The organism is Cruoricaptor ignavus (genome assembly GCF_900141665.1).
Taxonomy (GTDB): Bacteria; Bacteroidota; Bacteroidia; order Flavobacteriales; family Weeksellaceae; genus Cruoricaptor; species Cruoricaptor ignavus.
Map to the genome: position 1 here is coordinate 1 of NZ_FQYI01000008.1, position 113843 is coordinate 113843.

The 113843-nt window shown below is 45.4% G+C and carries 126 protein-coding genes, 1 tRNA gene and 1 riboswitch (1 of these 128 running past the window's edge); of the genes, 56 read left to right on the forward strand and 71 right to left on the reverse strand.

Features of this window, described 5'->3' with window-relative positions:
- The first annotated feature begins 255 nt into the window (after positions 1-255).
- Together tyrS and BUB43_RS08320 are read left to right on the forward strand one after the other, a co-directional pair.
- The gene (gene tyrS / locus BUB43_RS08315) at positions 256-1551 is read left to right on the forward strand and encodes a tyrosine--tRNA ligase (RefSeq protein WP_073180342.1); all 1296 of its coding nucleotides are present in this window, start codon (positions 256-258) and stop codon (positions 1549-1551) included.
- The gene (locus BUB43_RS08320; RefSeq protein ID WP_073180114.1) at positions 1551-2189 is read left to right on the forward strand and encodes an alpha/beta hydrolase; all 639 of its coding nucleotides are present in this window, start codon (positions 1551-1553) and stop codon (positions 2187-2189) included. The genes tyrS and BUB43_RS08320 overlap by 1 nt, the downstream gene beginning before the upstream one ends.
- Here the strand turns inward: BUB43_RS08320 and prmA are convergent.
- The 5 genes from prmA to BUB43_RS08345 form a co-directional block, all read right to left on the reverse strand.
- A complete protein-coding gene (gene prmA / locus BUB43_RS08325; protein WP_073180116.1) occupies positions 2186-3010 on the reverse strand; it encodes a 50S ribosomal protein L11 methyltransferase in 825 nt (274 codons plus the stop codon). The genes BUB43_RS08320 and prmA overlap by 4 nt on opposite strands.
- A gap of 67 nt (positions 3011-3077) precedes the next feature.
- Positions 3078-3833, reverse strand: a complete 756-nt coding sequence (tpiA, locus tag BUB43_RS08330; RefSeq protein ID WP_073180118.1) for a triose-phosphate isomerase — start codon at positions 3831-3833, stop codon at positions 3078-3080.
- A gap of 24 nt (positions 3834-3857) precedes the next feature.
- A complete protein-coding gene (locus BUB43_RS08335; protein ID WP_073180120.1) occupies positions 3858-4208 on the reverse strand; it encodes a tellurite resistance TerB family protein in 351 nt (116 codons plus the stop codon).
- Positions 4209-4210: 2 nt separating this feature from the next.
- Positions 4211-5287, reverse strand: coding sequence for a BT_3928 family protein (locus BUB43_RS08340; protein ID WP_073180122.1), 1077 nt, complete (start codon positions 5285-5287; stop codon positions 4211-4213).
- The gene (locus BUB43_RS08345; RefSeq protein WP_073180344.1) at positions 5288-5854 is read right to left on the reverse strand and encodes a DUF1599 domain-containing protein; all 567 of its coding nucleotides are present in this window, start codon (positions 5852-5854) and stop codon (positions 5288-5290) included.
- A gap of 57 nt (positions 5855-5911) precedes the next feature.
- On the opposite strand from BUB43_RS08345, the gene folP reads away from it, so the two are divergent.
- From folP to BUB43_RS08360, 3 genes are all read left to right on the forward strand, one after another.
- Complete coding sequence (folP, locus tag BUB43_RS08350) at positions 5912-6748, forward strand: dihydropteroate synthase (RefSeq protein ID WP_073180123.1); 837 nt, start codon at positions 5912-5914, stop codon at positions 6746-6748.
- A gap of 90 nt (positions 6749-6838) precedes the next feature.
- A complete protein-coding gene (ppk1, locus tag BUB43_RS08355) occupies positions 6839-8926 on the forward strand; it encodes a polyphosphate kinase 1 (protein WP_073180125.1) in 2088 nt (695 codons plus the stop codon).
- Positions 8907-9803, forward strand: a complete 897-nt coding sequence (locus tag BUB43_RS08360) for a Ppx/GppA phosphatase family protein (RefSeq protein WP_073180127.1) — start codon at positions 8907-8909, stop codon at positions 9801-9803. The genes ppk1 and BUB43_RS08360 overlap by 20 nt, the downstream gene beginning before the upstream one ends.
- Here the strand turns inward: BUB43_RS08360 and BUB43_RS08365 are convergent.
- The 12 genes from BUB43_RS08365 to BUB43_RS08420 form a co-directional block, all read right to left on the reverse strand.
- Positions 9800-10252, reverse strand: coding sequence for a hemerythrin domain-containing protein (locus tag BUB43_RS08365; protein WP_073180128.1), 453 nt, complete (start codon positions 10250-10252; stop codon positions 9800-9802). The genes BUB43_RS08360 and BUB43_RS08365 overlap by 4 nt on opposite strands.
- A gap of 85 nt (positions 10253-10337) precedes the next feature.
- Positions 10338-10745 (reverse strand): c-type cytochrome, encoded by a 408-nt coding sequence (locus BUB43_RS08370; protein WP_073180130.1) that lies wholly within the window; start codon positions 10743-10745, stop codon positions 10338-10340.
- A 1-nt stretch (position 10746) separates the two neighbouring features.
- Positions 10747-11280 carry an SCO family protein gene (locus BUB43_RS08375; RefSeq protein WP_260200698.1) on the reverse strand — a complete coding sequence of 178 codons (534 nt, stop codon included), beginning with the start codon at positions 11278-11280 and terminating at the stop codon, positions 10747-10749.
- Positions 11281-11317: 37 nt separating this feature from the next.
- On the reverse strand, positions 11318-12136 hold the full coding sequence (locus BUB43_RS08380) for a formylglycine-generating enzyme family protein (RefSeq protein WP_073180134.1): 819 nt from the start codon (positions 12134-12136) through the stop codon (positions 11318-11320).
- A 9-nt stretch (positions 12137-12145) separates the two neighbouring features.
- Positions 12146-13198 carry a copper-containing nitrite reductase gene (gene nirK / locus BUB43_RS08385; protein ID WP_073180136.1) on the reverse strand — a complete coding sequence of 351 codons (1053 nt, stop codon included), beginning with the start codon at positions 13196-13198 and terminating at the stop codon, positions 12146-12148.
- Positions 13199-13202: 4 nt separating this feature from the next.
- Positions 13203-13646, reverse strand: a complete 444-nt coding sequence (locus BUB43_RS08390) for an RrF2 family transcriptional regulator (protein ID WP_083541238.1) — start codon at positions 13644-13646, stop codon at positions 13203-13205.
- A 118-nt stretch (positions 13647-13764) separates the two neighbouring features.
- Positions 13765-14007 carry a NifU family protein gene (locus BUB43_RS08395; protein WP_073180138.1) on the reverse strand — a complete coding sequence of 81 codons (243 nt, stop codon included), beginning with the start codon at positions 14005-14007 and terminating at the stop codon, positions 13765-13767.
- A gap of 9 nt (positions 14008-14016) precedes the next feature.
- The gene (locus BUB43_RS08400) at positions 14017-15120 is read right to left on the reverse strand and encodes an Mrp/NBP35 family ATP-binding protein (protein WP_073180140.1); all 1104 of its coding nucleotides are present in this window, start codon (positions 15118-15120) and stop codon (positions 14017-14019) included.
- Between the two features lie 67 nt (positions 15121-15187).
- The gene (locus BUB43_RS08405) at positions 15188-16432 is read right to left on the reverse strand and encodes a dicarboxylate/amino acid:cation symporter (RefSeq protein ID WP_073180142.1); all 1245 of its coding nucleotides are present in this window, start codon (positions 16430-16432) and stop codon (positions 15188-15190) included.
- Positions 16433-16533: 101 nt separating this feature from the next.
- Positions 16534-16953, reverse strand: a complete 420-nt coding sequence (locus BUB43_RS08410) for an SH3 domain-containing protein (RefSeq protein ID WP_073180144.1) — start codon at positions 16951-16953, stop codon at positions 16534-16536.
- Positions 16953-17432, reverse strand: coding sequence for a BON domain-containing protein (locus BUB43_RS08415; RefSeq protein WP_073180146.1), 480 nt, complete (start codon positions 17430-17432; stop codon positions 16953-16955). Before BUB43_RS08415 ends, BUB43_RS08410 begins: the two co-directional genes overlap by 1 nt.
- A gap of 77 nt (positions 17433-17509) precedes the next feature.
- Positions 17510-18091, reverse strand: a complete 582-nt coding sequence (locus tag BUB43_RS08420; protein ID WP_260200701.1) for an alpha-ketoglutarate-dependent dioxygenase AlkB family protein — start codon at positions 18089-18091, stop codon at positions 17510-17512.
- A 168-nt stretch (positions 18092-18259) separates the two neighbouring features.
- On the opposite strand from BUB43_RS08420, the gene BUB43_RS08425 reads away from it, so the two are divergent.
- Positions 18260-18559 carry a hypothetical protein gene (locus tag BUB43_RS08425; protein WP_073180150.1) on the forward strand — a complete coding sequence of 100 codons (300 nt, stop codon included), beginning with the start codon at positions 18260-18262 and terminating at the stop codon, positions 18557-18559.
- A 91-nt stretch (positions 18560-18650) separates the two neighbouring features.
- Here the strand turns inward: BUB43_RS08425 and speB are convergent, their stop codons facing one another.
- Together speB and BUB43_RS08435 are read right to left on the reverse strand one after the other, a co-directional pair.
- On the reverse strand, positions 18651-19511 hold the full coding sequence (gene speB, locus BUB43_RS08430) for an agmatinase (RefSeq protein WP_073180152.1): 861 nt from the start codon (positions 19509-19511) through the stop codon (positions 18651-18653).
- A gap of 253 nt (positions 19512-19764) precedes the next feature.
- Positions 19765-21192 carry a hypothetical protein gene (locus BUB43_RS08435; protein ID WP_221404001.1) on the reverse strand — a complete coding sequence of 476 codons (1428 nt, stop codon included), beginning with the start codon at positions 21190-21192 and terminating at the stop codon, positions 19765-19767.
- A gap of 291 nt (positions 21193-21483) precedes the next feature.
- On the opposite strand from BUB43_RS08435, the gene BUB43_RS08440 reads away from it, so the two are divergent.
- The gene (locus BUB43_RS08440) at positions 21484-22146 is read left to right on the forward strand and encodes an HAD family hydrolase (protein ID WP_073180154.1); all 663 of its coding nucleotides are present in this window, start codon (positions 21484-21486) and stop codon (positions 22144-22146) included.
- Positions 22147-22190: 44 nt separating this feature from the next.
- On the opposite strand, the gene BUB43_RS08445 is transcribed toward BUB43_RS08440, so the two are convergent.
- The 9 genes from BUB43_RS08445 to hemB all read right to left on the reverse strand — a co-directional run bounded on the left by BUB43_RS08445 (position 22191) and on the right by hemB (position 28695).
- Positions 22191-22820 (reverse strand): FMN-dependent NADH-azoreductase, encoded by a 630-nt coding sequence (locus BUB43_RS08445; protein WP_073180156.1) that lies wholly within the window; start codon positions 22818-22820, stop codon positions 22191-22193.
- Between the two features lie 53 nt (positions 22821-22873).
- Positions 22874-23458 carry a Crp/Fnr family transcriptional regulator gene (locus BUB43_RS08450; protein ID WP_073180157.1) on the reverse strand — a complete coding sequence of 195 codons (585 nt, stop codon included), beginning with the start codon at positions 23456-23458 and terminating at the stop codon, positions 22874-22876.
- A 79-nt stretch (positions 23459-23537) separates the two neighbouring features.
- On the reverse strand, positions 23538-24929 hold the full coding sequence (locus BUB43_RS08455; RefSeq protein WP_073180159.1) for a type III PLP-dependent enzyme domain-containing protein: 1392 nt from the start codon (positions 24927-24929) through the stop codon (positions 23538-23540).
- A 17-nt stretch (positions 24930-24946) separates the two neighbouring features.
- On the reverse strand, positions 24947-25153 hold the full coding sequence (locus BUB43_RS08460; RefSeq protein WP_073180160.1) for a hypothetical protein: 207 nt from the start codon (positions 25151-25153) through the stop codon (positions 24947-24949).
- The gene (locus BUB43_RS08465; protein WP_073180161.1) at positions 25146-25607 is read right to left on the reverse strand and encodes a PIN domain-containing protein; all 462 of its coding nucleotides are present in this window, start codon (positions 25605-25607) and stop codon (positions 25146-25148) included. Before BUB43_RS08465 ends, BUB43_RS08460 begins: the two co-directional genes overlap by 8 nt.
- A gap of 11 nt (positions 25608-25618) precedes the next feature.
- On the reverse strand, positions 25619-26239 hold the full coding sequence (locus BUB43_RS08470; protein WP_083541250.1) for a thiamine diphosphokinase: 621 nt from the start codon (positions 26237-26239) through the stop codon (positions 25619-25621).
- Positions 26240-26322: 83 nt separating this feature from the next.
- Entirely contained in the window at positions 26323-26886 is a 564-nt protein-coding gene (locus tag BUB43_RS08475; RefSeq protein ID WP_073180162.1) for a cob(I)yrinic acid a,c-diamide adenosyltransferase, read from the reverse strand.
- On the reverse strand, positions 26858-27634 hold the full coding sequence (lptB, locus tag BUB43_RS08480; RefSeq protein ID WP_073180163.1) for an LPS export ABC transporter ATP-binding protein: 777 nt from the start codon (positions 27632-27634) through the stop codon (positions 26858-26860). Before lptB ends, BUB43_RS08475 begins: the two co-directional genes overlap by 29 nt.
- A gap of 71 nt (positions 27635-27705) precedes the next feature.
- A complete protein-coding gene (hemB, locus tag BUB43_RS08485) occupies positions 27706-28695 on the reverse strand; it encodes a porphobilinogen synthase (RefSeq protein ID WP_395858374.1) in 990 nt (329 codons plus the stop codon).
- An 88-nt stretch (positions 28696-28783) separates the two neighbouring features.
- Between hemB and BUB43_RS08490 the strand changes: the two genes are divergently transcribed.
- The gene (locus BUB43_RS08490) at positions 28784-29134 is read left to right on the forward strand and encodes a T9SS type A sorting domain-containing protein (RefSeq protein ID WP_073180352.1); all 351 of its coding nucleotides are present in this window, start codon (positions 28784-28786) and stop codon (positions 29132-29134) included.
- Positions 29135-29167: 33 nt separating this feature from the next.
- Here BUB43_RS08490 and deoC read toward each other — a convergent pair whose 3' ends face one another.
- Genes deoC through BUB43_RS08505 form a run of 3 tightly spaced genes read right to left on the reverse strand, consistent with a single transcriptional unit; the run spans position 29168 to position 31862 of the window.
- Entirely contained in the window at positions 29168-29914 is a 747-nt protein-coding gene (deoC, locus tag BUB43_RS08495) for a deoxyribose-phosphate aldolase (RefSeq protein ID WP_073180166.1), read from the reverse strand.
- Positions 29915-29925: 11 nt separating this feature from the next.
- A complete protein-coding gene (gene trmD / locus BUB43_RS08500; RefSeq protein ID WP_073180168.1) occupies positions 29926-30600 on the reverse strand; it encodes a tRNA (guanosine(37)-N1)-methyltransferase TrmD in 675 nt (224 codons plus the stop codon).
- On the reverse strand, positions 30597-31862 hold the full coding sequence (locus BUB43_RS08505) for an NAD(P)/FAD-dependent oxidoreductase (protein ID WP_073180170.1): 1266 nt from the start codon (positions 31860-31862) through the stop codon (positions 30597-30599). Before BUB43_RS08505 ends, trmD begins: the two co-directional genes overlap by 4 nt.
- Positions 31863-31924: 62 nt before the next feature.
- Here BUB43_RS08505 and BUB43_RS08510 point away from each other — a divergent pair, with 62 nt between their 5' ends.
- The 3 genes from BUB43_RS08510 (at position 31925) to BUB43_RS08520 (ending at position 35809) form a co-directional block, all read left to right on the forward strand.
- Entirely contained in the window at positions 31925-32833 is a 909-nt protein-coding gene (locus BUB43_RS08510; protein ID WP_260200705.1) for a glycoside hydrolase family 25 protein, read from the forward strand.
- A 174-nt stretch (positions 32834-33007) separates the two neighbouring features.
- On the forward strand, positions 33008-34903 hold the full coding sequence (locus BUB43_RS08515) for an ABC-F family ATP-binding cassette domain-containing protein (RefSeq protein ID WP_073180172.1): 1896 nt from the start codon (positions 33008-33010) through the stop codon (positions 34901-34903).
- 30 nt (positions 34904-34933) lie between these two features.
- Positions 34934-35809 (forward strand): mechanosensitive ion channel family protein, encoded by an 876-nt coding sequence (locus BUB43_RS08520; RefSeq protein ID WP_073180174.1) that lies wholly within the window; start codon positions 34934-34936, stop codon positions 35807-35809.
- A gap of 74 nt (positions 35810-35883) precedes the next feature.
- Here BUB43_RS08520 and sucC read toward each other — a convergent pair whose 3' ends face one another.
- The 7 genes from sucC to BUB43_RS08555 all read right to left on the reverse strand — a co-directional run bounded on the left by sucC (position 35884) and on the right by BUB43_RS08555 (position 41965).
- Positions 35884-37074 carry an ADP-forming succinate--CoA ligase subunit beta gene (gene sucC / locus BUB43_RS08525; protein WP_073180176.1) on the reverse strand — a complete coding sequence of 397 codons (1191 nt, stop codon included), beginning with the start codon at positions 37072-37074 and terminating at the stop codon, positions 35884-35886.
- 86 nt (positions 37075-37160) lie between these two features.
- On the reverse strand, positions 37161-37421 hold the full coding sequence (locus tag BUB43_RS08530; RefSeq protein ID WP_073180178.1) for a hypothetical protein: 261 nt from the start codon (positions 37419-37421) through the stop codon (positions 37161-37163).
- Positions 37422-37463: 42 nt separating this feature from the next.
- The gene (locus tag BUB43_RS08535; RefSeq protein WP_073180179.1) at positions 37464-37850 is read right to left on the reverse strand and encodes a DUF423 domain-containing protein; all 387 of its coding nucleotides are present in this window, start codon (positions 37848-37850) and stop codon (positions 37464-37466) included.
- Positions 37851-37892: 42 nt separating this feature from the next.
- Entirely contained in the window at positions 37893-39224 is a 1332-nt protein-coding gene (locus BUB43_RS08540; protein WP_073180181.1) for a hydroxymethylglutaryl-CoA reductase, degradative, read from the reverse strand.
- Between the two features lie 36 nt (positions 39225-39260).
- Entirely contained in the window at positions 39261-40748 is a 1488-nt protein-coding gene (gene hutH, locus BUB43_RS08545; RefSeq protein WP_073180183.1) for a histidine ammonia-lyase, read from the reverse strand.
- A gap of 259 nt (positions 40749-41007) precedes the next feature.
- A complete protein-coding gene (locus tag BUB43_RS08550; RefSeq protein WP_073180185.1) occupies positions 41008-41697 on the reverse strand; it encodes a hypothetical protein in 690 nt (229 codons plus the stop codon).
- Positions 41698-41701: 4 nt separating this feature from the next.
- Positions 41702-41965, reverse strand: coding sequence for a hypothetical protein (locus tag BUB43_RS08555; RefSeq protein ID WP_073180187.1), 264 nt, complete (start codon positions 41963-41965; stop codon positions 41702-41704).
- A 165-nt stretch (positions 41966-42130) separates the two neighbouring features.
- Positions 42131-42229, reverse strand: a riboswitch (SAM-I-IV-variant riboswitch).
- 144 nt (positions 42230-42373) lie between these two features.
- Here BUB43_RS08555 and BUB43_RS08560 point away from each other — a divergent pair.
- From BUB43_RS08560 to BUB43_RS08570, 3 genes are all read left to right on the forward strand, one after another.
- A complete protein-coding gene (locus tag BUB43_RS08560; RefSeq protein ID WP_221404002.1) occupies positions 42374-43153 on the forward strand; it encodes an ADP-ribosylglycohydrolase family protein in 780 nt (259 codons plus the stop codon).
- 41 nt (positions 43154-43194) lie between these two features.
- Positions 43195-43440, forward strand: coding sequence for a hypothetical protein (locus tag BUB43_RS08565; protein ID WP_073180189.1), 246 nt, complete (start codon positions 43195-43197; stop codon positions 43438-43440).
- Positions 43441-43607: 167 nt separating this feature from the next.
- Positions 43608-44705, forward strand: a complete 1098-nt coding sequence (locus BUB43_RS08570; RefSeq protein ID WP_073180191.1) for a hypothetical protein — start codon at positions 43608-43610, stop codon at positions 44703-44705.
- A 118-nt stretch (positions 44706-44823) separates the two neighbouring features.
- On the opposite strand, the gene BUB43_RS08575 is transcribed toward BUB43_RS08570, so the two are convergent.
- The 10 genes from BUB43_RS08575 to argS form a co-directional block, all read right to left on the reverse strand.
- Positions 44824-46407: a calcineurin-like phosphoesterase C-terminal domain-containing protein gene (locus BUB43_RS08575; protein WP_073180193.1), complete on the reverse strand. Its 1584-nt coding sequence runs from the start codon at positions 46405-46407 to the stop codon at positions 44824-44826.
- Positions 46408-46409: 2 nt separating this feature from the next.
- Positions 46410-47129, reverse strand: coding sequence for a glycerophosphodiester phosphodiesterase (locus BUB43_RS08580; RefSeq protein WP_260200708.1), 720 nt, complete (start codon positions 47127-47129; stop codon positions 46410-46412).
- 32 nt (positions 47130-47161) lie between these two features.
- The gene (locus BUB43_RS08585) at positions 47162-48613 is read right to left on the reverse strand and encodes a SusD/RagB family nutrient-binding outer membrane lipoprotein (RefSeq protein WP_073180197.1); all 1452 of its coding nucleotides are present in this window, start codon (positions 48611-48613) and stop codon (positions 47162-47164) included.
- A 6-nt stretch (positions 48614-48619) separates the two neighbouring features.
- Positions 48620-51592, reverse strand: coding sequence for a SusC/RagA family TonB-linked outer membrane protein (locus tag BUB43_RS08590; protein ID WP_073180199.1), 2973 nt, complete (start codon positions 51590-51592; stop codon positions 48620-48622).
- Between the two features lie 281 nt (positions 51593-51873).
- Complete coding sequence (locus BUB43_RS08595; protein WP_073180201.1) at positions 51874-53298, reverse strand: metallophosphoesterase; 1425 nt, start codon at positions 53296-53298, stop codon at positions 51874-51876.
- Complete coding sequence (locus BUB43_RS08600) at positions 53295-55088, reverse strand: alkaline phosphatase (RefSeq protein WP_260200709.1); 1794 nt, start codon at positions 55086-55088, stop codon at positions 53295-53297. The genes BUB43_RS08595 and BUB43_RS08600 overlap by 4 nt, the downstream gene beginning before the upstream one ends.
- Before the next feature lie 41 nt (positions 55089-55129).
- The gene (locus tag BUB43_RS08605) at positions 55130-56638 is read right to left on the reverse strand and encodes a RagB/SusD family nutrient uptake outer membrane protein (RefSeq protein WP_073180205.1); all 1509 of its coding nucleotides are present in this window, start codon (positions 56636-56638) and stop codon (positions 55130-55132) included.
- 15 nt (positions 56639-56653) lie between these two features.
- Positions 56654-59488, reverse strand: coding sequence for a SusC/RagA family TonB-linked outer membrane protein (locus tag BUB43_RS08610; RefSeq protein ID WP_073180207.1), 2835 nt, complete (start codon positions 59486-59488; stop codon positions 56654-56656).
- A 226-nt stretch (positions 59489-59714) separates the two neighbouring features.
- Positions 59715-62399, reverse strand: a complete 2685-nt coding sequence (locus BUB43_RS08615) for a choice-of-anchor I family protein (RefSeq protein ID WP_073180209.1) — start codon at positions 62397-62399, stop codon at positions 59715-59717.
- A 165-nt stretch (positions 62400-62564) separates the two neighbouring features.
- Positions 62565-64328: an arginine--tRNA ligase gene (argS, locus tag BUB43_RS08620; RefSeq protein WP_073180211.1), complete on the reverse strand. Its 1764-nt coding sequence runs from the start codon at positions 64326-64328 to the stop codon at positions 62565-62567.
- Positions 64329-64851: 523 nt separating this feature from the next.
- Here argS and BUB43_RS08625 point away from each other — a divergent pair.
- From BUB43_RS08625 to BUB43_RS08690, 14 genes are all read left to right on the forward strand, one after another.
- Positions 64852-65463 carry a ribonuclease HII gene (locus BUB43_RS08625; protein WP_073180213.1) on the forward strand — a complete coding sequence of 204 codons (612 nt, stop codon included), beginning with the start codon at positions 64852-64854 and terminating at the stop codon, positions 65461-65463.
- Between the two features lie 30 nt (positions 65464-65493).
- Positions 65494-65567: transfer RNA gene (locus BUB43_RS08630), tRNA-Met, on the forward strand.
- 89 nt (positions 65568-65656) lie between these two features.
- Positions 65657-66034 carry a single-stranded DNA-binding protein gene (locus tag BUB43_RS08635; RefSeq protein ID WP_073180215.1) on the forward strand — a complete coding sequence of 126 codons (378 nt, stop codon included), beginning with the start codon at positions 65657-65659 and terminating at the stop codon, positions 66032-66034.
- Between the two features lie 5 nt (positions 66035-66039).
- Positions 66040-66330: a hypothetical protein gene (locus tag BUB43_RS08640; protein ID WP_073180217.1), complete on the forward strand. Its 291-nt coding sequence runs from the start codon at positions 66040-66042 to the stop codon at positions 66328-66330.
- Positions 66331-66357: 27 nt separating this feature from the next.
- The gene (locus BUB43_RS08645; protein ID WP_073180219.1) at positions 66358-66999 is read left to right on the forward strand and encodes a ParB N-terminal domain-containing protein; all 642 of its coding nucleotides are present in this window, start codon (positions 66358-66360) and stop codon (positions 66997-66999) included.
- Positions 66971-67780 carry a hypothetical protein gene (locus tag BUB43_RS08650; protein WP_073180221.1) on the forward strand — a complete coding sequence of 270 codons (810 nt, stop codon included), beginning with the start codon at positions 66971-66973 and terminating at the stop codon, positions 67778-67780. The genes BUB43_RS08645 and BUB43_RS08650 overlap by 29 nt, the downstream gene beginning before the upstream one ends.
- A 2-nt stretch (positions 67781-67782) precedes the next feature.
- Positions 67783-68448, forward strand: coding sequence for a 7-cyano-7-deazaguanine synthase QueC (queC, locus tag BUB43_RS08655; RefSeq protein ID WP_073180223.1), 666 nt, complete (start codon positions 67783-67785; stop codon positions 68446-68448).
- On the forward strand, positions 68439-68885 hold the full coding sequence (locus tag BUB43_RS08660) for a 6-pyruvoyl trahydropterin synthase family protein (RefSeq protein WP_221404003.1): 447 nt from the start codon (positions 68439-68441) through the stop codon (positions 68883-68885). Before queC ends, BUB43_RS08660 begins: the two co-directional genes overlap by 10 nt.
- The gene (locus BUB43_RS08665) at positions 68855-69478 is read left to right on the forward strand and encodes a 7-carboxy-7-deazaguanine synthase QueE (protein WP_073180225.1); all 624 of its coding nucleotides are present in this window, start codon (positions 68855-68857) and stop codon (positions 69476-69478) included. The genes BUB43_RS08660 and BUB43_RS08665 overlap by 31 nt, the downstream gene beginning before the upstream one ends.
- Positions 69475-70131, forward strand: coding sequence for a GTP cyclohydrolase I FolE (gene folE / locus BUB43_RS08670; protein WP_073180227.1), 657 nt, complete (start codon positions 69475-69477; stop codon positions 70129-70131). Before BUB43_RS08665 ends, folE begins: the two co-directional genes overlap by 4 nt.
- Positions 70128-70616: a hypothetical protein gene (locus tag BUB43_RS08675; RefSeq protein ID WP_073180229.1), complete on the forward strand. Its 489-nt coding sequence runs from the start codon at positions 70128-70130 to the stop codon at positions 70614-70616. Before folE ends, BUB43_RS08675 begins: the two co-directional genes overlap by 4 nt.
- Entirely contained in the window at positions 70616-72091 is a 1476-nt protein-coding gene (gene terL, locus BUB43_RS08680) for a phage terminase large subunit (protein ID WP_073180231.1), read from the forward strand. Before BUB43_RS08675 ends, terL begins: the two co-directional genes overlap by 1 nt.
- Positions 72091-73530, forward strand: a complete 1440-nt coding sequence (locus tag BUB43_RS08685) for a phage portal protein (protein WP_073180233.1) — start codon at positions 72091-72093, stop codon at positions 73528-73530. The genes terL and BUB43_RS08685 overlap by 1 nt, the downstream gene beginning before the upstream one ends.
- 72 nt (positions 73531-73602) lie before the next feature.
- Positions 73603-75303, forward strand: coding sequence for a hypothetical protein (locus tag BUB43_RS08690; RefSeq protein WP_073180235.1), 1701 nt, complete (start codon positions 73603-73605; stop codon positions 75301-75303).
- Here the strand turns inward: BUB43_RS08690 and BUB43_RS08695 are convergent.
- Entirely contained in the window at positions 75300-75512 is a 213-nt protein-coding gene (locus BUB43_RS08695) for a hypothetical protein (RefSeq protein ID WP_073180237.1), read from the reverse strand. The genes BUB43_RS08690 and BUB43_RS08695 overlap by 4 nt on opposite strands.
- A gap of 269 nt (positions 75513-75781) precedes the next feature.
- Here BUB43_RS08695 and BUB43_RS08700 point away from each other — a divergent pair, with 269 nt between their 5' ends.
- From BUB43_RS08700 to BUB43_RS08805, 22 genes are all read left to right on the forward strand, one after another.
- Entirely contained in the window at positions 75782-76408 is a 627-nt protein-coding gene (locus BUB43_RS08700; RefSeq protein WP_073180238.1) for a hypothetical protein, read from the forward strand.
- Between the two features lie 6 nt (positions 76409-76414).
- Positions 76415-76774: a hypothetical protein gene (locus BUB43_RS08705; protein ID WP_073180240.1), complete on the forward strand. Its 360-nt coding sequence runs from the start codon at positions 76415-76417 to the stop codon at positions 76772-76774.
- Positions 76775-76785: 11 nt separating this feature from the next.
- Positions 76786-77874 (forward strand): major capsid protein, encoded by a 1089-nt coding sequence (locus BUB43_RS08710; RefSeq protein WP_083541243.1) that lies wholly within the window; start codon positions 76786-76788, stop codon positions 77872-77874.
- A gap of 11 nt (positions 77875-77885) precedes the next feature.
- Positions 77886-78218: a DUF6706 family protein gene (locus BUB43_RS08715; protein WP_073180244.1), complete on the forward strand. Its 333-nt coding sequence runs from the start codon at positions 77886-77888 to the stop codon at positions 78216-78218.
- The gene (locus BUB43_RS11115) at positions 78215-78538 is read left to right on the forward strand and encodes a hypothetical protein (protein ID WP_143154076.1); all 324 of its coding nucleotides are present in this window, start codon (positions 78215-78217) and stop codon (positions 78536-78538) included. The genes BUB43_RS08715 and BUB43_RS11115 overlap by 4 nt, the downstream gene beginning before the upstream one ends.
- A complete protein-coding gene (locus BUB43_RS08720) occupies positions 78529-78987 on the forward strand; it encodes a hypothetical protein (protein WP_073180246.1) in 459 nt (152 codons plus the stop codon). The genes BUB43_RS11115 and BUB43_RS08720 overlap by 10 nt, the downstream gene beginning before the upstream one ends.
- A complete protein-coding gene (locus BUB43_RS08725; RefSeq protein ID WP_073180247.1) occupies positions 78984-79385 on the forward strand; it encodes a hypothetical protein in 402 nt (133 codons plus the stop codon). The genes BUB43_RS08720 and BUB43_RS08725 overlap by 4 nt, the downstream gene beginning before the upstream one ends.
- A gap of 20 nt (positions 79386-79405) precedes the next feature.
- A complete protein-coding gene (locus BUB43_RS08730) occupies positions 79406-79906 on the forward strand; it encodes a hypothetical protein (protein WP_073180249.1) in 501 nt (166 codons plus the stop codon).
- A gap of 52 nt (positions 79907-79958) precedes the next feature.
- On the forward strand, positions 79959-80408 hold the full coding sequence (locus tag BUB43_RS08735; protein WP_073180251.1) for a hypothetical protein: 450 nt from the start codon (positions 79959-79961) through the stop codon (positions 80406-80408).
- 223 nt (positions 80409-80631) lie between these two features.
- Positions 80632-84744, forward strand: coding sequence for a tape measure protein (locus BUB43_RS08745; RefSeq protein WP_073180255.1), 4113 nt, complete (start codon positions 80632-80634; stop codon positions 84742-84744).
- On the forward strand, positions 84741-85238 hold the full coding sequence (locus BUB43_RS08750) for a hypothetical protein (protein WP_073180257.1): 498 nt from the start codon (positions 84741-84743) through the stop codon (positions 85236-85238). The genes BUB43_RS08745 and BUB43_RS08750 overlap by 4 nt, the downstream gene beginning before the upstream one ends.
- Positions 85239-85290: 52 nt before the next feature.
- On the forward strand, positions 85291-88617 hold the full coding sequence (locus BUB43_RS08755) for a fibronectin type III domain-containing protein (RefSeq protein WP_073180259.1): 3327 nt from the start codon (positions 85291-85293) through the stop codon (positions 88615-88617).
- Between the two features lie 14 nt (positions 88618-88631).
- Positions 88632-89522, forward strand: coding sequence for a hypothetical protein (locus tag BUB43_RS08760; RefSeq protein WP_073180261.1), 891 nt, complete (start codon positions 88632-88634; stop codon positions 89520-89522).
- On the forward strand, positions 89519-92860 hold the full coding sequence (locus BUB43_RS08765) for a hypothetical protein (RefSeq protein ID WP_073180262.1): 3342 nt from the start codon (positions 89519-89521) through the stop codon (positions 92858-92860). Before BUB43_RS08760 ends, BUB43_RS08765 begins: the two co-directional genes overlap by 4 nt.
- The gene (locus BUB43_RS08770) at positions 92857-93108 is read left to right on the forward strand and encodes a hypothetical protein (protein ID WP_073180264.1); all 252 of its coding nucleotides are present in this window, start codon (positions 92857-92859) and stop codon (positions 93106-93108) included. Before BUB43_RS08765 ends, BUB43_RS08770 begins: the two co-directional genes overlap by 4 nt.
- Complete coding sequence (locus tag BUB43_RS08775) at positions 93108-93497, forward strand: hypothetical protein (RefSeq protein WP_143154077.1); 390 nt, start codon at positions 93108-93110, stop codon at positions 93495-93497. The genes BUB43_RS08770 and BUB43_RS08775 overlap by 1 nt, the downstream gene beginning before the upstream one ends.
- A 29-nt stretch (positions 93498-93526) precedes the next feature.
- Positions 93527-94081 (forward strand): UTRA domain-containing protein, encoded by a 555-nt coding sequence (locus BUB43_RS08780; protein ID WP_143154078.1) that lies wholly within the window; start codon positions 93527-93529, stop codon positions 94079-94081.
- On the forward strand, positions 94082-94609 hold the full coding sequence (locus BUB43_RS08785; protein ID WP_073180270.1) for a TIGR02594 family protein: 528 nt from the start codon (positions 94082-94084) through the stop codon (positions 94607-94609).
- 280 nt (positions 94610-94889) lie between these two features.
- Positions 94890-95465 carry a hypothetical protein gene (locus BUB43_RS08790; RefSeq protein WP_073180272.1) on the forward strand — a complete coding sequence of 192 codons (576 nt, stop codon included), beginning with the start codon at positions 94890-94892 and terminating at the stop codon, positions 95463-95465.
- Between the two features lie 92 nt (positions 95466-95557).
- Positions 95558-95914, forward strand: coding sequence for a hypothetical protein (locus BUB43_RS08795; protein WP_073180274.1), 357 nt, complete (start codon positions 95558-95560; stop codon positions 95912-95914).
- A 57-nt stretch (positions 95915-95971) separates the two neighbouring features.
- The gene (locus tag BUB43_RS08800) at positions 95972-96388 is read left to right on the forward strand and encodes a hypothetical protein (RefSeq protein ID WP_073180276.1); all 417 of its coding nucleotides are present in this window, start codon (positions 95972-95974) and stop codon (positions 96386-96388) included.
- Positions 96385-97005 (forward strand): hypothetical protein, encoded by a 621-nt coding sequence (locus BUB43_RS08805; RefSeq protein WP_073180278.1) that lies wholly within the window; start codon positions 96385-96387, stop codon positions 97003-97005. Before BUB43_RS08800 ends, BUB43_RS08805 begins: the two co-directional genes overlap by 4 nt.
- A gap of 334 nt (positions 97006-97339) precedes the next feature.
- On the opposite strand, the gene BUB43_RS08810 is transcribed toward BUB43_RS08805, so the two are convergent.
- From BUB43_RS08810 to BUB43_RS08900, 20 genes are all read right to left on the reverse strand, one after another.
- Positions 97340-97741, reverse strand: coding sequence for a hypothetical protein (locus BUB43_RS08810; protein ID WP_073180280.1), 402 nt, complete (start codon positions 97739-97741; stop codon positions 97340-97342).
- A 17-nt stretch (positions 97742-97758) separates the two neighbouring features.
- Positions 97759-98082: a hypothetical protein gene (locus BUB43_RS08815; RefSeq protein ID WP_073180282.1), complete on the reverse strand. Its 324-nt coding sequence runs from the start codon at positions 98080-98082 to the stop codon at positions 97759-97761.
- Between the two features lie 9 nt (positions 98083-98091).
- The gene (locus BUB43_RS08820) at positions 98092-98547 is read right to left on the reverse strand and encodes a hypothetical protein (protein WP_073180284.1); all 456 of its coding nucleotides are present in this window, start codon (positions 98545-98547) and stop codon (positions 98092-98094) included.
- Between the two features lie 94 nt (positions 98548-98641).
- Positions 98642-99352 carry a hypothetical protein gene (locus tag BUB43_RS08825; RefSeq protein WP_073180286.1) on the reverse strand — a complete coding sequence of 237 codons (711 nt, stop codon included), beginning with the start codon at positions 99350-99352 and terminating at the stop codon, positions 98642-98644.
- Between the two features lie 11 nt (positions 99353-99363).
- The gene (locus BUB43_RS08830) at positions 99364-100008 is read right to left on the reverse strand and encodes a DNA methyltransferase (protein WP_073180288.1); all 645 of its coding nucleotides are present in this window, start codon (positions 100006-100008) and stop codon (positions 99364-99366) included.
- Entirely contained in the window at positions 100005-100547 is a 543-nt protein-coding gene (locus BUB43_RS08835) for a recombination protein NinG (RefSeq protein ID WP_143154079.1), read from the reverse strand. The genes BUB43_RS08830 and BUB43_RS08835 overlap by 4 nt, the downstream gene beginning before the upstream one ends.
- Before the next feature lie 192 nt (positions 100548-100739).
- Positions 100740-101126: a hypothetical protein gene (locus BUB43_RS08840; protein ID WP_073180292.1), complete on the reverse strand. Its 387-nt coding sequence runs from the start codon at positions 101124-101126 to the stop codon at positions 100740-100742.
- Positions 101089-102186, reverse strand: a complete 1098-nt coding sequence (locus BUB43_RS08845; RefSeq protein ID WP_073180294.1) for a P-loop NTPase family protein — start codon at positions 102184-102186, stop codon at positions 101089-101091. The genes BUB43_RS08840 and BUB43_RS08845 overlap by 38 nt, the downstream gene beginning before the upstream one ends.
- Positions 102183-102449, reverse strand: coding sequence for a hypothetical protein (locus tag BUB43_RS08850; RefSeq protein ID WP_159430239.1), 267 nt, complete (start codon positions 102447-102449; stop codon positions 102183-102185). Before BUB43_RS08850 ends, BUB43_RS08845 begins: the two co-directional genes overlap by 4 nt.
- On the reverse strand, positions 102437-103153 hold the full coding sequence (locus BUB43_RS08855) for a helix-turn-helix domain-containing protein (RefSeq protein WP_073180298.1): 717 nt from the start codon (positions 103151-103153) through the stop codon (positions 102437-102439). The genes BUB43_RS08850 and BUB43_RS08855 overlap by 13 nt, the downstream gene beginning before the upstream one ends.
- Positions 103138-103260, reverse strand: a complete 123-nt coding sequence (locus BUB43_RS11470; protein WP_260200719.1) for a hypothetical protein — start codon at positions 103258-103260, stop codon at positions 103138-103140. The genes BUB43_RS08855 and BUB43_RS11470 overlap by 16 nt, the downstream gene beginning before the upstream one ends.
- A gap of 43 nt (positions 103261-103303) precedes the next feature.
- The gene (locus tag BUB43_RS08860; RefSeq protein ID WP_073180300.1) at positions 103304-103570 is read right to left on the reverse strand and encodes a hypothetical protein; all 267 of its coding nucleotides are present in this window, start codon (positions 103568-103570) and stop codon (positions 103304-103306) included.
- Positions 103551-104006 carry a hypothetical protein gene (locus tag BUB43_RS08865; protein ID WP_073180301.1) on the reverse strand — a complete coding sequence of 152 codons (456 nt, stop codon included), beginning with the start codon at positions 104004-104006 and terminating at the stop codon, positions 103551-103553. Before BUB43_RS08865 ends, BUB43_RS08860 begins: the two co-directional genes overlap by 20 nt.
- Positions 103990-104400, reverse strand: coding sequence for a YopX family protein (locus BUB43_RS08870; RefSeq protein ID WP_073180303.1), 411 nt, complete (start codon positions 104398-104400; stop codon positions 103990-103992). The genes BUB43_RS08865 and BUB43_RS08870 overlap by 17 nt, the downstream gene beginning before the upstream one ends.
- 4 nt (positions 104401-104404) lie before the next feature.
- A complete protein-coding gene (locus BUB43_RS08875) occupies positions 104405-105421 on the reverse strand; it encodes a PD-(D/E)XK nuclease-like domain-containing protein (protein ID WP_073180305.1) in 1017 nt (338 codons plus the stop codon).
- 21 nt (positions 105422-105442) lie between these two features.
- Complete coding sequence (locus tag BUB43_RS08880; RefSeq protein ID WP_073180307.1) at positions 105443-106075, reverse strand: ERF family protein; 633 nt, start codon at positions 106073-106075, stop codon at positions 105443-105445.
- A gap of 11 nt (positions 106076-106086) precedes the next feature.
- The gene (locus tag BUB43_RS08885) at positions 106087-106497 is read right to left on the reverse strand and encodes a hypothetical protein (RefSeq protein ID WP_073180309.1); all 411 of its coding nucleotides are present in this window, start codon (positions 106495-106497) and stop codon (positions 106087-106089) included.
- Positions 106498-106502: 5 nt separating this feature from the next.
- Positions 106503-106784: a DUF3853 family protein gene (locus BUB43_RS08890; protein WP_073180311.1), complete on the reverse strand. Its 282-nt coding sequence runs from the start codon at positions 106782-106784 to the stop codon at positions 106503-106505.
- Positions 106785-107030: 246 nt separating this feature from the next.
- Positions 107031-107450, reverse strand: coding sequence for a DUF7659 family protein (locus tag BUB43_RS08895; protein ID WP_073180313.1), 420 nt, complete (start codon positions 107448-107450; stop codon positions 107031-107033).
- A gap of 24 nt (positions 107451-107474) precedes the next feature.
- Entirely contained in the window at positions 107475-107672 is a 198-nt protein-coding gene (locus tag BUB43_RS08900; protein ID WP_073180314.1) for a hypothetical protein, read from the reverse strand.
- Between the two features lie 185 nt (positions 107673-107857).
- Between BUB43_RS08900 and BUB43_RS08905 the strand changes: the two genes are divergently transcribed.
- The 4 genes from BUB43_RS08905 to BUB43_RS08920 are packed head-to-tail and all read left to right on the forward strand — an operon-like array spanning position 107858 to position 110695.
- Positions 107858-108562, forward strand: coding sequence for a S24 family peptidase (locus tag BUB43_RS08905; RefSeq protein WP_143154082.1), 705 nt, complete (start codon positions 107858-107860; stop codon positions 108560-108562).
- Between the two features lie 3 nt (positions 108563-108565).
- Positions 108566-109144, forward strand: coding sequence for a hypothetical protein (locus BUB43_RS08910; protein ID WP_143154083.1), 579 nt, complete (start codon positions 108566-108568; stop codon positions 109142-109144).
- Between the two features lie 14 nt (positions 109145-109158).
- Positions 109159-109452, forward strand: coding sequence for a hypothetical protein (locus BUB43_RS08915; RefSeq protein WP_073180320.1), 294 nt, complete (start codon positions 109159-109161; stop codon positions 109450-109452).
- Positions 109445-110695, forward strand: coding sequence for a site-specific integrase (locus BUB43_RS08920; RefSeq protein ID WP_073180322.1), 1251 nt, complete (start codon positions 109445-109447; stop codon positions 110693-110695). Before BUB43_RS08915 ends, BUB43_RS08920 begins: the two co-directional genes overlap by 8 nt.
- A gap of 213 nt (positions 110696-110908) precedes the next feature.
- Here BUB43_RS08920 and BUB43_RS08925 read toward each other — a convergent pair whose 3' ends face one another.
- Positions 110909-111838, reverse strand: coding sequence for a helicase C-terminal domain-containing protein (locus BUB43_RS08925; RefSeq protein WP_317615162.1), 930 nt, complete (start codon positions 111836-111838; stop codon positions 110909-110911).
- A 109-nt stretch (positions 111839-111947) separates the two neighbouring features.
- Positions 111948-112253, reverse strand: a complete 306-nt coding sequence (locus BUB43_RS11535; protein ID WP_317615163.1) for a hypothetical protein — start codon at positions 112251-112253, stop codon at positions 111948-111950.
- Positions 112254-112304: 51 nt separating this feature from the next.
- Here BUB43_RS11535 and BUB43_RS08930 point away from each other — a divergent pair, with 51 nt between their 5' ends.
- Together BUB43_RS08930 and BUB43_RS08935 are read left to right on the forward strand one after the other, a co-directional pair.
- Positions 112305-112856 carry a hypothetical protein gene (locus BUB43_RS08930; protein WP_073180324.1) on the forward strand — a complete coding sequence of 184 codons (552 nt, stop codon included), beginning with the start codon at positions 112305-112307 and terminating at the stop codon, positions 112854-112856.
- 3 nt (positions 112857-112859) lie between these two features.
- Positions 112860-113843 carry the 5' portion of a Dyp-type peroxidase gene (locus BUB43_RS08935; protein ID WP_073180326.1) on the forward strand. The gene runs 375 nt beyond the window's last position, so 984 of the gene's 1359 nt are visible here — the first part of the coding sequence; the start codon lies at positions 112860-112862; its stop codon lies off the right edge, out of view.

Genomic DNA, 113843 nt, shown 5'->3' on the forward strand with positions numbered 1-113843 from the left:
GGAAATAGTTGATTTTCAATCATTTGCATTTTTGAGATTAGTAGACAATTCATTACGGCTCAGAAGGTTACAGGTTTGAATCCTGTCGAGCTCACGAAAAATGCAGATTTCCACTGGAAATTTGCATTTTTGCATTTATAAAACCTGATGATTGAGATTTTCAATTAGCCTAAAATATTAGGAAAACCTAACGATCTGATTTTAAGCAACTTGCAAAGTCAACCACCATTCATCACCTATCAATTATTGAAAAAAATGAATCCATTTATAGAAGAACTGAAATGGCGCGGACTTTTCCACGATGCGATGCCAGGAACCGAAGAGCAGCTGAATAAGGAAATGACGACCGGCTACATCGGTTTCGATCCTACGGCTGATTCCCTGCACATCGGCAGCCTTATCCCGATAAAAATCCTGGCGCATTTTCAGCAGCACGGCCACAAACCGATAGCTTTGGTGGGCGGTGCAACGGGAATGATTGGCGATCCTTCCGGAAAATCTTCCGAGCGGAATTTGCTGGACGAAGCCACGCTGAAACATTATGTGGACTGCATTGAGAAGCAGCTTTCGCGGTTTTTGGACTTTAGCGGAAACTCTGAAAACAGCGCTGAACTGGTGAACAATTATGACTGGATGAAAGATGTTTCCTTCCTGGATTTTGCGCGGGATGTCGGGAAAAACATCACCGTAAATTATATGATGGCGAAGGATAGCGTGAAGAAGCGGTTTTCCGGTGAAGGCGGTGCAGAAGGAATGAGTTTTACGGAATTCACATATCAACTGCTTCAGGGCTACGATTTCCTTCATCTTTTTCAGGAAAAAAATGTGAAATTGCAAATGGGTGGTTCCGATCAGTGGGGAAACATTACCACTGGAACTGAACTCATCCGCCGGAAAACTCAGGGCGAAGCCTTTGCGCTGACGGTTCCGCTCATCACCAAATCGGACGGAACGAAATTCGGAAAATCTGAAAGCGGCGAAAATTATTGGCTTGATAAGAAGAAAACTTCGCCCTACAAATTCTACCAATTCTGGCTGAATGCAACGGATGAAGATGCGGAAAGATTCGTAAAATTCTATACTTTCTTGCCCAAGGAAGAAATTGAAAATCTGATAGTTACGCACAAAGAAGCGCCGCACGAAAGAAAACTGCAGCGCAAACTTGCGGAAGAAGTAACGCTGTGGGTACACGGCGAAGAAGAGCTAGCAAAGGCGGTGAAGGCTTCGGATATTCTCTTTGGAAAGTCTACAGCGGAAGATTTGGTAAGTCTGGACGAAGAATTATTCCTGGAAATTTTCGACGGCGTTCCACAAAAGGAAATTGCGAAAAACTCAATAATCGGCGAAAATATTGCGGATTTATTAAGTTCAACTTCTGGCTTTCTGAAATCAAAAAGCGAAGCGCAGAGAGAACTGAAAGGCAATTCTATTTCCGTAAACAAACAGAAAATCACCGCTGATTTCACCGCGAAAGAAAGCGATTTGATTGACGGAAAATTCCTGCTGCTGCAGAAAGGGAAGAAAAATTATTTCATTGTAAAAGCAATCTAATGGACTTGAAATATTTGGTTCGTGAGCCTGAAAACATCACGGAACATACACCGATAATCTTTCTGCTTCACGGCTACGGAAGCAATGAGCAGGATTTATTTTCGTTCACGCCGGAACTTCCGAAAGACTGGATTGTCGTGAGTTTTCGTGCGCCAAGAAATACGCCGTACGAAGGTTTTTGCTGGTACGACATTGATTTCAGCAGTGCGGAACGCTTTATCGATGTTGAACAGGCGGAAGAATCTTTATCGGCAATCTTGGAAAAAATCACCGAGATTAAAAAGTTTTACGGTATCGAAAATGCACCAACGCATATTGCAGGATTTTCGCAGGGCGGAATTTTGTCTTATACATTATCCTTAAAAAATCCGGAATTTTTTGCGAAAGTCATATTGTTGAGCTGCTATCCAGAAATGCGAATTTTGCAAAATATTGAAAAAGACAAAAAGAAGTTTCAGCACCTGAGATTTTTCGTTTCTCACGGAACTGAAGACGCCGTAATTCCGCTAGAATGGGCGAGAAAAGGCGCAGATTTACTTTACGATTTGGGCTGCTTCTTCACTTTTCGGGAGTATATGGCTGGCCACGGAATCAATCAGAAAAACTTCATCGATTTGATGCAGTTTTTGAACGATTAATATTCGAGCAGCAGGCTTATCCACTCTTCTTTTTGATGTTTCTCATTGAAAGTCAATGCGTTAGCCGAGCAGACTTCCAATATATCAGCCTCATCGAAATAGCAGATTCCGGACAGCAAAAGTTGTCCGCCGGAATTTAGAACCCTGGTGTAAACCGGAATGTCCGAGATTAAAATATTGCGGTTGATATTCGCCAAAATGATGTCGAATTTTTCCGTGCCCAAATTTTCAGCGGTGCCCTGCTGTATCTCAATTTCCGCCCGATTTCTCGCTGCGTTTTCCCGGGAATTCTCCACAGACCATTCATCAATATCGATGGCAAGCACCTTTTCGGCGCCCTGCTGCTTTGCGAAAATCGCAAGCACGGATGTTCCGCAACCCATATCCAGAACCGTTTTCCCAGCAAAATCCATTTGCAGCATTTGGCGAAGCATCAGGTAAGTTGTGGGATGATGGCCAGTGCCAAAAGACATTTTTGGCTGGATTACAATTTCGTGCATTTCAGGCTGTGGCTCGTGAAATTCCGCACGAATCAAAACTTTATCTTCCACCACAATTGGCTCGAAATTTTTTTCCCACTCTTCATTCCAGTTGATGTCTGGCATTACCTGACAACCATACGAAATTTCAATCGAATAATTTTGAAAGATATTCAATGAATCCAACGATTTTTTAACAAATTCTTTTTTAGGAATATAAGCTAAAATCGCATCACCATCTTCTGCAAAACTGTCGAAACCAACTTCTGCCAATTTTGCAATCAGAATTTCATCCCACGGATTTTTCGGCGAAACTTCGAAGCGGAATTCTAAATACTGCATCTGCCCAGTTCAATTTATACAAAAAAGAAAGTCCCGAACTTTTGGTGTGGGACTTTCATAAATTCAATTAAAATGCTTCGATAATTTTTGAAAAATCTTCCGATTTCAACGCTGCACCGCCGATCAAACCGCCATCAATATCCGGCTGAGAGAAAATTTCCTTCGCATTATCCGGCTTCACAGAGCCACCGTACAAAATCGAAATTTCATCGGCAACTTCACTGCCATATTTTTCCGCAATCAGATTTCGGATGTGCGAATGAATTTCCTGCGCTTGTTCCGGCGTTGCAGTTTCACCAGTTCCTATCGCCCACACAGGTTCGTAGGCAATTACCACTTTTTTGATTTCGTCGGCCGAAAGATTGAAAAGCGCTTCCTCGGTCTGCTTTTTCACAACCTCCAAATGCTGCCCAGCCTTTCTCTGCTCCAAAGTCTCACCGTTGCAATAAATCGGCGTAAGGCCTTTATCCAAAGCCATTTTAACTTTTCTGCTGCAATTTTCGTCCGTTTCTCCGTGGTACTGTCTGCGTTCAGAATGCCCGATAATCGCACCTTCAGCACCCACCGATTTTACCATATCTGCAGAGATTTCTCCTGTGAAGGCGCCGCTTTCGTGCGCACTAATATCCTGCGTGAAAACTTTCACGGAAGAATCCTTCGCTAAATCCACAGCCATTGCTGTAAAAAGTGAAGGCGGCGCAATATAAACTTCGCAATTTGAAGGCTTATTTTTTAAATATTCCGTAATTTCATTAATCAGCGATTCTGCGCCGGAAAAATCCTTGTTCATTTTCCAGTTTCCAGCTACAATTTTCTTTCTCATATTTGTAAGTGTTTGATTATCAGATTATTCGTACTTCCAAAGATTTTTCAGAAGCTTGTAAAAACGGTGCTCATCATTTGAAACGGAATCATCGGCCTTAATCAAAGTTTTGGCAAACTGAACGAATTTTTTGCGCTCATCTTCGGTAGAATCCTCGTAAAAGCAACGGGCGTGAAATTCGAAATGGTCTTTCCAATCCTCAGGATGCAGCGTGGCAATTATCTCCAGCTCATTGTCCAGATTCATCCTGAAAGGAAACTCTTCCGCCAGGTATTCCTGAATCATCATCCCTTCTTCTGGCGCAAATTCGCCATCAACCGACGAAAGGATCATCAGCAAATGATAGCCGGCAATCGATTTGTTTGATTTTTGCATAATCAGTTTTTAATGTAGTCTTTCGCAGAGCGCTTCTCCACGATTTTTTCGTTCTGTAAAATTAGCACAAAAGGATTACTCCGCGCAATAGTTTTTATCGCCGAGCCATCCATCGTTGCATTTTCCACGCCAGGAATTAAATTCCGCACCGTAGAAACCGGCAGTTTCATCGCGTTTTCTTCACGCAAAATTTTGCTCCAGGTTCTGTTAATCAGCAGGTTATCGGCATTTCTCGGATTGTAGCAGAAAAGAACGACGGCTTTTGGTGCATTCAAAATCCTGTCCGTAATTTCTTCACTCGAAGAATCTAAAATGACGAATTTTGAAATTTCTGACTGATATCCTGCGGATTTCGTAATATTCACTGTCTCAAAAATTTCCCACTGAGAATCTTCTGCCCACAAAGATTTATCACCTAAATATTCCTCTTGATTCCTCTCGATTACCTCTCCGGATTTTTTATTTTTTAGTTTGAAAAGCGTTTCGCACTCCATACTTTCCAGCGCAATTTTCTCCTTCTCTTCCTTCAGATCTGTCCCGATTTTATAATCACGAAAATCAATCAGCGGTTCGTGCTGGATACCGAAATAAACGGCAACCGCAGCAATTGCCACGCTTCCTAAAAATGCAGGCATTGCGAAATTCAGCGGTTTTTCTTCATCGAAATTTTTACGGTAATTCAACCATAAAATAATCAAGGCGGCGAGAAGGATAATATCCTTGATGAAGCTTTGCCAAGGTGTAAATTTTATCGCATCGCCAAAACATCCACAATCTGTAACTTTATCAAAAAATGCGGAATAAAATGTGAGAAATGCAAAGAAAACGCACAATGCTATTAAAAGCCACAGTGTAGATTTTATTTTAATCATAAAAATTAAAGCCACGCCTAAAAGCATTTCTGCCGTGGAAATCAGCACCGAAAAGATGAGTGAAAACGGCATCAGGAGAGGGAGATTGAAAACACCTGGCGCAAAATATTCTTCCATTTTGAAAGAAAATCCCACAGGATCTACCACTTTGACAAATCCTGAGGCCACGAAAACCAAACCGACAATGATGCGAAGCACTTTTATCATTTATGCAAAATTTGGTTTAAATTTTTGCGATTCTTCATCCAACCGAATCAGGCAGAAAACCGCATAGTTCAGCATATCAAAAAAATTGGCATCCAGACCTTCCGACACTATAGTTTTCCCAGAATTATCTTCTATCTGCTTGGTTCTCAATACTTTCTGATAAATCAAATCAGTGATGGATGAGATTCTCATTTCACGCCAGGCTTCTCCGTAATCGTGGTTTTTCCGCTCCATCAGTTCGGCCGCTTCTTTGGTAAATTTATCGTAAAGCGCCAGAATTTCTTCCCTGCTGAAATCCAGGTTTTCCGCCACCCCAATTTCCAGCTGAATCAGGGCAATCACTGAATAATTGACGATGGCGATGAAGTTATCTTCCTGAGAATCACCGACCTTCGAAATTCCAGTCTCCTGAAAATTCCGCAAACTTTTCACCTTGATATAAACCTGATCGGTAACCGATGGCAGCCGCAAAACACGCCAAGCAGCACCATAATCCTGAAGTTTTTTGCTGAACAAATCTCTGCACCGCGAAATAATCTGATCGAACTGAAGCCTTGTATTGAGCATCGTTTTTGTTGATTTTTCAAAAATAAGGAATTTTGGCGCAATGTTTATTTTTGCGAAATGCACACATTTCTGAACACGCCAGATTCTCATTTTTCGCTGAACTGCAGCGGAAATTTGCTAAATCTTTCCACGCCGAAAATTATGGGCATCCTAAACATTACACCGGATTCTTTTTCGGACGGCGGAAAATTCAACACAGAAAAATTTGCGCTGAAACACGCTGAGCAAATGATTTCAGAAGGTGCGGACATCATTGACATCGGAGCGCAAAGCACAAGGCCGAACGCTGAAAAACTTTCAGCGAAGGACGAAATGAAAAGGCTCGGCAGAATTATTTCGCAAATTAAAAATGAGTTCCCAAAAATTCCCATGTCCATAGATTCGTTTTATTCTGAAACCGTGAAGTTTGCATTTCAGCAAGGTGCAGAGATTATTAACGATATTTCAGGCGGACAGTTTGACGAACAAATGTTTGAAACGGCGGCAGAAACAAAGATGCCCTACATCCTGATGCACATCAATCCTTCCTACGAATCGATGCACGAAAAGATTGATTATCAGAACATTACCACTGCTGTTAACAAATATTTTTCCGAAAAAACGGAAGAACTTTTGGCATTGGGCGTAAAGGATATTATTTTAGATCCGGGCTTTGGTTTTGGGAAAACAGTGGAAAATCAGCACGAACTTTTGGACAATACGGATAAAATCGGGTTTGGGAAATTCCCTGTTTTAATCGGCATTTCCAGAAAATCATTCATCTACAAACCGCTCGGAAAATCGCCTTTGGACATCAATGATGAAACCCAGCAACTTCACCGAAAAGTCTTAAAACTCGGCGCAAAAATCCTTCGCGTTCACGATGTGAAGGAAGCGAGGAAATTGTTTATTTAAAGACTCAACAGTTTTTTAAAATTTTGAATTTCTAACTATCTAAAACCGTAACTCTAAAAGAAAAGCGTATTTTTACGCAAAAGTTATCTAATGGCAGAGCAGTTTAATCCGCGGGATATCACCTGGCTGGCGTTCAATGAGCGGGTGATGCAGGAGGCGATGGACCCTACGGTACCGCTCCCGATGCGCATCCGCTTTCTGGGAATTTTCTCCAACAACCTTGATGAATTCTTCCGCGTGCGAGTCGCCGGCCTTAAACGCGCCCTGGAAATAAAGGACAAACACTGGGCGGAATCCTTTTTCGATGCGCCCTCTAAAATACTCGAAGGCATTACCGACATAGCCATCGCCCAGCAGAAAAATTTCAGCACTACCTGGGAGCAAATCCAGCAGGAAATGGCGGAGCAGGGCGTCTTCATCCGCACACCAAAGCAGCTGACGCCGGAGCAGAAAGTTTTCGTAAAAAAATATTTCGACGAAAGCGTGGAAAGCAATGTGGTGCCGATTCTCCTCAGCGAAAACAAGCCGATGCCCTATATGCGGGACAAATCCCTATACCTCGGCGTGGCGATGCGCAAGAAAGAGTGGCTATACGAGAGCAGCTTCGCCATTATCGAGGTTCCCTCCCGCTTCAACGGGCGCTTCGTGCTTTTGCCTACCGACAACGGGGAAAAGCATGTAATGCTGCTGGAGGATGTCATCACCTTTATGCTGCCGGAAATCTTCGGATTTTTTGGCTTTGATGATTTTGAAGCGCACGCTTTCAAAGTGACCAAGGATGCGGAGTTTGACCTGGATAATGATATTAAAACCAACCTAGCCGAGAAGATAGAAAAGGGGATAAAAAACCGCCGCCGCGGCAAGCCTACGCGATTCGTTTTCGATAAGGATATGGACAAGGCGCTGCTGGAATTCCTGATAAGGAAATTGAACTTAACCAAAAAGGACAGCATCATCCCGGGAGGAAAAATCCACAACTTCCGTCACTTTATGGACTTCCCCGAGGTATTCCCCAAAGAACCGGCAAATGAGGCGCGCCGCCCCTTCCTCCACCCCAAATTCCCGAACGACCACCGCATAACGGAGGTGATCCTGAAGGAAGATGTGCTCCTCTCCTTCCCGTACCACGACTATCGCCCAGTGATAGACCTGCTGCGGGAATCCGCGATGGATCCGGATGTAAAGTCCATTCAGATCACGGCGTACCGCTTAGCTTCTAACTCTAAGATTATCAATGCCTTAATTAACGCCGCTAGGAACGGCAAGGATGTGACCGTAATGCTGGAGTTGCGCGCGAGATTTGACGAGGAAAGCAACCTGATGTGGAAGGAAATTCTTGAGCCTGAGGGCATTAAGGTTTTAACGGGCATCCCGAATAAGAAGGTGCACGCCAAGCTCTGCATCATCAAAAAAAGGCAGAATAACAAGACCATACAGTATGGCTTCATCAGCACCGGAAACTTTAATGAGAAAACTGCGCGCATCTATGGCGACCACCTGCTGATGACCAGCGACAGGCGCATTATGGCAGACATCAACAAGGTATTTGATGCGCTGCGGCACCCGAAGGAAGATCCGGAAAAATACCTGCAGGGCTGCAAAAATCTGCTGGTTTGTCCCCGTTTTATGAGGGAGAGCATTTATGAATACATCGACCGGGAGATTGCCGAGGCGAAAGCCGGCAGGAAGGCGCATATCATCGTAAAGGTAAACTCCCTGAGCGACAAGTACTGCATCCGCAAGCTGTACGAGGCAGCACGCGCCGGGGTGCAGGTACAGATGGTAGTACGCGGCATCTATTGCGCTGTAAATCAGAAAGATTTTAAATCTAAAATCCAGTCCATCAGTATCGTGGATGAATATCTGGAGCACGCAAGGATCATGTATTTCTACAACCGCGGGAATGAGGATGTCTACATCTCCTCTGCCGACTGGATGACGCGCAACTTGGATCACCGCATAGAGGCTGCGGTAAAAATTAACCAGAAAAATCTTAAAAAGGAACTGATAGACATCCTGCAAATTCAGCTAAAAGACAATGTAAAAGCGCGGATACTGGACAATAACCTGAAAAACGGATATGTGAAGCGTAAAGAGGGAGAACCTGAAGTGCGCTCGCAGATTGAAACCTATAACTACCTGAAATCCAAACTGAATGATGAGGCTGGCAGCAATTGATATCGGCAGTAATGCGGCAAGGCTACTGATCAACGAGGTGAAACAATCGCCGGATTCCGCCCCGGAATTCATTAAACTGAACCTCCTCAGGATACCGCTGCGGCTAGGAATGGATGTTTTTAAATACGGCAATATAGGCGAGGAACGGGAGCAGATGGTGCTGGACACAATGAAGGTCTTCTCTGATTTGATGAAGATTTACAAGGTGGAGAACTACCGCGCCTGCGCCACCTCAGCGATGCGGGATGCTGCGAACGGAGAGGAAATCCGCAGAAAAGTGCTGGAGAGCTCGGGCATTAACATAGAAATAATTTCCGGGGACGAGGAGGCGGGGCTCATTTTTGAAAACCAGATTGCCGAAGCGATGGATACGCAAAATGCCTATCTTTACATCGATGTGGGCGGGGGCTCCACAGAGCTTACCTTCTTCGAAAACAATACGATGAGGTACAAACGCTCGTTTAATATCGGGACGATACGCCTGCTGAACGGGCTGGTGACGGATGATATGTGGAAGGAAATGAAGGAGGAAATCCGCAAGAATATCAACAGCAAAAAACCTGTGGTGGCAATAGGCTCGGGAGGGAATATCAACAAAATCTTCAGTATGAGCAAAACGAAGGAAGGCAAACCTATGGCACTCTCTACGCTGAAGAATTTTTACCGGGAAATCTCTCCGCTGACTGTGGAGGAGCGTATGAGCAAATACAACTTCCGCGAAGATCGGGCGGATGTGATTGTACCGGCGCTGAAGATCTTCGTGAGCGTGATGCAGTGGGCGGACATTAACAAAATCTTTGTACCGAAGATCTCCGTGGCGGACGGCATCATCCATAGCCTGCACCGCCTGGCTGCCGGTACTGTTCAGGAAAATTAAAGCCAGAACTCGTCGGGATACGCATCATCGTGCGGGTGATGCTGCTGCGCGAGCTGCCTTCCTATCCCCTCCAGCTGCTCCTCACTCAGGGACTCCTCGTACTCGGGGAAGAGTTTGCGTTCCTCGAAACGGATGTGCTGCTGAAGGCTCTTCGCAAATGTCTCCAGCAAATCATAATCTGCGGAGGCTGAGATTTTGCTAATGAGCTCGCGGATTTCCGCATGCTCAGCGTCCATCATATTTTTCATTTCGGAATTTTGAATTTCTGGCAGCAGATCATCTTCCAGTTTAAAATGTTCCTCCAGATGCTCTTTCCAGAAATACATGACATATGCCCGTATGCGGTCGCTCTCCACATTTTTACGGATTCCTTGCCGGATTTTCCAGACGCAGAGCAGGCCGTAGTGGTGGTCTCTGGAAAAAGGGATCAGGTTCTCGTTTCGCTTCATTTATTCAGAAAAAAAATTAAATCGTAAGAATTTTCTGCAAAAAAACTGCGGCAGAATTTTATCTGCCGCTTCTTTATCATTAAAATTATTTCAGTGAAAGGATATACTGCACCATCTTGGTAGCATTCTCTTTGCTAAGCCCGGCGTGAGGCGTCATCGGAATATCGCCCCAGTGCCCCTGGCCGCCTTCTATGATCTTCTGTGCCAGCATTTCCGTATCCGCCTCGGTATATTTTTTCGCAATATCCTGATAAGATGGGCCTACCAGTTTCGCATCCACCTTGTGGCAGGAAAGGCAGTCTGAGCCCTTTACCAGCGCCTCGCCTTCCGCCTCGGGGGTGCCGGCACCTTCTGATGCCATTTCTCCATTTTGTGCCGTTTCCGGTTTTGGCTCCTCCAGCATTACATTGGATTCCGTAGGCTGGGTTTCTTTCTTCGAGCAGCTCACTGCAGTCATAGCCGCGAGGGCTGCCATCATCACAAGTTTTTTCATTTTATCTGGTTTTAAGTTGGTTTTTTATTTCTTTTACGAGTTTTTCTTCGCTATCTTTATCCAGGCCCTCCTGCTGATAGGCTAGCCTCCCATCTTTCGCATACACGGTGATTATGTTGCTGTGCGAAAACTCCATCGGGCTTATTTCCTTGTACTTTACCGCCATTATATTGGCCAGCTCCCGCGTATCCGCCTCGCTCCCGCGCAGGAATGTCCAGTTGCTGTCTGCAAGGCCGTAGGTCTCCAGGTGTTTCTGCATCGCCTCTGGGGCATCATTTTTTGGATCAATGGAGATGAGCACGAACTGAAGCCTCTCCGGATCCTTTACCCCCACTTTCTGCCAAAGCGCCTTCATCTCTGCCGTGAGGCGCGGGCAAGCCGTGGTACAGGAGGTGTAGATCATCGATACTACCAGCACCTTGCCCCGAAAGTCTGCCAGGCGAATTTTCTCCCCATTCTGCGTTTCCCATTTTGAGCTTACCTGGTACAGAGAATCCGCGGGGATGCCGTGGTCCTTGCGCTGGCAGGTTATCAAAGTTAAGGATAAAATTAAGTATTTTAAAAATTTCATATCAGTTTTCGTTCAAATCCTTCGCACACCGAAACCCCAGATTATTAAGGCAATAGTCTGCCCGGAGGCTTCCGCGGAGCGCAAACCGCATAAATGCAGCATAGTTTTCCAGATCGGAGGAGGTGACGGCCGCCCCTGCGCAGAAGAGAGATTCGTTCGGCACCTTATCGTCACGGCTTTCTCCGCTCACCATCACGGAATTAAAATCCTCCGTCCATTCCCAGACCAAGCCGTACATATCATAAAGCCCATAAAAATTCGGTCTGCCGGATTTTACAGGCTTGCCGGGCTCCATCTTCTGGGCATAGGTACTCAGGATATATCTTGTAAATTCCGGATCCTTGGAGGCATCCTTCCGGTTTGCATCCGCAATCGCTGCAAATTCCCATTCATCTATGGTCGGGAGCCTCTTGCCAACACTTTTGGCGTAGGCATTTGCCGCGTACCAGGACACATTGGTCACCGGTGCGTTCTTATCTTTGTCCTTTGGCAGTTCAAAATCTCCCTGCCAAGATTTGAGGTAAGTGGAATCTGCGTAAATTCTCAAAACTTTGCTCCTCGCCCACTGCGGATTTTTTTTTACAAATTCTAGAAACTCAGCATTTGTCACAGGGCTTTCGTCCATCTGGAAGCCTTTTACCTGAATTGTATTTGCTGAATCTTTGCCAAAGAAACCCTTATAGCTGCCCGCCTCCACCACTTTCATAGGCTTGTCGGAATGCGCGGGCTGCAGCTCCCGCCGCTCGGGCAGTGGATTTCCGGATTTATCACTGCAACCCTGGAGCAGCAGGGCGAAAAACACCAGCAGAAAATTTCTCATTTTTCCTTATCAATACCCGGAACTTTTTTTATCACCCGCAGCATTGAATATTTTCGGATTCTCCGGTCCGGTGACTTTTATTTTACCCAAAGCCCCCTTGTTGAATGCGCGGAACAAGGCGTGATCTACAATCACATACTCACCGGGAACATCAGCTTTAAACTCCACAATGGCCGCGCCACCTGCTGGGATCATCGTGTTGCCGACATTATGGTTGATGAGGTCGCCGCCTTCCACATATACTTTGTCGAAAATTTCACCGATGACGTGGAATGCCGAGCTGAGATTCGGGCCGCCGTTCCCCACGAATAGCCTTACTGTCTCCCCTGTTTTTACCTGGAGCTCATTCTTACCTACCAGCGCGCCGGTGCTCCCGTTGAACACCACATATTCAGGTTTCTCGTCGAGAGCCTTGGCCATATCGAACTCCTGGAGCCCTTTCTCGCCGTACTTTCCTTTGGTATAAAAATCTCCCTGCACGATGCAGAATTCCTTATCCACTTTGGGCAAGCCTCCCTTCGGCTCTACCAGCACAAGCCCGTACATCCCGTTGGCTACATGCATCCCTACCGGCGCCGTAGCGCAGTGGTAGATGTACAGCCCGGGGTTCATCGCCTTGAAGGTGAAAGATTTCTCGGTTCCGGGTGCCACGAAAGTCGCCTGGGCGCCGCCACCTGGGCCGTTTACAGCGTGCAGGTCTATATTGTGCGGCAGGGTGCTGTTTTCATTATTTTTAAGGTGAAGCTCCACCTCATCCCCTTCTCGGAAGCGCAGGAAACTTCCGGGCACCGTGCCGTCGAAAGTCCAGAAAGTGTACTGGGTACCGTCAGCAAGTTCGCCTACTTTTTCTATAGTCTCCATACGCACTACCACCTTTCTCGCAGGTCTGTCGCCCACTGGCTCTGGCAGAAATGGGGGTGCCACTCTTTTATGAGTAATCGCCTCGCCTTCCACTTTTATGTCTTCTGGAGCGGAGGCAGACCTATTGCTGCTATTTTCCTTGCAAGAGTAAGTACCGAAGAGGGCTGCCATTGCTGCACTCAAAATAAATGATTTCTTCATTATGTTAAATTTTCAATTTCAAAAATGTAGTCTGCAAATCTGCATCTTCCACAAACCTGGCGAGCGGCACTCCATCCATCATCGCGATGATCTGCTGCCGTATCGGTTTAAAATCCCGATGCATAGGGCAGGGATTTTTATCCGAACAATGCGGCAGGCCGAGCAGGCATTGCGCAAAGAGACTTTCTCCGTCTATCACCCGCACCACATCTCCCAGTGACTTTCGGGTATTTTCTTCTGTCATAAAGAATCCGCCGCGCGGTCCCTTAGCAGAGCTGATGATACCCTCCCTCCCGAGATTCTGCAGAATCTTGGCTGCAAAGAATTCGGATGCGCCCGTGCCGGAAGCAATTTCTGCAGTGCTGTAGCGCCTGCCTTCCGCGGATCTCTGTGCTAAAAATATCACGGCGCGCAGCGCATACTCACAAGTTTTGGATAATATGCTCATTGCTTTCTTCAACAAAGTTAAGGAAGTTTTTTAAATAAAACACCAAAAAGTATTTTATTTAAAATGAGTATAAAAAAACTCAGCGCTTTTGCTGAGCCTTTGGATTTTATTATCTTATTCAGACTTCGCCAGTCTCGATGACATCGGTAATTTCCGGAGCGTGCTGCTTTATCATATTTTCTACCCCAAGCTTTATGGTTGAAAAGCTCATCGGGCAGCCGTTGCAGTTCCCAATCAGCCGCACGAAAACTTTGGTTCCTTCCACGCGGACGAGTTCTATATCGCCTCCGTCTTTATTTAAAAAAGGTCTTGCGTTTTCCAGGGCATTCATCACGCGCCCGGTAAGGGTTTCAGTATTCATTTTTTGCAATTATTTTTTGGGGGAGCAGCCCGCCATATTGGTAATTTTCACAGCTTCTGTAGGTGGCAGATTTTTATTCCTTTCTACGAGGCTTTCCACCATCTTCCTTGCTGTGTTTTTATAAACTTCTGCAATTTTACTATTCTCTTGCAGGGCAGCCGGCCTTCCGAAGTCGCCTGCTTCGCGTATGCTTTGGATAAGCGGTATCTCGCCCAGTACCGGGATGCCGAGATCATTTGCCAAATACTGTGCGCCGCCGCGGCCGAAGATATAATATTTGTTCTCTGGCAATTCCTCAGGTGAGAAGTAAGCCATATTTTCTATAAGGCCAAGCACGGGGATATTGATGCTTTCCATTGTAAACATCGCTATACCCCTGCGCACATCCGCAAGGGCTACATGCTGCGGCGTACTTACTATTACTGCGCCGGTTACCGGCACCTCCTGAATTATGGAAAGGTGGATATCGCCAGTGCCCGGGGGCAGGTCGATGAGCAGGAAATCCAGCTCGCCCCAGTCGGCATCGCGGATCATTTGGTGCAGAGCCTTGCTTGCCATCGGGCCGCGCCATACCACCGCCTGGTTTGCTCCCGAAAAGTACCCGATGGAAAGCATTTTTACGCCGTAGTTTTCTATTGGCTGCATCAGTTTGCGGCCGTTCACCTCTACAGAGAGAGGCCTGCCGCCCTCGGTATCTAGCATAGTTGGGATAGATGGCCCGTAGATGTCGGCATCGAGAAGCCCGACTTTGAAGCCCATCTGGGCCAGCGTTACTGCAAGATTAGCCGCCACCGTAGATTTCCCTACGCCGCCTTTGCCGGAAGCGATGGCAATAATGTTCTGTATCCCGGGAATTTGCTTTCCTTTGATTTGATTCTGCTGGACTTCCGTAGGCTCCGGGGAGATGATTTTAAGCTTCAGCACCACATCTTCCCCAAACTCGCTGGCGAAGGCTTGTTTCATCGCGACTTCCAGCTTCTTCTTCTCGTGCATCGCGGGGGAGTGCGCCGTCATGTCGATGTAAACATCATCGCCCATTACCTGGAGGTTATTTACCAGGTCATCGACCTCTATTTCTTTTAAGAATTCCTGTACTCTGGACTTTGTAAGCATTGTAATTTTTAACTGTTACAAATTTAAGTAATATTATGCAGTTTTTAAGTATGGGCTGCGCATCAGCTTATGCCACCTCTTCGGCGAGCTCGCCTTCCCATTTGGAGACTGCGGTAGTGGCCAGGGCATTGCCGAGGACATTCGTCATACTCCTGCCCATATCGCAGAAATGGTCGATCGGGAGAATCAAAGCAATCCCCTCCGGTGGGATTCCGAACATGGAGCAGGTAGCCACGATGATAACGAGGCTGGCGCGCGGCACCCCTGCGATGCCTTTGGAAGTGAGCATCAGCACGAGGAGCATCACTATCTGCTGGCCAATGCTCATCTCGATACCGTATATCTGCGCGATGAATATGGAGGCGAAAGTCATATACATCATACTCCCGTCCAGGTTAAAGGAATAGCCCAGTGGCAGAATGAAAGAGACTATCTGTTTGTTGCAGCCGAATTTCTCCAGCTCCTCCACCAGCTTTGGGAATACTGCCTCCGAGCTGGTGGTGGAAAATGCGATCAGCAGCGGCTCCTTGATGTGGCGCAGAAGCGAGAACAGCCTATTTCCTAAGATGATATACCCCGCAAGCATCAGTACCAGCCAAAGCACCAGCAGCCCAAAGAAGAAATCCCTTAGATAAACGGCGTAAACGGTAAATATCTCAAAGCCCTTAGTAGCGACTATTGCCGCAACAGAGCCAAACACGCCCATCGGTGCCAGCCACATAATGTAGCCTACCATTTTCAGGATGGCTTGCGCACATATGTCAAGAAATTCTACTACTGGCTTAGAATAATGCTGGCCGAGGCTGGCGAGCGCGATGCCGAACATTACGGAAAATACTACAATTTGGAGAACTTCGTTCACAGCTAATGCCTCGAAAACACTCTTCGGCACTACATGGTTTACAAAATCCTCCAGGCTGAAAGATTTGGTATGAGAAATGAGCTCACCTGCACCAGATGTATCCTCGATACTAAGATTCATCACCTTTCCCGGCTCCATCCAGTTGACAAGTATAAGCCCGATAAAAAGCGACACCACCGATGCCGTAATGAACCAAAGCATTGCCTTGCCGCCTACCCTGCCGATCATGCTCATATCGCTCATCCGCGCTATGCCCACCACCAGCGTAGTAAAAACCAGCGGTGCAATAATCATCTGTACCGCGCGTATGAATATTACGCCGAGCAGCTTAATATTTTTCGAGAAACTGTCGGCAGTTTCAGGCTGATAAAAATGGACTACCGCGCCCAGGGCCACACCAAGAACTAAAGCAATAATGATAGCCCAAAAGAGTTTGTTCTGAGATTTCATAAATAATAATTCGATACAAAATAAGGAATTTTCATCGAGTTTTGCTAAAAAAAATCCTCCTGCCGCTGCAGAAGGAGATTCATTAAGAAAATTTTGAATTTTTAAGCTTTCAGATAGCGCGCATATGCGTAGCCTTCTTCGCCGTTGGAAGTTTTCACTCTCCACCAGTCGTCAGAGGTTTGCTCAACCAGCGTTACCAGCGATCCTTTAGCGGCTTTTGCCACCACATCGGCTTCTGTAGAAGGCTCCCTGCGGATATTCAGACCAGTTTCCTCGGTAGCCACGGTAAGGTTGGTGCCGGAAGCCAGGCCGGAAACCTGCACATCCAGGTTGATATCGTTGGCAGTGTATGTAGGATCTATGGCGCCCAAAGCGTTCCACACGGAATCCTTCGCCGTGCTGTTCGCCGCGTTTCCGGAAACATATAGGATGCCGTCCTGCTCTTGTACCTGTAGGCCGGTGATGCCTGCAGTCTTAGCCGCAGAAATCACGCTTGCGTATTTATCCTGTAGTGCGCTCATTATTTTACTTCGTAATTATAGTTAACTTTTCCCACCTTCAAGGCATCTACGGATTCCTTGATTTTTCTTGCCTGCTCAGGCGTGGCATTTCCTGTAAGGGTAAGCTCGTTGTTTACCACCTCCACTTTCACGCCTGGGTAGTCCTTCACTGCGTCCTGTACGCGCTGCTGAACTGCAGGGTCCACCGCAGAAGCAGTCTGAACAGGTTCTGCAACCGTCGTCATATCCATCACATCCTTGATACCCTTGATCCCCTTCAGCTGACTGATCGCCGCATCGCGCTCCTCAGCAGACGAGAAAGTACCCTGCAGGTGAGCCACACCATTCTGGTCTACAGTTACACTTGCATTAGGATTACCGGCTACCATCTCTGTCGCCTGGTTTTGCAGCGCCACGGTATCTACCTTTTTTTTCTTGCATGAAACTGCGCCGAAAGACATTGCCAATGCCAATGCAGAAACTACGAATGATTTTTTCATTTTGATAAATTTAATTTTCGTTTATGCTGTAAAAGTAGGAATAAATTCCAATTCTGCAAATATTGTGGAAAACTTTTTCAAATCTTGGCCACGGTACGGAAAGTCAGGCTGATCCTCGGTGCGTTAATTTTTTTCGAAATTGGTAAGGAATGCTGCCAGAATTTTTGCGTATCGCCCTTCATTAGTAGTAGGCTGCCGTTTTCCAAAACCTGCTCCGCTTTTTCCTTCGTGATTTTATGCCGAAATACAAACTTCCGCTCCGCACCGAAAGACAGCGCTGCAATGCCCGTGCTGTGCAGCATTTCCTTCTCATCATCGCTGTGCCAGCTCATTCCCTGGGAGCCGTCCTGGTAAAGATTCAGCAAGCAGGAATTGAATTTCGCACCGGAAATTTCTTCGGCAGCAGTTTTCAGTTCCCGCAATTTTTCCGGGAAGATTTCCGCGCGCCTTGTTTTCCCGGAATAGCGATATTCCATTTCCCAATCGGCAAACCACGCCACTTTTCTTTTGGTAAAAATCGTCTTGCCGAACATCAGCACCTCATCGCACCTCCACGGAATTTCCCTCAGCAGGTAATCCATCCAAAATTCGCATTCCTCCGAGGAAAATACTTTTCCGAAATAAACCGCATCGCCATCTTTTGGAAGAAGGTTTTTCAAGGGTAAATGATTAATAAGGTTGAGGTTAAGGCTTGTATTACTAAATTATTTTGTAATTTTGACTGGCTGGCATTAAGCTTGTTCTCAAAATTTCCAATACCCTGAGAAAGCGTCGCCAGTGAAGAAGAAGCAAAATCCTTAAGGAATATTGAAAAACTGTAACCCATTATGCTTTCTGCAATTTTTACTGTTTTGGGAATTATCCTTTTAGCCTACATTTTAGTTCTACTAATCGTATTCGCTTTTAATGTTGGTATTTCAGGTTTCTTCCTCGGTAGTTCTTTTATTATAAGAGGATTTGATGCTCTGCTTAGAAATTGGTGGGCGTGGCTTGTTCAAATACCTTTTGTGATGATTTATTTTGTTTTATATAATTCCGAAGGCATCAGATCTGCTCCCTATATTGCACTAATGCAGCTCTCCATATTTGCCCTCATTACAGCATTACAGAAAATTACAAGCCGTTAGCCCTCCTGATTGACATATTTCAGAAGAAGTATTACGCTAAAATCACAAAAAAAACTGCGCGGCTTGAAAAATTCACAAAGATTCTTCCTGCCTAAAGCTTTCGGCCGCCTGCTTTATGGTAGTACGCCAGCATTTTGTAATAGAGTTTCGCGGCAAGAAATGCCGTAGGCTTCGGCATTGCAGAATCCATCAGTTCCACAATGTCAAAGGCTACCACATTGCATTTCTCGAAAACTTTTCTCAGCAATTTCAGGACTGGGTACCACTGCAAGCCGCCTGGCTCTGGCGTTCCGGTAGATGGTGCAATGGCAGGATCGAAGGCATCCAAATCAATCGTGATGTACACATTTCCAGAAACACGTTCCAAAACCCTGTCAATCCAGTTGGCATCTTTTGCGATGTCGTGCGCCCAGAACATATTTTCCGGCTTCACGAACTGCATTTCCTCGATGTCGCAGGAACGGATGCCCACCTGCACCAAATTCAGCTTTTGCGATGCTTCGAAAACTGCGCAGGCGTGATTGCACGCCGAGCCGTGAAACTCCGGCCGCAAATCCGTATGGGCATCCAGCTGCAACACCGTAAGGTCAGGGTATTTCTCGCCAAAAGCCCTGATAGAGCCAATCGACACGGAATGCTCCCCGCCGAAAAGCGTGAACAGCTTGCCATCGTGCTGCATCAGCTCCTTGGTTTTTCGGTAAACGGCATCGGTCATCGCTTCTGGCGAAGAATTTTCGGCAACTTCCCCGGCAAACCAAACGCCTTCCAGGTAAGGCTCCGTGCCGGTTTCAATGTCGTACAGCTCCATATTTTCGGATGCATCTAGGAAAAGCTCCGGGCCTTTATCGGCGCCCTTTCCCCAGGTTGATGTGCCGTCGTAAGGCACGCTAAGCAGCATCACTTTTGAATTTTCCAGCGTGGCATTTTCTTCAGGAATTCCGGCGTAAGTCATCTTTTATGGGTTTAAGGTTTAAAAAGTTTAAGGTTCAATGTACAAAAGTTAGAAGATTTGGCAAAAATAAAAAAGATTATTCAGGTCTTCCTGCGGCAATAATGCGTGAGGGATAGTAGCGGAAAGCCCGCAATGAAGCGCAGCGAAATGAGGACTTGCAGCGGATAGCCCGACCGGTCTTTTGCTGAATGGCGTTGGCAGCAAAAGACCGGGCACGCCCTAAGAGTTTAAAGTTTTTATGAGAAGTAATATATCACTTCTTCTTCGCCTTTATCCGCAGCATTCCCATCAGTGTGCCCTGCCACCAAACGCCGTCTTCGGTGATGACGCCCACCATCTGAATCGGGTCTAAGCCCTGCCCGTCAATATCGCCCGGAATGCTTTGTGCGTGCAGGATTTCGCCGGTTGCTGCATCCACTGCCAGTGCCTGTAAAACTTTGCCGAGCTTGCCATCTTTTTCAGGTTTGCGCTCATAGAGATACACGATGCCATCGCCGCAAGCCAGGCGTGGAACAGTAGCTGAGTAGATGTCTTTTTTCCACTTCAGCTGAAGTCCGCTTGGCGTGATGTCCCAGCGTGCAAGTCCGGGTGCAAAGGGCGCATTTTCCGGAACGGATTTGCCCGCGCTTTCCGGATAGGCAGGGTACGGATAACCGTAGGTGGATTCGCCGATGACCATATTGCCCACGCCGATCATCGAGCATTCCGTACCGGAAGCACCAGGCTCAAAAATGCCGGTGGTGTGCAGGATTTCGCCGTCTTTGGTGCGATGGATGATGAGATTTTCCTGACGGTCGGCATTGTCGGTAAGCATCACGAAATCAGAACCGTTTGGCCCGAAGAAAGTCGGCGAAGCACCTGTCCCCCAGGACAACTGCCCTGGTTTGCGGTGAGAGCCACGGTCGTAAGCCTTGCGCCAAAGGATTTTCGGCGCGCCGTTTTCATCCACATTCAGCAGGTACATCGCGTGCGAAGTGGTAACGCCCACACCTTCCGGCGCCGTGGATATGGAATTATCAATCGTCTCTTCTTTGCTGCCAAGGTCAATTCCGTGCACCTTGCCGTTCTCATCCACCATTGCTACGCGGGCTTTTCCTGTGCCAATCCAAACTCTGCCTTTAAAATCGGGCATCAGGGAAGTTGCGGCATCGCCTTCCACCTGTTTCATAAATTCTGAAAGGTCGGTCTGCTCATCTATGAATAATTTTTTACCATCATTACTGTGAGCGATGCGCAGAAGCTGCGAATTGCCATCCACCAAAACCACGCGGTTTTTGTGATCCATATAGGCATAGGTGCCGCCAAGCAGCGAGCCCTGTGCCACGGAAATTTTGCTGAGGACTTGTCCAGTTTCCGGATCGAGTAGCAAGACTCTCGGCGGGAATTCACGGGTTGGCGAAGTATTCATCGTTAGGATGAAGCCATCGGTGCCTACCATCACGGTTGGGCAGGTGCCTTCGAGATTGAAAAACTGAATATCCCATTCCGTAGCGCCTGGGCCTTTCGCAGGCGTAGCATCGGAGGAGTGCCCGTCGGCGTGCATACTTGCGCTGCCAGCCGGAGCCAGATAGGGATTGGTTTGCGCGGTGTATTTTATCGGTGTAGTTTCCATATTTGAAGTTGAGCACGCCACATTGCAAAGGGCGCTGATTGCGATGATTGAAGGAAGAAGTTTTTTCATAAAGGTATTTTCTACAAAGGTAGGGAAGAAAATGTTTTTGAGATTTACTATTTAAAATGAACCTCTAAGAACACTGCGGAATTCTGCGTGAGGGATAGCAGCGGAAAGCCCGCAATGCAGCGCAGCGGAATGAGGACTTGCAGCGGATAGCCCGACGCAAACGAAGGGAGTGGTGCGCGCGAGCGAAGCGAGCGCCGAAACGACCGAAGTGCAGCGGCACGCCAAAAGTATAATTCAACCCGTTTTTTCTAAAATCACGATTTGCCGTACCTTTGCAGGAAAATTCTGACGATGCCGCTGAGAGCTGTGCTTTTCGATATGGATGGGGTGATTGTGGATACCGAGCCGCTGCACCGGAAGGCGTATTTCCGCACTTTTGATGACCTGAAGATTGAGGTTTCGGAAGAGTTCTACGCCACCTTCACCGGTGCTTCCACGAAGCGTGTGTGCAATGCGCTGATTGAGAAATTCGGGCTGCAGGAATCGCCGGAGGAAATCGCGGAAATTAAGCGGCGGTACTTCAAGCATTGTTTTGACCACGATGCGGATTTTGACCTTTTGCCAGGCGTGCGAAAGCTGATTGAGCATTATTTTGAGCACGGCATCAGGCTGGTGCTGGCTTCTTCGGCGAGTATGACGACGATTGACTGGGTGTTCGAACGCTTTGGGCTAGGCGACTTTTTCATCGGCAAAATTTCCGGTGCGGATTTACGGGAATCGAAGCCGCACCCAGAGATTTTCGAGAAGGCTGCGGAAATTGCCACCGAACCGAAGGAAAACTGCCTGGTTATCGAAGATTCTACGAATGGAATTCTGGCTGCCCACCGTGCCAGGATTTTCTGCGCGGCGTACAGAAGCCCGCACAGCAAGGGTCAGGATTATGCACTTGCCAACATCATTGTGGATGATTTCGCGGATTTGGAAGTTGGGAAGCTGGAAAGGTTTTTTGGGTGAAAATCCTGATACCTTTTACTTTAAAATATTTGCGTGAAGGATAATCAATATTTTATATCAGCTATTTTAGCAAAAATTTCTTTCCGAGAATTTTCTAACTTTTCGCCACCATATTCTTCATTATCAATGGAGAAGATTTTAATATCTGCAACACCCATAATCTTAAAAACCGTTTGAAGATAGGTAGTTTGAAAATTCATATGGGCATTATGTTCATTAGATGCATACCCATTATCACCACGGGCAGATAGCACAAATAATTTTTTATCTTCCAGTAAGCCAACATAATCACCGTCAGGTTCTCCAGAGCGAAACTTCCATGTTTCATTAATTCTCATTATTTGGTCGATATACGCTTTCAAAGAGCTTGGTATAGACCAATTATACATAGGAACGCCGATTACATAAATATCAGCGGATTTTATTTCATCAACTAATAAATTACTAAGCTCGAGCGGTTTTTGATTATCAATGGTTCTATCTTCCGGTTTGATGAATGCAGCCTTTATCCAATTATCATCAATATGAGGAATTGGCTGTAAACCTACATCTCTAAAAATAAACTCATCGTTTGGATTGTTCATTTTCCATATTTCCTGAAAAAAACCTGTCATAGCTCTGCTTTGAGAAGCATGGATTCTTGTGCTGGAATTTACAATTAAAATTTTTCGCATAGTTTTGATTTTTCTCTGCGAAATTATTCGAAAGTTTTTTTGAAAATATTGATTTAGTTCAATGGAAGTCTATTTTTTATTCTGCTAAGCATTTCCGGTGATATGTTAAGGTATGAAGCAATAAGGTATTGAGGGAATCGTTCTGATAACTTTGGATATTGTATAATAAATTCCAAATATCTTTTTTCGGCACAGAGTGTATTATTAGCAACAATTCTTCTCTGTAAAGTGCCTAGATAGCTTTCAAGAATTTTTCTAAAATACTTTTCAAGTTTTGGAATCTCCAATATCATTTTATCATAACTATTTTGAGAAATTTGAAGTAGTGTTGTATTTTCTATTGCTTGGATATTAAAGATTGATTTGGTATTTGTTGAAAAACTATGAATGTCTGATGCCCACCAATCTTCTACTCCAAGAAAGAGAATTTTTTCAGTACCCCGCCCGCTATCAATGTAAAACGCTTTTACGGCACCATTTAAAATATATGAATCGTATTTACAGGTTTCTCCGTTTCTTAAAATATATTCTCCGCGATTTATTTTTTTCTCACGCCAAAAATTTGATACCAATTCAATCTCTGTGTCATTTAAAATAACATGTTTCGAGATATTTTTCAGTAAAGGCTCAATATTCATCTTACTATAAATATTAAGAAAGGAATTCTTAATTGTAAAGTCCAACAAGAATTTTAATCACTACAGGGCTTAATTATACTTAATAGCCCAGCAGTTTCAGCACATCTTCCGGCTCCTGCTTTTCACGGAAGATTTCATAAATAAAGTTGCCGTCCTCATCCTTATCAATCAGGATGTGCCTTGGCTGCGGCATCAGGCAGTGGTGTACGCCGCCATAACCGCTGATGCTTTCCTGATAAGCTCCGGTGTTAAAAAAGCCGATGTACAAAGGCTTCGTGTCGCTGAAAACCGGCAGATAAATCGCATTGGTATGCTGCTCGGAATTATAATAATCGTCGGAATCGCAGGTTAATCCGCCCAGGAAAACGCGCTCATAAGTATCATCCCAGCGGTTTATCGGCAGCATTATGAAGTGGCGGGAAATTGCCCAGGTATCGGGCAAAGTCGTCATAAAAGACGAATCTATCATATTCCATTTTTCCCTGTCGTTCTGCTGTTTTTGGGAAATCACCTGGTAAAGATTCGCACCGCTTTCTCCCACCGTGAAACTTCCGAACTCGGTATAAATATTCGGCTCTTCCACGCCCTCCTCCTCGCAGAATTTTTTGATTTGGGAAACAATCTCATCCACCATATATTGATAATCGTAATCGAAATTCAGCGAGGTTTTTATCGGGAAACCGCCGCCAATATTCAGCGAATCCACTTCTGGCGCGATTTTCTTCAGCCTGGCATAAACCCTGAGGCATTTATAAAGCTCATTCCAGTAGTACGCCGTATCCTTGATGCCAGTGTTGATGAAGAAGTGCAGCATTTTCAGCCGTGCGTTCGGATGCTCCGCGATTTTCTGCGAATAATACGGGATGATGTCCTTGTACCCGATGCCCAGCCTGGATGTATAAAATTCGAACTTCGGCTCCTCCTCGGAAGCTATTCTGATGCCGATGTCAAAAGTATTATCGATGCTCTCCGTCAATCTGTCGAGTTCGCGGTAATTATCGATAATCGGGATAATGTTTTCGAAGCCGTCGTTTATCAGGTCAGAAATTTTATCGAGATAATCATCCGTCTTGAAACCGTTGCAGATTACCTCAATGCTTTTCCCGAATTTCCCTTTATTGTAAAGGGATTTCACGATGTCCATATCGTATGCCGACGAAGTTTCAATGCTGATTCTGTTCTTCAGCGCTTCCTCCAGCACGAAGCTGAAATGCGATGATTTCGTGCAGTAGCAATAGGTGTATTTCTTCTGATAATCGTGCTTTTCGAAGGCCTCTTTAAACCAGGTTTTAGCCCGGTTGATATTCTGAGAAATTTTCGGTAAATAGCTGATTTTCAATGGAGTACCAAACTCCTCAATCACTTCCATCAATGGAATATCGTGGAAAAACAGGTTGTTCTCCTCGGTGTGAAATTCCTCCGTTGGGAAGTACAGCGTCTGGTCAATCAGTTCGGAATACTTTATCTTCATCGTAAAAATCGCGTGGTTTAAGTCTGCAAATTTGGTGAAAAAGTTTTATCCTGCGGCTTTTCTCTCAGCTTTTTGTCGAACATTGTACCCTCCAGTTTTTTATCCAGATATTCACGCTGTTCCTCAAAAGTCATATCCATCATTTCAAGGCTCATCTTGTCACGGATTTCCCTCAACAATTTCACCATACTTATCTTCTGTTTTTTTTCAATCGATTTATCCATAATGCAATAATTCTTTGGGTGAACGAATTTCTATCATTTTATAGCCCAGCTGATAATTGATACCATTGTAGCCACGGATTCTGTTCAAATTTACAATATGCTTGAAATTCCAGCTGACCAACGCATCTGCTCCGGAAATTGTGGCCATTGCAATATGCTCACAATCTGCCAAACTCGTTCTTCCAACAACATTAGCTTCCAAGTATTTCAATGCCAATGCTTTTACCTCTTGATTGACCCGTACCTTTTCGAAAAAATCATTCTCAAAATTGTCAAAGAAATTCCGCACTCTTTCAGGTGCAGGCTGAAGCTCTGATACCAACAAATCCGATACAATCAAAACGATTTCTCTTTGAAAAACCCTTTCGAAAAAAGCCTCGGTCGGAATTTTAAACTCCTCATCAAAATACCCGCCAACTACCGATGTATCTATGTAAATTCTCTGTTTTTGCATTGGCGGTAAAATTAATCATTCCCGATGAAAACCAGCAAAGCGCCACTCTCAAACGAAATTTCCAGCAAATCTTCTACCGCCAGATTTCGTGTGCCTATTCTTCCGGTCTGGCTCAGGTTTTCATTGTTCAATGGCCATTTCAAACCTTTGGTGGTGATGTTTTCCGCCGTTGGAAACGGATAAAGCGAAATCATTTTGCCTGCAACATTTTCCATTACCAAATGCTTCGGCGCAAAAAAATATTCCGAAAACTCATCGAAAAAGCGGATGTTCATTTTGTCTTTGAACTGAAACGCGGCCGAAAGATTTCCCAAAAAGTGATCCATTTCCTTTCCGCTGCCACCGAAAACATCCACGCTTTTTGCGCCTTTTTCCTGCAAAATCTGCAGCGCTTTTTGAAAATCCGTAAAGTCCTGATTTGGCGTTTTAATGATTTTCTCCGCAAATTCTTCCTCCGGAAGACCCTCCCAGGAATCGAAATCTCCCGAAATAAAATTCAACTCCTCCAGCGGAAAATTTTTCGCCTTCAAATAATGAAACGCACCGTCTGTACAGCCGATTAAATCATAGCCGGTAACCTGCGGCAAAACTTCCGGCGGCGTTCCATTTATAAATAGCAGGGATTTCTTCACTAAATCAGACTTAGGATTGAGAGCCAAGAAGCAAGACTTTTTACTTTTACCTTTTACCTTTTGTATTTTTACTTTTACCTTAGTTATCTCGGTTTCCAAAACTCTTCCGCTTCACCTTCAATTTTCGAAATGTAGCGCGCCAAAATGAAGAGATAATCCGAAAGCCGGTTGAGATATTGCACCAATTCCGCACGAACTTCCTCAGTTTCCTTCAGGAAAACCAGGCTGCGCTCCGCCCTTCTGCACACGGTTCTGCAGAGGTGAAGCGCCGCGGCAGCTTTTCCGCCGCCTGGCAGAATGAAGAATTGCAGCGGCTCCAGCTGTTCATCCAGGGCATCCATCCACTGCTCCAGCTCCTCGGTTTCCTTTTCCGAAATCGTCAGCGGCAGTCTTGGTTTTCCGTTGGCAAGCATCAATTTGTCGATTGGTGTGGCAGCTTCTGAACCCACCGTGAACAAGTCAAACTGTATTTTTTTCAGTTGGTTTAAAACCGCTTCATCGGCAATCCAGCTTTTCGCAAAGCCTATGGCAGCATTCAGCTCATCGATATTGCCGTAGCTTTCCACCCGTGCTGAAGCCTTGGAAACCCTTGTGCCGCCATAAAGCGCGGTCTCACCTTTATCGCCGGTTTTCGTGTATATTTTCACTGCTTTCTGTATCTTTACCCAAAATATCCTGATAAACAAAGTTTTCTCCGAGATAGGCGGCACGCACTTCAGGATCATCTGCCAAATCTCTCGGCAAACCTTCCTTCAGGATCCTCCCCTCGAACATGATGTAAGTTTTATGGGTAATGGCAAGCGTCTGCTGCACATTGTGATCGGTAATCAGAATGCCGATATTTTTATCCACAAGGCTCCGTACGATTTTCTGAATATCTTCCACAGCAATCGGGTCCACACCGGCGAACGGCTCATCCAGCAATATAAAATTCGGGCTGGTTGCCAGGCAGCGCGCAATTTCGGTACGCCGCCTTTCTCCTCCGGAAAGCAGGTCTCCTCGGTTGTTCCTCACATGCTCGAGAGAGAATTCTTCTATCAGTTCTTCGCACTTTCTGCGCTGCTCCTTTTTCGGAAGTTTGGTGAGCTGCAGTACCGCCATAATGTTTTCTTCCACGGTAAGTTTGCGGAAAACCGAGGCTTCCTGCGCCAGATAGCCTATGCCCTTCTGCGCGCGCCGGTACATAGCATCGCGCGTAATGTCTTTATTGTCAAGGAAAATTTTTCCGGAAGTAGGCTTCACGAGGCCCACAATCATGTAGAACGAGGTAGTCTTTCCGGCGCCATTCGGGCCTAGCAGGCCGACGATCTGCCCCTGCGCGACTTCTACCGAAACGCCTTTTACTACTTTTTTCTGGCCATACTCTTTTACGAGTTCTTCCCCACGGAGTATCATACCTGCAAACTTACGGATTTAAGAGTTTCTTTTCCCCAAAAAACCTCCGCCGCCGGAGGTCGGCATAAATTTTAGCCCAGAAGCTTCGCCGCCTCTTTCGCGGCATAGGTGAAGATCATATCCGCTCCGGCCCTCTTTATGCAGGTCAGGCTTTCCATCAGTGCCAGGTTATTATCCACCCAGCCGCTGGCTGCAGCTGCCTTCAGCATAGCATATTCACCGCTGGTGTGGTACACGGCGATAGGCAAATCTATGGCTTCCCGAACTTTCGCCACAATGTCCAGGTAGGGCATTCCGGGCTTTATCATAATGATGTCTGCTCCTTCCTCCACATCTTTATAAACCTCGTTCAGCGCCTCGCGGGAGTTGTGGAAATCCATCTGGTAAGTTTTTTTGTCCTTCGGGATGTTTTCAAAATCCTTCGGGGCACTGTCCAGCGCATTGCGGAATGGGCCGTAGAAAGAGCTCGCATATTTCGCGCTGTAGCTCAGGATGCCCACATCTTTAAAATTATTTTCCTCCAGCGCCTCGCGGATAGCCGCCACCCTGCCGTCCATCATATCGCTCGGCGCCACGATGTCCGCGCCCGCCTCCGCCTGGGATACCGCCATACGCGCCAGAGCGTCGTTGGTAGAATCGTTATCCACTTTCCCTTCGGTGATAATCCCGTCGTGCCCGTACATCGAGTAAGGATCAAGTGCCACATCCGGCATCAAAACCATCTCCGGGACAGCATTTTTCACCTCCCGGATGGCACGCTGCATCAGCCCGTCTCTGTTCCAGGCTTCCGTGCCGGCATTGTCCTTCAGGTTTTCGGAAATTTTTGCATAAATGTTTACTGCCCTCACCCCGTGCTGATACAGTTCCCGGCATTCTTTTACCAACAGATCTATGGACAGCCTGGAAACGCCGGGCATAGAGCTAATGGCCTCCCTGCGGCTGCTGCCCTCTATCACAAACACCGGCAGCACAAAATCTGCCGGGGATAAAACTGTTTCCCTCACCAGGCTTCTCAGCGCCTCGCTGGCGCGCAGGCGTCGGTTTCTATGGTATTGCATTATTAAATTTTTGTTAATGCAAAATTAATGATAAAAATGCTTGAATCTTATTTTGGAATTTAATATTTTTGTGCGAATAAATCTGAAGCGTGTGAAAAAATTTTTATACTCGTTTTTCCTTTTTGCACTGTTTTTCAGCGGGTTTAATGCAAATGCCAATCCCGCCACCGAGCCTTCTCCGGCAGTTCAGAAAGCGGATGACGGGATTCTGGTGGCATACCCCAACCCCGCCCGGGATTTCATAATCCTAAAGGTAAAGGACGGTAATACGAAAATAAAGACAGTGGCTTTTTATTCCATACTCGGTGTGCAGGTTTTTCAGGTAAATGTGAACAGAAACAGTGCGGAAATTTCTCTTGATAAGCTGCGCTCCGGCAAATACCTGATGAAATACACGCTGGAAGACGGTACTCAGAAGGTATCGCAGATAGTAAAAATTTAACTCAAACGCTCAGCAAACACTGAGCGTTTATTTTTAGTAGCCGGATGCGCTGCCCAGGTCCTTACATATAGCCGCCGCAGAAGAAGTCCCTATTCTGGTAACGCCAAGTTTGATCATTTCCTCCGCCTCTTTTCGGCTTCGCACGCCGCCCGCCGCCTTGAGTTTCAGCGGGCCTGCATTTTCTTTCATTATTTTAATGCCTCCCACGGTGGCGCCGTTGGGCTTTCCGTTTTCAGTTTTGTAAAAGCCGGTAGAGCTTTTTACAAAAATATGCTCCTGCTCGTCGGCAGTGAAGTTTGCCTCTGCGACTTCACGAATCAGGTTGGTAATATCTGCAATCTGCGCCTCTCGGAGTGCGGCGATTTCGATGATCCATTTCACCGTTTTGCCGTTCTCGATTCCCAGTTTGGTGCACTGAAGCACCTCATCGCGGACGAAATTGATCTGTCCATTTTTAAATGCTTCGAAATTTATCACAAAATCCAAGTCATCGGCCCCGTCATCTATCGCCTGGCGGGCTTCCGCAAGTTTCTCCCCTACAGTAGCCGTTCCTTCGTGGAAACCTATCACCGTTCCTACTTTTACTCTGGAATCTTTTTTTGCTAAATATTCCTTCACCGGTCTTACGAAATTCGGGCGGATCATCACGGCATAGAAATTTTCTGCATCGGCTTCATCAGCCAAGTCCAATACTTTCTGCCAGGTTTCTTCTTCCGAAATTCCAGCCTGTTCAGGAAGTTTCAGATAGGTGGAATCAATATAATCCTGGATTTTCATCATTAAATTTTTGTTTAATCCAAAAGATCCGGGCGCCTTTCCGCGGTGATGCGTAGTGCCTCATCGTGCCGCCACTGCTCTATTTTCGAGAAATTCCCACTCAGCAAAACATCGGGAACTTTTAAGCCTTTGTAGACCTCCGGCCGGGTGTAGATCGGCGGCGAGAGAAGGTTGTCCTGAAAGCTGTCGGTAAGGGCGCTCTGCTCGTCATTCAGCACACCGGGCAGCAGGCGGATTACGGCATCCGCAAGCACGCAGGCTGCGAGCTCTCCGCCGGTGAGCACATAATCTCCGATGGAAATTTCTTTGGTAATGTGCAGGTCGCGCACGCGCTGGTCGATGCCCTTGTAATGCCCGCAGACAAATATCAGATTTTCCTTGATGGAGAGGGTATTCGCCGTCTTCTGATTCAGCGTTTCCCCATCGGGGGTGAGGTAGATAATCTCGTCGTAGTGCCGCTGAGATTTCAGTTCGCTGATGCATTTGTCCAGAGGCTCCACCATCATCACCATTCCTGCGCCGCCACCGTATGGCGCATCATCTATTTGGCGGTAATTGTTTGAAGACCAGTTTCTTATGTCGTGAAAAACGACCTCGGCCTGGCCTTTCTCCATAGCCCTTTTCAGTATGGAGGTGCGGAACGGGCTCAGCATCAGGTCCGGTACGGCAGATATTATATCAATCCTCACTGCTCTGTTGCGCTCTCTTTATTGGCAGAGGCGATGATCAGCCTTAGCGAAGAATCCCTGTTGAAGTACGCCCACATCCAGTTGAAGAACACTGCAAGCTTGTTCTTCACTGAAAGGATAAGCATAAGGTGGAGGAACATCCAGAAGTACCACGCCAGCACGCCCTGAAATTTGAGATGCCGCAGATCTACCACGGCGCGGTGTTTCCCCACGGTAGCCATACTGCCTAGGTCGGTATATTCGTATTCTTGCCAATCTGCTTGGGATTCTTTCAGTAAATTGTCGCCAAGATTTTTGCCCTGATTAATTGCCACATTGGCGAGCTGCGGGTGCCCGTGCGGATATTTCGGTGTTTCCATATAGGCGACATCGCCGATGGCAAATATGTTTTCCGTACCTTTTATTTTGTTAAAACGGTCTACGATGTAGCGGTTGCGCATAATCTGTTCCGGCATAAAGCCATCGATAATGTTGCCGGTAACGCCTGCCGCCCAGATTACATTGCAGGCAGGGATCTGCGTACCGTTGGATAGGTAAACCGTGCTGCCGTCGTAGTCTTCCACCTTTTGCACTACCAGCTCCACGCCGAAATCTTTGAGGTATTTCTCCGCTGCGTCCTGAGATTGTGTGCTCATTGAGCTGAGTGGTTTGTCGGTGGTGCTTACGAGGATGATTTTCAGCTTCCGGAAATTCATATTCGGGTAGTCCCGCGGGAGGATTTCGTTCTTCATCTCCGCGAAGGCTCCTGCCAGCTCCACGCCGGTAGGGCCGCTTCCTACGATCACGATATTCCAGTTGCCCTCATCACTTCTTCCTCTTTCGATGATCAGCTTCTCAAAAGTCATCAAAATATGGTTCCTTATTTTTATTGCCTCCTGAGTGTTTTTCATCCCGAAGGCATTATCTTCCATATTTTTATTACCGAAAAAATTAGTTTTACACCCGGTAGCGATGATGAGTTTATCGTAAGTAAATTCAGAATCGGAGGTGATGATTTTATTTTCCGACGGCACTACGCTCTGCACATCCGTCATCCGGTATTGGATATTGTTGGAGCGTTGGAAGATTTTTCTAAACGGGAAGGAAATGTTGCTCGGCTCGATACGGCCGCAAGCTACCTGGTAGAACAGCGGCTGGAACATATGATGGTTTACCTTGTCTATCACTATCACCTTTTTACCTTTCTGGTTGTTCAGCTTCTGCGCCAGCTGCAGCCCGGCAAAGCCACCTCCTACTATTACAATTTTTTCCCTCTTTTTCATGGGACAAAAATACTGATATTTTCGCGGCTGAAAATTCTTAGGCTTGGTTTTAAAGATTTTTAATGTTAATTTTTCTTAAAGATAAAACGATATTTTTGCAGCCGATGAGCCAAGCGAAGAAAAAAGCAAGGAAAAAGAAAAAGCCGGCGAAACCGCAAGCCAAAGGCAACCGACTGAAAATCATACTCTTCGGTGCATTTCTGCTGGTGTTCTTTTTCGCCGGGCTGTTCATTACTTTTAAGGATAAAATCGCGTTTCACTGGGCGAGCTGTTTCAATAAATTTGAGCATAAAACGCTGACGAACACGGAGTTTGAGCGGAACAGAATCCATACCATCATTTCCGAAAATACGGACAAGGTTTTCGGCATCGATATTTCGCACTACCAAAGGAAGGAAGATATAAAGTGGGACAGCCTGAGCATTGGCAGCGGCAGCATCCCGATACGCTTCATCATCCTGCGCTCTACGATGGGAAACCACAGTGCAGACCGGCATTTCCCGGAATACTGGCAGAAAGCCAAGCAGCACAATTTAATCCGCGGCGCTTACCATTTTTACCGGCCGGATGAAGACCCTGTGCTTCAGGCTAATAACTTTTTGGCTAAGGTAAATTTGGAAACAGGTGATCTGCCGCCAGTTCTTGACATAGAAAAACCCCCGCTGCGAAAGACGAAGACACAGCTGATACAGGATTTGAAAATCTGGTGCCGCATAATGGAAGATGCCTACGGCAGAAAGCCCATCATATACACCTACTACCATTTTTACAAGGACAACCTTCGCGGCGAATTTGACGATTATCCACTGTGGCTCGCCAATTACAATCCCGTGAAAACGCCTTCACCAAGCGATGAATGGCGGTTTTGGCAATTTTCGGAAAACGGCATCGTACACGGTATTAACACCAAGGTTGACCTCAATGTGTTCAACGGCGGAATGTTCGCGTTGCGACGAATGGGGATTGATTAATGAACAATCAATTAAAAATTGACAATTGATAAGGAAACGCTGTGAACCTAAAGCTTATAGAAGAGTAAAAATCTATGACGCTGAGTTTACAACAACGGATGAAAACCTAAATCCGTATTTTTACAAATTAGAAGAGAATCAATCATCATTTATCATCATCTTTTATCTTAAGGCGTGAACTACATTTCCGCAGAAAACCTTACGAAGTCTTTTGGCGTGAAAGTCCTGTTTGAAGGGATTGCGTTTAATGTGAATGAGGGCGATAAAATCGCAATCGTGGCGAAGAACGGCAGCGGAAAATCTACCCTGCTGAAAATTCTGATGGGCAGGGAAATTGCAGATTCCGGCGAAATTTCCGTTAGCAAGGATATCCAAATCGTGCTCTTCGATCAGGAAATTGAATTCGACCCGAAACTTTCCGTGGAAGAATTTATGATGACGCTGGATTCCGCACCTATTTTAGCTTTGAAAAATTACCGAAAAGCTTTAGAAACGGGAAGCGCCGTAGAAATGGAAACCGCACTTGCAGAAATGGAACTGCATAAAGCCTGGGATTTGGAAACGGAGATGAAACAGTTTCTCAGTCAGCTGAAAATCAACGACTTGAATGCTGAAATGGGGCATCTTTCCGGCGGTGAAGTGAAACGCGTAGCGCTTGCCAAGCTGCTTACCGAAACAAGGGCGGAGCACCGCCACACACTGCTGATAATGGATGAACCGACGAATCACCTGGATGTGGATATGGTGGAATGGTTAGAAAACTACCTGAACAAGGCGAAAATTACGCTGCTGCTGGTAACGCACGACCGATACTTCCTGGATGCAGTATGCGATAAAATCTGGGAAATGGAAGGCCGCCAGCTCTTTGTACACCAGGGTTCGTACGCCACCTACCTTGAAAACAAAATGATACGGGAGGAAAACCTGAACGCAACAATCGACAAGGCGAACAACCTGTACCGCAAGGAACTGGAGTGGATGAGGCGGCAGCCAAAAGCCCGCACCACAAAATCGAAATCACGGATTGATGCCTTCTACGAAACGGAAAAAATTGCGAAATCCGATACGAGAAAGCAGAGCCTGGAACTGGATTTTGAGATGAAACGGCTGGGCAAAAAAATTCTTGAACTAAAAAATATTTCCAAAAGCTATGGCGAAAAAGTGCTGCTAAAAGATTTCAGCTACCATTTTCAGCGCGGCGAAAAGGTGGGAATCATCGGGAAAAATGGCGCAGGAAAATCTACCCTGCTGAACATTATTCTGGGTAATGAGCCTGCAGATTCCGGCGAAATTGAAACCGGCGAAACGATAAGCTTCGGGCATTTTTCCCAAAAAGGAATTCAGTTCAACGAGGATGAAAGGGTGATAGATTTCATCCGGGAAATCTCGGAAAATTTTCCGCTGGCCAACGGGAAAGTGATTTCCGCATCGCAGTTTTTGCGGATGTTTTTGTTTGACGACCAGACGCAGTATTCACCCATTGCCAAACTTTCCGGCGGCGAAAAGCGGCGGCTACAGCTGATGAAGGTGCTGTACGAAAACCCAAACTTCCTGATTTTTGACGAACCAACGAACGACCTAGATTTACCGACACTCACCGTGCTGGAAAATTTTCTGCAGAATTTCCAGGGCTGCCTGCTCATCGTTTCGCACGACCGGTATTTTATGGACAGAATTGTGGATCACATCCTGGCCTTTGAAGGCGATGGAAAAATCCGCGACTTTACAGGGAATTTCACGGAATACCGCGAGAAATTTGCGAAAAACCAGCCAGCCGAAAACAAATCTCAGGATACAGAAATTGCTAAGAAATATACTGAGAATGAGAGCGTTACGGAAATAACCCCAAAGCAAAGCCGCAAACTCTCCTTCAAAGAAAAGCGCGAGCTGGAAACGATTGAGAGAGAAATGCCAGTGTTGGAAGAAAGGCGCGGCGAAATTCTTAATGCGCTGAACAACGAAACCGATTACCAAAAAATTTCCGAACTTTCCGCAGGATTAGAAGAAATTTCTTCACGGCTGGAAGCGCACGAAATGCGCTGGCTGGAGCTTCAGGAAGTACTTGGCTAAACTTTCACTATTTTTGCTCAAATTTTTTCGATGAACGATATTACGCAACAAACGATGTCCTACATCGACATCGTCTATCACACGCTGGAACGCTGGTACAAGCAGTTTGCGGCATTCACGCCCAACCTTATTGCCGGGCTCATCGTGTTTTTCCTTTTTCTGAAGGGAAGCCGATGGCTCAGCGAAACCACCGTGAAACTCCTGAACAAATTTTTGCCTAAGGGGCAGGGGCGCACCACCGCAGTCTCTTTGGTGGGCTTATTCAGATTTATGTTCGTGCTTCTGGGCACCTTCCTTTCGCTGGAAATTATGGGCCTCAGCAGCGTTCTCTGGAAATTCATCGGAAGCCTTGGTGTAGCCGGTGTGATTGCCGGTGTGGCTTTGCGCGACTTGGTGGCATCAATGTTTTCGGGGATTTTGGTGGGTGTGGATAAATCCTTCCGTGCTGGCGATTACATCCAGCTTGCGAACTACACCGGAACTGTGAGCGATATCGGTTTTCTTACAACCAAGCTGATAACCGATGATGGCAAGGTGGTCTTCATACCGAACCAAGTGATTTTCAATGCGCCATTTTTCAACATTTCTGCATCGCCGCAGCGCCGCGTGGTTCTGGATTTGGAAATTCCGGTGGATGTGGATGTAAACAAGGCGCAGCAAAGCATCATCAGCGAACTGGAAAACCTTAATAGGAAAAATAAAATCGACGATCCTGTGCAGGTGCTTTTCACGAAGGTAACCGATGGTAAGTTTTATCTAAATGTCAGCTTTTCCGTGGCATCTACCACAAGTTTCCTCAATGCCAGAAATGAGGCTATCGTCCTGATTCACAACAGGTTAAAGAATGATGGCATCAGCCTGATAACGCCGCTGAGCGTCAGTATTTCAAATAGCGAGCAGAGCTGATTCCATTGAATATTTTGCAAAAAAAATTCCGCCCAATTTATGAGCGGAAATTTTTTTTTGATAAGTGCTAATGATTAGGCTACGACTTCCTTCACCTTGTTTGCTGCTTCTTCCAGCGTGATAACCGAGTGAATCGGCAGGCCTGCTTCATCGATAAGCTTTTTCGCTTCTTCGGCATTAGTTCCCTGAAGCCTTACAATCAGCGGTACAGGGAATTCGCCGATTTCCTTGTATGCATCCACAATACCTTGTGCCACCCTATCGCAGCGCACAATTCCACCAAAAATATTGATGAGGATAGCTTCCACATTTGGATCTCTCAGGATAATGTCGAACGCTGTTTTTACTCTTGCTGCATCAGCCGTACCGCCCACATCCAGGAAGTTTGCAGGGTTTCCGCCGGAAAGCTTAATCATATCCATCGTTGCCATTGCAAGCCCTGCACCGTTCACCATACAGGCTACATTACCATCCAGCTTCACGAAGTTCAGCCCCGCTTCACCGGCCTCCACATCCATCGGATCTTCTTCCCTTTTGTCGCGAAGTTCCGCAAGGTCTTTATGCCTGTAAAGCGAGTTGCCGTCCAGCGTTACTTTCGCATCAACAGCGATGATTCTGTCATCCGAAGTTTTCAGCACCGGATTGATTTCGAAAAGCGAAGCATCGATGCCGATGTATGCATTGTAAAGACTGGTGATGAATTTCACAAAATCCTTTTGCGCAGCGCCGGAAAGCCCTAGGTTGAAGGCAATCTTCCTCGCCTGGAAAGGCTGCAGGCCAAGGGCCGGATCGATGGTTTCTTTGTGGATTAGGTGCGGCGTTTCTTCTGCAACCTGCTCAATATCCATACCGCCTTCTGTGGAATAAACCACGGTATTTTTCCCCTGAGCCCTGTCCAGAAGGATGGATACATAAAATTCCTTCGTTTCGGATTCACCAGGGTAATACACATCTTCCGCAATCAGCACAGAGTGCACCTTCTTCCCTTCCGCGGAAGTTTGCGGCGTCACGAGCTGCATCCCGATAATGTTGTTGGCATTTTCTTCCAGCTTTTCCATCGTAGGCGAGAACTTTACGCCACCGCCTTTTCCGCGGCCTCCGGCGTGAACTTGCGCCTTTACAACCCAGCCGTCGTTGCCGGTCATTTCCTTCAGCTTTCCTGCGGCATCTTTCGCTTCCTGCACATCGTTGGCAAGGAAACCGCGCTGAATGTTTACACCGTAATTAGCCAAAATCTCTTTGGACTGATACTCGTGAAGATTCATAATATAATGATGTTAAAATTTCGAAATCAAATTCTTGCTTACAAATTTAGAAAAAGTTTGGCAATGAAGAAATACCGTGCGGAAATTTAATATCTCCTGCCTACCTCCCTACAGACCTCCAGCAAATCCGGCGGCATGGAAGAAAAGGCGCCCTGCTCATAATACTCTCCCGTATGGGGTATGTAGATGCTGTAGCGCCTGCCTGTGGGGATCAGCGGGATGAAAAATACTGAAATATAATTTTTAAAAACGCGGACTTCGGCATTTACCTCCTGGCCGTTTCTGTTGATGCGAACCGTTTCCTGACCCGCAAGTTTGGAAGAATTTCCTGCTATGAAGAAGAACATAATTTTAGAGTTAAGTTTCTGAGCGAAATTAAGAATTTACAGTTAATTTTTTAACTTGAAAAAATAGAACATCAGCATAGCCCAAGAGATGATCATCATCAGGCCGCCTATGGGCGTTACGGGGCCGAGGAATCTGAGATTCACACCCCAGCTCTCCTGGAAACTCAGCAGATAAATGCTTACGGAAAAGAGCAGTGTGCCGATGATCATCAGCCAGCCTATCCAGCGCTCCGCCCCGGACTGGAAGTTCAAAATGTAGCCTACGAGCAGCAGATAAAATGCGGAGTACATCATGTAGCGTACGCCGGTTTCAAAGCTTTCCAGCTGCGCCGGCGAGAGAATCTTCTTGAATGCGTGCGCACCAAACGCCCCCAAGATTACCGAGAGCATCCCGTACAGCGCACCGAATATCAACACTGTGTTTTTCATTGAAATTGAGGATTTAGAAATAGGATTTAAAATTAAAAATTTTTAAGAATTACCCCGCAAACTTTCCAGCGCGGCGATTACCTCGTGGTGGCTGGCGGTTTTGTCCTGAAACAGCTTCAGCACAGCCTCTTTTTCCCCGGCATTTGCCCCGTGCTGATTTAGGATATTCATCATATGCATCTTCATATGTCCCTTCTGTATGCCGGTGGTTACCAGGGAGCGAACAGCTGCGAAATTCTGCGCCAGCCCGGAGGCTGCAAGGATGCTCATAAGCTCCGGCGCTGAAGGCCTGCCCAGCAGCTCCAGAGAAAATTTTACTAGCGGATGAAGCCCCGTGAGGCCACCCACCACGCCCACGGCAACGGGCAAATCGAGCCAGAAGCGGAAAATTCCGCCCTCTGCCGTACAGTGCGAAAGCGAGCTGTACCTCCCTCCAAGAGAGGCGTAGGCGTGCACACAGGCTTCCGTAGCGCGGAAATCGTTGCCAGTGGCGATCACCACGGCGTCCACACCGTTCATGATGCCTTTGTTGTGCGTGGCAGCGCGGTAGGGCTCCGCCTCAGCTATGGCGACTGCCTGCCCGAACTTTTCAGCGAAAACTTCCGGCGGCATACCGCTGTCGTCCTTCAGTTCCTCTATTTTGCAGCTGACCTCCGCACGCACGAGGCACTGCGGAGTGAGGTTGGAGAGGATGTTCATCACCACCTGAAGCGACTGCTTTTCCTCGTCAGAAAATTCCTCCGATGCCTGAATTTCTACCTCCAAAGTACTGCCGATGCGCTCCAGGCAGGTATTGATGAAGTTGGCACCCATTGAATCCTTCGTATCGAAACTAACTTTAAGTTGGTAATAATCAGCCAGCTCCGTGGTTTTATCGATAAGTTCTATATCGAGAATTCCGCCGCCGCGCCTGCGCATATTAGCGGTGATAGGATCGGTAGCCTCAAAAAGTTTTTGCTTTAAATTTCTATGAAAAAAATCGCTAAGCTTCGCTGCACAAGTATGGAAAATAAAATGCGTGTGCCCCAGTTTGGTGGTGCCGAGAATCTCGGTGCGGAAGCCGCCCCGCTCCAGCCAGAATTTCGCTGCTTTGGATGCCGCTGCCACTACGGAGCTCTCCTCCACGGCCATCGGCAGAGCCATTAATTTCCCGTCAATCAAGAAGTTAGGGGCTATGCCATAAGGCATATAAAAATTGGACACGGTATTTTCTGAAAACTCATCGTGAAGTTTCTGAAGGCTTTCGTCTTCGTTCCAATATTGTTTGAGGATATTCGTAAACTCCTGGTTTCCTGACAGATATTCATTAACAATGATATCGATCTTCTGCTCCTTGCTAAGTTTGGAAAAACCCTGAACCGGCTTGTGCGTCATCTTTGTTTGGTTAAAAATTAATTCTGACTAAAATATTTAAACTGAAACCTTAAACTTCCTTTCTCTGATCATCTGTGCGATTTTCAGCATATCCTCGCCAATCAGGCGGTCGTCTTCAAGTTTTGGCACTTCGCTACGGATGATTTCAAAATTCTCTTCGATGAGCGGCGAGGATTTTGAGGGCCTTCGAAATTCCAGCCCCTGCGCGGCGAACATCAGTTCTACGGCAAAAATATTCACGAGATTGTCCAGAACCCTGTGGAATTTCCTGCCGGAGATGCTGCCCATCGATACATGATCTTCCTGCCCGAGGCTTGTAGGCACGGAATCTGCGGATGCCGGGAAGCAGAGCGTCTTGTTCTCCGTAACCAGTGCCGCGGAGGTGTACTGGGGAATCATAAATCCGGAATTCAGCCCGGAGCTCTCGGTGAGGAGCCGCGGGAGGCCGAATTTGCCCTCGAGCAGGAGGTAGCTCCTTCGGTCTGAAATATTTCCCAGCTCTGCCGCGGCAAATGTGGCGTAATCGAGCGGCAGCGCAAGCAGCTGCCCGTGGAAATTGCCCCCGGAGATGGATTCTTCCGCACTCAGCACTATGGGGTTGTCGGTCACCGAATTCAGCTCTATTTCAGTAAGATCTCGGAGGTGGTAAAATGCATTTCTGCTGGCGCCGTGCACCTGGGGCACGCACCGGAAGGAGTACGGATCCTGCACGCGGTAGTATTCCTCATCCCTCTCCAGCTCGGTTTTTTTAAGAATTTTATGCATCCTGGCAGCCACTTTTTTGGAACCTTTAAAGGGGCGGATCTCGTGGAGCTCTTTTTTGAACGGACTGGCATTGCCGAGGTATGCCTCCAGCGACATTGCGGCGGCGAGGTCGGCAAGGTCGAGCAGATAATCCATTTTTTCCAGCCCGAGGATGGCATGCGCCAGGATAAACTGGGTACCGTTGATGAGCCCTAGCCCTTCCTTCGGCCCTAGCGTCAGCGGCTTCAGCCCGTGTTCCTGAAGAATTTGTGCTGCATCGCGGATTTCCTTGCCTTGCCAAACTTTGCCAAGCCCCAGCAGCGGCAGCACCATATGGGAGAGCGGCGCGAGGTCGCCAGATGCTCCTACGCTGCCCTGCTCCGGGATTACGGGGATGATGTCTTTCTCCAGCATTACAAGCAAGCGCTCGATCACTTCCTGCGAAACTCCCGAGAAGCCTTTGGAAAGTGCGTGGATCTTGGTAATCATCATCAGTTTAGAAAGATCTTTGCTGAGGGGCTGCCCCACCCCAACGGCGTGGGAAATGATGAGATTGTGCTGCAGCTGCGCGGTTTCCGATTCGGAAATTTTCACATCGCAGAGTGGGCCGAAGCCGGTATTAATGCCGTATACCGTACGGTCGGATTCTACGATTTCCCGCACATTCTGCTGGGATTTGAGGATTTGTTGTCTGGCTTTGTCATCCAATTTCGCCTTGTTGGGCTGCCTTAGGATTTTTAATACATCATCAAGACTGAAAAATGCTGTACCGTAGGTCATTTTATAATGTGATTAATGAAAGGAAATTATGCAAAATAATTTGTAAATCTGCATAATATTAATTTAACAAAAATAACATTAAATTCTGCAAAATCAAAAAATGCAGAGATATGGAACCTCACAACCTATACGACAATTCCGGATTCAAGCCGAGGATTGGGCCGTATTTTCGTGCGCTCATACTGCAGTATTCCTTGGTATTTACTTCTCGGGATCCCGTAGGAATAGGTGCCTTTATTCTGCAGCAGCTTCAGCAGGTTTACGCGTCATTTTTCAATTCGTTTCGTTTTCTTCTTTCAATAAATTCGCCGGGCAAGCTTCCTCTGCCAAATTCCTGCTCCAGGAACCACGCAAATTCTGTAGCCTTTTCTGTCGCTATCTCGCGAAACTGCAGCTGCAGCTTTTCCTCCGTACTTTTCGAGTTATAGTTTCTCAGCTTTTCTTCCAGCTGGCTGAATCTTGGCGGCACCCTGTCTTTCGGCCTGGAATGGATGTTGAAATCCGGGAATTTCCCGTTCACCACGATCCAAGTCGCCATAAAGTTGAAAATTTCCAGCGCCGTTCTTCCGTCCACATCTTCTTCCGGCTTGTAGTGCGGCAGCTGGCTTTTCGCATATACACGCATCAGCTGCTCCCGGTTTCTCATATAATCGTAGCGGTTCTGGCTGTTGAACTTGTCTAGAATTCCCAGCATTTTCACGAATTCCATCCTTGCCAAATCCCGATGCCTCATCAGGTCTGTGCTGTAGCGGTAGCAATCTTCCAGCAGGTGCTCCGCAATTTTGTATTGCTGCTCGGCGTTCCAGTCCTCACCTTTGTTGATTTTGCTTAAAACCAAGCCTTGGTATGGCGAAAAAATCTTGACTTCCACAGCAAAGGGCGTGGAAAAATTCACATTGCCGATGATTGTTTGGCCCTGCAATTCTATGGTTAAAAGGTTTCTGTTCATTTGTTTAAATTTGTCCAAATTCTCCCGATTCTTTCAGTTGCACAATTCTGTTGCCCACAAGTTTCACCTTGTATTTCAGGGAAAGCCCTGTTGGCTTCACGGCTTCTCCACCGTCTATCCCTCTTTCCAGCACGGTTTCCCGAAGTGCGGAAAGGTATCTTCCTCTTGCTGCTACCCAGCCTGGCTTCCCTACTTCTTGGTTGATTTTTCCGATGAGTTCCTCGTTGGTCAGGGGGCGTAGTTTCGCCCGGTATTCTTCGTAAGTCATTTTTAAAAAAATTAAGTTGATTTAAGAGATTAAAAAAATTAGGAGATTTATCATCATTAAGCTGCCGGAGTTTCCAGGTCGGCAATTATTTCTGCGTTTTGGATTTTCTTTTGCTCATAAAAACTGGTTTTGGTTGAAACTCATTTTTATCAGCAGGAACAGCGTATGCATCTTATATTTTGGCGATAGCCCTCATACTAAACCACCGTGGATTTTGGTCTCTCGGTTGGTGTCCGCAATTTTGCGGCGCTCCTGATGATTTCCTTTGCAAACTTACGGCAGAAACTTCCCTGATTTTAATTTTGCAACATTGCAAAACTTCCACAGCTCGGTTTCGCTCTATACATTTGTAATAGAAATTTAATCGAAAAAAAATAAACCCCTGTCAATCTGAGGAAATCTAAAACAATGTCAAACTCCACAATTCTCGGTGCAATTGCAGGCGATATTATCGGCTCGGTTTATGAGCGCCGCAATCATAAAAGCAAGGAATTTCCGCTGTTTGATGAGCGCGCAAAATTCACCGATGATAGCGTGATGACGCTGGCGGTAGCCGATGCCCTGATGCACGGAAAAGATATAGCCGAAACGCTGAAAGCCTACGGCAGAAAATATCCTGATGCTGGCTACGGCGATAGATTTTCGCGCTGGATTTCTTCGGATGAAAAGACACCCTACCACAGCTTTGGCAATGGCTCTGCGATGCGTGTTTCTCCAGTGGGTTTTATGGTAAATTCTGTGGCAGAATGCCTGGAGCTTGCAAGGAAAACGGCGGAGGTTTCGCACAATCATCCCGAAGGAATAAAAGGTGCGCAGGCTGTAAGTTTAGCCGGGTTTCTGGCAAAGAACGGCGCCACAAAAAACGAGATACAGGAAGAAATCGGCGAGCGTTTCGGCTACGATCTGAATTTCACCTGCGATGAAATCCGCCCGAAATATGGCTTTGATGTAAGCTGCCAGGGCTCCGTTCCGCAGTCTTTAGTGGCTTTTCTGGATGGCAGCAGCTATGAGGATACGCTGCGCAACGCCATCTCCATCGGTGGAGATTCCGATACCATAGCCTGCATTTCCGGCGGAATTGCGGCGGCTTTTTACGGCGGCATCCCTGGCGATATACGGAAATATGCACTGGGCAAACTGCCGCCAGAACTTAAGGACATCGTGCTGGAATTTGAGGAGAGATTTTAATTGAAATTTAACCTTAATGTTAACCTAAAAATTGAAACGAAATGGAAGCACACCCACGCACAGCCATTAGCCCGGAAGTTTACCAGATTCTGCTGGAGCCGGAAATTGATGTTTTAGCAGAATTCCGTTTAAAACTGGAGGAAATTCACAATGCTAGTGTTTATGCCGACATTTATGATTTGGATGAGGACAGCATCTACATCCATTTTTCCAAGAACCAGACATTTGAAAACATCCTGGAAAACATCGTGCTGAACAGGGAAACTTTAACCTGGGATTTTATTTGATTAAAACTTGAAAATTGTAAATGTATTTGTAAATTAGTAGAAAAATAAACATTATGAATCTAGATGCATACGCTGTAGAAAGAATCAGCAAAATTATCGACTGCCAGGGCTACTGTAAATTAGGTATAGAAGTAGAACCTGGCAGTATACGATCTCTCAGAATTTGAATGAAAATCCACCTCATAAAAACGCCGGAGCTTCCGCAGGAATTGCTGGAGAGCGTGCACGAGCAGCTCTGCGCAGAGAAAGGCCCGATGGAATTCGTAATCTCCAAGCCAAAATGGACGGAGGATGACTTTCGGAAAGCCTGCCAGACGCCGTTTTCAGACTTGGTAACCTTTGATATCGATTCAGAATATTACCGCCAGGAATATTTCCCTGAACTTGGCTATCCGCTCAGTTGGCGGGAACTGTTCTCCCTCTGCGATCGCTCCCGCGAAATCCTGAAAATTCCGGATAATGATTTCGTAATCCTGCTTACCAACCGCCGAAATTCGATGAACTTCTTCAGCATGTTCGATACAGGCGGAAAGCGCAACGCCTTCGTGCAGTGCAGCGACTGGGAATTTTTCCTGCAGGCTTCGCCGGTGTTTCCCGCGGCATACGAAACCGTGGCCAATGTGCTGCAGATCCTGATGAACTTCGACATAGAGGTGCCGCCTGAAATGAATTTCCATATGGAGCCTGTGGGCTGCATCAACGATTTCTGCGAGAACAAAACCGAAATCCTACTGAAGCTGCGTACGGCAGACATCTGCCAAGATTGCTTGCAGCGCGCCAAGGCCCACGGCATCACGCCGGAAATCCTGATGCAATCGCTGGAAATCTTCGAATCCGTGCGGAAGGCAATGAAGTTTGCACAAGGTTTCGTAGGAAATCTTCAGCCGAAAAAACTGACGATTACGCACGATTGCAAAATCTTCATCGGCGAAGATGAAATTGAACTAAAGCCGCTGGAAAAGGTGATCTTCATACTATTCCTGCGGCATCCCGAAGGCATCGTGCTGCGCAATCTCGGAGATTACGAGCAGGAAATGAACCGCATTTACGAAAAGCTCCGTTTCAACCCTGACCCTGACAGAATCGCATTTCTCGCCAATCCGAACGGTACCACCTTCCGCCCTACGAAATCCCGGCTTCACAAAAATCTGGAATCCAGGCTGGGCAAAGATTTAGCCCAGTACTACACCATCAGCGGAACACCGGGAAAGGCCTTCCGCATCGCACTACCGCAGGATTATAGAGAGATGGAGTTTGATTTTTAATCCCCTTATTATCGAAAAATCAACTACAGTCTCGTTTCACCCTCATCAGTATTGTATAATTCTAAAAATCCCGCAAAGCATCAGCCTCGCGGGATTCTGAAATATATAAAGAAAGAATTTACGGTATTGGCTTCAGCTCGCTAACGGTAAATTGAGCATTGGCGGTGTGCGTGTCGCCGTACATATCCTTTGCCCGAACTTCTACCCTGTGCTCGCCATTTTCCAGCTTCGGAAATCTCGCCACCCAGATATGGCGGGAATTCTCTGGGTAAGATGGTCTTCTGCCGGCATATAGCGTCTCAGTGGTGTCCCATTTCAGAACAGATTGAATATACTCCGGATCAAAAGTTTCCGCATACTGCATCGGCTTCCACTCGCCGCCGTCTATGCGGTATTCCACCGAATCGTTTTTGCTTCCGCTGAAAAAGTTGGCTACGATGCTGGCGTTATTTCTCACATTCTGCACCACCTTCGGTACATAGAGTTTTATTTGGTAATTCTCAGGTTTTCCTGCTACTTTGTATTGAATTTTATACTTGTTCCCGCTAAAGTTTACAAAAGAGTAGCCCTGCTCCGTACCATCTCTCATCATACTTTTAGGCAGGCCCCTTTCATTTGCAGTTCCTGAAAACCAATCGCCGGAAGTAGTTCCCATATTGATTTCGTGGAGATCTTTAGCGCCCTGCCACCCGTGATCTTTTGTGTAAAAAATCTGAGATTGCTTGTGTGTATGGGCGGACATCATCAGAATGTTGTCGTAAGGTTGCAGTATGTCGAAAAGCGCCTTTCTGTCTTCCATCCTGAAATGATCTTCCCCCGGTCTTTCCGGTTCCATCTGGATGTGGAAAGCCAAAACCACCAACTTATTTTTATCTACAAATTTCAGGTCGTTTTTAATGAATTCCAGTTGATCTGGCCTAAAACCTCCGTAATAACCTTTACCATCCCTTGGATCCGGATAAAGTATGTCGTCCAGGATGATAAAATGCACATCAGCGTAGTTGAAAGAATATGTGCTAGGCCCAAAAGTCTTTTCAAAAGATTCATCGGAATGCCTATCTTCCTTGGCCTCGTAATTCATATCGTGGTTGCCCATCACATTATACCAAGGCAAGCCAATCTCCTTCATTACCTGTGCGTACTGCGGATGAAGCGTCAAATCATCACCAACTAAATCACCGAGTGTGATTCCAAAAACAGCATTTTTCTTATTAGTTTTTACTTCATCTACAATAGCCCTTCTAAAATAATCTAACTCACGAAGGTTGTAAGGCTGTGGGTCTCCGAAAACGAGAATCTCAAAATTCGGATTTTCCTGCTGGCGGTGTAGCGCGAAATTGATATTCTTTGGAAGCTTGCCTGTAGGCTTAACACCTTCATATTTAAAGCCTGATGGTGAGCCATTAGGTTTATGGTTATAGTAAAATTGAGGTAAGTTCAAATGATTCATTGGAACCTGGTATCCTGCTGGCTTTACTACGAAGATAATCTGGTCGTCATTAATTGGGAGAGTGTATCTTCCCGCAGCATCAGTTTGTACTACCTGAATGCCATTTGAAACCGAAACGCTGGCAATTCCTTTTTCACCGCGATCCATTTTCCCGTTGCGGTTAGCATCATCGAACACATAGCCTGTCACATTATTAGCAAAGGCTGATGCCGCCGTAAAAATTAAAGTGGCTACAGTTAATCTTAATTTCATTTCTATAAATTTTTAAGTTTTTCCGGTATATCAGTTGTAATTACTTTTATTCCCATCTCCATTAGCGTACGGGCAATTTCTTCGCTATTTACAGTCCAAGAATTGGTAATCAAACCCAATTCGTTAGCCTGCCGTATCCATTCGGGATGCTTATCAATGAAAATTTTATAATGATAATCGATGCCATCCAAACCTAATGCCTTCACTTCCTGCGGAGATAATTCGCCATTTAAATATTGAACCTTAATCTGTGGAGCTATCCGCTTGGTTTCCAGGCAAATATTTTTGCTAAAGGAAATGATTTGCACCTGCTTATCAAGGCTTAATCGATTGACTTCTGCTACGGCCTTCCTCACCAGCTCATCTTCCAACACCTTGGTTTTTGCTGGTTTTATTTCCATAATCAGTTGTATCGCCGGATGCCTTTTACCTAATTTGAGGTATTCTCTCAATGTGGGTATGCGCTCCCCATTACTCAGTGGAATTTTTCTCAGGTCTTTAAAGGTGGTTTCAGCAATCACCAATCCTGCGTGGTCCTCATCGTGATTTACGATTAACCTGCCATCCTTACTCATCCTCACATCGAATTCCGCCCCGTAAACGCCGGCTTGTACCGCGTTTTTAAATGAAGAGAGGGAGTTCTGTGCTGTTTCAGGAGCCGTTTTCCAAAAACCTCTATGCGCCACGATCTGCGTCTGCGCGGAGTATGCACCCGAGAGCATTAAGGCAAATATTAGCAAAAACTTTTTCATAACTATTTCTCCCACCAAACTTTTGTATTGTAAGTGTCACCTCCCATACTCTGAACGGCAGCGTTGTACTGTTCGGGGTTTTGCAGTCTTGTTACCGGAGGATACATAAATCGTACTGGCATTTTTCCATCATTTAGCAGCCCCCCATTGTTCGGCAATTTTGGATATCCGGTTCTGCGATACTCATACCAAGCCTGCTGATCGACAAAGAAAAGAGCCACATACTTCTGCATCATAAGACGCTCCAAGGTGCCATTGTATGCCACATCAGGGTGATTAAGATACTCAGGCGTTGATTTGGCATTCCATTGCTCCAGGGATGCCTGAACACCTCTGTCATAAAATGTTTTTGCATCTCCAGGGATGACATTTTTTAGAGCTAACTCAGCTAAGATAAACTGTAGCTCAGAATACCCCATAATTTTCAGCGTTAGTGGCGTCTTGGCCAGAGCCTGATTGAGATTGGATGGGTTGTAAGTGAACTTCGTTCCGCTTTTATAGCCAGCCGGCGCGCCCTTATATCCTATATCCTTGTTAGAGCCAAGTTCTCTTGCCTTGCTGAAAAATGTTGGGCGCCGTGGATCCTCCGTTTTATTAAGATAATCCACAAAAAACTCTGCGGCGGCGCGCCCAGTCGTAAAATCCTGTGGACGAACAATTGGCGCATCAAAAGGAGCAACGCCGGTAGCTAATACGAAGGCGCTATCATCATTATTAGTAAAAATGGGGTAAGTAGCGGGATTTGAGATAATCTTATTGATTCTGTTTTTTACATCTATCTCGCCGTCTTTGTTAAGAATTCTTAGCAACATCCTGAGCGAGAGTGAATTGCAGAATTTCTTCCATTTTAAAACTCCTGCAGCATTCTCATTGGCATGATACATCTGATCCGGGCCTTTCAGAGTTTCCGACAGTAAAAAAAGTGAATTCGCTTTTTCCAGGTCGTTCAGCAGCTGGATGTAGACTTCTTTTTGATGGTCAAATTTTGGCGTCCTTATATTTTCTTCCTGGCGGAAGGCTTCGCTGAAAGGGACATCACCGAAACTGTCAGTAAGATTTTGAAAGCCCCACGCCCTTAAAACCAAGGCGACTGCCTCATTATTTTTATTCCCTTCCTTCTGCGCAAGTTTCAACATTTCATTTATCTGCATCTGCCATCTGTAGGTGCTGTTCCAGTAGCCTACGCCAGTATTTTCGGTGAAATAATATCTTGACACCGTATTGCCCTCATTGGGAAAAGGAATGCTGTACTGCATTATTTCAAATCCAAAATTATTGGCACGCATATACGCTTCGCTCGCCATTTCAAACAGCGCAGGATTCAGCAGGTTTTCAGAATTGGCCTCAACCTGCTTCGAAAAGTCGATATTCGTTTCTTCGAAATCATTTGTGCAGGAAGACGATGCTGTAAGAAGTGATACAGCCGCTATTATATTTAAAAACTTCTTTTTCATAGTGTTTTAGAATTTTACATTAATGCTTATGCCGAAGGTTCTGGTAGATGGAAGTGCGCCTATGTCTACGCCGGGCGTGATATCGGCATCGTCCATAGCTGCAGTTTCCGGGTCGAAAATTGGAAAGTCTTTTGTCCACATAGCTAGGTTTTTACCGTACAAAGCGATGGAAAACTCCTGAAGTTTCATACTTTGCGTCACATTCTTATTGAACCTATAGCCAATTCTTGCATCTCTTAATTTGATAAATGATGCGTCAAACGAGTTGGTTTCAACATTGGCACGACGATAATAGTCACTATACCATCTGCTAACCAGCACCTCTTTTGTATTTGGCGAATAAGAGCCATCCGGATTTTGGACCACACCTTCTCCAACCATCATTCCACCCGGATTATCTCTAAAACGAAGCGTATGCTTCAATTTGCCTTGCTCGGACATCTTATGGTGTGTTTGAGAATATACGATACCTTTATATTGCCCGTCGAACGACACGGCAAAATCAAAATTCCCCACGCGTAAAGAGTTTTGGATTCCTGCACGCCATTTTGGGAAGGCGTTGCCTACTTTTTCTACATAAGAATTGCGTGCTGTAAATCCATCGGAGCCGTATACTACATTGCCCTGTGGATCACGCACAAGCTTATATCCGTACAAATCCCCTAGAGAGCCGCCTTTTACAGCGTTAAAATATACGGTACCTGCTGTGGCGTAGGTGTAGCCTTGTGGATCATCCGCGTATATTTCAGGGACTTCAAGTATCTTATTTCTGTTCATCGACCAGTTTGCGCCTATAGTCCATTGAACGCCTTTAGTTTTTACAGCCACTACATCAGTGCTCAATTCTACGCCGCGATTTCTTACCAAACCACTATTAATTAATCTCCTCGTATAACCGGTCTCTATGAGCACAGGTACCGCATATACCTCGTTTTTAGTGCGGTTTTCATAATAAGTAGCGTTGAATGTCAATCGGTTTCTGAACATATTTAAGTCAAAACCTCCTTCGATATTGGTGTTAAATTTTGGCTTCAAATCCGGATTATACATCCTGCTTTGCAGTACATATGAATCATCATAAAATTCAATCGGATCATAATATCTCGTCAGTTGATAAGGCGAAGTACCAAAACCTGTCTTAGCCCAACTCCCGCGAAGTTTGAAGAGATTGATCTTTGTTCCTAATTCAAAAATATTGTTCAAAAGAACGCTAGCACTTACAGAAGGGTAGAAGAATGACCAATTTTTCTCTGGCAATGTACTTGTCCAATCATTTCTTCCGGTGAAGTCAATGTATACTTTGTCATCAAAGCCAACATTCACCATACCGTAAACAGAGTTTGTCTTTTTGTCATAAGGAAGGTATCTCCTATCCACGGACACACCATTTTCTAATGTGTAGATACCAGGCTCCACAAGTCCTTTAGCCACATTTCTCTTGGTGCGACGACGGAAATCCCTCAAGCTCCCCCCAATAGAAGCGCGCATATCAAATCTCCCAAAATCGTTTTTGTAAGTTGCAAGTAAATCGTGATTTAAATCGCGCGTATCAATTTTGGTTTCAGTAAACTGTCCTTTTCCAAATTTAGCAGAATTCCATGGCCTGCGTTCCCAGCGGTTGTCTCTGGTGAATTCCGCACCAGTCCTAAGCATTAAATCAAGGTTTGGGGTGATGGCATAATTTAGAGTGACACCACCGAGAACATTGTTTTTGTTCATGGCGTTCGTCATTTCGTACGCAATCAAATATGGATTATCAATGTACGAACTAAATGGGTGAATCTGCTCCTGCTGATATTTATCCTTCTTCCAAATCGGGCGATACCAGGCAAGGTCTATATTTGGATTTTGGAAAATCATAAAATAATTGATTGAATGGTTATTATAACCGGTAGCCGGAAGGTTGTCCGAATTTGTATTAGAGTAAATAACTTTAAAGGCTGCCTTGAACTTATCAGTAATATTAACATTGAAGGTGTTGTTGGTAGTAAAGCGCTCAAAGCCGGTATTTGGCATAATCCACTCGTTTTTAGTGTAATTTAGTGACGAGCGGAAATTCATTCTTTGCCATCCTGCATCTAGAGTTAGTGTATTACTGTAATTTGTACCTGTTTGGAAGAAATCTTTTACATTCCGTTTGTATGGCCTCCATAAAGTACGCTCAGCGCCCTGCCCTTCTACATTAGGGTCATACTGGAAATAATATTGCCCTTCGAACTTAGGGCCAAAAGCACTTGAAGTAGCCCCAGTACTTACCCCATCAGGCGATGCTCCGTAAGAGTAATATGTAAGACTGGAGCTACCGCCCTGACCGTACTCATATTGCCAGTCCGGCCACTTTAGTACTGTCTCAAAGCTGGTGTTCGCGATGTATCCAATATTCAATTTTCCACTTTTCCCCCTGCCGGATTTGGTCGTAATCATTATGGCACCATTGGCACCTCTTTCACCATAGAGGGCAGAGGCAGAGGCACCTTTTAGCACGGTTACAGATTCGATATCCTCTGCATTGATACTGTTAAGAATATTTCCATAATCAATAGGCACTTCTGTGGTTGAGCCGTAAGCAGGGGCACCAGTCCCCACAATCTGCTGGTCAATGGGAATCCCATCTATTACAATCAAAGCAGCATTATCCGCATTTACCATTGAAGTTTCCCCGCGGAGCTTTATTCTTGCGGTTTCCAGCGGGCCTGCATTCGGCGTTAATACCTTCAGCCCAGCTACCTTACCTTCCATTGCGGTAGCGAAATTGTTAAACTGGGCGGTTTCAAAAACCTCCTCGTTAAGCTTCTCCGCCGAGTAGCCCAAGGCTTTCTGCTCCCGTTTTATTCCGAGGGCCGTCACCACTACCTCCTTGATCTGCCTTTCCCGAAGGGTATCCTGCACGGGAGGATTTTGTGCAGTCTGTGCTGCGAGCTCACAGGACAACAATCCAGCCGCTGCAAGCACAATAATCTTCTGAACGCTTTTTTTCACTTGTTTAAATTTTGAAAGCAAAGTTAGAGCGCATTTCTGGGGCGAATGTTAATGGATGTTTAATTTTAGGTTAACATTTTTTTGGGAAAAATCAAAAAAGAGCAACTTTTAATAGTTTAAACTTCTAAGGCTCAGCAGGATAGGCCTCAAAGCAAAAATTTAATATTGCCCATCGCAAATTTATCCGTATACAAGGCTGTTAGCCTTATCCAACCATCTTTTTATCCTAATAAAAAAACCGCCAGCCATAGCGGCAGGCGGCGATATAGTCATAAAAAATTTCAATGCGAAAGCATCTCAGCCGGGATATTCTGCTCAGGGATCCCGATGCTGGAGATGCCCACATCCAGCACCTGCCCCATATAGTCCTCGAAGTATAGCACCTCTATTTTGTGGTAACCTTCCTCCAGCGCCACTATGCCCTCTTTGCGCTGCGCGCTGTGTCCGCCATCGTTATCTACAATGGTTTGGCCATCTATTTTAATAACGGAGCCGTCGTCAGAGTAGCTGTAAAATTTATAAAAAGCAGTCTCGGGAATGCGGATATACCCGCTAAAGGACAGAGCAAAGTGGTCATCTGCGGCGGCATTCTCAAGGTCTATTTTAGTTGCAGTACCGCTTTTCAGTTCTTTCAGGTTCCCAATTTCCTTTACCGATTTTACTTTTCCTTCGTAATAACTGTAATGCAGGCCTTCTTTACTTGGTTTCACATTCTGCGCTTTCAGAACTTTGGTTTTTTCGCTAATTTCCGAAAGCCCGGACGGGAAACTGTAAGGAAATTTCCTGCCGGAAGGCAGCGACAGATAGGATGAAAAAGCAAACTGATCTTCTTTTAAAGTTATCACTCTGCCGCCCTGCTCCAGCCTGCCGTAGCCATCGTTGCCGGTCTTCGCACCGTAGCCAAGCGCAACCCCGCGGTAGCTTCCGATATAATTGTTATCGTGGTCGTGCCCGCAGAAAACGCCAATTACATCCTTGCGCTCCAGGATAGCGGCCATCAAGCCACTGTTTACCGCCGCCGAAGATACATCTTCATTTGCTTCTCCCACTTTTGCCGGGTCCTTCGCCACCACCGCGAACTCCGGCAACGGGATATGGAAGAACATCAGCGCGGGCAAAGTTTTCCCTGCAGATTTTTCAATCCGTTCGCTTTCTTCGGCGTACCAGGAGATTTGGTCGCGCTTAATCCACGCATAGTTGCCAAGCTTAGGGTTGCGGGTGTAATCCCCGCTGTCTAAGAAATAAAGCGTAGCGGCCGGTTTGTTGGTTTTTGAAGAATGCACCGGGAGCGAGAAATTTGCAACGCCTGCCACAGAGCCCTTTTCACCAACAAAATGCGGGAAAGTTTTCAGAAAATCAAAAGATTGTGCATTAGTCCAGTCCTGCTCGCCATCGTGGTTTCCGAAGACCAAAGTCCACGGCACGCCTGCCTCCTCTATGATTTTGCCCAGGTTTCTCCAGCCGTCCCTCATCGGGATACAGTTGACATTATCGCCATCCAGCACGATGAAATCAGGCTTTTCAGCCGCTATTATCCTGCGGAGGGTTTCCGTAGTTTTATTGGTATATTTCGGCTCATTGCTCCAGTGTATATCCGTAAACTGGAGGATTTTAAGCTCACCATCAGAATTAAATTTTAGCTGATTTTTCTGCGCGTACGCCATTGCTACGGCAGAAAGCAACAATGCAAAAAAGAATTTTTTCATGGTTTAATATTTAGCGCGTTCAAGATTTTATAAAAAACTGCGGTATTTTCATAAAAACCGACAAACCGCTCTGCCCCGGAGCCATAGGCGAAAACGGATACCGGCAGCGCGGTGTGGTCGTTGGTGCTCTGCTGAGCAAATATGCGCCCAGTTTTCAGATCTCCATCCAGCAGCGTGACGCCGCCGGTTTCGTGGTCGCCTATTACGATTACGAGGGTTTCCCTGTTCTCGTCTGCGAATCGCATCGCCCTGCCCACTGCCTCGTCAAAATCGAGCAGCTCGTCCACCATTTTGCCGAATTCATTGGAATGCAGATTGATATCCGTGCGGGAAGCTTCTGCCATTATAAAAAAACCCTTTTTATTCCGGCTTAAAACTTTTAGAGTTTTTTCAAGAGTATTAATAAGCCAGTTGCCACGCTCGGCGAAATTTTTTGAAGCCAAGGGATCCATTATCAATGCTCTTTCCCCTTGAAAATCCGCAATTTCGGAATTACTGAAGATGTTAATTTTTTGTGATTTAAATTTTTCCTTCTCCGCCTCGGAAAGTTCCACTGCCGGTGCGCCGGCGAGGATTTTCACTCCAGAATCCGCGAACTGCTGAAGGATCGTGCGGCTGTCGTCCCGGTTGTCCGTATGCGCGTAGAAGTCTGCAGGCGTGGCATCTGTAACATCGCCCGTGGAGATGAGCCCGCTCACGATACCTTTTTCTTTCAAAATTTCCGGCAGAAGGCGCAGCGGCTTGCCCAGAGGATCTACCCCTACGAAATTATTATTGGTCTTTACCCCGGAGGAAAACGCCGTGGAACCTGGCGCGGAATCCGTGACAAAAGCATTGGCAGAGTTGGTTTTGGAGATCCCGGTGTAAGGCATTCTAAAAATATTCAGGCTGCCGCGGTTGGCTGTGTATGCCGCGTAAAGCTGAGGTAGCGCCACGCCGTCGGCAATCATTAAAACGACATTCTTAGCCCGTGTTTTAAATTTGGGAAACTTCGGGTGGTAAGCCTCAAAGGAAGTGTGGCTGCGGTACTCATTCTTTGGAATTTGGTTGAGGAAGGCTGCCAGCTCGGGGATTTTGTCGGTATTGATGAAATCCGCGCCTGCATCCATAAGGTTTACCCAGGCATTCGCAAAATCCGGCGCACCCCAGAAGCGGATGGCCTTGCCCTGCAGATGCGCCTGCCGAACAGCTTCCCGCACTTTCGCCGATTCCTCATCCCGCATAATGCCCTTACCATTCCATTTGGTATAATCCCTGAGCGGCGCACTGAACATGCCCACCCTTCCCAGCTGATCGGGCGAGTATTCTTTCGTTAAATCTCCGTCAAAAAAAAGATATTCAGGGTAATTTTTGAACTCTGAAGGCTGCGGCACATTGCCCGTAATGATGAGTTTCACAGTTTTATTCTGCGTAATAATCTGATACTTAGAATCCAGCAGGCGCACCAGCGCGGGCAATTCTGATCTGTAATCGCTCTTCATTTCTATGAAAAGTATCAGCTTCTCCATTTTATCTGCGCGGATGCTGCCATTGTTTTCGCGGAGTAAGACGGCGATGGGCTCCAGGTAAAGCTTCTCCAGGGTACGATCTGAAGTGAGCTCGTGCGGGTCGTGGCCAATCAAAAGCTGATTGTTTTGGTAAAACACATCTGCCTCAATGGAGCCAAAACCCGCATAATAGGCCGTCCAAAAAGGTATGGGCTGATGATAATCGTTGTGGGAATGCGCATTCCGCACGGAATAATCGGAAAAATTTTGCGCAGAAAGTTCTGCGCAAAATCCTGAAACCAAAAATATAAAGAAAAATAGTTTTTTCATGACACTACAGCCCTTTACCAGCCCTCGTTTTGTTTGATGATACCTTTACTGTTTGTGATCACGCGCTGCGGCACCGCCCACACATTATGCACACTCGGGTTGAATGTTCTTGCCGGCCATACTACTTTGCCATCCACCCCGTGGAGTGGTTTGGCGTAGGCCGCCTGAGCATCGCCCCAGCGTACAAGGTCGCGGTGACGGTCTGCCCATTCCCCGGCAAGTTCGCATCTGCGCTCGTGTTTCAGGTCTGCCATTGTGGCATTGGTTTTAGGAGATAGCCCTGCTCTGCGACGGATCATATTAATTTCTGCATCCGCATTTTTTCCTTGTTTAAGTAGTGCCTCAGCCTTGATGAGGATTACTTCTGCATATCTCATGATGGGTACGGCGAGGTCTGTATTGGGATAGTCTCCATCGGGGCTTACATGGCCGGCTTTCAGATCATATTTGAAGGCATCCATGTACTTATTAAACTGGTAGCCACTCAGTGAGTTCGTGGAAGAGTATGAGCGTTCTTTGCCGTTGAACATAAATTTGTCTCCAGGCTTCAGAATGGTGACTTCTCTTCTCTCATCTCCCGGCTCAAATTCATCGTAAAGTTCCTTGGTGGGCTGAAAATAGCCCCAGCCATTATATTCGCCCCAGCCTTTGTTCTCCAGCATTACCCCGGGCAAGATGCTGCCCCACGCCCCGAACCCGGGAGTGGAAGGTACGGAGTGGATGTACTCGGAGCCATAGTTGTTTTCTGCTTTAAATACATCGGCATATTTTGGGAGAAGGGCACGCTTGCCATCAGTCATTACCTTTCCGGCCCAATATTCAGCATTTTTCCAATCTTCCATGAAAAGGTAAGTTTTAGCGAGAAGCGCCATCGCGGCCACTTTATGAGGGCGGCCATAATCGGTAGCCGGCAGGGCTTCCTGCGCCGGGAGCAGGTCTACTGCTCGTTTCAGGTCTCGGACGATCATGTTGTAGTTTTCCATCACATTTGCGGCACGCGGGATGGCTTCCAGCGATGCCTCAGCTGTGGGATCTACTATCGGCACGCCGGCTTTGCTGTTGCCGTAGTTTGAAGCAAGTTCAAAATACATCCTGGAGCTCATAAAAAGCGCCTCTCCGAGATATTTGTTTTTAACCTGCTGACTTGCCTGAATCCGGTCGATATTTTTAATAATCTGGTTTGCGCGGAATATTATCGTATAGCGCATATCCCATTGCTTGTCCAGATCACCGGCGCCGATGTAGGCGCTGCTGAAGTTTTTAGCATTATCTGCCTCGCCCTTGGAGCGGCCTGTAATCATATCATCAGATGCGTTGATGTACCAAAACAAGCCTCTGCCGTAGAATTCAGAATCGTAGATCAGGCGGTACATTGCATTGGCACCGGTAATCAGATCGTATTCGGTATTCCAGAAGGTAGCCTCTGTGGGCGGCCCTTGGGGGGCGATGTCCAGCTCCCTGTCGCAGGATGTAAGAGAAATTGCTAAGAAAGATGCGGCAATTATTTTATTCCAGTTTTTCATATTTAGTTTTATTTTTTAAAGTCCAACATTTAACCCGAAGAGAACGGTGCGCGCCTGTGGATAGCGGCCAATATCAATACCATAGTTATTCATCCCCACTTCAGGATCGAAGCCTTTGTAGTTTGTAAAGGTCACAAGGTTATCTGCCGTGATGTAAATTCTGACTGATTTGATGTCGATCATCTCGGTGTATTTCAGCGGGAGCGTGTAGCCCACGGTAAGGTTTTTCAGGCGGAGATAATCTCCTTTCTCAATGTAGAAATCCGACACGCGTGAGTAGTTCCCGGAAGGGTCCCCAATCGCCAAGCGAGGGATAGAGGCACCGGTATTGTTCGGCGTCCAGGCGTTGAGGATATCTGTATCCATATTGTAATTCTGTCCTGTACCGCCCGGGTTCAGGGTGATGAATTTCAGCCCGTTGAAAATCTTGCTACCGTACACCCCCTGGAAGAATGCGTTGATGTCGAAGCCTTTATAGCTGAAATTAGCGCTGAAGCCGTAGTTGAGTTTAGGATAAGGATTCCCGAGGTAAACCATATCATCGTTGTTCAGCCTGCCGGTATTGCCTTCTTTTTTAAGGAATTTAATGTCGCCGGGCTTCGCATTCGGCTGGATCAGCACTCCATTGGCATCCTTGTAATTATTGATTTCCTCCTGAGACTGGAAGAGACCCGCAGTTTTATAACCGTAGAATGAGTACAAAGCATCGCCCACGACTACTCTGGTAGGATATAGCACGCCGCGGACACTGTTGTTCATCGCAATCTGCTGTACCGGCATTTCCTTCACCTTGTTCTGAAGGTGGCTCAGGTTGGCATTAAAGCTGTAAAAAATCTCTCTTGCGCGCGGTCCCTGAAAGTTGAGGCCGATCTCGTATCCTTTATCCTCAAAAAGCCCCGCGTTTATGAAGGTGGTCTTGTAACCCGCCGTGATTGGCAAAGGCACTTCAAAAATCTGGTCTTTGGATTTTTTGATGAAATAATCTGCGGTGAGCGTCAGGCGGCTGTTCAGGAAGCCCATATCGATACCGAAGTCAGTCTGCTCAGATTTACCCCATTTCAAATTAGGGTTCGGGTATACACTTGGGAAGTATGCTACATTCGGCTGAGGGTCCTGGCCAAATATGATGTAATTTTCCCTCCTCATTACTGGATTTACAGCGTCATACGATATGCCGCCGAGATTCCCCAGCACACCATAGCTCGCACGCAATTTGAAATCCCTCATCCAGCTTACATTCTCAAAGAAGCTCTCTCTGCCAAGGCCCCATGCCCCGGAAACAGCGTAGTAGTTTTCATAACGGTTATCTTTAGATACCATAGAGGATCCGTCGCGGCGGCCCAGCAAGCTTATAATGTATCTGCTTCTATAATCGTAATTCACGCGGCCAAGCAGCGATGTGAGCGCATCAGAATATTTATAGCTGGATACATTTTTATTATCATTGGCATTTACCAGATATTGGTAGTTTGGGTGCTCATTTCTAAAATCCTCCCCCCTTGCTGAGAAGCCATCTGATATGTTTTTCTGGAATGTATAGCCTACCGTAGCATCTATAGTATGACCGCTGAATGTTTTTTTATAGCTTAGAATCTGTTCGGCAAGGCTGCTGGACATGTTGCTGGAATTCTGCTCAAGCCTGTTGAAGTCGAATATCTTTCCAACCTCTAACACACGGTGCGTGAATTCCTTGCTGTCTGCCAGGCGGAAGGTTTGTGAAAAGTTTGAACGGAATTTCAGCCCGTCCAGCAGGGAGATCTCAACATAAGGATTGATAAGAATCTCGTGGGTTGGGTTTTTATAGGTAAGTCTTTTCAGGTAGGCCACGGGGTTGATCATATCGCCGTAGCTCCCTGCCACGCTGATCGGCAGGCCGGAGAAATTTCCGTTCTGATCATAGACAGGAACATTCGACGGGTAATACATTGCTGCGAGAATAGCGCCCGTATAGCCGCTGGCCGTGTTGGCCGAATTGCCGTCAGAAAAATGATAATACATATTTTCGCCGATTTTCAGCCAATCATTTACCGTGTGGTCGGAATTTACCCGGAAGCTATACCTTTTAGCCTGGGTGTTGTCTAAAATTCCCTCCATAGAGCGGTGGTTCATACCAACGAAGAAACGAGAGCTGTCCCCACCGCCCGTCAGGTTGATATTGTACTCCTGAGTAACACCCGTGCGAAATATTTCCTCCACCCAGTCAGTTCTCGTAATAGCGCCATCAGGATATTTAGCAGGATCAAAAGCATCTGGAACCGCCTTCCCTTCATTCTGGTAGGCCTGCGTCATCACGCTCTGGAATTCAGAAGCATTTAGGGAATGCCTAAGTTTCCAGGCCTTGGAAATCCCATATTTAGCATCCAGCTCTACATTTAGAGCGCCTCTTTTGCCTTGTTTCGTGCTAATAAGAACCACACCACCGGAAGCCCGCGCTCCATAGATGGCGGCAGAGGCGTCCTTCAGCACAGAGATGGATTCAACATCATTCGGGTTAATGTTCGGCGTACCTTCGAAAACTACGCCATCTACCACATACAGGGGAGCCTCACCATTGATGCCCCCAAGGCCGCGGATATTTACGCGCGGTGAGGAAGTCGGATCACCGCCCTCATTGATCACAGTGACGCCAGGAGCCTTCCCCTGAAGTGCGGAACCTACTCCTGAGAGCGATCTGGAGCCGATTTTATCCAGCTCTACCTGAGATACCGCGTTCGAAACTTTGGATTTCCTCTGGCTGCCGTATCCGACTACCACCACCTCTTCGATTGTTTTCTCTCTGAGGCTGTCTGCCGTCTGAGCCGCCATGGTTCCGATGCACAGCAGCGAAACCGGGATGAATAGTTTGTTCATAAAGATTTGCTCAAAATTTTCATGGCAAAATTATATCGGCAAAACCTTTTTTGAGCGAATATCATATTAATAAATTATTAAATTAATCGGCTGTTTTTTTACATATTTGTTAAATTTTGAAAGAAATGACATTTATCATAAACATTATGATTCCAGTTTAAGAGATTGCAATCCACAAAAAAAAGCCACCCTATGAGGATGGCTTTTCTTAATGCAAAAAACTCGATTACTTCACCACAACTTTCAGGCTCTGGCCTTCGCTGGTTTTGATGATGTAGATGCCTTTCTGAAGACCGGCAGTGCTCACCGCAGAAGCTTTAGCGCCCTTCCTCACCAGCTTGCCAGTCATATCGTAAATCTCAAAATCCACCGCTTTGCTGAAATGCAGATCAGCACCCTGATTCACAGGGTTCGGATAAGCGGATAGGCCGTTTCTCACGCTGCGCTCATTCGTCTTCAAAATTGAGCCGCCCAATTCATAAATCGAAATGGTGCCGCTGATTTCGTTGGCCACCAATACATAGCCCTTGCCGTTGCCAGAATCTTCCTGCGAAATGTACAGCACGCCTTCCGGACCAAGGTCTCCTTTTTCACGCGCATTCTGATAATCTACGAAAACAGGGCTCTGCGGATTGGTAACATCGTACGCCAGAACGCCGCCCACTCTTTCCAGCGTGATGAACGCGAAAGTTTTCCCGCCGATTTCCGCCAACGCTACGCCTTCAGGCTCAGGGCCTTTGGAATGGCTCCTGCCTTTTATCTTCACTTTTTCGTGGTCGGAATTGAAGAACTTCGGATACTTCGCCAGCGTAATGCGCTCAATCTGATCGCCGCTGTCGAAAACCAGCTGCTTTGTATCGGCGTTGAAAATCGAGAACGACCTTGCGCCCACATTGTTGATTTCTTCAAAAACGCCGTCCCCATCGTTATCGCCATTCAGGTTCGTTACACGGAATCTGCCCAGGTTGTAGCTCTGTTTCAGCATTTCAGCCTGTGGGAAATTCGCAGGGTTCAGTTTATAATTGGCGTTGCCCACCGTGGTTCTTTCGTTCAGAGCGCTGAATTCTTTCTCGTCGCCTTCGTTGGCGGTGATGATGTAGTTCACGCCGTTCACCTGGTAAGTCTGCGCTGCATCAGGGATGTAGAAGGACTTCACGGGCCAGTTGGCAATTAGGATTTCACCGTTGCTATCGCTCGCATCAAAACCGTTGCCCGGCTGGCTCGTATCCTTTTTGCCAAGGCCCCAAACATCAGTCAGCGTCTTAGTCGCCAAATCGATTTCCGCGATGCCGTTATTTTCCTGAAGCGTTACAAAGGCCTTCCTGCTGTCCGCCGTTATCGTAATGTATTCCGGCTCAATGTCTTGGTAAATCGTGTTGTCTTTCTTCAGGTGCCTCAGGCCTTTGGCAATCAGTTCATCCTGGGTGAATTTCTTGAAATCCACAGTGGTCACCTGGCTTTGCGAAAGATTCGAAATTCCGCCGGAAATATCGATGATGCTCACCGTGCCCTCAGGGTCATTGTCGTACGCAGCGTTTGGCTCGCCTTCATTAGCCGTCAGAACTAATTTTCCGTCTGGCGAGAAAGTCACCATATCAGGCAGCGCACCCACGGTAACCTGCTTCAGGAAATCACCGTTTGGATTGAAGAAAACCACGGAACCATTTTGCTGTTCGTCCGCATTTGGCGAAACTATGGCCACCAGATCATTCTTCACGGCCACGCTCGTTACGCCACCATAAGGCTTCATATCGATGGTTTTGAAAACCGACGGCATTTCAGGGTTGCTGAAATCGATGATGTCTACCACGCCAGTTATAGCACTGATGGCGAAAAGCCGCTTGGTTCCCGGGTGAAACGCCAGGATCTCCACAGAGCTTTTGTTCGCGCCTGAAGGATCGAAGCTTCCCTTGTAGTTCATCGTAAGTTCCGTGGTGCTTTGCGGCGCAGCCTTGTCATTATCCACTATGTAAACCGTGGCCAGCGTATTGCCCTTAGTTTCCGCATTCACAGGGTTTTGCAGTTCCAGGTTAAAATATTCGGCATGCTGCTCATTCGCATCGCTGTCATCGATTATAGGGATGCTCACCGCATACTCCGTTTGCCCCGGTACGATGGTAATGGTCTGATTGCTGAATGAAAAATCGCTGCCGTTTTCCGCCGTGTTGAATTCCGCAGGTTTCAGCACCAGGTCCACGCTTCCAGCTACAGGATTTTCAACTTTAACGATGAAATTCAGCGTGCCGGCATTTTCCTTCACGCTAATGAAGTTTTTATCAAAAGAAACTGTCGCAGGCGTATTTTGCTGCGCGATGCCGCTATCCAGCGTGAAATTATCAAAGCGGTTGTTCCCTTTTGTTCCGCCGCCAGCCTCGGAAAATTCTACCTTTAGCTTAAAGTTCGGGTTGTTGTTCGCCGCAGCTATTTGGGTAAAATCCAGCGTTATCAGTTCAGGGTTGCCGTCCTTAGGATTTACCGTCTGGAAGTTCGTCCAGCTGCTACCATCCGTGGTGTAATACCAGGTTTGCGTGCCGGCACCCTGGCCAGAACGCCTTGTGGCAAATTTCACCACGATGTTATCGTAGCCTGTCGTAGGCAAAGAAAAAGTGAGAATGCCATCAATCGGGTTGTTATAGCGAAGGTGCGCACCCGCAGGATCGCCGTTTCTCGCATTCAGATTTTCAACATCGAAGTTCTGCTTCGTTCCGCCGGCAGGATCGATTTTACTCACTGCGGTATTTGTAGCCACGATGGAAGCGCCGTTTACCAGGCTTACATTGGGCGCAAGCAATTTAGCTTCTGTGGAATTGTCGTTAAAATTCCAGTAGTGCACCAGGGTTTGTGCCGTGCCGAAAGACGATGCGGCAAAGGCCGTCATCACCAGGCCTTTAAAGAGCAGATTTTGTTTCATTGCAATTTTTTGTGAAACGCAAAAATCATCAAAAACTGCCGAATTTCGATAAGAAATTTGTTAAGGAATTGTTAAATCAAAAGCTTATGGCAGCTTTCTTTTAGCCAATGGGCATCTTGGCTCTCAAGTCTTGGTTCTCAGATCTAAAGCCTTAGCTCAAAAGCCCTACATCCTGTCCACAGTCTCAATCCCGAGCAGTTTCAGCGATGATTTTATCACCGCCGCTGTTTGCCGCGAAAGTTCAATGCGGAAGTTTTTCACCGCCTCATCGCCGTTGTTCAGAATCGGGTTGTTCTGGTAAAACGAGTTGTAAGATTTCACCAAATCATAAACGAAATTGGCGATGAGTGCGGGGCTCAGGCTTGCCGCCGCCTTGGAAACCGTTTCTCTGTAGCTGCCAATCAGCGCCATTAGTTCCTTCTCAAACGCATTCAGCGAAACATTGGCAAAATCCATTTTTCCCGCACCTTCTGCCTTGGATAAAAGCGACTGAATCCGTGCGTAAGTGTACTGGATGAACGGCCCCGTATTGCCCTCGAAATCCACGCTTTTCTTCGGGTCGAAGAGCATTTTTTTCTTCGGGTCCACCTTTAGCATAAAATATTTCAGCGCACCAAGCCCTATGATCTCGTAGGATGCCTCCTTTTGCGCTTCGCTCAGGCCTTCCATCTTGCCCAGTTCCTGCGCCTTAGCCTTGGCCGTTTCGTACATTTCCTGCATCAGGTCGTCGGCATCCACCACATTGCCTTCGCGCGATTTCATTTTGCCCTCCGGCAATTCCACCATCCCGTAAGAAAGGTGGTAAAGGCTGTCCGCCCATTTGTAGCCCAGTTTTTTAAGGATTTTAAACAGCACCTGGAAATGATAATCCTGCTCATTTCCCACGGTGTAGATGAGTTGGGTAATCTCGTTTTGTTCAAACCTTTGCACCGCCGTTCCCAAATCCTGGGTCATATAAACCGAGGTGCCGTCCGCACGAAGCAGCAATTTTTGGTCGAGACCTTCATCCGCCAAATCCACCCAGACGGAGCCGTCTTCTCTTCGGTAAAACACACCTTCATCTAAGCCTTTCTGAATCAAATCTTTGCCGAGAAGGTAGGTCTCGCTTTCGTACTGAATCTGGTCAAAAGATACGCCGAGCCTTCGGTAGGTTTCGTTGAAACCGGCATAAACCCAGGCATTCATTTCGCGCCAAAGATTCCGCACGGCTTTGTCGTTCTGCTCCCATTTCACCAGCATTTCCTGCGCTTCCAGTATGCTTGCCGCCTGCCTTTTCGCCTCGTCTTCTCTAAGGCCTTTCTCCTGTAAGGCCCTGGCTTCATCCTTGTAAACCTTGTCGAACTCCACATAATATTTCCCGACAAGGTGGTCACCCTTCATCCCTGAATTTTCTGGCGTTTCCTTTCTGCCGGATTTTTCCCACGCCAGCATCGATTTGCAGATGTGTATGCCACGGTCATTGATGATTTGCGTTTTGATGACATCGTAGCCGTCTTCCTGCAGGATTTGCGAAACCGACCAGCCCAGAAGGTTGTTCCTGATGTGCCCAAGGTGCAGCGGCTTATTGGTATTCGGCGAGGAGAATTCCACCATTACGGTTTCGTTGCGCTGTGGTTTCTGGCGAAGGTTTTCAATGCCTTGGCGGAAATCTTCCAGCAGGTGTTCATCTTTGATTTTAAGGTTCAGGAAGCCCTTCACCACATTAAAGCTCTCCACGAAAACCAGCCGTTCCTGAAGCCTGCCCCCCAATTCCTTCCCGATTTCATCAGGGCTTTTCTTCAGCAGTTTCACCAGCGGAAAAATCACCACCGTAAAATCGCCTTCGAAGCCATCCTTCGTCGGCTGAACTTCCGGCGCAGCATTCTCCAGCTGAAAATCATCCTTCAGCACACTCAAAATTACCGAAGCAATCGTCGCCTTTATACTCATCTGCAAAAATTCTCCCGCAAAGATAATAAGATTGATGCTAAGGATGGTTGAGGATTAGGTTCAGGTTAAGGCTAAGGTTGAGGATACAGTCTGCTAATGCATATTTTAAAAATGGTCAAGGGCTTTTCAATATAAAAGAAACTCTGTGTCTCCGTGGTTTAAACTTAAACACGGCGGCACGGTTTTTTTTCTTTACTCTTGTAAAAACACGGAAAACACGGATTTCTTCTTAACAATTAATAAAAACTCCGTGTCTCTGTGTTTGCTGAAGATTCAATCAACTAAACGCTGTGTCTCCGTGGTTTAAATTAAACACGGCGGCACGGATTTCTTAACAATTTAAAAACTGTGTGGTTCTGCGGTTTAAAAATTGCCTTCTCGGAGATTGCCTTTCGGAAACTCCAATACGACACCATTACAAATGCATTACAAGTGCAATATGCTATTGCTCTAGTATTGCACCTGTATTGGACTTGCTGGGCATAAAACTAATTATTTATCCATTATCCCCTATCTTTGCCCGATGAGATTGCGGCGGAGGTTTACGAAGGAATATCTGGAGGCAGGCTGTGATGAGGTGGGCAGAGGCTGCCTTTGCGGGCCGGTGGTTGCCGCAAGCGTGATTCTCAGCCCGAAGTTCCAGGCGGGCTACATCACGGATTCCAAAATGCTCAGCGCGAAAAAGCGGCTGGAAGTCGACCAATATATCAGGGAGCATTGCCTTGCATTTGCCATTGCGGAAGTTGGCGTGGAAACCATCGACCGCCACAACATCCTGAACGCCAGCATCCACGCTATGCACCTGGCCTTGGAGAACCTGCACACCCAGCCGGAATTTATCCTGGTGGACGGCAACCGCTTCCACCCGTACAATTTCATCCCGCACCAATGCATCGTGAAGGGCGACAGCAAATTCCTGAGCATAGCCTGCGCCTCCATATTGGCGAAGAATTATCGCGACAGCCTGATGATGCGGCTTCACGAGGAATTCCCTGAATACGGCTGGGACCGCAATATGGGCTACTGCACGAAGGAGCACCGCGAAGCACTGATGAAATTCGGGCCTACGGTGCATCATCGGAAATCTTTTCGGCTGGATTATTTTCCTACGGAAGAAGTACTTGCTAATTCGTGAAAAATTTCTATATTTGCACCACCAAAAATTGGCGAGGTAGCTCAGATGGTTAGAGCGCAGGATTCATAACCCTGAGGTCACGGGTTCAATTCCCGTCTTCGCTACAAACCGCCCGATGAACAGGGCGGTTTTTTATTTTTATCCCCATTTTTATCCCCATTTTTCCTATATTTGCATACCACACGACAACTATATGCTCAATATCATTGCCGCAGGAAATTTAACGAAGGATGCGAACGCAAGGGAGGTAATCAGCGATAAGGGAAATTCATTCGCCGTTCAATTCACTATCGCTATCAATGAAAAGTACGGCGACAAGGAAAACGCTACCTTCCTACCCTGCACCTATTGGACTAAATCGGATAAGATTGTACAGTATTTAACGAAAGGAAAGGCTGTCATTCTCCATATAGACTGGTATTCAAACACCGAGAAGGATGGAAGATATTGGCAGGACTTCCGAGTGAGAAAATTGGAGTTTCAGAAAGGTAGCACTCCTTCAGAATCAGCAACAGTTAAAAATTCAGCGCAGGATTTATTAGATGATGAAGATGATGACTTACCATTCTAAGAGATATGAGAGCCCTCAAGAAATTAAGTCAAATCGCAGAGGCTATACAGCAGGAAACAGGGATTTCAGCAGAGCAGATGAGAAAGAACATCCGAAGGCAGGAAGTGGTAAACGCACGGATTCTTCTCTCCTATATCGCCGTGGTGGAGTATATGCTATCACAAACCGAAACAGCGAGGTTTCTTAATGTTAAGCAACCAGCCGTAGCGCATTATCTGAGAACGATGAGAAACGAACTTACATATGATAAAAATTTAAAAAAAAGGCTTGAAGATTGCAAAAAAAAATTAAAATAATCTATATCCATTAGTTATATTTTTTATATGAGTAGAAAAATTAAAATCAGCGACTTGCATCAGGATGACAAGAACTTCAACAAGCACACTGAAAGAGGTATGGCGCTGCTTGAGAAATCCATTGAAAAGGTAGGAGTAATAGAATCCATCACGGTTTCGTCGGACGATAAAATCATTAGTGGCAATGCACGCCACGAGGTGATGGGGAGGAAGTTTGATGGTGTTGAGCCTATAGTTATTGAAACTGATGGGACAAGACCCGTAATTTTCAAAAGAACAGACATTCAGTCCGATACAAAGCAGTTTCACGAAGCCGCACTACTTGCTAACACAGTGGCGAAAAAGAATATTGATTTGGACTTATCGCTGATAGAAGAAGTGGCGGTTGAAGAATATGGAATTGAGATTGAGGAACTGGGAGTTGAACAGACTGTGTGGGACACTGACTTTAACCTTGATGACTATTTTGACAACAAAGGTGGTAACGAGAAACCGATTGATGGAGAAATTAGAGAGATTGTACTCCAGTATGATAAAGAAACGTTTGAATCAGTATCCAATGTGCTCGCAGAAATCAGTAAGAGGTTTTCGTTAGAAAATAATAAATCAGCATCTGTTTTAAAACTCATTGAGATATACAATGATAGTAGAAGGTCAGGAGAATCTTAAAGTCTTTTTTGCAGGAGCAGAAAATAAGGGACATTTTGAAGTGTATAAAAATTGTGGAGTAAAATATTCACTATACTCTGCCTACGGTTTCATCAAGACAGGATTCAAGAAAAGTGACATCCCAGATTATATTATTAGAAATCAAAGAAGAGTCATACAAGATAGTGGTCTATTTACGCTGATGTATGGCAGCCATAAAATCGTAAGTCCTAAGAGAGAGATTGAGGAATGGTATGCTAAGCTGGTTGATTTTACCAACTCACTTGAAAAAAAGCCAATCGTTGTAGAGGTTGACTGTCAAAAGATAACGGGGGTAGAACACGCTTGGGATTTAAGGGAAAGGATGAAGAAAGACTTACCAGGAGTTAGGCAGATAAATGTTCTCCATGTAGATGATGGTCAAAAAGGGATGGATAGAATGATTGAATTCAGCGACTATATAGCGTTAGCCCTGCCAATTAGTAGATGTAATAGGATGAAAGAATACTTCGTTAAAGCAAGTAACTATATTAAGAGTAAGAAGCCTGAAATAGACATACATTTGCTCGGGATGACTGACTTAGATGTGTTGAGTCGGTTAAAATTTTGTACATCCGCCGACAGCACATCTCATCTTTCTTTCGTCAGGTATGGATATATCGGTGGTAAAAGTATTAAAAACATAGACATTGATAGACTCAACGATAAATTCTTGTCTAAGAATAAGACTAGCCTATGTGCAAGTTTGGGAGTGTATCACAGGTTGAATGATTATAGGAAGAGAGTAGGAAATCAAAATTAAATATGAAAGCAGTTGTATTACTAAGTGGTGGTCAGGATAGTACCACTTGCCTTTACTGGGCAAAGGAAAGGTTTGAAGATGTCCACGCAGTAAGTTTTGACTATGGTCAAACTAATATTGAAGAGGTTGAGAGGGCGAGAAAAATAGCGAAGGAGGCAAAATCTCAACATAGGGTCTTTGATATCTCAGGTATTTTAAGGACTGGTTCCTTGGTCACAGGAGAAAATCATAACAGTAAGAGTTCTATAAATAGCGATCTACCAGCATCATTTGTAGGGGGAAGAAACTTATTATTTCTAACGATAACAGCATCTTACTGTGCTGAATTTGGGATAAACGATATTGTAATTGGTGCCTGTCAGTCAGATTTCAATGGCTACCCTGACTGCAGAAGAAATACTATAACGGCAATGGAACTTTCTCTATCTCTCGGTATGGGAATGGGTGATATTCGGATTCATTCACCGTTGATGTACTTGAGCAAAGCGGAGATTTGGAAGCTATCAAAAGAACTGGGTTGCATTGATGTTATAGTTAATGATACGCTGACTGACTATAACGGAAATACTTCTAAGATGAATGAATGGGGTGTTGGAGATGAAGATAATAACGGAAGTAAACTAAGAGCAGAAGGTTATAGGGAGGCGAAAATGAAAGGATGGATATGAGTAAAGGATTGATAACAGCGGAACGCTATCACGATATTTCTTGCGGTCATCGCGTTGTTGGACACGAGAGTAAATGCCGTTTCCTTCACGGACATAATTACCGATTTCATTTTAAAATCGCAAGTGAAAATGGACTTGATAATTTAGGGAGAGTAATTGACTTCAGCGTTATTAAGACCCATCTGTGCCAGTGGCTGGAGGATTATTATGACCACAAAACACTGATATGGAAGAACGACCCCCATCTACCCGATTTGTTAAGTGTTTTCAGAGAGAGTATTGTGGTTACAGAGTTTAATCCTACCGCTGAAAATATAGCAGAGGATTTTTGTGTGAATAAAGCACCTGAGCTGCTTAAAGGGACAAAGTGTAAATTAATAGAAATCAAAATAGAGGAAACAAGAAAATGTTCAGCGACTTACCAAATCAGAAACTAAGTATTTCCGAAGTATTTTATTCCTTACAAGGAGAAGGAGCAAGAGCGGGAACTCCAACAATATTTGTGAGGCTACAAGGATGCAAAGCAAAACACGCTTGTGCATCAATGGGGGTAAAATGTGATACCGAGTTTGAAAGTGGTTCTCAATGGAGTGTAAAGACACTGCTCGAGAAAATTCATACCATCGCCCCAAATTGTAAAGAGATAACCTGGACGGGAGGAGAGCCGACTGATCAACTCGACGAGGAAATTATTTACTATTTCAAAGAGCAGGGTTTTTTTCAGGCAATCGAGACGAGCGGTTTAAATCCAGTTCCGAAAGGAATTGATTTCATTTGTGTATCGCCTAAAGTAGCTGAGCATATTGTCAAAAAGAATTTCCCGAATGGAGTTGATGAGTTAAGATATGTTCGTCATTCAGGGCAAGAGATACCACAACCGAGCATCGAGGCGAAAAATTACTGGATTTCTCCTCATTCAGACGGGTTCGAGATTAACTCCGAAAATCTGAAACATTGTATCAGTTTATCCCTGAAGAATCCAAAATGGAAACTATCGATTCAGCAACATAAAATATGGAATATACTATGAAGTACTCAAAGGATGCAGCACTTGGAAACGCTATTAAGGAATACCTTGTTGAAAAAGGAGTGGAAACGCCAGTACTTATGACTGATAAGTCAAATACAACTAAAATAAGGATCATTGAAAAGAACTTTACAAACATCATGAAGACCCTCGGTCTTGATTTATCGGATGATTCACTGAAAGACAGTCCACACCGTGTGGCTAAAATGTTCGTAAATGAGATATTCTATGGATTGGACTATGGTAACTTTCCCAAAGCAACAGCGGTTGAAAATAAAATGAAGTACAATGAGGTGGTACTCGTGAAAAACATTTCAATCACATCAACCTGCGAACATCATTTCGTAACAATTGATGGCAAATGTCACATCGCTTACATTCCAAAGGAAAAAGTTATTGGATTGTCAAAAATCAATCGAATTGCAAAGTTTTTCGCCAAAAGACCACAGATTCAAGAAAGGCTATCGGAGCAAATCTACTACGCATTATCCTTTATTCTTGAAACAGAAGATATAGCAGTAATTATTGATGCAGAACACTACTGCGTAAAGTCCCGAGGAATAGAAGATATAAGTTCAAGCACAACGACGTCAAAAATCGGAGGAGTTTTTCTCGATGATTCGGCAAGAGCGGAATTGATTGGGCTAATAAAATGAAGACACAGATTTCGGACGAGAAGTTTAAGGAGGAGTTGATTGACTCTCTAAATTCAGGAGATGCACGCGCGTTGACCAAAACGAACTTCTACGAACTTTTGCGAACTAAATACAAGATTGAAAAACAGCGTTCACTTGACTTGTATGATCGTTTCTACTTTGAGATTCAGACTGAAAGGAATGAAGAGAAGATAAAATCAGGGATCAAGGAAGAAAGAAAGAAAATTGAAGGGCATATTCTCAATAAGAAGGAGAGAATGGTCATAGCAAGTAATATTGCCAGAGGAATTGTATGGAAAGCGGGAAATGACTTAATTGCGCCATCAGCAAGTGAGAGAGTAAAGGCAATGGAGTACTTATCAAAGATTGAAGGAGATTTTGAAACAGTTCAAGCGGATATTACCGTGAATCTTAAGAAGATTGATGAGGTTCTTGAAACATTCACAGATGAAAAATTGAACAGTCTTTTAGAAAAACTTACATAGTGAGTGAAAAGGAGTTATTGATAGAACGAATAAATGCGCTTAGACTAAAGCGTTCGCTGCTTGAATTTCTCAGAACCTTCTGGGGTGTGATAGTCAATGAACCATTAGTCGTTAATTGGCATATTAGCATTCTATGTAGGGAGCTTGAAGAGGTTGCCGAGCGAGTGATTCAAACCAAAGACAAGCCAAGACAGCCGAAACTTCACGACTTGCTCATCAACATTCCGCCTGGGACAACAAAGTCAACAATCGCAACGATTATGTTCCCTGCGTGGCTTTGGACTAAAGACCCTACCCTGCGCATAATCTCTAACTCATACGCCAGCGATATCGCTATGGAACACGCTGTTAAGAGCCGTGATATTATACTTTCCGAACATTACCAGCGGTTGTTTCCCGAAGTGCGAATCCGAAAGGATAAATCGGGCAAGTCCGCTTATGACAACACTGCGAACGGAGCAAGATATACCACATCAACAGGAGGTGCGATTACAGGTAAACACGCCCACATCATCATCAACGACGATCCGCAGAATCCGAAACAGGCGGAATCCGAAGCTCATAGAAAACAAGCCGTTGAACACACTAAGACACTGGCTTCAAGGAAGGTTGATAAAGCGGTAACGGTTACCGTTACGGTAATGCAAAGACTGCATACAAAGGATGTATCGGGCTATCTACTGGACAAGAAAGGAGAACACCTAAAACACATAAAACTACCAGCCGAGATAACCGAGCACACTAAGCCTATTCCAGCGCATTTAGAAAAGAACTATCAAAACGGATTGCTTGACCCTATAAGACTTAACACCAGCGCAATTGAGGAAGCGAAAATTGACTTGGGAACTCGTGCTTACAACGGTCAATTCCTGCAAAATCCAACGGCAGAGGAAGGCGATATTGTCAAACGACAATGGTTTAACATCATCACGAAGCAATCTTTTGAAACGCTGAAAGCCACAAAGAGAACACCGATACATTTCTTCATTGACACGGCATACACCGATGACAGCGAGAACGACCCAACAGGCATCATCGCGGCTTGTGAGATCAACAAAAACCTTTACATAATTGACCGCAGGAAGTTATACAAGGAGTTTCCAGAACTGCTGAAATTCATTCCTGAATATGTTTCCTCTCAGGGATATGACAACCTTTCAACCATCCGCATTGAGCCTAAGGCATCGGGTAAATCAGTGGTGCAGGTAATGCGCAGGGAGACAAGACTTAATGTAACGGAAACACCAACACCGAAAGATAGTAAGAAAACACGGCTTTACTCAATATCCCCGATGGTTGAGAGCGGAAGGGTGTGGCTCGTGGAAGGATTATGGAACGAGGAATTCTTGGATGAAGTTTCAGGATTTCCGAATGCTCCACACGATGAGGATGTGGACTTGCTGTGCTATGCTGCTGACTACCTACTTAAAACTAACGCCATCGGAAAGGATGGTTATCAAAACATACTTTGGTAATGAAAATATCAGAACTAACACAAACAGAAGTCATTGATGAGCAGGTTAATTTTCTGTTAAAAGGAACGGAAAAGCCCGATTTGGAGAGGTTGAAAAACCAATGGGATGTTTCCAAGCACCGAGTGATGCAGGACAGCGAATACCTTAAGGATAAGGAAATTAAGGATGCTGATGGCAACTTAGTGGGAATGAAGAAGGTAAATCGTATCGCTGCGCCTTTCCAGAAAATGATTGTAAACACTTCCGTGGCTTTCGCTTTCGCTAACGAGGTGGAGATTGCAGATAATGCCGATGGAGATAGCGGCAGGGAAGCGGTTTTAACCGCTATTTATCGCATCCTTTACGATAATAAGGATTCTTCCTTCAACAGAAAGATGGCGAGGGAACTATACCGCTCTACCGAGGTCGCAGAGTATTGGTACTATGAAAAAACAGAGCCGCACGATGACTATGGCTTTACTTGCTCATTCAGAATCAAGGTAAAACTAATCACGCCGTGGAACGGCGACAAACTTTTGCCACATTTTGACTCCTATGACAATATGAAGGCATTCGCACGGAATTACTCCGTTACCGATTCTGAAGGCAATAAGATTGAATACTTGGATGTCTTTACTTCCGATGAGATAAGGCGGCTCAAGAAATCTGATAACGCTTGGACAGAGGATTATTACACCGATTCCAATGGCAATGTCGTATCTGTATCGCAGGGTAATATCTTAGGAAAGATTCCCATCGTTTACGGCAGTCAGGACACGGCAGAATGGCAGGATGTGCAGACCGATATAGACCGCTTGGAATTACTGTTCAGCAGACACGCAGAAATCAACGACTATCACGCTGCGCCTAAGACATTCGTCGAAGGCGAACTAATATCGGCACCGCAGGCAGGAGAAGCCAACAGCATCCTCGTGGGAACGCAGGGAAGCAAGGCTTCCATCCTCTCGTGGAATGATTCACCCGAAAGCATACGATTAGAGATTGAAACGAGGCTGGAAAATATCTATAAATTTACCAGAACGCCCGATGTTTCTTTTAAGTCGGTAAAGGCGATTAATCAGATTAGTGGAGTGATGCTAAAGATGCTGTTTATGGATGCCCACCTGAAAGTAATGGAGAAGGAAGAAATTTGGGATGAATACTTTACCCGAAGGTTCAACATACTTAAAGCCTATGTCGGCAAATTGCTCAATCCTTCACTTGCCCAGGCTGCAAGCCAATTGGAATTAACGCCAAGTTTCAAGCCGTATATGATTGACGACACGAAGGAATGGATTAACACACTGCTTTCAGCGAATGGGAACAAGCCATTGATTTCACAGCAGAAGGCGGCGGAATTGGCAGGTTTGACCGCTAATCCTGATTCCGACTGGCTGCTGATAAAGAGCGAAGAGAGTGAGCAGAACTATTCCGAAGTGTTCCAACCTACAAACTTGTGATTTTCGCACTTATTTCCCTGATGCTATTCCTATTATCGCTCAAGATGAGTAGGCACGGAAAACACATTTAAAATGCTTAATTCATACGATAAGGAACATATCCAAAGGATAGAGAAGAACGCAAAGAAGATTGAAGAACTCTATCAGTCCCTAATCAACAAGATTACGGGGCTTTCTTCATTGGTAGATATAGATGCGGACAACTTCAATATCAGTGATTATCCAGCCTTAAAGAAGGAATTTGACAAGATGTTCGAGGTTCTCGCAAAGGACACCATCAACCACATTCAATCAGGCGTAAGGCAGTCGTGGTTTTTGGCGGAGGCGAAGAATGACGCACTGGTAGATTTAATAGCAAATCGTTCAAAATTCAGCCGAGAGCAGATTGAGAAATACAAACAACACAACAGGGTTGCGATGAATGGCTTCCTTAATAGGAAGGAAGAAGGAATGGAACTCTCCGACCGTGTTTGGAAATACACCGAGCATTTCAAGAATGAAATAGAAATGGGCTTGTCGGTAGGCATCGCAGAAGGTAAATCGGCAGCGGAACTGGCGAGGGAACTAAGAGCAAACCTGAAAGAGCCAAACAGATTGTTCAGAAAAGTAAGGGACAACGAGGGTAAGTTAAAACTTTCCCAACCTGCAGAAACCTACAATCCAGGCAGAGGCGTTTACCGTTCAAGCGTGAAGAATGCTCAAAGATTAGCAAGAACCGAGATAAATATCGCCTATCACGAGGCAAACTATGAGAAGTATCAGCAGTTTGACTTCGTAATAGGTCAAGAGATTAAAGTAAGTAACAATCTATCAAAGCATTGTCCATTCTGTGTGGCGATGCAAGGCAAATATCCCAAGGACTTCAAGTTTAAAGGATGGCATCCGCAGTGTATGTGCAGCAGCCAACCGATATTGAAATCTTCGGATGAGATTGATGAGGATACTAAGGCAATCAGGGAGGGAAGAGAAATCCCGACTTCCAAGAACGAGATTACCGATGTTCCCCAGCAGATGAAGGATTGGATTGCGGCGAATGAGGATAAGATTGATGCAGCGAGGGTAAAGCCGTATTTTGTTGGTGAAAATGCCAGACACTTGGGAATAACAATAAGGATTGATGATAAGATGCTTTCTCAACTGAAAGAGAGAGGATACAGAAAACTACCACCTTCTGATTCAAATTTTAACAATCTTAACCTACTGAAGATAGATGATGCAATTCAAACACTCGCCAACGGCGTTGGTGCAAAAATAGATATTAAAGAAATTACCTATAATACAAACTATATTACAGTATCGGCAAAGTCCCGAGATGAAAGTTTTTATGTCATCAGAAACTTTATAAACAATAGCGGCATTAAGACCGTATCCCATCAAAAATTAAAAATACCTGAAAATGCGCAGAAAAGCGGATATGGAAAACGATTTTTTAGAAGTATGTTCAGGGAATATCAAGCCTTTGGGGTGGAGAAAATAACATTAGTGGCAAGTGACAAAGTTGGCGGATATGCTTGGGCGAGGTACGGATTTAAAGCAGATGATGGAAATACTATTCTTGGTATTGCTGATAAGGCAAAAGGCTTAAGCAAATCAGAAAAGAAAAAGTTTGATGCTTGGTTCAATAGAAGCATCAAAGAGAATGATTTTGATATGCGTAAACTTTCAGACTTGTCTTTTGGAAAAAAACTACTACTCGGAAGTGATTGGAGAGGTTATTTAGACTTCAATAATAAAAAACAAATGAGGGTGTTTTTGGATTACTTATATCACTAAGTATTCCTATATCTTTCATATTGTTCTCTCGTAAGCCTGAATTCCGTCAATAGTTCTTCGAGTGTGAATTCTCCGATTTCCAAAAACCAAATCAAAGACCAAACACGGTGTTTCACATCAACTTCATCGGGAACTGTAAATTCCTCGTGCATTGCCTCGGTAAATTCATCCTCCACAGGATAATAAGTTCTAATATCTTCGTCTTTCATAATAAGGTGGTACTTCTTGAAAACAGCGAAAGGAGCATCCGCTCCTGCTGTTCTGATTTCCGTTCCAAATTTAAGGATTTATTTCAAAGTTATTATTCGCTTACTCTTGTAAGGAGTGGCACGGCATCAGGAGGAAGTGATTTAACCGAGTAAACACCGAAGGGCGCAGAGATGCGCCTTTTTTTAATGCCAAAAACCGAATTATTTATAATCTAACTATATCCAGCAGATATACACTTACCTTTGATGCAGTTTAATTTTAAAACCTAATGACAAAAGAGGAGTTTCTACAAATCGTCAAGAAGCATTTCCTGAAATTCGGCTTCTCCGAAAAGGTGCTTTCCGAAATTGCGGCATTGGTAAAATCTTCATTCAATGAAGATGACGAACTCACAAATGAAGCAGTGGCGGAAAAACTAAAAGCCTACGAGCCAATCGCTAAATCCTTCCAATCGGAAATTGACCAGCGAGTATCCAAGGCTAAAGAGAAAACGATGTCGGAAGATGCGGCAGACGAAGAGGAAGAAGAACAGCCAAAACATTCGGCTTCCGAGAAGAGATTAACGCAGCGAGAACTCATTGAGAAACTCTTTGAGAAAATTGAAACGCTTGAGAAGGGACAGTCCGTTAAGACTAACAATGAAAAAGCGGTGCAAAGGCTCAAGGAATTGAAAATGAGCGATAGGGAAATTGAAGCGGCAATGTTTGGGCGCAACTTTGAAACGGAAAAGTCTATGACAGAATTCGTGGAAAAACAGGAAGAACTTTACAAGGAGATACTGAAAGATAGGGCGCAAGAACAGGCTGGAAATGGTTTCCTTCCGCAGTCATCAAATGGAAGTGTTTCCAAGGAGTCAATTCAGAACGCAATTGACCATTTTAACAAAAACTTTTAAAAACAAATGGCTAAATATCTTGAACCACAGAAAGCCGAAGGCGTATCAGTTATTCCAATATTTCAAAAGGTATTGGAAACCGATAGGGGCGGCTATTCGCTGAGCAAAACGGGGCTAACGGAAGGAGAAATCCTTCCAGCAGGAACAGCGATGACTTTTGATGAGAAAACCCGAGTTGCCAAGAAGGCAAAGGCGGATGGAAGCGATGTTAAGGGACTGCTGTATGACAGCGTAAAAATTGTTGAAAACGCTCCCGTAGCAATCGTAGTGAGAGGAACAGTATATAAGAACAGAATTCCTGAGGCAAGTCGTGCGGAAGCCATCATCAAGGCTCTGCCACTAATTCGTTTCTCTGAATCATTCTAAAACAAAAGACAATGGCAGAACTATCAGTATTTGGAAATTTAGCGAGTGGTCAGTCAATGAAGTATCTGATTGATTCTCGCAGCGAGAAATTCAACCAACCGTGGTATATTAACTACTTTGACTGGGATATTCCGCAGATTAACTTAGACTTTACTACCGTGCTTGGAGAGAGTGTTATTAGCGTCGCTGCCTCTATCGTGGCTCGTGATGCTGAGACGCCACTGAGAAGCCGCGCGGCGTTGGCAAAACTAACAGGTGAAATTCCTGCTATTAAGCAAATGCTTACGCTTAACGAAAACCAGTATCGTAACTATCGTGCTTTGCAGTCTATGCAGGGCGTTAGCGATACCCAGCGCAGAGACCAGGCTCTGAAGCTGGTTTGGGATGATGTTAAGAAGTCCGTGGACAGCATCCACAACAGATTGGATTTGCTTTGCCTGCAGGCGGTTTCAACAGGTATGATTGATATTAACATTGATAATAATCCTGATGGAATCGTAGTACCGAAGATTAATCTTCTGATGCCTGACGCCAACAAGCAGGATGCGAAGAAGGCTTGGACAGCAGCAGATGCAGACCCAATAGCTGATATTCAGTCGTTGGTAAACGCAGCAGGGGACAACGGATATACCTTTGGAAAAATCCTTATGGATGCTTCAAAATTCGCTTCATTCGTAACCAATGGGAATGTGTTGAAAACACTAAACGCGTTCAGTGGTTACGACAGAACTAACGGCGCTAATGTTCCAGCGACATTAAACAGGGTAAACCAATTCTTCACGGAAAACCAAATGCCTACAATTGAAATCATTCAAAGAAGGGTGGCAATTGAGAAGGATGGAATCCCTACGGCGGTCAATCCATTTGAAGCGAAGAACATAGTATTTATTCCTGATGGCAAGCTGGGAACGATTAAGAATGCTTTGGCGGTGGAAGAGATGAATCCAGTGAAGAACATCGAATACGCAACACAAGGTCGTATATTGGTGTCCAAATGGTCGCAGAACGAGCCTTGGCGCGAGTATACTAAGGCAGAATGTAACGCGTTTCCATCGCTAGATGCAATTAATAACATTTTCATCCTGAAAACAGAAGCGTAAAAGATTTGTAGATGCGGACGACGGTTAAGGATTATTTCATCAGTAAACTTTCATTCCTCGGAATAGAGATGTCGGAAAGTGATTTGTCAATGAGGTTACTCCCGTGGGAAATCAACGAAGATGAAGCTATAAACGCTGAAACTGCTAAGGAAGCCGACAAGAAGTTTTTGGAAATAATCCTTACACTGCTCGTTCGACCTGACATATCTGAAGATGACTACTCAGTAAAATACGACCGTGACGCTATTGTGAGGTGGTATAATGCGGAGTGTATCAGGCTGGGTGTCAAAAATCCATTAATGCAGGGCGCATTACAGGTTAAAGATATGAGTTTCCTTGCGTGATCGTCCAATATCCATATAACCTTTATGTTTTCAACGCTCAACCAAGAGGATTTGATGATGATGGCTTTGCGCTGCCTTCAAATCCTAACGAGTGGGCATATCACAGCAAGTGCAGGGATATTCCAGCAAGTGGCGGAAGTAGGGGGCAAACGGAAAGCGGAGATGTGATAAACTACTCTTACACCATAGTGATGCCTTTGGGAACTGCGGAGATTGAGGCAGGAACGAAGATAAAGGTAACGGATGGGAAAGGAACAAGGTTATCAGGCGAAGTGATAAGGTTCACACGAAAGCAACTTCATTGCAGATTATGGGTATAGAAGCGAAATTTGACCAATCGGCAATTGAAAGAAGGCTTCAGGAAGCGAGAGACATACTCGAATTTGAGACCGAGCAGTTTCTTAACCTTGCAGGTATGGAAATCGTGAACTATGCTAAAGACAATAGAGAGTACAAAGACCAAACTAAAAACCTCTTCAACTCCACAGGATATATCGTTGTCAGGAACGGAAGAGTGATAAAGGAAGGATTTGAGGGCGGTCAGGAGGGCGAAGCAACTGGGAGGGGGTATGCCCATCGGCTTGCAACGCAGTTTGCGGATAGTGATTGGGCTTTGATAATAGTTGCTGGGATGGAGTATGCGAGCTATGTGGAGGATGTTCACCATCGTGATGTCTTACAGCACTCAAAGAACTTCGCACCCGAGGTACTAGAGCAGATGAAGCAGGCATTAAAAAACCGTGTAGAAGCAAGACTAAGCAGATTATGATAACAACCATTGAGCTTGCGAGTATCGTCTATAAAATCGTTAAAAACAGCGGAATTACTGCAGTCACTGGCGGTGGCGTTTATCTGAGGAACAGACCGTTAAACGCTGATAAAGATGATATCGTCATTGGCAATCTTTCGGTAGCAAATGTAGAACTACAAAAATCAACTGCCTTGGTCAACATCTACGCAAGGGATGTTTTCGATGGGAAAAACCATATACCTAACCTAAAGAAGCTGAAGGATGCGACAAGGTTTCTAATGCCTTTGTTCAAGGACAGGTGGCTTGAGGAACACAAGACCTGGATTGACATCGAATACCAAACAGATTACGAGGTGCAGGGCGTTCACGAGTGGGTGTCCGTAATCAGATTAAAGACAAGAACAATTAACGAATAATCTTAAAAAAACTTAACATTATGGCATTTACATTCGGTATTGCAAAAATTCTATCAGGCGACAAAGCCGCCGATGGTGGACTTGGAACAGCGTTAACAGAACACGATGAAACGCTGAAAGGAACGGCTCAACTCACGAGAAGCGATGAGGATATCAACTGGATTGAAACAGAGGAAAGAGGTAAAAGGCTTGCAATATCTCAAAGCAACGCAGAAACCATTCTGGAATTTGAGGTTGCTAACCCTTCTCTTGAAACACAAGCATATTATTGCGGCGGAGCGGTAAAAACGGCTAACGGGAAGAAATCCTACTCGCCACCGACCAATTCTCAGAGCATTGAAAAATCGTTCAAAATTGAAACTAAGAGCGGATATGACATCGTCATTCCGAACGGAAAGGTTACGGCTACGCCACTGAGCGGAACAATCGGAACGGAAAATGTGATGACGATGAAAGTCAGGGTAGCCGTTCAGCAGCCTGATAAAGCAGGCGTGGATGCTCTGACTTATCAGGAAAAATAACCAACTAAATCTCAAAGCCGCTTCCTGATTTACGGAGGCGGTTTTTCTTTCTATGAACGAGAAACAGATACGGCAGGAAAAATCAGAAGCGGAACTGCTCACTGAAAACGGATTCAAGTTTAAGGCGGGGAAAAGGGAATTCACGATAAAGCCACTAACATTGGGAACGATACTCCACTGCAACAAGTATGCGGTGCAGATGAAGTTTAATCTGATGACTGATAAAGGCGATTCACTCTACGAGGAGCTAAACAATAATATTCAGCCGATTTTAGCCTTTATTTCGTGCGCAATATTGGGTAGTAATATAAAAATAAGGCTTTTCAGGAAAATGCTTGAAAATCACCTTAAAAAACACCTAAAACCGAAGGATATATTAGCTATCGCTGTAGCAATCCTGCAGATGTATGACTTAACAAATTTTATAACCTCTATCAGATTGCTCACGGCGGAAACGATAACGGCACCGAGGACGAGCAAGGAGCCGCTGATAGATGGGTAACCGAAGGGCTCCGAAGCATATATGGCACGATTGGAATGCTGATGAAGGAGTTGAATATTTCCTATCGTGAAGCCTTATGGGGTATCCCCTACCCTATCGTGATGAGAATACTAAGTGATTTACCAAGGCAGGTAAAGAAGAATGCAGAGGAGATAGAACTAACGGAGCAGACAGCTGACCAATTTAAGCAATTCGTTGAGCAAACCAACCAACAGTTAAAAAGATGAGTGCCTTAGATTTTGAAGCGTTACTAAAAACGCAAGACTTTGAAGCCGGGATTAAGAGAATTCAGGATGACATCCGCAGATTGACTTCCAACACGGAAAAGGACGCATCTAAGATTGACCAATCCTTCCGAAGCGCAGCAGGCGGCGCAAATGAATTGGATCGTGCTTTGAAGAAGATGCAGGCAGGGTTAGCCGCTTACTTCTCCGTTTCGGCTTTAAAATCGTTTGCAGACCAAGTCATCAACATCCGTGGAGAGTTTCAAAAGACAGAGATAGCATTTGCAACAATGCTCGGCTCAGGGGAAAAGGCTAAGTCACTAATGAACGATATGGTGCAGTTGGCAGCCAAGACGCCATTCAGCTTGCAGGATGTTTCCAACGGGGCTAAGCAGCTTCTTGCATTCCAGGTGCCCGCCGAGGAAGTCGTGGACACTCTCACGAGGATGGGGAACATCGCCGCTGGACTCAGCGTGCCAATTGAGCGCATAAACCTGGTATACGGGCAGGTGAAGGCTAAGGGCAGGCTGATGGGTGATGACTTGAGGCAGTTTACCGAGGCGGGGATTCCCATGGTGGCGGAACTCGCCAAAAAGTTTGACACCACTACGGCGGCAATCAGCAAGATGGTTTCCGAGGGCAAGATTGGCTTCAACGATGTCAAGGATGTGCTTTTCTCGATGACCGACGAGGGGGGGATGTTCTTCAACCTGATGGAGAAGCAGTCGGCGTCATTGAGCGGTCGGATATCCAACCTCGGAGATGCCTGGGATCAGATGCTGAACAAGATTGGAGAAGCAAATGAAGGAATTCTGAATGATGCTATTGAGGAGGTCACATACTTGGTTGAGCATTATGAGGGCGTAATTCAAGTGATTGAGGGGCTTGTGGTTGCGTATGGTGCCTATCGTGCAGCATTGATTGTTACGAGCTTAACAGCGAAAGTGGCTGCTACATCGGAAGCATCACTTACGGCGGTACAGCAACTTAGCACTGGCGCAAAGATAGCAGCAACGGAAGCGCAGAAAGCGTTGAACGCAACAATATTGGCAAATCCTTACGCTCTTGCTATGGCTGCCTTGGCTGGGCTGCTGTATGTTATCTATAACTTCACAACTCAGGCTACACTTGCGGAAGAAGCGCAGGAAAGGATGAATAAAAGGCTTTCAGAAGCCAAACAAACTACGGAGGAACAAAAGGCTAAGATTGAATCCTTAGTAACAGCAATAAAGTCTGAGAACACAACAAACGAAGAAAGGGAAAGGCTTTTAAAACAAATTCATACCATTTCAAATGGAAGACTTAGTCAACTTTCCGTTGAGGCAATCAGAACAGGAAAAGCAACTGCAGCAATCAATGATTATGTAAATGCTCTTGATAGAGAAGCAAGGGCTAAAGCAATGCTTGATATCAAGGCGGATAATTATAAGAAAATCGCTGAACTTGAACTGAAGAAGGAAGAGTATAAGAAAGGTAACTACAAACTTACCGAAGCGGCGGGGTCAATGCTCAATACGAACACCTACAGGGATAAGAATGGCAAAGTTACAGGCGCTTCCATTTGGGCTGGTATCACGGATAAATTCGATGTTCAGTTAAGCCGTATAGCAGATGCTGAAATTGAAACCTATAAAAAGCAGTCCAAAAAAATAGATAAGTGGGTGGATAAGAACGCAAAGGATGTAGCAAACAGCATTTCAAAATCAACAGACACAATAACAAACAGCGTAGAATCATCAGTAGAAAAAAACAAAGAGAAAACCAAGAACGCAGCGAGGACGACGGAGCGGCAGCTCGCAGAGATTTACCCAAAGGGCTCTATCAAGGAATTACAGGAGCGTGCGCAGCTTATTCAGGAGGCTGTGGACTTGGCGGTGGACGACAAGGTAAAACTCCGAGGAAAAGACAAATACGGCGACCACTACCTTACGGGCGAGGTCATATCAATGCAGCGGGCATACGAGAGGATTGCCGAGATAAACGAGCAGATTAGAAGGCTCCAGAGCCAGTCGTTAGAGGAAAGGATAAACGAAGCCAAGCGGCAGATAGAAGTCAGGGACAAGCTCTTGCAGCAGGGATATTCCAAGGAATCCGTGGATGAGATGTTTCCAGAAGTGAAGGATAAAACTTTTGAATCCTACCTGAAGGACTTGCAGAAGAGTTTGGAAAATGTAAGCACGGCGCAGGCGGCGCAGGAACTGGCAAGGCTTCAGGACATTATAGATGAATGGCAGGGAAACAAGACATTCATTGACGGCATCAACGAAGGCATAGAGAAACTGAAGAAGCAATTCGAGGGCGAGGAGCTTATAAGCAGGTTGGAAGAGCTGAAGAAAAGCGCCACATACAACGGGAAGGCACCAACGGAAAGCCAGAGGAACGAGGCTGACAAGATATTCCGCAAGGCTCAGGAGGAGGAGATAAGGCGGCAGCAGGACGCCTATGACCAAATGCTGAAAGACCAACAGACTTTCCTTGAGAAGCAGAAGGCACTGGATGAGAAGTATGCGAGGATGCGCTCAATGGCTAAGACCGACTTGGAAAAAGCGAAGATTGAGGAAGCCTACAAGAAGGAGGCAGGGGCTTTGGCTTCGGAGATGTTGAAGGCTTCAAACGACTGGTCTTTAGCTTTTGGGAATTTAGAAGGGCTCAGCAGGGACGCAATTGAACGGCTTATAAAGCGTTTTGAGGAGTTTAGAAGAGCAAATAAGGAAAACCTAAGCCCATCGGAAATACGGGAGTTAAACGGGGCTATAGAGCGTTTAAAGCGGCAGGCAACAGCGAATCCTTTCAGGAATCTAATAAATAGTATAAGGAACTATGCGAAAGCGAACGAAGAAGCCGCACAAGCTAAGCAGGAGTTGCTGGAAGCTGAGGAAGAATATAACAAAGCCGTAGGAACTTACGGAAACAAAAGCGAGCAGGCGGTTTCAGCGAGCAGGAAGTTGGCTAACGCTCAGGAAAACCTTTCCCAGAAACAGCAGGCACAGGCAGAATCCCTGCAACAGATGGGCTTTGCGTGGCAGAATACTGCTAAGTGGATACAGCGAGCAAGGGAGGCGGTAAATGTGTGGGCGGATGCTTTCGGAGGGCTTTCCGAAGCAGCTCAAAACACTATGGATGACATATTCGGGATTATGGAATCTTTAGACGAAGGATTCCAGTCTTATATGAACGGAGATGTCGTCGGAATGGTGCTTTCTATCGTCAAAAGCATAGGGCTTGTTGTAAAGGCTCTGAACGGCGAGAAGAAGAAGGAGCGGCAGATAAAGCAGATGGCTATCGAAGTGAACAAGCTCAAGACCGAGTATGAGGCACTTGGACACGCTGTAGAGAGGGCTTTAGGCAGTAATGTTTACGCAGCGCAGCAGGAGCAGATAAAGAATCTTCAGAAACAATTGGAGGTCGTCCAGCAGATGCGCAAGAAAGAGGATGAAAAGAAGAAAACGGACAAAAATAAGCTCAATGATTACGACTCCCAGATTCTTTCATTGCAAAAGCAGATCGAGGACATACAGAACAGCATCGTGCGGAACATCTTGCAGACAGACGCGAAGGATGCTGCTTCGAAATTGGGCGATGCGCTTGTTGATGCTTTTTCACGGGGTGAGGATGCGAGTAAAAATATGAGGGATGTGGCTAACAATATGATTAAAGATATTGTTAAAAACGCCCTGAAGATGAGACTGGAAACCGCGATGAAGCCATTGCTGGATAGCCTACTATCCCAAATGGGTTTTGACGAGAAAGGCGTAGGAAGCTTTAAGGGATTATCGCCAGAACAGATAAAGGAATTTCAAAACCAGGTTGTAGCAATCAGTCAACAGCAGCAGGCTTTTCTGGAGGCTTATCAGCAACTTTTCCAGGGGTTGGAGGATGGAAACTTGCAAGGCTTGAAAGGTGCCATCCAAGGCGTAACGGAGAAAACTGCAGGTGGGATTGAGGCGCAAATGAACGCGATGAGGGTGAATCAGGTAAGCGGCCTTGAGGTAATGAGAAGCTCGCTTCTGCAACTCTCGCAGATTGAAGCCAACACACGGAACCTGATAGAAATAAGAAAGGATTTAAAGGAACTAAACCAAAAAACGAAACAAGGACTGGCAGGGATATGAAAATTGGAAAGGAAATAGCGCTGGAAGCCATAAAACACGGCTTGTGCGACAAATGGTATAAAAGGATGCTGAAAATAGGCGATTACAGGGCGCTTTGTGAAATGTTCTTCGAGGGCGACGATTGGGCGATGGAGAATGATTTTCCACGCCTGGAGCTTGCACGGAGGCACAAGGGGGCCATAAAGCCTTACGGGTTACTGGTGGACTACGAGGGCGTAATCGCCAACAGGAGAAACATCGCATTCCTCGGCAACTCGCACGCAGACTTCTACGCCGATGGCTACAATGTAGCGCAGCTGTACGCACGGCACAACTCCATCGTGAGCATCAGGACTAAGGGAAACGCAAAGGTGTTCATAAATGTGCTGGACAGCGCAAAGGTGAACATCATCGCATCGGAGGATTCCTTCGTTTCGGTGTTCAAATATTCCGATTCCTGCGAGATTGAAACGGTCGGAAATGTTTCCGTTACAAAAACAGATTTTAAAGGCTAATTATTTATAAAACAGCGCAGAAGGCGCAGGATATAGGGAAATTTGCAAAAGGATGAGCGAGGTAAGGTACAGTATTCAGGGCAGGAATTTCAAGGACTTCGGGGTTTATGTTTCGGCATCCCGCGGGCTTATTGACGGGCTGAAGCGCAGGCAGCCTAAAACCTACCAGTGGGCGGAATATCACGGTATTTCAGTGGATTTGGACAGACCGAGGTACGAGGCACGGGAAATAGTATTGGACTGCTTCATCGTGGGAAAGGACTGGCGCACCATACAGAGTGGGTTCTCGGAATTCTGGCAGTCGTTCTACACGGCCGATACCCCGAGGGTGGTCGTGGAGCCATTCGGCTACGAGGGACTGGCTTACTGCGTCTACCTGCAGGATGAAGTCAAACTGGAGAAGAGATTCAGGGATGGCGATATGGTCGGCACATTCCAACTGAAGCTCATAGAGCCAAATCCCGTGAAGGTCGTTCTCTTCCACGGGGGCGGAAGGCTGAAGGTGGGCTACACCAGCGAATATGACACGGAAATCTCATTCCCAAACCTTGAATACGAGTACGGCAGCGGGGATGTGAGCCTTGATGTTGCTATGCCCGCGGGATATGTGATTATTATGGGAAACATGGAAGATATAGGACGCTTTGAAACCAACGCCAGCATCGTCTGGGGCGGCAGGTACCTGGGGTACGACTTCAACGGCGAGGACTTCTTCTTCGAGGACTTCTATGTCATGGAGCGGGAAATAACCCAGCTGTACCCCGCACCACAGCCAAACCCACAGCCTGAAGCACCAAAGCCGCTCCCTACCGACCCGGAGCCGAAACCTAACAATCCCGAGCCAGCCATACCGAATCCGCAGGAGGACGAGTACGCCACGATGGCGGAGATACAGCTGGACAACGGAATGACCGTGGTGACCACGGAATCCAGCATCTCCGTATACTGGACGCCGCAAAGCCAGAGCGATTACGACGGCTACACCATAAAGGTAAACGGCTCCGTTTACTCCCGAATCAGCCGCGGAAACACGGGCGGAGCCAGCATTTCCAACCTTGACAGCGACACCGAGTACGAGGTGGAAGTGGAATTCACTTCAGGCGAGAGCGTCCGCTCCATCGGGAAGTTCAGGGCGCGGACACTCAAGCGCAGGAACTTCCTGCCAGCGCCGAAACCAAAGGACATACCAGCGGGGGCTATGCGGAACTACACGCCGATTGGCTGGCGCAGCAGCCGCTACCACGGATTCTCGGGGACTTTTAAAGTAAACCCCGATGGCACGATACCTTTCGGGCAGCAGGAAGGCGGAAATATAGAATTTGAATCGCCACTCTTCGACCAAGAGATCAATCTCCGTGTGGATGGCGAGAACATCCGCGTTACCGTTTTCATCTTCGACAAGGGTGCGGACTATTGGAATCCCGTAATACAGCCAGGCACCACGCCAACGGGGATTGCGCTCGGCAGCGACAATACCTTCCGCATCGGCGCTAAGGATAAGCACCAGATGATACGAGTTAACTGCTTCGGCGAGGAAGGAGGCGGCTACCTGAAGGACATCATAATAACCAAGGAGCCAACGAACGGCAGGGAGGCGGTAAGCTACAACCCCGAGCCAGTGTACGATATTGACAGGGAGAGAAACATCTTCCGAAGATTCACCGACAGCGACTTGTACGAAGCCAGGTACATCGGCGGGGAACTCGCCACCAGAATCACGGGAACCCCGTTCTACAGCATGAAGCTGGAGGCGGGGAAGACATTCTACTACCGAGTGGATGTATTCAGCGAGACTGGGAAGGACTTCGGAGTACAATTCAACGACACCGCCAACGCCTTCTACCCCGTGGTGAAAGACCAGTGGACGCCGATAGTCATCGCCCTGGACGACAAAATGAGCAAACTTACGCTGATTGCCGATGTGGCGGAGGACAGGGACAATCCCTACAGGCTCACCCCTCGCCCGTTCTGGATTAAGAACGAGGCGGTAACGGAGGTACCACCAAGCGAAATAATGAACATCGTTCCCCGACCGAAGAAGGTGTTTACCAGCCTTATGGACGCCATAGAGGCGAGGCAGGAAGGAGAATTCTCCGTGGGAGTGAACAGGTTCCGAAAGATAACTGGCAAGCCTACTGTAAATCCAGGCGACTTCGAGCTGCTGAACGGCACGCTGAACGACAGGAAGCCGAGAGGCTTCAAGCCCGTGTACTTTGATGCGCACGGATGGGCTTTTAAACATATTGACGACAACAAGAACATCTGGCTCACCAACCTGAAGAAAGGCACGGGATACATTCCTTACGCAAAATTCAGGGAGATGATGCAGCGTGCGGTGCAGATGCCGGCAGGCAGCGGGAAGGTAGAGAAGATAAGGAAGCCAGAGATGTGGGCGGAGATACTGGACAGCGACATCACGGTAGTGGATGGGCTGCCATTCGCGGAGGGCATACGGAGCCTTAGCGGCGGGAAGATTATCCTCTTCGTATACGGCAGCGCCTATGTTCTGGAGGCGGACCTAAAAACCATACACCACTATAAGCACCCAGACACCATGGGCGGCACCGTGAACGGCTGGCTGATAGATTCCTACGGGGATATGGCGTTCATCGGGGGCTACTTCGTGGGAAGGAGCGACCTGGATGGCACGAGGGGGCACGGGCGCATCGTCGCCACCTTCGACGCTGGGAAGACTTGGAGCACCGTGTTCGATGTCCGCAGGGATGGAAAGGAGTACGGCGGCTACATACCGCTTGGGAACGCCTTCCACATCCACGGATACGCCTACGATCCCTACTGGGACAGGCTCTGGATGGTGAACGGGGATTCCTCCGAATCCTCCACCCCTGGGAAGATCTACTGGACGGACAACTACAGAGACCCCGTGCCTACCTGGAACATAATGAACTACAACTTCGACAAGGGAAGGATATACCAGAAGGAGCTCAAGCCAGCGGAAGGCTACGAGCAGTGGTGCTCGGTGTTCCCGATAAAGGACGCTGTACTCTTCGGTGCCGATATGAACCCCACGACATTGGCGAGGATGCAGCGCGTGGGTAAGGAAAGCAACAACCCGAGGGAAACGATGGTGTACCACCACGGCTCGCTCACGGTGGTGCCAGTGTTCACCAAGTTTGACGAGCAATCCCCGATTATAGTTTACAATGCGCAGCAGGGCGCATCCCCGTTCCAAGAGCCGAGCATAGACATCAGCTGGAACGGCTACAACTTCCACAGGGTATGGGAGGACGACTTCTTCCCGAACGGCGGGGACTCGCAGACGAAGGCATACGGCTTTGCGGATGGCTTCGTGATAACCAACGCCAACACGCAGCGGTTTGACACGCCGATGATTTTGGCGGGGATGATAGAATTTTAAACAAAAAAAACAATATGGCAACACTAAGCAAGAACGAACTAATAGCGCACATCAGCAGCACCGTGGTGAGCGGGGCGAGGCTGAAGGCGGCACCGATGCGGGAAATCCTGCTGAACATCGTATACCTTATAGATGGCGGCGTGCCGAGCACGGGCGGAAACACGGGAGGAAACCAGAACCCAAGCCCGAGCAACCCTACTCCGCAGCCGAACCCAAGCCCGCAGCCGAACGCTGGCGCTGGCATCTCGCTAAGCGGGCAGCTCGCCACGGCGCAGAACGGCTCCTACATTGCGGGCATAGAATCCCAGAACCCGCTAAGGAAGAACGAAACCAATGTGATAACCGTGACCGTGAAGGGAAGCGAGGGCAGGCTGGGCGTGTCTGCCACATCCTTGTTCATAGGCAGGAGCAAGATGGAGCTGGTGAGGGACAGCTATGCGCAGGTGGAGGGCGGCTTTACCTACAAGTACCAAGGGGAGATAATGGAGGCTAACGAACAGCCGCTTACGCTGGGTATGGTCTTCAACGATGGCTCGGATCTCTCCTACACCACCACGGTGAAGATAGAGGGAAGGTACCGTTACCCGAACTTGGAATTCCAGCGGGTGGGCAACAAGATGCGCGTGATACTTCAGAAGAAGGACAACGAGGAAATCAGCGGCTACGGCATCTGGCAGCTCTACGACAACGGGAAGAAGGTTGGGGACGGCAGGTTTAAGAAATTGGACGGCTACACCCTGGAAACGGATGGCGATGTGATGGTTTTCGACCCCGTGCAGAACAAGTCCATCCCCCCTACCCCCGGGAAGCACTATGTCTTTGAAATCACCTCGCTGAGCTATGTAAGGGGCTGGCTTCCAGAGAACGGCTCATTCGTGGAGGAAACGGAAACATTCGTGGGATGATGTGGATAAGGAGGAACGGGCAAAACCACTTGAATCTCGTAAAGAGGGGCAGCAGCACCGTGGTATCGGCATCGCAGAACAGGGCGATATTGTCCGATGACTCCGTTACGCTCCGCGTGGCTTCCAAGTCGGTGCTGGATGTGAAGGTGAACGATACCTTCGAGGTATTCGGGGAAGTCTACAGGATAAACCAGGAGCCTACCGTTCAAAAGAACAGCAGTTTTGAATACGACTACACCATCGTGGGTCAGGGCGTGATGTTTGACTTATTGCGCTGCAAGTTCTTCAACTCCGATGGCAACGGCTGGAAGAGCGACTTGGAATTCCCGATAATCGGCGACTTGGAATTATTCCTAACGGTCGTGAAGAACAATATGCTGCGCTTCGGCGGAAACTGGGAGGTGGGAAGTATTCCGCAGGATACCGAGACCAAGACGATAAACTTCAGCGATGATTCGTGCCTTTCCGCTTTGCAGAAGATTTGCAATGAATACAAGGTTGAATTCTGGATAAAGCGGGAGGATGGGCGGTTTAAAATCCACACTGGGCAGTTCGGCTCCACCCTGCCGATACCTTTTGAATACGGCAAAGGGAAAGGGCTTTACCAACTCACACGCAGAAGCGTTGACGAGCAGCAAATCATCAACCGTCTGTATGCTTACGGCGGCTCTGAGAACATCCCAGCGGGTTACCGAAACTTCGCCAAGCGGTTACAAATAAGTGATAATTCCTATCTGGAGGATGCGGAGATGATAGCGGCTAACGGGCTGAAGGAAGGCTCGATTAATTTTGAGGAAGTCTATCCCAAGAGGACTGGCAAGATAACGGCGGTAAACGGACTGACGAAGATTGCGGATGCCTCCATGGACTTTGACTTGAACGCAAAGGAAGCCGATGGAAGCACGAAGTACCTCGTGGCGGGGCAGACTGCCAAGATGCACTTCAACACGGGGAATTTGGCGGGATACGAGTTTGAAATCCACAAGTATGACCACGATGCGAAGGAGTTCACGCTGATACCTTTCCACAACGAGCAGGGCAGGGAGTTTCCTGACAAGGACAGTGCGGCGTTTCAGTTTTCGGTGGGCGACGAGTATGTGCTTTTGGACATCGTGATGCCCGAAACCTACATCACGAACGCAGAGGCGGAGCTGTTGCGGAAGGCGAAGGAGCAGTTCAACCTGATGAAGCAGGCAAAAGTTTCGTACGACTTGCAGATTGATGCATCCTACCTTAAATTGCTTAACAAGCTGCCTGAGATTGGCGACTTGCTGAATGTGAGGGATTCCGCGTTGGGAATTGACAAGGTGTTGCGGATAAACCAGATAACGAGGGAGTTCATCAAGGATGGCGAGAGAACGGACTTTGACTATAAAATCGTCATCGCAGATTCTTACGAGGTCAGCTATGCTTCGCAGATGGTGCTGGAGATGCAGGACATCAGGAGCGTGGTCAACAATGTAAGGCTGGGATTGGCGAGCACTTCTCGGCTCGGATACCGATTAAACAAGGAATTGCAGGATAGCATCTTTGACACGGATGGCTACTTTGACCCCGACAATATAAGACCGCTGAGCATTGAAACATCTATGCTCTCGGTGGGTGCGCAGTCGCAGCAGCTATCTACATCCCTGATCCTTAGGACTAATGTGGGTAACGATCCTGACAGGGTGGCTTGGAACAACTGCCAGATTTACTCACAGACGATGGACAAGGTATGGACTATCGCTGAGGGCGAGCAAACGATTAGCGGAGGAACGCTGTATGTGTACGGGAAGGCGGGCAAGTCGGGAAGCAAGGCTGTTCTCCACTTCACGGCAGAGAAGATAGCGTTTGATTCTAAGCCGAGCGACTATTATTTCCTATTAGGCATCCTATCCTCCGTGATTGAGGGTTACAGGGTTTTCGTTCCTACCATCGGGATGACGACCATCACGGGCGGGCTGATTAGGACGGGGATAATATCCTCCAACGATGGCGCTACGACCTTCAACCTGAACACTGGCGAGATATCGGGGCGGATAAGGTTTGCCTCGGGAAGCTCCGGCTATGCGAACATCAGCGATGCGCCCGATGTGGAGAACCTGCAGATTGGCGGCAGGAACTACATCAGGGACTCACGCTTTGAGAAGGGTTATTGGGAATTTGAGAGTAACAGGGGAACGATAACGATTGCGCCAAGGGATATATGGGGAGTGCCTACGCCAGCAAAGAAGAACGCGCTGAACTATTTCTCTGACGCTGGGGAAAACTACCTGTATTTCAAACATTTCATAGATGTTGAGCCAGGCGAGTACACTCTGAGTTTCTGGGTAAAGAGCGATGGTGCGTTTTTAAAATCAGGATGCGCCGTTATGGAAAGCGACCCGAGCACTACTCACAAATTTTTTGACATTCCTTTTACAAATGAATGGCGCAAGGTAGTCGTAAGGCTCAACATCGCAACCGACAAGGTGAAGCTACGGCTGGGCTTTAATTCCAACGGAAATGCTTGGATATCGGTGGCGGACATCAAGTTGGAGAAGGGACAGAAGGCTACGGACTGGACTCCTGCGCCCGAGGATGTGGATGCGGCTATCTCTGCGGTGGAGCAGCGGATAATTGACATAGAGAACAATGCCGACTACGAACTTACGACGATAGATGGCAATGTGATAACGACTGGAACGCTCTCTCTTGGCGACACGCTCGGTGCGAACGCTGGGATTACGGGAAACACGCAATCCTCGGTTTTCCTCTATGGCGGTACGAACTTCGGGAACAGGAACAACGCTCCGATAAGCCTTCACAGAGATGGCTTTATGCGCGTGCGTGACGCTCAGGGCAGGGTGATATTCGAGATTGGGCAAAAGGATGGGAAGGCGGTATTCAACATCTACAACGAGAACGGAACATTGGTGGCGGAAATCGGGCAGCAGGGCATCATCTTTCAAAACTTCATTCCAGAATCGTATCAACCGCAAGGTGTGAGGAAGTTAAACTCCAGCATCGGGGATTACGGTGCGATGGCGAACGAAATAAGGCAGTATGTGGAGGAGGAATACGCTTTTTCAGGGGAGCATCAGGAAGGCGGAAATGTGAGGGCTATAAAGGTTAGCCTGAATACGGACAGAACGATTTACTACTACCATCCTGGGAATAATTTTGAAAGTGCCGGAAACCAACAATATGTTGGTTACTACGATGAAAAGAATAAACTTGGGCAGGGAACGAGCGGCGTCTTTGCTCTCTACAAACAGATATTCTACCTGGAGGGAGATGGTTATAATTTCTCAGTTGAAGTTTACAGGATTGAGAATGGGAAGATTATGGAAAGCAAAATAGTTCAGATAAAATGAAAAACTTATTGGAAGGAGTGCTGATGATGGCTGTATCGCTAACGGCGATGACGATTGCCGCACCGCTGGGCTACGGCATCTGGCTGCAGGAAGGCACGGTGGGCTGGTTCCTCTTCTACGGCGGCTGCCTTATGCTGCTGATGAAGGGGATACACATAATATACGCACACGGCAGGAGGAAGTTTAACGAGCATCTGCGCTGTATGAGGCTGCGCAAGATAAAAAGGGAAAGAGCAAACAGAAAGTAATGGAAGATGGCTTATTCACGAGCCCGTGGACTCATCACGACTGGGCTATCGTTATCCTATCGCTGTTGGCGTATTTGTACAGGATGTACCTTACCTACGCTACGAAGGATGTCAAGAATCCCGAGCTGAAAGACTGGCTGGGGAACTTCGTGCTTAGCGCCATCTGCGCAACGGCGCTTTACGAGTTTGCGCTGTATAACGAGTGGAATTTACGGATGTTCCTATTGCCTTATGCGGTGCTGGTAATTTTGATGAAGGATGTTACCGACTGGCTGTTTATGAGTAGGGAGGCGAAGAATATGGTGATAGAATGCGTTCGGGAGAGCCTCAGCGTGTTCCTCGGACGGTTTGGCTACACAAGGAAGGATGACGAGGAGTTTACATTATGAAATTTCATTTAAAAAAAATAAGACAGATTATGGTAAAGACAGAAGGCTGGTGGATAGCTGGATGCGAGGAGCTCGCAAGATATTTTGCCGCCATGGGCATCGAAAACCCGAACGCTGGAAGCCCCCAGTTTGGCTTCTACCAGCGTGATGGGGAATGGAAGTACGCCGTGGTCAGCAAGCTGAAAACCGCGGAGCAGATAAGCTTGGATGACTACCTTGAGCAGAAGGGGGGGCAAGCGGAAACACAGGCAGAGAACGAAATTGAGGCGGAGCCTGTTTCAGGAGGAGTTGAAGCGGCGATAGAGCTGGTAAGGGCTGCGGGATACGCGGTACTGGAAGTGGATTCCGTTGGCGTTCCCATCATTCCCGACTATGTGGAGGGCGTGGTTTGGAACGGAGAAGAACACAAGCGGGATGCGCTCATCGTTGCCAGGTGCCAGCACGGGTACATAGCACCCGCTGCGAAGGGATTCGGGCTGGAGTTTTACCAAAACGCTAAACTTAAGACCAAGCTAAGTTTGGCGGAAATCCTTAGGGAAAAAGGAATTGATCCCGAGGCGTTTGAAATTATAAACGATTTGTAAATGGACAAGAAGTACAATTTTATCAAAGACCTAAAAGCGCCGAAGGTGATGCAAATCGCCAAGCAATTCATCGGCACGAAGGAAATTATAGGCAAGGCGCACAACAATGTGATAATGGGCTGGGCTAAGGAGCTCGGTCTGAAGGAATATACTGCGGACGAGATTCCGTGGTGCGGGCTCTTCGTTGCCTACTGCATCAAGCAGGCGGGCTACAGCGTGGTGGAGAAGCCTCTCTGGGCGCAGAACTGGATGAGATTCGGCAACAGGGAATCGATTCTAACAGCGGCGTATGGGGACATACTGGTATTCAGCCGCAACGGCGGCGGGCATGTAGGCTTCTATGTGGGGGAAGATCCGTACTACTTTCATGTTCTGGGAGGAAACCAATCCGATATGGTGTGCATTACGAGGATTGCAAAATCTCGCTGCATCGCTGTACGCAGATGCCCGTGGAAAATAGGGCAGCCGAAGGAGGTAAGGAAGTACTATGTTTCTCCTACTGGAAAGATAAGCACGAACGAGGCGTAATGCGTTAAGAAAAACCGATTTTCTTAACACGACAGGATTCTTATGTTAAGAAAATCCATATATGTGTAAGAAGCCCGCGCTAATCTCTCGCGGTAAAATGAGATGTTTCATTTCTGTTGCGGCTCGGGTAGCCGCTTTTTTGTTATTTATAATGGTTATAAATTAAATAATATTGTATTATTATTGTAATATAATTTGCATATTAAAATAATACATTGTATCTTTGTACCATTAAAATTAAACATTAACCGGGGTCGCAGCCCCACAAAAACAAAAAGTTATGAGCAATTACAAATTCCTTATCAACAAAGACAGCGAAGAAAATGTGTTCCGCGCTATCGACGCGGACAGAATCGAAACCCTACGGGTTTCAGAAACTTACGACCAGTACGGTCAGCGGGTATCACCGGAAGACGCCGGTGCCTGCCTTTACCTTCTAACAGAAAAAGCCTGCGAAGTGGCTAAGAGTTTTCACCTCGAGCAGTATGAAGAGCGTGAATACAGAATGGGCGAGGCTATCCTGGCATATGAGGACAAAGCCTTCGATGAAGTTGTTGATGAAACAGAAGAAGGTGAAGATTATGAAAGAGACGAAGAAACCTGCGAGGGTTTCAACTACTGGGATGGCTCCAACTGGCAAACGGTTGTCATAAAATATAATCAGTCCGATTACTGGACTGGTTGGGAGATCGTGGATGATGAGGAGCTTGAAAAAAAGCTCAATCAAGCCATCGAAGATATGGAATTCGAGAGCGAAGGCGGCGGATTTCGCCGTTATACAGCGGACGGCTATGAAATAGAGGAATCCTTTTATAGCTCTTCCTGGGAAAGCTATTCCTTAAGGAAGATAGATTAAAAAAACGCCCTGCTGGTTGCAGCCGGCAGGGCTGCCTTTACGGCACAAAAATAAAACATTAACCGCCGCAAAAGCGGCACAAAAATAATAAAATGAAAAATTTAGAAACGGTTAAGCAGTTAACCGAGAAAAGAAACGAGATTGAAGCCGAAATCTTCAAACTCGAGAAAAAATTGAAAGACGAGAATTTGCCAATTCTCTACAAAGAGATATGCAACCTTTTAGATGGTTGCGGCAAAGGCTATGTTTCGGGCGACTACTACGCCCAATCCAGGTATTACAGCGATATACCTGGTGTTAAAAACATCAGACTTTCTGGAGATAGATTACATATTAAAGTAACTTCTCCAGCCGGTTATATGTTTCCAGAGCAGATAACCGTGAGAGAAAAAGACTTGTCCATAGATTTTTGGGTAAGTCGAAACTTCGACGACGAATTAGATTATTAATTTAACCCACCCTGCGCATCACGAAATGTTTTGCGCGGGGTTTTTATTTTAAAAATTATGAAAACAACAACAGTAAGGCTCTCGGAAAACACTTCCGTGGAGCTGGCAAAGGACTTTGAAAACTTCACCACCGCCGTTCAGCTCATCCTGGAGCCGCACCGTAGGCTTAGGAAAGTGGTGATGAAGGAGTTGAAAGGATTATTCAGTAAGGAAGAAATCACCGCACTGGTGGACAGCCAGAACGGTGTGATGCTAACGCCCGCCTTCATCTACAAGAAGGATTTCCTTATTGAACAGCTGGAAGATTTCGAGCTTTTCGAAAGCGGCATCAGCAGGCACGGTGCGGAGAAAGAGGAGTTGATTGAGAAACTAAGCGGCATCTCCAACTCGCAGGTGTATTTCTTGCTTCTGGAAATCCACGCATTCTGGAACTCGGGCGGAAAGCTGGATGATTTTGTAAAGCAGTTCGGATGATTGTCAGCACGATGAGCGAGGCGGAGATGGTTTCGGAAATCCACAAGGATTTTCCGGAACTTGCCGTCTTCACGGAACTGAAGGACAAGGAATATCGCCGAGCAGTCATCAAGGCTTCCAAGTTTCCTTTCTTTATGCGCTTCTACAAGAAAACCAAGGGCGGGAATCGTTGGATGCTAATCTACGAGGCGAGGAAGAAGAAGGATAGGAAGAACAGCCGCATCCACTTCGTCTTGATGATTGATACGCCGCGCGGTTTCTGGGCATTGATGCCTACCTATTTCGACGACCATATGCACTGTATCTTCTTTATGCCGCACTTCTTCAGCCGATACCGCCAAAGGTGCAATCTGGAAGAGAGCAGGGAGAACTTGATTTACAAGTATTTCCGCCGAAATCCCGACTACATCTATGAAATCGCAACGAAGCAGGAAGGCGAGGTTTCTTGGCAGGAAGTTTACGGAAGTTGCAAGGATGGAGTGGCTCTCGGTGTGGCAACTGTGGAAGGCAATGTGTTCTTCAAGACTTTCATCACCTACGAAATGACGAAAGGGCAGCAGATTGAAACCTTTGCCCGAAACGAAGAGATACGGCGGGAATTGAGTGCGAAAAATTAAAGCGGTTACGGTTTGTAGCCGCTTTTTAAATAAAAAGCCACGCAGGGAATCCCCACGCGGCTTTTCGAACGAGAAAAGCTTATTTTACGGATTTTGGTGAGATAAGGAAGGTTTGGTATGCTTATTTGTTTTAAGCCGCAACTTAATCTGCCTTTGGCTGAAGAGCGGCTCGGAGTCTTTCCTTGATTGTTTTCTTTTCAGAAGAATTTTATGTCCTTCCACGAAAATCCTTCCTTCCTTAGTCATCTGTGGCGTTATCCTTCGGTTATTGGTTTTCCACCTGCTGTTTAAGTTCGTTTAATTGTTTTTCCAATTCATCGATTTTGCTCAATAACTATTTTTCAGCATGATCCACAAACGCTTCAAATTCTTGTTTGGATACGCTTTTACCTTTTATTTCAAAACGTCCATTAGAATTTTTGAAAGTTAATTGATTTCCGCTCTTATCGTAGGTTCGTTCACTCCAATAGCCGTTGGAATTTTTTAAAGTCAGCAGATTTCCTTCCTCGTCATAGGTTCGTTCTTCCCAAAACCCAACAGAATTTTTTAAAGTCAGCAGATTTCCTTCCTCGTCATAGGTTCGTTCTTCCCAATAGCCATTGGACTCCTTATATGTCAGTCGGTTTCCTTTGTCGTCATAGGTATATTCAGACCAAGAACCGTCGTCATTAATAACTTTCTTATAAGCGATTACATCGCTATTAATGTGGTAGTATAGAATTGTTTGTGTTTGCATTTTTTTATTTATTTTTTTTAGTTATCTTCCTTCCCATTTTTTAAAAAATTGTCAAGCCTTTCACCTCCCATAGGTTCCGTGAACAATTCCCCTGACTCGAAAAATACTTTGCCAGGTTCCACTACCGCATAGATTTCGTCTGTCACCCATATCTGAAAACCAGATTGGTTCGATACTGAGAATTCTGCTCCCTTGATCGGTACCTTTATGATACCTCCTTGATCAAATACATCTTTTCCAAGTTCAAATGCCACTCGAATTCTCTTACTAACAATCTTTTCGTCCATATGGAATACTACGGATTCTCCAGGGTTTTCTGAATATGCCTTTAGGTTTGTCATCTTTAACTTTTAAAAAATATTTTCAAGTGTTTTTCTCTCCACATTGTGGTCTCTATTAATAGCCTTCCTCGTCACTTTTGAACGGCTAATCTGAATATCGAATTCAGGTTCATCCCCTTTCATGATTGTGCGCATAAATCCTTTACTACCTTCGGGTATGTCTTCGCCTTCCGTTGCCCAATTAATTAAAGCGTGAATGAATTGCTGATTGACTTCTTTTTTTGCAAGCCACTCATTACCTTTTGAAATTCCAACAAATGGTGTTTGTGTAAGTGGTGAAATCCCGAAATTAATCATTCTGAAAATACCATCAACTATTTCGTGGAAAGTATCGATACCAATACCCCATTTTTCATCAAGTGCATTTTCTGTAATAGCATAATCCTCATCTGGATTTTCTGTGTTTGTAAGAACATCAGCAATTTCTTTCGCTTCTTCCCAATCTAATTTTACTGTTTTTGACATTTGATTTTATTTAATTTTTGTTTGTTAATGTGAACTACCCACTACCCTAAAGGCGAAGGGGATTTCTTGGATGATCATTTTTATTTACAATTTTTTACAAACCAAATTTGATTATAGCGACTTCGATTATGGCGAGGTATTCCTTTGCGTGCTTATTGTCGCCGTGCGTTTTTCTGACTTCCTTTTCAAACTCGTCTATAGAACCCGTGAAGCATCCGCAGTTGACCTTTATGTTGCCACCACCTTCCCTGAAGAAAGTCGTCGTGCGATTGTGCGAGCCGAAGTTCTGGAAGCTGCAGAAGTCATCGTTGGATGTAATTGTGGCGTTTCCCGAAATCCACGACATTACTTGAAGACTCGCAACTCCATTAACCCATGCGTTTCCTAAGATTCTTGAATAACCGCTAACCACAGCGTGATCAAAGACCTTGGCATCGTCTTGAATAATTACATGGTCAAAAGCGTAAGCACTGCCAAAAACATGTGCGTTTCCATAAACCCTTGCGTAGCCGTAAACTCGTGCTCTTCCATAAACCCACGCTTCTCCAGAGACTAATGCATTTCCATAAACTAATGCATCCCCGGTAACCAATGCGTTATTTAAAATTTGGGCATTACCGAATACTTGTGCATTGTCACCGACCCAAGCGTTGCCTGATAGATTGGTTTCTTTCTCAACCCATCCCCCTAATTCTCCTTCGGTTGCATACATTGAATCTCTCGTGGCTTGAATCCTGAATAATTTTACCCCCATAGAGTTCACTATGGATTCCTCCGTTAGTTTAAAGTGTTTTTCCGTGTTCATTTTAGTTGGTTTTAAAAAAAATCCTGTGGTCTAAATAGTGATAATTGTGCGGTGTGTCTTTTTATTCGTGCAATAGCGGCATCGTAATAGTGTTTGTCCAGCTCGCAGCCTGTCAATTCAAATCCGTAATCGTGGCAGGCGATAGCGATACTTCCCGAACCTAAGTGAGTATCAAGTATTTTATCGCCTTGCTTTGCATATTTGTCTAAAAGCCATTTGTAAAGTGCTACGGGTTTTTGGGTGATATGCCTTTTTGTCCCGTCAATATCTGGTAATGTACTTAATCGTTTAAAAATTCTTGTGTTGTTTTTTATTGAACACCAAGCCATTTCTGCTTCAGAAAAAGACCTATTAGGGTTTAATTTATCCCATATAATCCAATTATTATTAAGAGGCAATGGAAAGTAATTTCCACCCCAAATTATTTGATTTTTTGAAACTCTGAAAAGTTCATTAAAATATTCATCATTAGGAATATTTGAATCCCAAGATTTACCCTTTATAAATTTATGATTACCACTTCCCATGGTCATATTTGCCGCGTTTATACCATAAGGCGGATCCACAATAGCTAAGTCGAAATACTTATCAGGATAGCGCGCCATTAAAGCCATGTTATCCTCGTTGGTTATTGTTATTTTATCGGTAATTTTCATAAATATTTAGTTTTGTCCTTGTAAAACCTTATCAAGTCTCTTATTTCTGGAATGCTCAATTTTCCGCTTCCGTTGTCGTTTTCCAGCCTTTCCACAGCCTCCTTCCCAATTCTCGCAACCAATCCCTTGCGGTATTCAATCAGGTTTCCGTGCAGGTTTCGGTTGCAGGGAACGCACTGCCCCCAAACATTATCTTCGTTAAACCTAAGGTGTGGTGCGCTGCCGACGCTTCGGTAATGCCCAGCGTCAAACTTCCTCCCCGCGATCGACCTTCCGCAGCTGATGCAGGGCTTGTCCTTGTCCCGCTCCCTGATGAATCGGTTGAATACCGTTTGCAGCTCTTTTAGCCACTCTCTGTGTGTTTTGAGCCCTTCCCTCTGTTTTTTAATTTCCTTCCGATTTTGCGCCGCTTCCTTGCGTAATTTAGCCTGTTCTCTCCTGTTGGCGTATTCGATGGCGCAGCGAGGAGAGCAGACAGACTGCAGCGGTCTGGTTGGCGTGAATTTTTTCTTGCAGCTTTTGCAGGTTTTCGGCTTCAAGTCCTTACTTTTGGTTTGTTTAACATAAATAGATTTCCCTTGCTGCCATCTCGCACTCGGATTTCCTTGCCTTCATAAAGCGGCTTTAACGCCCGCCTTACTTCCTTCCAAGATTTTCCGCTCTCCCGCATCAATTCAGGCGCATAAACCCCGTTATTTCCGCCCGAGGATGTATATCTATCAGATATAATTTTAAATAGAATTTTGCTCAGTTTCTCGCAGTCTGCCGACTTCATTTCGTAATCTGTATATCTCTGCTGTTTTCCTGCTGTTCATCTCCATCATTTTTTCCATCTCAAATTCAAGAACGGTAAGCGTGTCGGAAACTTCCCTCAACGCTTTATACCACTTCTTGTTTTGGTTGTCCACGAGCGCCTTCCCTGCCTGAATTCCATCCTTGCCCTTCATCACATTACTATCAGTCATATTTAGAAAGTCATTAATAACTGACCAGCATTCACGGATTTTGCCCTTCCTGCCCTGCAATTCAATTTGGTTGTCGTAGGTGTCAATCCTCGCATCCCACCCCTTCATCCAATTCTTAAAATGGTAAACCATCGTGTTCTCCTTCTGTTTCATAATAGTTTGTAGTTTCAAATGCCTGCTCAGGCGTTGGTCTTATCTCTTCAATGTTTATCGCCACATTTGGCTTCCTGCCGTAAAACTTTGTGCAGTCCGCAAACATTGCCTCGCCAAGTTCATCCTTCTCATAATACCTTCTGCTCCGCCAGTCGTAGAATATCTCATATTTTCCCCACTTGGCGATGCCCTCGGGCTTTATCTTTAAGATGTGAATGTCTGTTTGGTTTGGGAAGATCACTTCCTTATTGTCGCTCTCATCAATCCACCTACCTCCCTCATCCACTGTTGGCGTTGGTCTATGGACAAGCACTTGCAACATAGCCTTGCGATTATTGTTCTTACCGCCATAAAATTCATCTGCAAGAGCAATTAGTTTCTTGCGCTTGCCTGATTTATCTGTAAACTTCGCCGTTTCGGAAACATGGTTTACCGCTATGTCAAACCGATTGTTTTCCTCCGCCTCAAGATTAAATCTGTTCAACACCCTCAGCACTTCTTCAGCCTTAGGCTCAAAATCCTGAACATCATACACAGGGTCAATCACCAGGCTATCGAACCGAATATCATACGCTTTTTCAGCATCATACAACTCTTTATAGATGTTGTCCAAGGTGTTGTATGTGGTATCCTTTCTGTTTTGCCTGAATATGTAAAGTTTATCCAGCAGGAAGTGCTCCGCTTCATCCGCTTCCGAATCGGTCATTGCGTAGGGATTAGGCTTCCCATCAGGCCGTATCTTAGCGTATGGCTTACCGATGTAGTAGCCGCAGAATTGCGTGAACACCTTCTCTATGTCGCCTGATTCCGTGCTGAATAATGCCACTTTGAAATTATGCTTCTCAATCATCTGAATTACCAACTCGTTACAGAATTGTGATTTTCCGTGGTTTGGCTCGCCACCAATCATAAGTGTGCATTTCCTGCTTCCCTGCAACAATCTTCCTTTGTCGTATTGATTCCAAGACTTAAATCCGAAAGTTACTGGGTCAAGTTCTCCATTCTCACGCAGTTCACGCATCCTGCGCTGAATATTCCCGTTAATCGCCTGAAAACTCATACATCAAAAACTCCTCTGTAAACTGTTGATTTCTGTGGTGCGAGGTTTTCCGTGAAGTTTCTCGCCGCCTTTTGCGGATAATAAGGTGTCACTCCAGTGAAGAATTTATTCATCAGGCTTGAAACCATCCTTGGTGTTACGCCATCGCAATACTTCACGATGCAGGAAGCCCACTTCAAAACATCCTCTTCTTTCATCTCGGTGTTTGATAGCAGATTAATGTCTTTCATCTCCTCAGCTATTTCAATAACTAATCTTTCCAAGTTTTCCATTTGTCAAAGTTAAGCTCGGTTGTCTTGCTCTCTTTCCGTTCTATATTCTTCATCCAAGAAGCCTTAAAGCCACGCCAAGAATTCTCAGAACAGATTTTTAAGACTTCGTTTATCGTCATTCCTGATTTCTTAATCTCGCTTAAAAGACTATTAAAAGCGGACTGAGTGCTTACTCCTTTGGTTTTCTTTCTAACAGTCATATATTCTTTTGCGAGTATTTTATCCGCTCCTTCTGAAATCAATGCCTTCTCAAAATCATTGTCGCTATTTATATTAATTGTTTTATTTAATACTGTTTTTGTAATACTGTTTTTTATTATTTGTGGGTTTTCCTTAGAAGGATTTTCCTTTAATGGATTTTCCACTAAAGGATTTTCCTTAACAGGCAATTCGTCAGCGGTGTCATTTGCAGACTTAATCAGCAGGATATAGTCTATGCACCAATACCCTCTTTCATCCTGATACTTTCTCCTGATTAAATATCCGTGATGCTCAAGTTCCTTTATTGCAGACTTTACCGAGTCAACGCCATCCCGGTTTTCCCTCGCAATCTTCTCAACAGAGAATTCCCATCCATCGGGTTTACTGTTGATATAAGCATACACGCCTTTTGCCTTAAGTGAGATGTCCTTGTTGTGAACCAATTCATTTGGAACCTGCGAAAACCTTGCTTCTAATACTAATTTTCCTGCCATAACTCTTCAGAAAAAGGAAATCCCGAAAGAAAACAGAGCCACCATTCCCTGTAGTCAATCGGGTTTCCTGAATTTTTTACGATGTCATAATGGTGGAACATCTTCATTGTCAAAATTGCAAAATTTTATATCTATCAGATATATTTTTGTTTAAAAATTTTCGTTAATTTTCCATACTCCGCACAACCTGCCTGATTCTACATCCCTCATCATTAATCCAGTGTGGCTTATCTTACCAAGCCGTTCCAATTCGGAAAGCCGCTTCCAGACTTTATCGTGGGGGAGATTCGCAGCGACTGCAATCTGTCTGCTCGTGCCTTTGATGATGTCGTTCAATCCCTGCATTATCATTCTGTGCATCGTAGCCTTATCAGGCTTGATAGCATTGTGTGCTAATTTACTCGTTATTCTCTTCATTTTCGTTGAAATTTAGACTTGTTTGCTCATTTGGTATAGGTAACACCTCGCCGAAGTAGTCCATCGCTTTTTGCGCCATTTTCCGTTCAAATTCCAGCCATTCAATCGTGGTGAGCTCTGATGTGCCTTTCGGTATTTTTTCAACTTCACCAGTCGCTGGGTTTACCCTCTCCTCATAAACGCACCAGGCGGAAAGGATTCTGTGTGTCTGCTGAATGTCGTGAAACTCCTGCCATTCCCGAAGGAAAAGCTCCTGAAAGAACGGAATGATAACTCCCCAGTAGAAACGGTTCTGAGCCAGTGTCCTTGTAGGTGCAATTCGCCTAATCGTTATACTTATCTCCTTGCCTTCAAAAGTCTGCAAAGCCTGTTTGAAGATACTTCTGTTAAGCATCAGTTTTCCGTTCTCTACCCTGCTCTCAATGGTTTTCGCCATATCTCTCGTGAATGTTTCCGATAACTAAGATTTTCACATCGGGATGCAGTGAATCAAGAGAGTTCAAGGTCTGCGTTTTTTCCAAAAGGTAATGGAATCCTCCTCTTCTCCATACCACATTTGCCTTCGTGGAAACAGTGGCTTTGTTTTGGACTGGCACGGAAATCAGAACTTCATCGCCTTCAAAAATCTGCATACCTGATTCATCACATATGCCAGTATTCAAAGATACAGTTTCAGGAATGACTTCCCTGATGGTCAGTGAATTTTCAGGATTGAAGAACGATATGAAAGCCTTGTCTTTCTTAGTAATCAGACTGCCGTAAAGTTTTATCGGTACTAAGCCCTCACATTCTTTGGTATAGGCTCGGAATACTCTATTTGTCATTTTCATAGTACTAATCGTTAAAGATTTCTTCATCCAATCCTGCAATCCATCTCGGTTTGTGGATTACATTCTTGCTCTTGAAATAGTCGTAACTCCTGCGGAACGCATCCTCATCAACCATCTTGTTCAGCCGCTTTACATAATTCTCTACCTTCCGCTTTCCATAGTTCAGGTAATCCTCCCCTACTTCTAATACGCTGTAATTGAATTTGTCATCGAATAGTATGTATTTGAATTTCGGATTATCCGCTAAGCCCAAGATTTCTAAGCCTATGAGGTATAATCCAAACTGAACATCATAGCCAAACTTGTCAATACTCCTGCCGAAATTCTCAGGATTGCAGTCGTTGGAAAACTTCAAATCGTGAAGCACCTCAGGCGAATAAGTGTCTAAAATTCCTCTGAAAGTCCATCCCTGATAAGAAAACTCTATGAACTTCTGAAATGCATCGCAAACCGCTAATTCATCTGCTACTTCGGGTGCGTTTGCCAAGTTGTCTGACACTTCCTTAGCCTTCTCGTAAATTTGCTGAGAAGTCACATCCTTGCCGCTTTCCATAGCGTTCAGGTAGTCGTGAAGCCCTTTGACATATCTTCGCCCGTCGTTTTTGTAACTCGCTTTTAAAGCTTGTTCAAATCTGTCATCATAGGCTTCAAGTGGTGATGTCTCGTTTAGAAAATAATTAACGAAAGTCTTTTGGTTTTCGGTGGTCGGCGTTTCGGACACAATAGCAAACTTCTTATCAAACTTGTGCGGCTCAAGTAGTAGGCAGTCCACAACGCTTCCGAATGTCATCGCTGTGTTCCGCTCCACTGGCTTAAGTAAGTTGTTAATGAAATTCACTGGCGAATCCAGGTGCTTCAACTTACTGTAACTCATCGGCAACATCCGCTGTTTTAATCCACTTATCACGGTTTGCATAGGTGAGTATTCTTCCTTCTGTAAAACCTGCGAGAATACGGCATAATCCTCGCTCTGTGCCATTTCTTCGGCAAATTCAATAGCCTTGTTTTTAGTCGCTCCCATAGTTATCTCCTTTTTTTTGTATCACTGGATGTTAAATAGTTCTTTCAGTCTTTCCTCAATCTTCTTGCTTACGCCAAGCCCCATATCCTTCCTAATGTTTTTCATTGTAACCGTTCCGCCGCTTTCTATCCTTCTTGCGATCTTCTTCCAATTCTCATCATTCTCATTCAGCCAAATGGTTTTCTCGGGTTTTGATGCTTTCTGATTGGTTTGCATCGGTGCGGCTTCTCCGTGTGGCTTCCTCGCAGAATTATCAATATCATCTTCATCGGTCGGGATATGAAAGTACTTTAACAGAAAGTATCTTTCAGCATAGGTTAGCGCACTGCCAAGCCCTTTTTCCCAATCGTTTTGCCCGTTTGCTCCAAAAAGGTTTTCATCCTTCTCTCCTGTTTCCGTGTCAATCCAAGTGAAGCGCATCATTACCTTTGACAGTATCTCGGACTTGCTCCCGTTCTTGCTTTGGTAATCCTGCCTTTCGTTCTCAATCTCTAAAATTTCCTGCTTTAGAAGTAAACCGAGTTCGTTCATCCTCGGTCTTACTGCTTCCAAGACTTTTGAGCCACTTACATATGTGTAAGTGAAACTCTTTGAATCCTTGCTGAGATTTTCAATCTCCTGCTGAATTTTCAGCAACTTTTTGTAAATGCCCATTTTTATAAATTTTAATTAAGCCAAATGTTGTTTTCCAAGTAATCTCTTACCTGCAATCTCTCCTCAAATGAAAGATTATAATCCTTCATTTCTTCAGACTCATCATCATACTTCATACAGGTTGTAATCCGCACTTCCGCATCAATGTCTTGAAAGTCAATCTCGTGTTCCTCGGGCTCGTACAGACCCCCTGGATGATGCCACGCAACGCAATCGAAGCTTACGCTAATATCAGCCTCGAAGTAGAACTCATCAAAGTCTAAATCAAGAGTTGTTTCAAACCACTGATATGTGGTCTTTGTCCCCCTATATGGATAGATGTCGTTATCATCGATGTAGTCTAATACATCAATACTGATGTGCTTACCTTCTTTCCGAAGGAATTCAATCGCTGTCATTTTACTTAGTTCGTTGGTGGTCATAATTGTTATTGGTTGTTTAAAAGTTCGAATGCCTTGTTCTTGTCAATGATTATTTTTCTTCCATTCTGCACTATAGCGTCGTCAATTACGCCCGAGTTCTTCACCGCCTGTGCTTTGGTTTTTCCGCAGCCCAAGAAATCCGCAAGTCCTTTGATGCCGTGTGCGTAGTGTGGCTTCGTCAAGTCTTTATGCTCTGCTTTAGTTTCCTTAATCGCGCTGAAAAGCATCAGTATTTCCTCACCAGTCATCGTGATTAATTGCTTGTTAAGAATCTGCTGTGGTATCATTGCTTAATCTCTTTTTTGGTGACAGAGGGTAAAGGAAAAAGAAGTCCGCCTCCATATCAAATCGCTGGGGGCACTGCATTTTAAACGCAAGGCTCAGTAGTTCATACTTCGTATACTTGTTGTCAGACAGTCGGAAGCATTTGTAAAGTTGCTCCCCGAACTTTTTTGTTTGGCTTCGTGAAACTCTGCTGTTTCTCATCTTTACTGCAAGTGTTTTCATTTTTGAGATATTTTTAAGATTAATGTTTAAAACCAATCGTTCTCTACCGCTTTATCCCAAGCGGCTTTAAAGGATTTTCTAATTTGCTCGTCCGTGAAGATTTCAGGAAATTTTAACCGATACGGCTCAAGTGCGTTAAGAGCATCCGTGTTGTCGTAGGAAATTTGACACTCGTAATTGAAGTAATGGTATTGAATAATCTCATCAGCAGAATGCTGTGAAACCTGCTGTCTTATGCCCTCATCGTGAATTCTCTCAAGCCCGTTGATAACGGCTTCGCAATTTTCATTCGGGATGCAAAGGCCAGGAAGCCAAGAAACCGATGAATAAAGTTTCTCAGGGCTTGCCTGTTCGTTAAACTGCCTGTCGTTGAAGGCGAAGAACGCTCCGTTTTCATTTAGCAACTCGGAGATTTTCTCGTCCGTGTAGGAATCTAAACTTTTCATTGTATGGTGGTTTTAAATTGGTTTCTATAACTCGTATAATTCTCTCCTTGACCTTCCTGTAATTTCCTCAATTATCGCCACTGTTTGTGGCAGTTGTAGGTCTTTGTAATCGGTCTGCAGCCACCTCACGATTGTAGCGTGCGTTTTACCAGTTTTGTGCATCAGGAGACCCAAATACTCGGGCTTCATCAGTAAGCGCTTTACTTCTCTTTTTAGTTTCATTTTTAAATATTATTTTTGTAACACATTTGTATTGCAAATATACAAACTTTATTTGTGTCACAAAATATTTTATACAAATTTTACAAACTTTTTATAAGTAATTGATTTTTAGAAGATTAAAATTTATGGATACGAACAAAGATTGTAGCGAAAAACAAAGCGAATTGGTGCGAATCGTTGCCAAATTGAAAGGAAGTAGAGAGATTAAGACTCAAAAAGACCTTGCCGATGCCATTGGTTTTGACAAGACAAACCTTTCATCAGCGATTAATGGAAATTGCAGGTATTTAACGGATAACCTTTTCGATAAAATTTACAATACATTTCCTTCGCTTAATTCCGATGAATTAAATCAGCCATCAGCACTTGAGCAATTAGACAAAATCGTAAAGAGAAGAAATAAAACTAAAGAAGAACTAACCCCTATACCTAAAGATAATTATCGGTGGCTTGAATATCGGGACTTATCCGTGGCGGCAGGTATGATAGGAGGCGTTGACCCTGATTTGCTTCCCGAAACAAGAAAGCGGCTCGTTCCACACGAATTTGAAAAAGGCAATTATTTGGTTGTCCGTGTAGATGGAGATAGTATGGACAATGGCACCTCATATTCAATCCCCAATGGATGTGAAATACTAATCAAAGAGGTTATTTACGACCAATGGCAAGGATTACAGATTTACAATAATCTTTTCGTAATCGTTACGAGGGATGGAACGGTGCTGAAGCAAATCATAAAGCACGACAGAACAAGCGAAACGCTTACTCTTCACTCATATAATGAAGCCTATGATGATTACGAGGTGCATATGAGTGATGTTCTGCAAATCTTCATCTTCTGCAAGATCACCAGCAATAGACCAATCGTTCCCGATAACTACATCAAGTAAGACATGAACATCCTATTTATCATATTCATCTTCATCATCTTTATGTTTCTGTTTCTTATAATGATTAACGCAGGAAGGGATAATGCGGAGAAACAGCGACAACTTGAGGAAAGAAAAATTAATAATCAACCAGATTCATTAGCAAATCAAGAAGATGAATTCCGCTGCAGCATTCACAATATTGTTGATAGACACAAGCAGATAATTAATGAAAGCGTTGAGATAATAAGGCGGAGCAAAAATCTTGACACCATTGAAACGAGGATTAATGCCGTTCGTGATTCTTGGAACTATCTTATAAGTTTTACAATTCCCAACCAGCCAAACTTCCTGAAGGAATTCGAGCAGGAGTACAACCAGCAAATAGCCAGGGCGGTTAATGAACTTTACAACGACTACATCCTAAAGATAGAAAGTCTTAAGACAGCGAGAGCAAAAGAGAACCACACGGTGCGAATGTTTGAAACCATTGAGAGGGCTAAGTCCATCCTAATTGACAACGAAACCTACCAGCACTCGCTGCAAAGACTTGAGGAAATACATCACGACACAGAAGAAACATTTTCCAACATCAGCACCTAAAGACACCTAAAAGAATGGACAAGACACACATTAATTTTCCGCTTCCCGATGCGGAACGCTTTCCGATACAGAATAGGTTTTTCGTAGCCGTATGGCACTACATCGCCAACCACAATATGAGGGGGTTCGCAACTTTCTGCAGGCTGTATGGGCTGCAGCAGGGAAACCTGTACCGCCTGGCTCAGAATCCTACACGGCAATTCAACCCTAACCTGTTAACGCTTATGGTAAAACTTGGGTACTCTGCCAATTGGCTTTTAACGGGACACGGCTCGATGCTTAGAAAATACGAGGCAAAGAATGCTTAACTATTCAGCCGTTTTTTCATTACGCAACCTTAACGGAAAGAATATCATCAGATTGAGGATTTCCTATAACGGTGGCAGAACAGAAATCTACACTGGAATATCAGCAGAGCCTTCGGAGTGGAATCCAAAGACAAGGACATTAAAGACAAAAGATAAGAGAGCAAGAGAACTGAACAGGCTTCTGAATATTGCCGATGAGATATTCCTTCACTATGAAGTGAATAAAAACCGATACCCCACCTTTGATGAAATACACCAGGAATTTAGGATAAGATTAGGAAAAGGAAAATCTGATAAGGTGGATGATATTTTGCTATCGGAAGCCTTCGAAATGTACATAAAGCATCAGAGCATTGTAAGGCAGTGGAAGGAAGGTACGATAAAAAGCTACACATCCATTAAAAACCATTTTTTAATCTTTAATCCTACCCTTACACTGAACAAACTTAAAGAAGCCGATATAATCGGGATTATAAACTATTTTCAGACTGCGCCGAAAGACTTCCGAACAGGAAGAACGAGGAAGCCACACCGAAATACAACTGTTGAGAAGAACATCGCTGATTTTTTTACGATGCTCACTTGGTGCGCCAACAAAGGATATTACAATGGAAACCTGCACGAGACGACACAACTGAGTTTTAAAGGAACTGGCGGAGATTTGAAGGAAATAGTTTACTTGGAGTGGGAGGAACTAATAGAGCTTTTTTACAAAGATTTCGGAAGCCAGAGGCTTAATCAGGTAAGGGATGTTTTTTGTTTCCTCTGCTTTACTGGACAAAGATTTTCTGATGTTAAGAAACTTCAGCACTCGGATATTCGCGAAAATTATTTCATAGTCGTCACAGAGAAAACAATTGATCCGCTGAGAATTGATTTAAACGATTACGCCAAAGAGATACTAAGCCGATATACCGACTATCCCCAGCCGCTACCAATTATCTCACACGATAAGACCAACAACTATCTGAAGGAAATCGGAGAAACAATGGAATGGAACACACCATTGAAGGAAGTGTTCTTTGTAGGCGAGAAAAGGAACACAATCACGCATCTGAAGAAAGATGTCATCTCCACACACGCAGGAAGGCGCACATTCATCGTCAACGCTATCAAGATGAATATTCCTACAATCGTAGTAAGAACTTGGACTGGTCATAAGGATGAAAGAGCAATGAAGCCATATGTGAAGATTGTTGATGAACTGAAGTCGGAGGAGATGAAAAAATTTAACAAAAAATAAATATCCCCATTTTTATCCCCGAAATTTACGATGCCAAACAAAATAATCTTAATTTTGGATGAGCTTAAAACCGCAGGGCAAAGGATGCTGTGAAACCTGATGAATTAGGCTGAAACACTCGCTAATTCCCGTCTTCGCTACAAACAACGCTATAAATCAGTTATTTATGAATGGCGGGTACTAAAACAGGGACTTTAAGTCCCTGTTTTTTTATTATCTCTTTCTTCCATAATTTTCCATTTCTAATTTTTGTACATTTAAACTTTCTATAACTTTGTCAATCATTTCGCTTTTCTTTATATTGAACAAGACCGCATTTTCATTTGCTCTCTCCTCTAAATAATCTCTCCTCTCATTATTCTTCAACCGCTCCTCTTTCTCCTCCCTATACTTAGAAACCAATCCTTCCCGAACATCAGGCAACTCCTCCAACCTTTTATCCAGTTCAGCAATCTTGTCTTCAGTAATTTTTGTCTGCTGTTCAATCTCCGTCACATTCACGCCTTTCTGTGAAAGAATATCAATTTCCTCTTGAACTTTCTCCTTTGTCAAATCAATGGTTTTTTGATAGAATGGAAGCTGGTTTTTCCAGTATTCAGCGTTTTCGCCCTCTTCCTTGGAATACCCTAAAATTCGGTTGTAGTTATGTTGCGCTTTAGTTACTTCTTCCTGAATTTTAATAAAACTGTCATGTTTTCGAAGCACAAAAGCAGAATCAGCCAAAAATTTATTTTTCTCGGTTTCAATACGTTTTTTCATCAGTTCAATCTCGATATTCGCTCTGGTTTCTGGATTGGTGATGATGGCGGTTTTCAATTCCTGCGTGCTGATGTCGGAAATATCCAAAACATCGGCTCCTTTTTTCATCGCTTCCAAGTATCTTGCCTGTTTGGATTGCAGTTTTTGAAGCATAAAGACATCTATGCTGTCATTCGTGAGCATAAAGTTGATTCTTACATTTTCGTTCCTGTTTCCTTGTCGCCAAGCTCTTCCTTCCACTTGCCGTAGAGAGGTAAAATTGTACGGAAGAGAAAGCATGTAAATATCCGTCGTATTTTCCTGGAGGTTCATTCCTTCCTGAATCGCCTCGCTTCCGATGACTACCTTTGTTTTTCCCGAATTGAAATCGTCCTGAATCTTCATACGGTTTGGTTTGCTCGTCGCACCCGTGATGACTCCAACTTCTTCCGGTTTGTATCCGACTTCCCGAACAAGGTATTCCTTCAGTTTCGGAAATTCCGAAACAGCTAATTCAGAATAGATGATTTGACCGGAATCCGGAATGTCGTTCTTGTTCTGCCGAAATCAAATCCATCGTCTGCTTCAGTTTCGGAGAATCCTCTATAAACTCATCCAAAGACGGTTCTTCTCCCTCATAATATGGAGAAAGATATGGAGAAATGGCAATCAGGCGGGCATTCAGGATATGCGTAAGAATCGCTCCTTTTTGGGTTTCGCTGAAGTTTTCATTGAGCAATTCGTATTTCAGTACATAAAATACGAATTTCGGTACATTACGATAGATTGCTATGGCATAACATTTGTAAAATCTCCTCAAAATTATTGTTGATTTACAAAACAATATAAATCATTAATCAAAATCTTAATTATGAGTTTTATAGACAAAGCAAAATTGGCTGCCGAGCTAGCAAAGGCGAATTTCAGTGAAGGTATCGATGATGGTTACGACCATTCCACTACATCTGCCGGAAGAAAAGGGTTAAGATCCGGTCGTGTATCTGAGTTAACTGCGATGGCAAACCTAAAACCCGGAGGTGCAGAAAATCTCAAAACCATAATGGAAATTGCAGGCGGAAATCTGAAAGGTGCAACCAAAGTAGGAACGCTGCATGATCTTCGTATAGTTTTGTTTGATAACGATACCAAGATTCTTTTCTGCACGGCTTACGATGGTGATTGGGATGCTTATATTGATGATTTCGCTACAAAAATTCCGCAGCTGATGGACATCATTTTTGGGAATGTTGAAGGCTGGCCAGGCATAAAAGACCCGAGTGTAAAACAGTTCATTCTAGACCATCAGATTACCGCGACAGGTTGGTATGTAGGTGTTCCGCATCTTACGGTGAATGATATAAGGAGAAATGATAAAATCATTAAAGGACTGAATAAGGCAATTGACGAAGCAAATAAAATCTAATCTATGGCACTGGAATTTTTAAAGCGAATTTTTAATCCAAATAAAGTAGAAATTGAGCTGAATGAAATACAGGCCTTAATTCTCAGAAGCCGACCTATACCATATTTCGGAACAGTGGCTATTATTGAAATCAAAGATGCCGTGGCAGCCAGACAAATGCTCCAAAAACTTTTGCCGATTGTGAGTTCTGCGGAAGAATGGCATAAGAATGAAGGCGCATCGCTTACTTTGACATTCACTTATAAAGGTCTGGAAAAAATCGGTGTCCCTCAAGAGTCACTCGATACTTTTCCCGAATCCTTCAAGGAAGGAATGGCAGAACGTTCCCGGTTTCTGTATGACATTGGAGTCAATGACCCTAAAAACTGGGAAAAGGTTTTTAAAAGATCACATATTCACATCGCAGCGGCAATTATCGCCAACAATGAAGAGGCTTGGAAAAACAAGCTGGAGGAATTTCGTTCTAAATTGGCGAATAACAACGGCGTAGAAGTAATAATGAGCCACGATTTCGCAGTATCTGAAGAGGTTAAAAATGTATTCGGATTCAGGGATGGCATCAGTAATCCGGAGATTGAAGGCAGTGGGATAGATGTGCCGCCCGGATTTGATCGTCCACTTAAAGCAGGCGAATTTATATTGGGCTATCCTGGAGAAGCAGGCTTCATAAAGCCATTTCCACAACCTGAAGTTTTAGGAAAGAACGGTTCTTTTATGGTTTTCAGAAAGTACCAGAGCCAAGTGGCAGAATTTAATCAATTCGTTAAAGAAAATTCTTCTTCGCCGGAAGAGGGAGAGCTCTTGGCTGCTAAAATGGTAGGTCGCTGGCGAAGTGGTGCACCTTTGGTTTTAGCTCCCGAAAAGGATGATAAATCGCTAGGAGATGATATGCAAAAAAACAATGATTTTTCTTTCAAGAATGATGAGTACGGTAAAAAGTGTCCGTTCAGTTCGCATATCCGCAGGATGAACCCAAGAGATTCCAAA

Coding starts and splice junctions, on each gene's coding strand:
- tyrS (WP_073180342.1), top strand. CDS start 256: ATGAATCCATTTATAGAAGAACTGAAATGGCGCGGACTTTTCCACGAT.
- BUB43_RS08320 (WP_073180114.1), top strand. CDS start 1,551: ATGGACTTGAAATATTTGGTTCGTGAGCCTGAAAACATCACGGAACAT.
- prmA (WP_073180116.1), bottom strand. CDS start 3,010: ATGCAGTATTTAGAATTCCGCTTCGAAGTTTCGCCGAAAAATCCGTGG.
- tpiA (WP_073180118.1), bottom strand. CDS start 3,833: ATGAGAAAGAAAATTGTAGCTGGAAACTGGAAAATGAACAAGGATTTT.
- BUB43_RS08335 (WP_073180120.1), bottom strand. CDS start 4,208: ATGCAAAAATCAAACAAATCGATTGCCGGCTATCATTTGCTGATGATC.
- BUB43_RS08340 (WP_073180122.1), bottom strand. CDS start 5,287: ATGATAAAAGTGCTTCGCATCATTGTCGGTTTGGTTTTCGTGGCCTCA.
- BUB43_RS08345 (WP_073180344.1), bottom strand. CDS start 5,854: ATGCTCAATACAAGGCTTCAGTTCGATCAGATTATTTCGCGGTGCAGA.
- folP (WP_073180123.1), top strand. CDS start 5,912: ATGCACACATTTCTGAACACGCCAGATTCTCATTTTTCGCTGAACTGC.
- ppk1 (WP_073180125.1), top strand. CDS start 6,839: ATGGCAGAGCAGTTTAATCCGCGGGATATCACCTGGCTGGCGTTCAAT.
- BUB43_RS08360 (WP_073180127.1), top strand. CDS start 8,907: ATGAGGCTGGCAGCAATTGATATCGGCAGTAATGCGGCAAGGCTACTG.
- BUB43_RS08365 (WP_073180128.1), bottom strand. CDS start 10,252: ATGAAGCGAAACGAGAACCTGATCCCTTTTTCCAGAGACCACCACTAC.
- BUB43_RS08370 (WP_073180130.1), bottom strand. CDS start 10,745: ATGAAAAAACTTGTGATGATGGCAGCCCTCGCGGCTATGACTGCAGTG.
- BUB43_RS08380 (WP_073180134.1), bottom strand. CDS start 12,136: ATGAGAAATTTTCTGCTGGTGTTTTTCGCCCTGCTGCTCCAGGGTTGC.
- nirK (WP_073180136.1), bottom strand. CDS start 13,198: ATGAAGAAATCATTTATTTTGAGTGCAGCAATGGCAGCCCTCTTCGGT.
- BUB43_RS08390 (WP_083541238.1), bottom strand. CDS start 13,646: ATGAGCATATTATCCAAAACTTGTGAGTATGCGCTGCGCGCCGTGATA.
- BUB43_RS08395 (WP_073180138.1), bottom strand. CDS start 14,007: ATGAATACTGAAACCCTTACCGGGCGCGTGATGAATGCCCTGGAAAAC.
- BUB43_RS08400 (WP_073180140.1), bottom strand. CDS start 15,120: ATGCTTACAAAGTCCAGAGTACAGGAATTCTTAAAAGAAATAGAGGTC.
- BUB43_RS08405 (WP_073180142.1), bottom strand. CDS start 16,432: ATGAAATCTCAGAACAAACTCTTTTGGGCTATCATTATTGCTTTAGTT.
- BUB43_RS08410 (WP_073180144.1), bottom strand. CDS start 16,953: ATGAGCGCACTACAGGATAAATACGCAAGCGTGATTTCTGCGGCTAAG.
- BUB43_RS08415 (WP_073180146.1), bottom strand. CDS start 17,432: ATGAAAAAATCATTCGTAGTTTCTGCATTGGCATTGGCAATGTCTTTC.
- BUB43_RS08425 (WP_073180150.1), top strand. CDS start 18,260: ATGCTTTCTGCAATTTTTACTGTTTTGGGAATTATCCTTTTAGCCTAC.
- speB (WP_073180152.1), bottom strand. CDS start 19,511: ATGACTTACGCCGGAATTCCTGAAGAAAATGCCACGCTGGAAAATTCA.
- BUB43_RS08435 (WP_221404001.1), bottom strand. CDS start 21,192: ATGAAAAAACTTCTTCCTTCAATCATCGCAATCAGCGCCCTTTGCAAT.
- BUB43_RS08440 (WP_073180154.1), top strand. CDS start 21,484: ATGCCGCTGAGAGCTGTGCTTTTCGATATGGATGGGGTGATTGTGGAT.
- BUB43_RS08445 (WP_073180156.1), bottom strand. CDS start 22,820: ATGCGAAAAATTTTAATTGTAAATTCCAGCACAAGAATCCATGCTTCT.
- BUB43_RS08450 (WP_073180157.1), bottom strand. CDS start 23,458: ATGAATATTGAGCCTTTACTGAAAAATATCTCGAAACATGTTATTTTA.
- BUB43_RS08455 (WP_073180159.1), bottom strand. CDS start 24,929: ATGAAGATAAAGTATTCCGAACTGATTGACCAGACGCTGTACTTCCCA.
- BUB43_RS08460 (WP_073180160.1), bottom strand. CDS start 25,153: ATGGATAAATCGATTGAAAAAAAACAGAAGATAAGTATGGTGAAATTG.
- BUB43_RS08465 (WP_073180161.1), bottom strand. CDS start 25,607: ATGCAAAAACAGAGAATTTACATAGATACATCGGTAGTTGGCGGGTAT.
- lptB (WP_073180163.1), bottom strand. CDS start 27,634: ATGATACTCCGTGGGGAAGAACTCGTAAAAGAGTATGGCCAGAAAAAA.
- deoC (WP_073180166.1), bottom strand. CDS start 29,914: ATGATGAAAATCCAGGATTATATTGATTCCACCTATCTGAAACTTCCT.
- BUB43_RS08505 (WP_073180170.1), bottom strand. CDS start 31,862: ATGAAAAAGAGGGAAAAAATTGTAATAGTAGGAGGTGGCTTTGCCGGG.
- BUB43_RS08510 (WP_260200705.1), top strand. CDS start 31,925: ATGTTAATTTTTCTTAAAGATAAAACGATATTTTTGCAGCCGATGAGC.
- BUB43_RS08520 (WP_073180174.1), top strand. CDS start 34,934: ATGAACGATATTACGCAACAAACGATGTCCTACATCGACATCGTCTAT.
- sucC (WP_073180176.1), bottom strand. CDS start 37,074: ATGAATCTTCACGAGTATCAGTCCAAAGAGATTTTGGCTAATTACGGT.
- BUB43_RS08530 (WP_073180178.1), bottom strand. CDS start 37,421: ATGTTCTTCTTCATAGCAGGAAATTCTTCCAAACTTGCGGGTCAGGAA.
- BUB43_RS08535 (WP_073180179.1), bottom strand. CDS start 37,850: ATGAAAAACACAGTGTTGATATTCGGTGCGCTGTACGGGATGCTCTCG.
- BUB43_RS08540 (WP_073180181.1), bottom strand. CDS start 39,224: ATGACGCACAAGCCGGTTCAGGGTTTTTCCAAACTTAGCAAGGAGCAG.
- hutH (WP_073180183.1), bottom strand. CDS start 40,748: ATGACCTACGGTACAGCATTTTTCAGTCTTGATGATGTATTAAAAATC.
- BUB43_RS08550 (WP_073180185.1), bottom strand. CDS start 41,697: ATGAACAGAAACCTTTTAACCATAGAATTGCAGGGCCAAACAATCATC.
- BUB43_RS08555 (WP_073180187.1), bottom strand. CDS start 41,965: ATGACTTACGAAGAATACCGGGCGAAACTACGCCCCCTGACCAACGAG.
- BUB43_RS08560 (WP_221404002.1), top strand. CDS start 42,374: ATGTCAAACTCCACAATTCTCGGTGCAATTGCAGGCGATATTATCGGC.
- BUB43_RS08565 (WP_073180189.1), top strand. CDS start 43,195: ATGGAAGCACACCCACGCACAGCCATTAGCCCGGAAGTTTACCAGATT.
- BUB43_RS08570 (WP_073180191.1), top strand. CDS start 43,608: ATGAAAATCCACCTCATAAAAACGCCGGAGCTTCCGCAGGAATTGCTG.
- BUB43_RS08575 (WP_073180193.1), bottom strand. CDS start 46,407: ATGAAATTAAGATTAACTGTAGCCACTTTAATTTTTACGGCGGCATCA.
- BUB43_RS08580 (WP_260200708.1), bottom strand. CDS start 47,129: ATGCTCTCGGGTGCATACTCCGCGCAGACGCAGATCGTGGCGCATAGA.
- BUB43_RS08585 (WP_073180197.1), bottom strand. CDS start 48,613: ATGAAAAAGAAGTTTTTAAATATAATAGCGGCTGTATCACTTCTTACA.
- BUB43_RS08595 (WP_073180201.1), bottom strand. CDS start 53,298: ATGAAAAAATTCTTTTTTGCATTGTTGCTTTCTGCCGTAGCAATGGCG.
- BUB43_RS08605 (WP_073180205.1), bottom strand. CDS start 56,638: ATGAAAAACTGGAATAAAATAATTGCCGCATCTTTCTTAGCAATTTCT.
- BUB43_RS08610 (WP_073180207.1), bottom strand. CDS start 59,488: ATGAACAAACTATTCATCCCGGTTTCGCTGCTGTGCATCGGAACCATG.
- BUB43_RS08615 (WP_073180209.1), bottom strand. CDS start 62,399: ATGAAACAAAATCTGCTCTTTAAAGGCCTGGTGATGACGGCCTTTGCC.
- argS (WP_073180211.1), bottom strand. CDS start 64,328: ATGAGTATAAAGGCGACGATTGCTTCGGTAATTTTGAGTGTGCTGAAG.
- BUB43_RS08625 (WP_073180213.1), top strand. CDS start 64,852: ATGAGATTGCGGCGGAGGTTTACGAAGGAATATCTGGAGGCAGGCTGT.
- BUB43_RS08635 (WP_073180215.1), top strand. CDS start 65,657: ATGCTCAATATCATTGCCGCAGGAAATTTAACGAAGGATGCGAACGCA.
- BUB43_RS08640 (WP_073180217.1), top strand. CDS start 66,040: ATGAGAGCCCTCAAGAAATTAAGTCAAATCGCAGAGGCTATACAGCAG.
- BUB43_RS08645 (WP_073180219.1), top strand. CDS start 66,358: ATGAGTAGAAAAATTAAAATCAGCGACTTGCATCAGGATGACAAGAAC.
- BUB43_RS08650 (WP_073180221.1), top strand. CDS start 66,971: ATGATAGTAGAAGGTCAGGAGAATCTTAAAGTCTTTTTTGCAGGAGCA.
- queC (WP_073180223.1), top strand. CDS start 67,783: ATGAAAGCAGTTGTATTACTAAGTGGTGGTCAGGATAGTACCACTTGC.
- BUB43_RS08660 (WP_221404003.1), top strand. CDS start 68,439: ATGGATATGAGTAAAGGATTGATAACAGCGGAACGCTATCACGATATT.
- BUB43_RS08665 (WP_073180225.1), top strand. CDS start 68,855: ATGTTCAGCGACTTACCAAATCAGAAACTAAGTATTTCCGAAGTATTT.
- folE (WP_073180227.1), top strand. CDS start 69,475: ATGAAGTACTCAAAGGATGCAGCACTTGGAAACGCTATTAAGGAATAC.
- BUB43_RS08675 (WP_073180229.1), top strand. CDS start 70,128: ATGAAGACACAGATTTCGGACGAGAAGTTTAAGGAGGAGTTGATTGAC.
- BUB43_RS08685 (WP_073180233.1), top strand. CDS start 72,091: ATGAAAATATCAGAACTAACACAAACAGAAGTCATTGATGAGCAGGTT.
- BUB43_RS08690 (WP_073180235.1), top strand. CDS start 73,603: ATGCTTAATTCATACGATAAGGAACATATCCAAAGGATAGAGAAGAAC.
- BUB43_RS08695 (WP_073180237.1), bottom strand. CDS start 75,512: ATGAAAGACGAAGATATTAGAACTTATTATCCTGTGGAGGATGAATTT.
- BUB43_RS08700 (WP_073180238.1), top strand. CDS start 75,782: ATGACAAAAGAGGAGTTTCTACAAATCGTCAAGAAGCATTTCCTGAAA.
- BUB43_RS08705 (WP_073180240.1), top strand. CDS start 76,415: ATGGCTAAATATCTTGAACCACAGAAAGCCGAAGGCGTATCAGTTATT.
- BUB43_RS08710 (WP_083541243.1), top strand. CDS start 76,786: ATGGCAGAACTATCAGTATTTGGAAATTTAGCGAGTGGTCAGTCAATG.
- BUB43_RS08715 (WP_073180244.1), top strand. CDS start 77,886: ATGCGGACGACGGTTAAGGATTATTTCATCAGTAAACTTTCATTCCTC.
- BUB43_RS08720 (WP_073180246.1), top strand. CDS start 78,529: ATGGGTATAGAAGCGAAATTTGACCAATCGGCAATTGAAAGAAGGCTT.
- BUB43_RS08725 (WP_073180247.1), top strand. CDS start 78,984: ATGATAACAACCATTGAGCTTGCGAGTATCGTCTATAAAATCGTTAAA.
- BUB43_RS08730 (WP_073180249.1), top strand. CDS start 79,406: ATGGCATTTACATTCGGTATTGCAAAAATTCTATCAGGCGACAAAGCC.
- BUB43_RS08735 (WP_073180251.1), top strand. CDS start 79,959: ATGAACGAGAAACAGATACGGCAGGAAAAATCAGAAGCGGAACTGCTC.
- BUB43_RS08745 (WP_073180255.1), top strand. CDS start 80,632: ATGAGTGCCTTAGATTTTGAAGCGTTACTAAAAACGCAAGACTTTGAA.
- BUB43_RS08750 (WP_073180257.1), top strand. CDS start 84,741: ATGAAAATTGGAAAGGAAATAGCGCTGGAAGCCATAAAACACGGCTTG.
- BUB43_RS08755 (WP_073180259.1), top strand. CDS start 85,291: ATGAGCGAGGTAAGGTACAGTATTCAGGGCAGGAATTTCAAGGACTTC.
- BUB43_RS08760 (WP_073180261.1), top strand. CDS start 88,632: ATGGCAACACTAAGCAAGAACGAACTAATAGCGCACATCAGCAGCACC.
- BUB43_RS08765 (WP_073180262.1), top strand. CDS start 89,519: ATGATGTGGATAAGGAGGAACGGGCAAAACCACTTGAATCTCGTAAAG.
- BUB43_RS08770 (WP_073180264.1), top strand. CDS start 92,857: ATGAAAAACTTATTGGAAGGAGTGCTGATGATGGCTGTATCGCTAACG.
- BUB43_RS08775 (WP_143154077.1), top strand. CDS start 93,108: ATGGAAGATGGCTTATTCACGAGCCCGTGGACTCATCACGACTGGGCT.
- BUB43_RS08780 (WP_143154078.1), top strand. CDS start 93,527: ATGGTAAAGACAGAAGGCTGGTGGATAGCTGGATGCGAGGAGCTCGCA.
- BUB43_RS08785 (WP_073180270.1), top strand. CDS start 94,082: ATGGACAAGAAGTACAATTTTATCAAAGACCTAAAAGCGCCGAAGGTG.
- BUB43_RS08790 (WP_073180272.1), top strand. CDS start 94,890: ATGAGCAATTACAAATTCCTTATCAACAAAGACAGCGAAGAAAATGTG.
- BUB43_RS08795 (WP_073180274.1), top strand. CDS start 95,558: ATGAAAAATTTAGAAACGGTTAAGCAGTTAACCGAGAAAAGAAACGAG.
- BUB43_RS08800 (WP_073180276.1), top strand. CDS start 95,972: ATGAAAACAACAACAGTAAGGCTCTCGGAAAACACTTCCGTGGAGCTG.
- BUB43_RS08805 (WP_073180278.1), top strand. CDS start 96,385: ATGATTGTCAGCACGATGAGCGAGGCGGAGATGGTTTCGGAAATCCAC.
- BUB43_RS08810 (WP_073180280.1), bottom strand. CDS start 97,741: ATGCAAACACAAACAATTCTATACTACCACATTAATAGCGATGTAATC.
- BUB43_RS08815 (WP_073180282.1), bottom strand. CDS start 98,082: ATGACAAACCTAAAGGCATATTCAGAAAACCCTGGAGAATCCGTAGTA.
- BUB43_RS08820 (WP_073180284.1), bottom strand. CDS start 98,547: ATGTCAAAAACAGTAAAATTAGATTGGGAAGAAGCGAAAGAAATTGCT.
- BUB43_RS08825 (WP_073180286.1), bottom strand. CDS start 99,352: ATGAACACGGAAAAACACTTTAAACTAACGGAGGAATCCATAGTGAAC.
- BUB43_RS08830 (WP_073180288.1), bottom strand. CDS start 100,008: ATGAAAATTACCGATAAAATAACAATAACCAACGAGGATAACATGGCT.
- BUB43_RS08840 (WP_073180292.1), bottom strand. CDS start 101,126: ATGAAACAGAAGGAGAACACGATGGTTTACCATTTTAAGAATTGGATG.
- BUB43_RS08845 (WP_073180294.1), bottom strand. CDS start 102,186: ATGAGTTTTCAGGCGATTAACGGGAATATTCAGCGCAGGATGCGTGAA.
- BUB43_RS08855 (WP_073180298.1), bottom strand. CDS start 103,153: ATGGCAGGAAAATTAGTATTAGAAGCAAGGTTTTCGCAGGTTCCAAAT.
- BUB43_RS11470 (WP_260200719.1), bottom strand. CDS start 103,260: ATGAAGATGTTCCACCATTATGACATCGTAAAAAATTCAGGAAACCCG.
- BUB43_RS08860 (WP_073180300.1), bottom strand. CDS start 103,570: ATGAAGAGAATAACGAGTAAATTAGCACACAATGCTATCAAGCCTGAT.
- BUB43_RS08865 (WP_073180301.1), bottom strand. CDS start 104,006: ATGGCGAAAACCATTGAGAGCAGGGTAGAGAACGGAAAACTGATGCTT.
- BUB43_RS08870 (WP_073180303.1), bottom strand. CDS start 104,400: ATGAAAATGACAAATAGAGTATTCCGAGCCTATACCAAAGAATGTGAG.
- BUB43_RS08875 (WP_073180305.1), bottom strand. CDS start 105,421: ATGGGAGCGACTAAAAACAAGGCTATTGAATTTGCCGAAGAAATGGCA.
- BUB43_RS08880 (WP_073180307.1), bottom strand. CDS start 106,075: ATGGGCATTTACAAAAAGTTGCTGAAAATTCAGCAGGAGATTGAAAAT.
- BUB43_RS08885 (WP_073180309.1), bottom strand. CDS start 106,497: ATGACCACCAACGAACTAAGTAAAATGACAGCGATTGAATTCCTTCGG.
- BUB43_RS08890 (WP_073180311.1), bottom strand. CDS start 106,784: ATGATACCACAGCAGATTCTTAACAAGCAATTAATCACGATGACTGGT.
- BUB43_RS08895 (WP_073180313.1), bottom strand. CDS start 107,450: ATGAAAAGTTTAGATTCCTACACGGACGAGAAAATCTCCGAGTTGCTA.
- BUB43_RS08900 (WP_073180314.1), bottom strand. CDS start 107,672: ATGAAACTAAAAAGAGAAGTAAAGCGCTTACTGATGAAGCCCGAGTAT.
- BUB43_RS08910 (WP_143154083.1), top strand. CDS start 108,566: ATGAACATCCTATTTATCATATTCATCTTCATCATCTTTATGTTTCTG.
- BUB43_RS08915 (WP_073180320.1), top strand. CDS start 109,159: ATGGACAAGACACACATTAATTTTCCGCTTCCCGATGCGGAACGCTTT.
- BUB43_RS08920 (WP_073180322.1), top strand. CDS start 109,445: ATGCTTAACTATTCAGCCGTTTTTTCATTACGCAACCTTAACGGAAAG.
- BUB43_RS08925 (WP_317615162.1), bottom strand. CDS start 111,838: ATGAAGATTCAGGACGATTTCAATTCGGGAAAAACAAAGGTAGTCATC.
- BUB43_RS08930 (WP_073180324.1), top strand. CDS start 112,305: ATGAGTTTTATAGACAAAGCAAAATTGGCTGCCGAGCTAGCAAAGGCG.